Origin of the sequence: Leeuwenhoekiella sp. MAR_2009_132, assembly GCF_000687915.1 — a bacterium.
In the GTDB taxonomy this organism is placed as follows: domain Bacteria; phylum Bacteroidota; class Bacteroidia; order Flavobacteriales; family Flavobacteriaceae; genus Leeuwenhoekiella.
In genome coordinates this window covers 2,129,460-2,244,802 of the sequence record NZ_JHZY01000004.1, presented here as the reverse complement: position 1 = coordinate 2,244,802, position 115,343 = coordinate 2,129,460, and the positions used below count along the sequence as shown (strand labels likewise).

Genomic DNA, 115,343 nt, shown 5'->3' with positions numbered 1-115,343 from the left:
GCTCCTTATTATACGCTTCACGATAAGGGTATTGAAATTACAATTGCTTCTCCTAAAGGTGGTCAACCACCTATAGATCCTAAAAGTTCTGCTGAGGATGCACAAACAGAAGCTACTAAACGTTTTAACGCAGATGAAGCTTTACAAGCTAAATTAGCGACTACAACAAAATTGTCTGAAGTTGATCAAGATGGTTTTGATGCGATTTTCTACCCGGGTGGACACGGTCCATTATGGGATTTAGCAGAAGATAAAGATTCTATTGCTTTAATTGAATCATTTTATGCTAACAATAAACCCGTAAGTGCTGTATGTCACGCTCCAGCTGTTTTTAAACATACTAAAAGTGCAGACGGAAATTCTTTAGTAAAAGGTAAAAAAGTTACCGGATTTACTAATACTGAAGAAGAAGCTGTGCAACTTACAGATGTAGTACCATTTTTAGTAGAAGATATGCTTAAAGAAAACGGTGGTATTTATTCAAAAGGTGATGACTGGGGAGTTTATACTCAAGAAGACGGTCTTTTAATTACAGGGCAAAACCCTGCTTCTTCAGAAAAAGTTGCTGAAATTTTACTAGAGCGTTTAGCATAGTAATTTAAAATAAGTTTTCGCCTTAATAAATTACAACTCTCCCTAAAGTTGTGAAAATTAAAAGCTAAAACGTAATTAACGGATTGAATTAAGTTTCAATCCGTTTTTTTTATAGAAGATTATTACAAACTGTATTAACAGTATAGTACAGGATAGAAATCTGTAGTGTAATTACTATTATTAAATAAGCTTATAATTAAATATCAAACGATCAATTGAGATTGAATTTCTAATTACAAGTTTGTTTAAAATAATTGATTTAGCCATCAATAGAAAAGGTGCCTTAAAAGGCACCTTTTCTATTTTTAAGCAAGATTAATTCACGTGGAATAAAACTTTAACGCATTCAAAAATTATCACGATTTAAAAATTTATGCTGTTAATTTTCAGCACTTTATATTATTAATTTATCTAAATTTTTTGATTTTATTATTAACACTGCTTAACATTTACAGTAGGTTTTTTAATAAATCATAGGCAAAGTAGCGTACAAAATACTGCTAGTTTAGCTCAACAATTAAAAATCAAATAAGATGAAACGATTATTTTTATATACAACAACGGCAATCTTAGGACTTTCTTTAGCAGCTTGTAATACTGATATTAAAAAGAATGATGTAGCTGCAAATGCGCAGACTAAAGTTGAATTAGAAAAACCAGTTCCTCCGGCTGTAGTTATTCCTGAAGGATACGAACTTTACAAAAGTGGTACTTTAAACAAAGAATGGAAACTTTCTATGATTTACCCTGAGAAAGCTTCAGTAGATGTGGTAGGTAACCAGGTAATGGTTAAGTATTCTGGTGAAGACAATTCTTTTTACGGTGGTTTAACAGATGGTTTTAATATGACCGTAAGCATCATTAACAATGAAGACGCTCAAAAATACGTACAAAATACCACTCCTGAACTTATAGGTAATTATGAAATGATTAAATATAAAGCTCCTAATAGTTTAGGGATGCAAGTAGATCATTATCTTGTTAAAATTAATACCGAAGACGATGCTAACAACACATATGTAGATGTGGCATTAGCTGTAAAAGGAAAGGATAGCAAAGAATACAATACCATGATTCTTGATATTCTTGAAACTATGCAGTGGGAAAAAGCTGCTGCATAGATTTAATATCTAATTAAACAAAGCAAAAAATCCGCTCTTAATGTAAGAGCGGATTTTTTATGAAAACTCATTTTGATCTATAACAATGCCAACTCCGTTTTAGCACGATCAAAATCAGTCATTAATTCTTCTATGATTTTAGCGGCAGGTTTGATACTATGTATTAGTCCTGCAATTTGACCTATCTCTAATTCGCCTTCTTCCAAATCTCCTTCAAACATACCTTTCTTAGCGCGTGCTCTCCCTAAGAGCTCAACAAGTTGTTCTTTAGATGGGGCTGTGGCATATAGAGCTTTTACATCATCGTAAAATTTATTTTTAAGTAAGCGTACAGGTGCAAGCTCTTTTAAAGTCAACTCTGTATCTCCTTCCTTTGCTGCTATAACCTTATTTTTAAAGTTAATGTGACTACTTGCTTCAGGTGTAGCAACAAACCTGCTTCCTATTTGTACAGCATCTGCTCCTAGAACCATAGCTGCGAGCATTCCTCTTCCTGTAGCAATACCACCTGCGGCAATTAAAGGTACTGTCAATTGTTCTTTTACCATAGGTATAAGGGTAAATGTAGTAGTCTCTTCGCGACCATTATGACCACCGGCTTCAAATCCTTCAGCAACCACCGCATCTACTCCTGCTTCTTCGGCTTTTAGTGCAAACTTTACGCTACTCACTACGTGCACCACAGTGATCCCATTTTCTTTTAAGTGAGAAGTCCACGTTTTAGGATTACCTGCACTTGTAAATACAATTTTGACTTCTTCTTCAATAATGATTTGCATCAGTTTATCTATATCAGGATACAGAAGAGGCACATTAACGGCAAATGGTTGTGATGTCGCTTTTTTACACTTTATAAGATGTTCTTTTAAAATTTCAGGATACATAGAACCTGCACCTATAATCCCTAATCCTCCTGCATTACTTACAGCACTGGCAAGTTTCCAGCCACTGGCCCAGATCATCCCGGCTTGAATTATGGGATATTGTATACCGAAAAGTGATGTGATTCTATTCAAACTAAGCTATTTATGAAATTACTCCAGACCCTAAACATTCGTTACCATTATACCAGGCTACAAATTGACCCTCGCTTATTGCTGCCTGTGGCTCATCAAACGATACGTAAAGACCAACTTCTGTTTTGTGTAGCCAGGCTTTAACCAAAGGCTGGCGGTATCTTATACGCGCTTCTACCTCGCGTGTTTCTCCTATTTGTAACTCAAGATCTTCACGTATGTAATGAATTTCACTTTCCTGAACATACAGAGCAGAACGCAATAAGCCGGGATGATCTTTACCCTGGCCGGTATAAATAACGTTTTCCTCAACATCAGTATCAATAACAAACAAAGGTTCAGGAGTTCCGCCAACGGCGAGACCTTTACGTTGCCCTTTTGTAAAATAATGAGCTCCCTGATGCTTACCTACAATTCTACCGTCTGTTACTCTATATTTTGGTTTCTGAGCTAATGCAGCTACATCGGTTATAGCAACAGCAACGCTACTTCTATTTTCTGATTGTAAAATGTCTATTTTTTCCTGTGCCTTTTCTGAAGTGATTTCTACAATAACACCCTCTTTTGGCTTTAATTGTTGTTGTAAAAAGTCTGGCAAACGTACTTTACCTATGAAGCAAAGTCCTTGAGAATCTTTTTTATCTGCAGTCACCAGATTTTCGGCCTTAGCAATTTTACGCACCTCGCTTTTTTGTAAATGACCTATAGGAAACAAGGTTTTGGCAAGTTGATCCTGTGATAACTGACATAGAAAATAAGATTGATCTTTGTTGTCATCTGCTCCTGCCAGCAATTGATATATCGGTTTACCATCAACCTCAACTTCACCTTTCTGACAATAATGACCGGTCGCGACAAAATCTGCACCTAGCTCCAGTGCTATTTTCATAAAAACATCAAATTTGATTTCGCGATTACACAGTACATCGGGGTTGGGCGTGCGTCCCATCTCGTATTCCCTAAACATATAATCAACGATTCGATCTTTATATTCTACGCTTAAATCTACAGTCTGAAAGGGAATTCCCAATTTCTCTGCTACAAGCATCGCATCATTACTATCATCAAGCCAGGGGCAGTCATCTGATATTGTAACAGAGTCGTCGTGCCAATTCTTCATAAACAGGCCAATAACATTATACCCGGCCTCCTTCAATAAATAGGCTGAAACACTACTATCTACTCCTCCACTAAGACCTACAACAACGGTTTTCATATTCTTCTATTTGTGTTCTTTTGAGTCGCTAAACCCAATGCAAAATTACGAAACATTAAAGGATACAGAACGGTTTTTCAATTCTCAGAAAATAGTTAAAACTATTTTTGTTTAATATTTTTAACTTTTAGTTAAACAATTTTTAATGATGCTGCTCCTAAATTTGAGGACTAATAAAAAAAACATACTATGAAATCATTTAACAGAATTCTCCAAGTACTTGCTATAACGGTACTTACAACAAGTTTAATTTCGTGTAGCGACGACGACGACAACGGGGTGATGCCTTCAGAAACGAATACGATTGCGGATATTGTTTCTAACAGTGATGATTTTGACATCCTACTTGCAGCAGCAGTAAAAGCTGATCTTGTAGGTACATTATCTACTACAGCAAACACAGATTTAACTGTATTTGCTCCTACAGATGCAGCATTTATTTCCTATTTAGGTGCGACAGACGAAACTGCCGCAATTAGTACTGTAAATTCATTATCAAGTGATGTGGTTGCTAATTTATTACTGAATCACGTATTGGGAACTTCAGTCACTGCTTCTGAAATTACAGCGGGTTATGTAAAAGCTTTATCTACAAATGCAGATGGTGACAACCTCGATTTATATGTAGGTGTAGCTAGTGGAACCGTTACTATTAATGGAATCTCAGATGTTACTACACCAGATGTAGCAGCAGATAACGGTGTGATACACGTTGTTGACGCAGTTATACCTGAAGCTACAATTGCTACTTTTGCTAGTGCAGATCCTAACTTCTCCACCTTATTAGCGGCAGTTGTTCAGGAAGATTTAGCTGCGACATTATCTGGAGCGGGAACCTTTACAGTGTTTGCTCCTACTAATGACGCCTTTCAGGCATTAATTGATGCAGACCCTAATGATGGCATCACAAGCGCTGCAGATATCCTGGCTCTAGGGGATTCTGATGCTACCACAACAAGTGCACTTGACAACATTTTAAGACACCATGTATTAGGTGCTACGGTACGTGCTGAAGATTTGAGCACCACTGCTCCTACACCTGCTACTCCATTATTTGCTGGTGGTGGTTTAAGTATAGATGCAACTGTAACACCTCCTTCTATTACAGATGGTTCTGGTACTAAATACGACATTGTGGTTACTAATGTTACCGGTACAAACGGTGTCATTCACGCGATAACCGGTGTTCTAATGCCTGAATAATTTAGCTGAAATTAAATGCAATAAAAAACCCTTCAAGTTTTACTTGAAGGGTTTTTACTTTTATACGGTATTACTATTATTTCTTTTTCTGTTGTGCTTCAGCCTGCTCCATCATTTCAGAAAATTTCTTAGTGAAACGATTTTGTTTTTTCGGCTTTGCCTTTGCTGTAGCAATTTTTGCGTGAATCTTGTTTTCATCTAAGATGAAATTTTTGATTACCAGCATAATTCCTATGGTAATTAAGTTTGAAATAAAGTAGTATAAACTCAATCCACTAGCGTAGTTGTTGAAGAAAAACAACATCATTAATGGCGACAAGTACATCAGGAATTTCATATTAGGCATTCCCGGTTGCTGCGCTTGCTGCATACTTTGACCCGTAGTCATCGTCATATATATAAAGATAGCAATAGAAGCTAATATGGGGAATAAACTCACGTGATCTCCGTAAAACGGAATTGAAAACGGAAGATCTGCAATTTTATCATAGCTTGATAAATCATCTGCCCATAAAAAGCTTTCGTGTCTTAATGCAAATGCTGAAGGGAAAAACGTAAACAACGCATAGAATACAGGAATTTGCAACAATCCAGGAATACAACCACTTAATGGGCTGGCACCTGCCTTGCTATAAATTTTCATCGTTTCCTGTTGCTTTTTCATAGCATTATCAGCATACTTCTCATTGATCTCATTGATCTCAGGGCGTAAAACTTTCATCTTAGCCTGTGAGAGGTATTGCTTGTACTGTACAGGAGACAACAATAATTTAATAGAAATCGTTAATAATATAATGGCGATTCCTGCGGGGAAGTAAGCGATTAAGAAATTAAAAAATGGAATAATTAAGTACTTGTTGATTACACCAAAAATACCCCAACCCAATGGCATTGCCTCATCTATATCGCGGTCGTAATTATTTAAAATCTCATAATCTGTAGGACCGTAATAAAAATCCATTGCATAATTAAGCTCCCCATTTACAGGAGTTAATAGCATTTCTGCCGCATATTTCTTTGTGTAAATAGTATCTACTTCCTCGTCTTCAACAAGATTTTGAGATTTAAAGGTAACCTGCTCAAACGGCTGGTCTGTTAATAAGATAGAACTAAAGAAATGTTGTCTAAAGTTTAACCAGTCTACATCTGTCTCTATAGCGTCATCTTCTCCTGACTGACTTAGTTTATCGTGATCACCTTCTTCATATTCGTACGTTAAACGTGTGTAACGATTCTCATAACTAATACTTTTAGCATGACGATATCCTTTAAGTTCCCAGTCTAGATTTATTGGCTGCGAAGTATTTATCACACTTTGAAGACCTACCGTTTTTATACCGAAACCCATCATATAATCATCTGGTTTCAACGTGTAGCGGTATTCTAAATATTCATTTGCAGCAACTTTCAGTTTCATAGAAAGAACCTGATTTTCTCCTTCCTTACTTAGCGAAGGCTCAAAATACATATTCTCGCTATTTAAAGTTCTGTTATCTGTAGTAGCGAAGTTTAAATTAAACCTACTGTTCCCGTCTTTAATTAAATAAACAGGTAGCGAATCGTAGCTTTTAAATTGCTTTAGTCGTGCTTCAGTTATAAAACCTCCTTTATTACTTATTTTGAGTGCTAAAACCTCATTCTCAAATTCGGTAACATTATCTGTAGCAGAAGGCAGACTTGCAGAGTATGCAAAGTTCCCCAGCGTTGCCTTATAACGCTCCATAGATAAAGAATCATTTTGAGGAGCTCCTTGTGCTACATCTGTATTTTGAGTAGCAGCAGGAGTTACGGCTTTTTTCTCTGCATCAATTTGTTCTTGTTTGGCTTTTTCTGCTGCCAGCTCTTCTGGTGAAGGCTGGTTTTGCCAAAGCATAAATAGTAAAATAGCTCCTATTAAAAGGAACCCTATCATTGACTGTTTGTCAAATTTCTTTTCTTCCATAATTGTGCGGCAACGTGCCGTATTACTAATTTTTAATCAACTTGCGTAGAATTATCGTGCTGGTGAAATCTACAAACGGCTTTAAGGCAATAACAATCCCACAGATTAGTTATGTGACACATTGTCTGTACTTTTTGACTGACTGTATTTTACAGCCGCCTGTACATAAGCTACAAATAAAGGATGTGGGTTAGCTACTGTACTTTTATATTCGGGATGATATTGTACTCCTACAAACCAGGGATGGTCTTCAATTTCTACAATTTCTACAAGACCGGTTTTAGGATTAGTACCTGTAACTTTTAAACCTGCTTTTTCTAACTGATCTCTGTATTCATCATTAAACTCATAACGGTGACGGTGACGCTCTGTAATTAGATTTTTACCGTAAACACCAGACACTATACTATCTTTTACAAGCTCACAATCCCAGGCTCCCAATCGCATGGTACCGCCCATATGTTTAAGATCTTTTTGATCTTCCATCAAGCTAATTACAGGTGTCGTTGTATTTGGCTGCATCTCTATAGAATTTGCATCTTTAAGACCGGCAACATTCCGAGAGAATTCAATCACTGCCATTTGCATACCTAAACAGATTCCTAAAAACGGAATTTTATGTTCGCGGGCATATTGTACCGCTTTAATTTTTCCTTCTATACCACGCTCCCCAAAACCAGGCGCAACTAACAAGCCATCTAATTTTGAAATCTTAGTATCTATTACATCCTGAGAAATAAATTCGGAATGTATAGGCTCAACCTTTACACGCACTTCATTCTCTGCTCCTGCGTGAATAAACGCTTCTAAAATAGACTTATAAGAATCCTGAAGCTCTACGTATTTACCTATAAGCCCAATTCTAACTTCGGCTTTTGGGTTTTTATGTCTGCGTAAAAACTCATTCCAGCGAGTTAAAACCGGCTCATTATCTGCAGAAAGATTCAATTTTGAAAGTGTAATGGTATCTAAGCCTTCTTCAAGCATCATATTAGGCACATCATAAATGGTAGATGCATCTATAGATTGAATCACCGCTTCTTTGCGCACATTACAGAATAATGCGAGTTTTTCACGTAAATCATCGCTCAATTCGTGTTCGGTTCTACACACCAGAATATCTGCTTTGATACCGCTTTCCATCAATGTTTTAACAGAATGCTGCGTAGGTTTTGTTTTCAATTCTCCTGCTGCAGAAAGATATGGAACGAGGGTTAGATGTATTACTAAAGCATTCTCATCGCCCAGTTCCCATTTTAACTGGCGCACCGCTTCAATGTAAGGCAATGACTCAATATCACCTACGGTACCACCTATTTCAGTAAGAACAATATCATAATCACCGGTATTACCCAGAGTCTTAATACGCTCTTTTATTTCGTTTGTAATATGAGGAACAACCTGTACAGTTTTACCAAGAAATTCTCCACGACGTTCTTTCTCAATAACACTTTGATAAATACGCCCGGTAGTAACGTTGTTAGCCTGTGACGTATTTACGTTAAGAAAACGCTCGTAATGCCCAAGGTCAAGGTCTGTTTCTGCACCGTCATCGGTTACGTAACATTCCCCGTGTTCATAAGGGTTTAACGTACCCGGATCAACATTTATATATGGATCTAATTTTTGAATTGTAACGCGGTAACCACGTGCCTGAAGCAACTTTGCTAAGGAAGCCGCTATAATACCTTTACCTAATGAAGAAGAAACCCCGCCCGTGACGAAGATGTACTTAGTATCTGCCATCTATATCTTGATTATTTTATGCTCACTTTAACACTATGAGCACATCTACGGGATGCAAAGGTAGGTATTTAATGGCGAACCTTTTTAACCGATTTGGCTATTATTTTTTTGGCTTCGCTTTTGGCTTAGGTGCAGGATATTGACGTTTAATTTTATAGATGAGCTCTTCTAGTCCGTTCACTTTTATCTCATACATCTGCTCCATCATCATCCCTAATTTACCTTCAGGAAAACCTTTTTGCCGAAACCAGGTGAAGTAAGGTTCAGGAAGCTCTACCAAATAGCGATCCTGATATTTTCCGAATGGCATTTTATAATGCGCAAGTTCTATAAGTTTTTCAGGATCCAAATTATACGATTTTTATTTTATAAGAATTGAGTAAACCAGGCAAGCCTTCTTTACTAAATATAGCACCGGTTACTTTATTGTGCTCAGGGATTAGTGTATAATTTAATGCCGAAGAAAAATCTGTTTTTTGCAGGTTTGTCTGTTCAAATGTGCTACCCGCAAGATCACATTCGGTTAAGGAAATACCAGAAAGATTAGCTTCAGTAAAATCTACCTCTTTTAACTGACACTTTATAAACTGCGAACTTGTCAAATCAACTTTATAAAAGTTGCTAAAATTCAACAAACAACTGTCACACGTAATCTGAAATAAAAAGGAAGCACAAGTATCAAATCCCATCCCCAGCATTTTACAGGAAATAAACTCGCAATCCTGAAATGCAGCTTTGTGTAAGTTTGCGCCGCTTAGATCACAGTTTTCAAAAGTACAATTTGTAAAACTGAGGTTTGATAATTTAGCTTTCGCGAAAAAACAACTTTTAAAAACGCAATCTTCAAAATCTGCAACAATACTGTTTTCAACAAAATTGTGTCCTTCAAAAGTTTTATCGGTTAGCAATTCATTCATCAACTTAGTCCTTATTTTAGTTTCGTGGAAGCATTCCGTATTAATTTTCGGCTTAAATAATTAAACCGAATATACAACAGGATCGCTGAAGCACTCAATCCTGCGAGTAGACCGTACCAAATACCCTGACTTCCCATCATATCTGCTTTCCCAAAATACCAGGCCACCGGAAATCCTATTAACCAGTAGGCTACAAAACAGATTGCTGTTGGGATATTTACATCTTGCAAACCGCGCAAAGCTCCTAAAATCACTACCTGCAAACCGTCACTTAACTGAAACAAGGCTGCAACTATAAGCAATTGAGATGCAAGAATAATCACTTCAAGATTATCTATATAAAATTCAGGAAGTATATTTTTTAGTAAAATAAAGCCAATAGCAAATACCGCTTCAATAAGAAAAACCTGTAGAAATAATGAAATGGCAATACGTCTCATATTAACGTAATCACCTTTTCCTTTTTGATTCCCCACGCGTATCGTTGCAGTTACACCCAAGCCTACAGCAATCATAAAAGTCATCGCCGCAAGATTTAGCGCTATTTGGTTTGCGGCCTGTGCATTTGTACCTAAAATACCAGACAGAAAAATACACGAGGTAAATAATGACACTTCAAAAAGCATCTGCATTGCAGTAGGAAAACCCAGATCAAACAACTTTTTAAATATGGGTAGTTTAAAAGCCTTACGCCTGGTCCAAATAAAATACGGCTTAAATTTCTTTTTCTTACTTAAAATATAATACAGCATCCACAGCATAAAAAAGCGTGAAATCAGTGTGCCGTAAGCCGCACCTACAAGCTCTAGTCGAGGAAAAATCCAGAAACCGTAAATAAGTATAAAATTAAAAAACACGTTAACCACATTTGCCACGATAGTCGCATACATAGCATAGCGTGTGTTTGATAGCCCATCTGCAAATTGCTTAAATGCCTGAAAAACCATTAAGGGTATTAGTGAGAACGCAACAATCTCCATATACGGGATTGCGAGTTTTACAACCTCAACCGGCTGATCTAAATAATACAGAATAGGTTTTGCAAAGAGCAGCAAAACAAATAAGAGGATTCCATTAAGTGCACACATTACAATGCCGTGGTGAAAATAATTTCTTCCCAGCTCTGTGTTACCCGTACCATCTGTCTCTGCTATTAAGGGTGTTATCGCAAAAGAAAAACCTATACCTAAAGAAAGAGCGATAAAAATAAGACTGTTACCTAAAGAAACCGCAGCCAACTGAGCTGCACCTAGCCTACCTACCATGATATTATCTGCTAAAGCAACCAGAATATGACCCAGTTGCCCCAGCATTACAGGGTAAGCAATCTTTAAATTTTGACGAAATTCTTTTGTGTAATCAGCTAACAAAACAGCGGTTTTTAAAGGAATGCAAAAGTAAGCTTAAAGATTAATATAGCCGTGTACTCTAATCACCTGCTTTTTGAGCTATACAGGTACATTAATTTACAGAAGCCTTAACAGCCCTTAGTGGGAGGTATCATTAACTTTGTTAAACTATGCAAAATGAATCTGATTATCACAATAAAGAAATCCCTAAAAGTATTGAGGATGAAGTCAAAATTGCACTTAATTTTTATCCGCAATTGATTAATACCGCAATCGCTTTTAAATTTAAGGATGATATTAAAAAGTCTACAATGCAGGCGCAGCCTGTTTTTAAATCCCTTTTAAGACCAAGTAAAAGAAGAGATTACGTGATTTTTATTAGTAAAAAAGTAAAAATTGAACAGGAGTCTTTTAAGATTACAGACATTCCTTCTGAAGTTTTAATTGGGTGGATAGGACACGAACTAGGTCATATTATGGATTATAGAGAGCGCAGCAGTTTGGGCTTGATTTGGTTTGGTATTAAATATTTATACTTCCCTAAGTTTATTAAAAAAGCAGAACGTGCAGCAGACACCTTTGCTGTGGCGCACGGTATGGGAGAATACATTTTAAAAACCAAAGATTTCATTTTGAATCACGCGCATATTTCTAAAGCGTACAAAGCACGAATTAAACGACTCTATCTTTCTCCCGAAGAGATAATGCACCTTATCAATAATGATTAATTGTGATGTTCAACGTCTAACCTCAAGTGTCTTTACCAAAATAAAAAAAGTCCTATTGCTTTAGCAGAATAGGACTTTTTCTCATTTAATCTTTATATTCTAAACTTTAGCGTGCTCCTTCACAAAAGCTTCCCACTCGGCGAATTTCTCTTCGTTCATCACTTTTTCCATTTTAACCTGACCGCCTTTTTTCTTATTGGCACCACTCCATTCATAAAAAACTTCGGGCTTAACGGTTTTTACAAAAACACCTTTTAAGGCTTTACTTCTGGCCACACCATAATTTTTATTTGCCTCTTGTAAACTTGCGTCTAGCTTTTCTGCAAGTTCCTCATTAGAAACTGTAGTCTCGGTGCCTAGATACCAATAATGATAAAACTCATTATCTTCAGGATTACGTTTTGCAGCAATCGTAAATTCTGGGATCTTGATATCAAAAGCTTCCTCTAACTCCTGAACTGCAGCTTCCATTTTATTAACAGAAAGCTGTGATCCCACGGTATTTAAGAAAAATTTGGTACGGCCGGTAATTTTGATTTCGGCTCTTGCTTTATCAGTAAACGCAATAGTATCGCCTATGAGATAGCGCCAGGCACCAGAAACTGTAGATATGATTAAGATATAATCTTTTTCTTCTTCTACATCTGCCAAGCCTACAACAGGAGCGTCCTGCACGATTGATCCGTCTTCGTTGATATAATCAGGATTCATAGGTACAAACTCAAAGTAGATACCATTATTGGTGACCAGTTTCATCGCATCAGTCTCTGGTCTGGCTTGAAATGCAATAAATCCTTCCGAAGCTAAATAGGTGTCGATAACCGTAATTGGCTTCCCTAATAGCGCATTAAAACTCTTTTCATAAGGTTGAAAGGCTACGCCACCAGAAGTGTACACCTGAAGGTTAGGCCAGATCTCGTGAATATTATTGAGTTTGTGATGCTCAATAACTTTTTCTAACATTAATTCAATCCAGCTGGGAATACCACTTAAGGCCCCTATATCCCACTCTTCTGCGGTTTCTGCAATGTGCTGAACGCGCTCATCCCAATCTTCAATTTTAGCAATATCTTCACCCGGCTTGTAATAGCCTTTAAACCAAAATGGAATTCGGCTTGCGCTAATACCACTTATTTCGCCTTCTTCGTGACCGTCTTTTTTAGCCAGATCAGTAGAGCTACCCAGCATCATAATATCTTTCTCAAAAAAATCTGCCTCTAAATCAAAATGAGCCAAAGCACCTACTTGTTTAATACCCGCATTGCGTATAGCCTCTATCATTTCATCTGTTACCGGAATACGCTTACTACTTTTCCCGGTTGTACCGCTACTTAGTGCAAAATAATCTGGAGTACCGGGCCAGGTCACATCTACTTCGCCTTCGTGTAATTTAGACCACCATTCTTCATTTAGGCTGTTATAGTCAAAAAAGGGTATTTGCTCAGAAAAGCTTAAAATCGGATTTTCTGACTCTAAAATAGCTTCAAAACCGTAAAACTGCCCAAATTGTGTATTCTTGGCTTTTTCTAACAATTCTTTCAAAACTACTTCCTGCTCCTCAATAGGATTTGATTCTGAGATTATCTTATCTGAAATGTCGATTATACCTTTTATGAGTGCGCCTAAAATTGCCATGGTTAGTTTGTTTTGGATGTACTCAAAATTAAGAGACCTCGTAAAAACGAGGTCTCTAGTTATAAGAAGTTTAACAGGAATATTTTGCTATAAATCGTGTTGGGCGTGACCCTTTGGGTCGGGCTATACGCTCCAAGTCCGCGGCTCGCTATCGCTTACCTGTGGGCTTTTTGCTGCTATACCTCACGCAGACCAAATTTTCTCATTTATTATGTATGAAAATGTCAATCACGTGTACCTATTATCCCCTTCTGCGTTCTAGCAAGATTAACATCATAAGCCCTAACATAATGCGCTCGCTATCGCCCTCATCTAATTCCCCTAGTTTTGTGATTTGAAACTTACGCCCGAAGAATGAAGCCTGCTTTTTTAAACGGGCAATTTTTTGACCGGCTTTATCGCTAACCATGTAGGATGGGTTAAAGAGATAGCCGGTAAGTATTCCGGCAATTGGGATCTCTCCAAATATTGAATCTGCTACTTTAACCCAGCCGTTTTCTTCTTCAATAGTATATTCGGGATTGTTATTTTCATCTACGATTTGATACTTGGCTTTCCAGATTGAGCGCCATCCTTTTCTAACTATTTTGCCAAAGGTATTTCCGTCTGCATCATAAAAAGCATAGGCAGCAGAAAAATCGAGCCACCGGTCTGCTTTAATTTGATAGTTTAATTGGTTCTTAGAAGTATCACCATAAATCTGAATATCTTCTTTGAGTTTAAACATCTTTTGGCGCGCATAAGCTAAGACTTTACCATTAGAATCTGTAGCTATAAAATCATTTGACAGCGTACTTATCTTAAATACAAAGTCTATGGGAAACATTAAGTTTTTCATCGTCATAGGTTAGTCAAAAAAATATTTTTCAGAATAAAAAAAACTACGCCTATTTATTTTGAACAGGAATCACCCCATAAGTGTCAAACAAATAAACCAGACTGGTCATTGTAGCCGCTCCTAACTCTAATTCTCGTTTATTAACTGCATCAAAAGTATCATTACTTGCGTGGTGATAATCAAAATAGCGTTGTGAATCTGGTCGTAAACCGGCTAAAACGATACCTTCCGTTTTCAATGGGCCTATATCTGCACCGCTGCCACCTAATTCAAAATAATGAATTAAATACGGCTTAAACAGCGGAATCCAACTTTCTACCTGAGCAAAATTTGCAGCATCTGCATCAAAAGAAAAGCCTCTGGGCGTAAACCCACCAGAATCACTTTCTAGTGCAAAGACATGGTTTTCCCCTTTTTTCTTAGCCACTGCGGCATATTCATTTCCGCCTCGAAGACCATTTTCTTCGTTCATAAAAAGAACTACACGAATGCTGTGTTTTGGGGTGTAGTTAGCAGCTTTCATTAAACGTAAAACTTCCATACTTTGCACTACGCCGGCACCATCATCGTGACTGCCATCTCCAAGATCCCAGGAATCTAAATGCCCACCTATAACCATAAATTCATTAGGCTTCTCACTACCGGTAAGCTCTCCTATTACATTAAAAGAAGGCACATCTTCATAGTTTTTGGAATTCATTTTCAAATAAAACTGAGTCTTATCATTCTTCTTAAGCATTTTACTTAAAAGCGCTGCACCATTAGTACTTATAGCCGCTGCAGGTATTCTTTTATCATTAGGCAAATCGCCGTAAGACATTGCACCCGTATGTGGGAAATCGTCCATTCTTAAATTCATAGAGCGCACAATCACACCTACCGCACCATATTTTGCAGCTTCCTGTGCGCCAGAATATCGCTGATCTACACAACCGCCATAAGCAGAAAACGTTTGTATTAAATCTGCCTGCATAGGGCGATTATAAAAAACTATTTTGCCTTTAAGTTTTGCCTCCCCGTAATTTGCTAAATCTTCTAATCCCTGCACTTCTATTACTTCTGCTGTAATCCCACTATCTGGTGTAGCAACAGAACCTCCTAATGCACAAACAGGGACTTCAATTTTACCATCAGAACCTTCGATATGAGCTTTTTCTGGTGCTCCGCGTTCCCATTTAGGAACCATCACCGGCTGTAACCAAACCTTATCAAGACCTAATTTATCGAGTTCTGCCTTTGCCCATTCTACAGCTTTTTCTGCTCCTTTACTTCCGCTTAATCGTGGTCCTACCTCATTAGACAATGCATCTAACCACTCATAACTATTACCACTTAATAATGCTAAATCGTAGAAATCACGTAATTGAGTAGAATCTTTTGTCGCTTGCGCGGAAACGGAAAGACTACTTACAAACAGAGTTGCTAAAAGGAAAATTCTTTTCAAAATAAAATGTGTTTGAGTTTAGTTTTAAAAATAAGACACTCTTGTGTCATAATCTCTTTTAAATAAAAAAATCGCTTCAAAAGAAGCGATTTAACTATCATTTTAAATCTTAAAATCTAATCTTCAGACTCCAGTTGTTTTCTATACTCATCTATATTAGATGCTGTTTTAGCATCTAATTCTGGTTCTTTGATGTCTTTGTATTGAGAAAGTTTTTCTAAAATTATTTTTGCTAAAATTAAACGGGTAGTTGGTTTATCATCTGCAGGAACCACATACCAGGGAGCGTGAAATTTTGAGGTTTTATTCAAAGCATCTTCATAATACTCTTGATAGGTATCCCACAATTTGCGCTCTTTTAAATCTCCTGCAGAAAATTTCCAGTTTTTATTAGGTTTATCAAGACGACGTAATAATCTGCTTTTTTGCTCTTCTTTAGAAAGGTGTAAAAAGAACTTAAAAATAATCGTTCCGTTTTCTGCGATGTGTTGTTCAAAATTATTGATCTGCTCAAAACGTTTTTCCCAGAATGCCTCATCGATATCTGAAACTTCGTGTACACCCGGAAGCTTTTCACTTAAAATATATTCAGGATGCACACGCGTTACCAAAACATTCTCATAATGCGTTCTATTAAAAATACCAAATTTGCCACGAGCAGGTAAAGCGATATAATGCCTCCATAAATAATCGTGATTGAGTTCTAACTCTGTGGGTACTTTAAAACTGTGCACTACAAGACCACGCGCATTAAAATTTTTAAACACCTCCCGTATAAGGCTGTCTTTACCGGCAGTATCCATCCCCTGAATACAAATAAGAACAGCATATTTGCCGTGTGCATACATTGCATTTTGTATTTCGGCAATCGCTTTGCTCACATCGTCAAGTTCATCTTCGAGTTCGCTTTTTTTACCAAAGTCTTCGTAAGTCTTTCTATCTTTAAGTTTTACAGGTGCTGTAACTTGATAATCTGCTGCTTTCATAAGTATTTATTTGCTGGCAAAAAGTTTTACATCATCTTCAGAAACCTCGCTACCGCCCAGAATAATTAGACGCTCAACTACATTACGCAGCTCTCGTATATTCCCGGTCCAGTCGTATTCCTGTAATTTTTCTATCGCTTTAGGCGTAAATACCTTTAGAGCTGTACCTTGCTCTGCTGCTACTTTATTTGTAAAGTGATTTATTAATAATGGAATATCATCTCGGCGCTGATTAAGTGCAGGAACAGGAATCAAAATCACAGCAAGTCTGTGGTATAAATCTTCTCTAAATCTACCTTCTGCAATCTCTTGCTGCAGGTTTTTATTAGTCGCCGCAAGTACGCGCACATTAACCTTTATATCTTTATCACTACCTACCCGAGACACTTTACTTTCTTGTAAAGCCCGCAAAACTTTTGCCTGAGCAGAAAGACTCATATCTCCTATCTCATCAAGAAAAATAGTCCCACCATTAGCTGCCTCAAACTTTCCAGCACGGTCTTTATTAGCAGATGTAAAAGCTCCTTTTACATGACCAAAAAGTTCGCTTTCTATTAATTCTGCAGGTATTGCAGCACAGTTAACCTCGATCATCGGGCCTTTTGCGCGTTCACTCTTTTCGTGCAGCCAGTGTGCCACAAGCTCTTTACCTGTACCATTAGGGCCGGTAATAAGTACTCGTGCTTCAGTAGGTGCTACTTTTTCAATAATTTCTTTAATCTTTGAAATTGCATCACTCTCACCTATCATCTCATACTGCTTGCTTACTTTTTTCTTAAGCATTGTATTTTCGACAACCAGATTTTTTCGGTCTAAAGCATTGCGTACTGTGTTGAGTAATCTGTTTAAATCTGGTGGTTTTGAAATGTAATCAAAAGCTCCCAGACGCATTGTGTTAACCGCAGTATCTAAATCGCCGTGACCCGAAATCATAACCATAGGTATTTCTGGCTTAATTTTTTTTGTTGCCTCGAGAACTTCAACGCCGTCCATCTTTGGCATTTTTATATCACACAAGACCAGGTCATAATCGTTATCCTTTATTTTTTCCATTCCGGCAAGACCATCTTCGGCTTCTTCAACCTGGTAGTCTTTACTTTCTTCAGATAAAATTTTATTAAGAACTCTGCGTATTGCAGCCTCGTCTTCAATAATTAAAATCTTTGCCATTTTTAAAATTTAAATTTTACTCCAGATCTAAAGTAAAATGTATTGTCACTATTTATAGTATATATATCGTCGCGCTCATTATTACGTAATCTAAAATCATTGCTAATTGAATGAGTCGCATAAGCGTAATATAACAAATGCTTTGTAAAAAAATGCTCATAACCCAAACCTCCCATCACAATAGTCATTGAGATATTTTCTGCAGTACGACCATCTATCACCATATTGTTCTGGATGTTTGCAAAGAAGTTATCTAAAGAAACAAAAGCCTGTAAAGCATCTTTGTGGTCATCATTTAAATAATGACGCACGTTTGTTTTAGGCACACCCAGTGTATAGGTCCAGTTGGGATGAAACTCTCTATAATAATTAATTAATGGTAATGGGTAATTACGCCCGGGAGTGGTTGAATAATCAAGACCAAAAATCCATCTATACGGTTTTGTTGTAGATGCATCTTTCATATCATTAATCACATAGACTGAAGCTGTATAAATCCAGTCGTCTGAAACCAAACCATCCTGAAGATTTGAGCTAATGCGAGCTCCAGCTTTCACACCAAAGCGCCAGTTTTCATTAAATTTCCAGGTATATCCTAAATATCCATCAATTTGTTGAAGTGTGCCCACTTCCAGTAGATTGAAACCTGCAGGAACAGGATCATTGATATCAACATTGGTATTTCGGTACTCAAAGCCTGCAACTAGTATCTTATCTAACTCCTTATCTAATGGAATAGGAACTTGCAACAATGCGCGAAAACGCCCCACGTTATTTTGAGAATTACTAAACGGCACATACATATACTCAACACGTGCAATATCTGTGCTCTGCGCCTGTACACTAGTTACAGCTGCTAATACGATTAAACTTATTATAAGTCTGTTAATCATTTAAGGGGTTGTTTATTAATTCTGATGTTTTATAAAAATGAATATCGCGCTGCGGAAACGGGATAGTAATATTGTTTTTTCTAAATTCTTTATCTATACGAAAACGGATTTCACTTTTAATTCTTGGGTCTGAAAAGCTATCTGTAATAAAAAAATAAACTCCAAAAGCTAAAGATGAATCTGCAAAATCTTCAAACAGCACAAAAGGTTTCGGGCTTTTAAGCACACCGTTTTGCTCAATCACACACGATAAAAGAATTTTTTTTATTAGTTCTGTATCGCTACCGTACGCAACACCCACCTTTACAGCCTCACGCGTGGTTCTGTGGTTTTGTGTAAAGTTGAACACAATATCACTTATAAACTTATGATTAGGTATAATAATCACTTTATCATCTCTAGTTAGTGCACGTGTGGTACGTAATTTTATTTCAAAAACACGAGCTACTTTACCTTCTATTTCTACTACATCACCTACACTAAGAGACTTGTCTAGCATAATAAAAATACCGCCTATAATGTCTGTAAATAAATCTTGAAGAGCTAAACCCAGACCTACAAAAAGAGCTGCAGAAGCGGTGAGTAACACCGTCACATCTATTCCAGAAGCACTTAGCGTTATCAGAATTACAGTTAAGTAAACCAGATATCTTATAAATTTGAAGATACTTTTAAACTTGAGTTCGTTCTCCAAATCCATCTTACGGGTAATCAAACTTCTTATGAGTCTGAGTACCACTGTGGCTACTACAAAGGCTAAAACAACAAGAAGTAAATGACCTATGGTAAGGTCTATGGTTTTTCCACCACTTTTAAAATGGAAACCCAGTGACAAAAAATCTAAAATTGTTCCCCAGATATCTTCCTGAATAACATCTTTTACTTTTTCTGCCCCGTCCTTAACCGTTTCTTTTACGTTCTCCTGAATCATTTTAGTACTTAATCCACTTTAAAATTTCTTTATAAGTTGGTTTTTTACCGTACATAAGAATACCTACCCTATATATTTTTGAACCAAACCAAACTGTAAACAGAAAGCTTCCTATTAAAATACTTACCGAAAGCGCTAGCTGCCACCACGGCACACCAAAGGGTATACGCATTAACATAACTATAGGTGATGTAAGTGGTATCATAGAAAATGTTGTTGCCACTGAACCGTCAGGATTATCAATTACCGCAAAAAATCCTACATAAATTGCCAGCATAAGTGGCATAATAATAGGCAACATAAATTGCTGTGTATCGGTTTCGCTATCTACAGCTGCACCTATAGCAGCATAAATAGAACTGTATAAAAAATAACCTCCTATAAAATAAACTAAGAAAAAGCCAGCCAATTTAAGTAATGGTAATCTCAATATATCTAAGAGAATCAACTCTATTTTATCAAGATCTGTAGCTGCCATATTGCCTACAGGAGTTTTTGTAGCAGTAGGATCTAGCCCCAGATATAAGGTTAAGCATATAAGTAAACCACCACCTATTAATAACCAGATCATAAATTGAGTAATTCCGGCAAGGGTTGTACCTATAATCTTACCCATCATTAATTTAAATGGTTTTACTGAAGAAATTATAACTTCAATAATACGATTGGTTTTTTCCTCAATAACAGAACGCATTACCATATTACCATAAATGATGATAAACATCATCAGCAAATAACCCGCGCCACCACCAAAGCCTGCCTTAATCCAATTAGAGATTTTTGAAGTACGCTCTCCTTCAAAATCCTCAATACTCACTGATATAGATGTTTTAGACTCATCTATCATATCAAGATCTACCCCACGATCTAATAATTTCTCATTAGTAAGTTTTGAGGATATCTGGCTTTCTATACTTTCTAAAGTAGCAAAACCGGGAGCCTCATTACCATAAAAACGCACACCTGAGGTGTTTTTCTTAATATTACCGGGTATATAAAGTAACCCAAAATAATTGTTATCTTCTACCTGTTCTTTTGCAACAGCAAGACCTGCAGGCGATAAATCAACGTAATCTATACTTTCGGTACTTTCAAATTCTTTATAAAATAAACCGCTCTCATCAACAACAACTATGGTGCGCTTACCAGCTTCATTTACCTGAGTTAGATACGTAATGAGCAAAATCATACCTACCACAATTAACGGACTCAAAAACGTCATTATAATAAATGATCTATTTGTTACTCTGGCTTTATACTCGCGTCTAATTATTAAACCTAGTGCTCCCATTAATCTGCATTTATTGTTTGAATAAAAATGTCATTAACCGTAGGTATTACCTCTACAAAATGATTAATAGTTGCTTTATCTGAAAGATAAAAAAGCAAATCTCTTGACTTTAAATCTTGCGGAATTTTCACGATCATTTTCAGATCATTTTCATTAATAGTTTTAAAATAGGCCGGTGACACTTCCCAGTGTGCCGCCATCTCAGGTAGTAATGTTTTTTCTATATTTTGTAAACTAACTAAACTATCATCACGTGTTTCTAAACCTATCTCATAGGTATTCGTTCGGTAGTTGCGTTTAATGTCAGATAATTTTCCGTCTAGAATCTTATTGCTTTTGTTAATAAGAGCGATGTGATCACACATCTGCTCAACAGATTCCATACGGTGTGTAGAAAATAAAATGGTTGCGCCGTCATCTCTTAGTTTGAGAATTTCGTCTTTTATGAGTGTTGCATTTATAGGGTCAAAACCACTAAAAGGTTCATCAAAAATCAACAATTTTGGTTGGTGTAAAACTGTCACTATAAATTGAACTTTTTGCGCCTGCCCTTTAGACAACTCCTGTATTTTTTTGTTCCACCAGGTCATCATTCCCAGTCTTTCAAACCAGTATTCACTGCGTTCTTTAGCTTCAGCCTTACTTAAACCTTTAAGACGCGCTAGATAAATCACCTGTTCTCCTACTTTCATTGACTTGTAAAGGCCACGCTCTTCTGGCATATACCCAATATTTGCGATATGCTTAGGGTCAAGAAGCTCCCCATCAAGAAGTACGGTACCAGAATCTGGCATCGTAATTTGATTAATGATACGAATAAGTGTTGTCTTACCGGCACCATTAGGTCCTAATAATCCAAAAATACTCCCTTTGGGAATTGATATAGAAAGATCGTTTAGTGCGGTATAATTGCCGTATTTCTTGTATATATTATCAGCGACCAGCAGGTTTGTCATAGAAACAGAAATAAAGTTTAAAGATATTGAAATGATTAAAGCCTGTAGACTTCTTATGATTTATTTAGTACGCCATCATCTAAAATACTAAGCATTCTCAAACATTCTTTACAGATTTAACCCTAAACCCTTTTTATCAAAATAGGCCTAAAACAAAAACCCACCCTTAATTTGCATCAAGGATGGGAAAAAAATTGCTATGAAAAAGAAAAATATCACTAACTAGTGATTAGTGATATTCAAATATACACATTTTTCTTAATAAGCTCTTAATATCTAAGAAAACATGTCTTTTACCTTCTCAAAAAATGATTTATCCTCTTGTTGTGGCTTAGGAGAGAAGTGATCATCATCAAGCATATTTTCAAAAAACTCTTTTTGTTCTTTACTTAAGTTCTTAGGTGTCCATACGTTAACATGTACTAATAAATCTCCTTTACCATACCCGTTAATAGAAGGAATACCTTTTCCGCGTAAGCGTAAAATCTTTCCACTTTGAGTTCCTTCTTCAACTTTAATTCGCACTTTACCAGTAACGGTATCAATTTCTTTACTGGTTCCTAAAACAGCTTCAGGAATACTCACATATAAATCATAATGTAAATTATCTCCTTCTCTACTTAAGGTATCGTGTGCCGCTTCTTCAATTACAACCAGTAAATCACCAGAAATACCATTATTACCAGGTGCTTCATTACCCTTTCCTGTAACTTTAAGTTGCATCCCGTCAACTACACCAGCAGGTATTTTAATTGATACCGTTTCTTCTTCGGTAAGCATACCTTGAGAATCTGCATCTGCCGGTTTAGAATCTATAATTTGACCACTACCTCCACAAGTTGTACAAGGAGAGGCTGTTTGCATTCTCCCTAGAATTGTATTTGTGACACGAGTAACCTGCCCCATCCCATTACAGGTAGAACACGTTTTATAAGTAGTTCCGCTAGCCTGCTTCTTACGCTTTACTTTAATTTTTTTCTCTGCGCCGTTAGCGATTTCTTCTAAAGTAAGTTTTACACGTATACGTAAGTTACTCCCTTTAGTTCTACGCTGACCGCCACCACCAAAGCCGCCGCCAAAACCGCCACCGCCAAAGGCACTGCCAAAAATATCACCAAATTGGCTGAAGATATCATCCATATTCATGTTACCCCCATTAAAGCCACCACCACCTTCAAAGGCTTGATGACCGTATTGATCGTAACGTGCACGTTTATTCTCATCACTTAGAATCTCGTACGCTTCTGCCGCTTTCTTAAACATATCTTCAGCTTCGCTGTCACCGGGATTCTTATCGGGGTGATACTGTATCGCTTTTTTACGGTATGCCTTTTTAATTTCAGCTGCGGTTGCGCCTTTACTCAATCCTAATATGTCGTAATAATCTTCTTTCATCCCAATCTTCTCTTCAAAATTTAAAATACTATGTTTCGCTTGCCTGAGTTACAAATTATTTACCTGTAACCACTTTTGGAAAACGAATAATCTTATCTCCTAACTCATATCCTTTTTCAATAACATCTACAATCTTACCTTTAAGACTGTCTTTAGGAGCTGGAATTTGAGTGATCGCTTCATGAATATCTGCATCAAACACATCGCCCGCAGAAACTTCCATCTCTTTAAGACCTTTAGATTTTAAAGTTTCTCTTAGCTTATTTGAAATAAGCTCTACTCCTTTTTGAAGATTCTTATCTTTTGCTTTTTGAATTTCAATTGCTGCTCTGTCAAAATCGTCAAGTACCGGAAGCATAGCCTGCAGAACTTCTTGTCCTGCTGTCTTAAACATCTCAACACGTTCTTTACTGGTACGTCTTTTGTAATTTTCAAACTCAGCAAAAAGTCTTAGAAACTTATCTTTCTCTTTGTCTAATTCAACTTGTAAATTAGCTATTTGATCTTCTGCAGTTAACTCATCTTCAGAAACTTCTGTTCCCTCTAAATTAGTTTCTACGTTAAGATCCTCCTGATCATTTATAATATCTTCTCTATTTTCTGAACTCATTTTGTCTTAATTTCTCTTGCATAGGCAAAATTGCTGCCAACATTATTAAAATGTCAAAATGTCACAGGTATAATTTATCGTTTATTTAAGAGGTTATCTCGTACAATCTTATAAATTTGATTGCTTAAATTAACACTTAAAGGTAAACACAATGAAGATGAAATTTTACACGCTTTTTACTATGGCTGTGCTTGTTACAGCTTTCATTTCTTGCAAAAATGAAGCAAAGAATGAAACTGATGCTGCTGAAGCAGAAACTGTTGCTGAAGCTTCTCAGGAAGCATCAAAATTTATGTTAGATAAAGATGCCTCAACTATTAAATGGGAAGGTAAAAAACCTACAGGAACACATACAGGAACTGTTGCTGCAGAATCTGGTGTAGTACGTTTAGAAGGAGATGAGATTAGCGGAAGTTTTCTAATCAATATGACTTCTATAGTTGTTACAGATTTAGAAGGTGATCAAAAAGCAAATCTTGAAGACCACTTAAAAGGGACCGTTGAAGGTAAAGAAGGTGACTTTTTTAACGTAAAAAAATATCCTACTGCTGCTTTTGAAATAACTGGTGTTACTGAAAAAGACGGTAAAAAAATTATGTCTGGAAACTTAACGATTAAAGAATCTAAAAAGAATATTGAATTTCCTGTTATGTATGAAGTAGCTGGCAATACTATGACGTTGAAGTCTGAGCCTTTTACAATAGATCGTACGGAGTGGGGTGTGAACTATGGTTCAAAGTCTGTATTTGACAATTTAGGTGATAAATTTATCAATGACGATATTCAATTAGAATTTACAATTGTTGCTAACCAACAAATGTAATTCTCTTTAAGTACAAATTGAAAACCCGGCAAATGCCGGGTTTTTTTATGCCAATAAATCTTGTAATGCAACATCTAGTTCTTTGAACCTAAAATCAAAACCCTGCTGCTCAATCTTTTTTGAGCTCACTTTCTGACTTTCTAAAACTATCGCAGCCATTTCTCCTAAAATTATCTTGAGCATAAAAGCGGGTACATTAGGCAAAAACAAAGGTTTTTTGAGGATAGAAGCTGCCTCTTTAGTCATTGCCTCATTTGTAACAGGAAATGGAGCTACTGCATTATAAACACCCTCTAATTGATTTAACACCACAAAAGTAAATACTGCTGCAAGGTCCTCAATATGTATCCAGGATTGCCACTGCTTACCGTCACCTAATGGCGCTCCTACGTACATTTTAATTGGCTGAAGTAATTTTTCTAATGCTCCACCATCTTTAGCAAGCACTACTCCTATACGTACCTTTGATACTTTAATTTCTAATTCTTTAAACTTATCTGCTGCAGCTTCCCAGACTTCAACAACTTCCCCTAAGAAGCTGGGGTTATAAGTCTCAAAACTTTCTGAGTAATTAATTGTTTTTGAAGAAGGATATGCACCTATTGCACTCGCCGATACAAAATGTTCTACGTTATTTTCAGTTTCGTTTAAGGTGTCAAAAAGTAGCTGCGCCGTATTTATTCTACTTTCTATAATTTTAGTTTTGTATTCATCTGTCCATCGTTCTGCAATACTTGCTCCGGCAAGATGAACAATACACGTAACTCCTTCAAAACATTTTGTATCAATCTCAAATTTGTTAGGATTCCATAAGAAGCCTTTATAATTTTTGTGATCTTCTATTTTGTTAGCACTCGTTGTCAAATAGTGAATAGATTCTCCCTGGCTCTGTAATTTTTTTGTTAGTGCCTGGCCCACAAGTCCTGTTGCTCCCGTTATTAAAATACTCATTTTAAATTTTTAGGTAATTTAATGAGATTGCAGACCGTTCTAATTACTTTTAAAACACCTTTAACACGATTGATTTTAAAAAGAACGAAATCTTAACTTGCAGAACTATTTTTAATCACATTATGAAAAATATTTTATTAGCGCTCACCTCAGGATTGATTTTAGCAATTGCCTGGCCCACCTACGGTTTTCCAGTATTGCTTTTCTTTGGTTTTGTACCGCTATTATGGGCTACGCATATCTATATCATTTACAATATTAAGCGACCCAACTTAAAAATTTTCAGTATTGCGTACCTCTGCTTTTTCACATTTAATATTATAACAACCTGGTGGCTTTACAACTCTACGGGGTTTGGGATGTGGTTTGCTGTTTTGGCAAATTCCTTATTAATGACCTTTGTTTGGCTTTTATATGCGCGTATTTCAAAACGATTTACCGTAAACCTCAGCCTAATTTTTTTAATAGCTACCTGGATGCTATTTGAGTTTTTACACCTCAACTGGGATTTTTCCTGGCCGTGGTTAAATTTGGGTAATGCTTTTGCCACAAGTACGGGTTGGATTCAATGGTATGAATACACAGGAACATTTGGAGGTACATTATGGGTTTTAATTACAAATGCGCTCCTTTACAAAGCGCTTTTACAGTATTCTGAAATTAAAAACAGAAAGTTTTTATATGGCAGACTGGTACTGGCTTTTGCAATTATCATAGTGCCAATTACTCTGAGTCAGTTTATTTACAATTCTTATACTGAAACAAAAAATCCTGTAGAAGTGGTTTTACTGCAACCTAATATTGACCCATATACCGAAAAATACAATACAACAAATGAGCGCATAGCCGATTTGCTTTTTAAAGAATCAACAGAGGCTCTTACTCCCGAAACAGCATTTTTAATCGCTCCTGAAACCGTTCTCGCAGAGGGTGCCGGCGTAGACCTTAGGAATTTTGATTACAGTACCGAAAAACAAAGAGCACAAGATTTTTTACAGAATTATCCCAATTTAAATTACTTAGCAGGTATTCAGTTTTACAGATTATATACAAAAGAAAGTGACTTGCTGCCTACGAGCAATTATGTGGGTAACGATCGCTTAGGAAATCCCTTATGGGCAGATTTTTTCAATTCAGCCTTCTTACTCAATAGTTCTGGTAAATCGCAAATTTATCACAAGAGCAAATTGGTTGTTGGGGTTGAAAACTTTCCGTATCAAAGCATTTTAAAGCCGCTACTTGGTGACGTAATGATTGATCTGGGTGGAACAGTTTCTATGAAAACCATACAGGAAAACAGAGTTGCATTTACCGGATTAGATGGCACTAAAGTAGGACCAGTTATTTGTTATGAATCTGTCTATGGAGATTTTGTTACAGATTATGTAAATGCAGGATCTCAATTCTTAGCTATTATCACAAACGATGCCTGGTGGGGAGATACTCAGGGTCACAAGCAACATCTCAATTACGCAAGATTAAGAGCTATTGAAAACCGAAGAAGCATCGCCAGAAGTGCAAACACTGGGATTTCAGCTATTATAAATCAAAAAGGAGAGATTGAAAAAGAGTTAGGATACGGACTGGGAGGATCTTTGAAAGGTATCATCAACAAGAACGATGAAATTACATTTTATACCTCATACGGAGATTATCTGGCTAAAATGGCTTTTATACCAGCAGTGGCTATTTTTATAGTTTCCTTTTTCAGACGTAAACGGGAATAGTATTATTGCCCTCTGTAATAAACTACAGTACTTATTGTTTTAAGAAGAATATTTAAGTCTAAAAACAAATTGCGATGCTTAATGTAAAACAAATCATATTGTAGCTTTTCTAAAGAATCATCTACTGAATTTACATAGCGCCCGCAAACTTGTGCCCATCCTGTTAAACCGGGTTTTACAACGTGCCTGATATCATAGAAAGCAATTTTCTCTGAAAGCTCTTTTACAAAAACCGGTCGTTCTGGTCTTGGGCCTATAAGGCTCATATCGCCTCTCAAAATATTTATACACTGCGGTATTTCATCAATACGTAAATTCCTCAATATCTTACCAAAAGGTGTAATGCGCGAGTCTTCTTTCTGCGCCCATTGGGCACCGTTAGACTCGGCATTTTTAACCATAGTGCGCAATTTAATAATGGTAAATAGTTTTCCATTTAATCCTACACGTTCTTGAGTATATAGAAGTGCTCCTCTATTACCTATAAAGTTTCCAAGTAATACTAATGGCAAAAGAACTAATGAGGCAACAAGTACAACTGCTGCAAAAATGACATTAAAAAATCGGCTTATAGCTAAGTAAAATCTGTTCTTATTACTTCGGCTAAATGGGAAGTATTTATAAAAATCACGTTCAACGTGTTGTACCGGAACCCGGTGTGTAATTTCCTCATATACCTGTGTATATTCTCGTATGGGAAAACCCTGACCTAACAAAATCATTAATTGATTATAAAGATCTACACCTACACCTTTAGACGGACTCGCAACAACTATTTCTGAAACTGAATACCTTACAATAGATTTCAGCAAATCATTAACTTCAATAACCTTTAATCTCCTGTCAAGAGCTTCCTGCTTAATCGCATCTGTATTTACATATCCTATAACCCGATAATTAGGATCTGCGACATGAAGATTATCTGCGATAAGATTTATGTCAAAACTATTACCCACGATAAGAATACGTTTATTAAAACGCGGAGCTGACACAAAACTGATGTAGGCGTACCTCCAGATCAACAGCCCTATGACTATGGCAAAATAGAAGTAAACAATCTGGAGTCTGTTTTCTGGTAAAACCGGAGTAAAAAATGGTGTAAGTATAAAGAACAGAACGGTTACCGATACGGTAAGTACTACATTTTGAAGTGTAGACTGAAACGATGCAGCTTTTTGCAAATCGTACATTTCAAATATAACCGCAAAAATGGAGTAATAGATCGCAAGTACTAATGCCCACTCCCATCGTTCTGAATTGATTTTAAAATAATCAAACTGAAATACTCCGCCAAGGAGTGCTAACATCAGAAAAATAAAAAATAGGTCAAAAATTCGCAGAAGTATTTTACGCTCTGATATTTCAAAATGGATTTTAGGGATCCAGGGCATTTTAGGAGGCATTTAATTTACTCAAATATAGCGCATTTAAAATAGGATTTTATGCCAGAGATTCTTAACATTTTTCCAGTCACAGTTTTCGACCATAAGACGGGCATTAGCACTAATATCTTGAGCTAACAGGTCTTTAAAAATTAAGTCCTTTATTTGTTCTGAAAATTTTGTTACCGTATTTTCTTCAACAAGTAAACCTGTAATGCGATCTGTAATTAAATAAGGAATTCCTCCTACAGCTGTACTTATTACAGGTAGACCTAAAGCCATGGCTTCTAGGATACTAACCGGAAAATTATCAAAATGAGTAGTATTTATAAAAATATCATAGCCTTGAGATAACTCAATCCAACTTGATTTTGATAATTTGCCCGTAAACCTAACAGGAAGATTGTTCTTTTCTGCGTAGTCTTTGCAAATACGCAAACTCCCATCTTTTTCTGGCCCTACCATACAAAGTTCAACATTAGGAAACTCTGCCTGAAACTCTTCAACTAGCTTAACTGCTAATAATGGATTGTAAATCGAAGCAAAAGAGCGAACCCATAAAAGTTTTGGACGTATATGTTCGCGCATTTTAAATGTGTACCTCTCAATTGCTATAGCATTTGGAATGTGTTGTACTGTATAACCTTCTTTCTCAAACGCTTCTTTCAAATACAATGACGGACTCACATTTAAAAATGATTTATTAAATAATCGCTTGCAAGATTCTGGATTTGATTTTAACCGCCCGGGTAAATTACCACCGTGTAAAATAGGAATGTATGGTATGCTTAAAAGGGAACACAATATGCCTGAATAATATGCAAACCAAAAATTTTGAGTACTGTAAGTATCTATGAGCACATAATCTACCCAGGATTTATTTTTAACAATAGCATAAAGCATCTCAAAAAAGCGGAATAGTTTAGACGCTTTTGTACCTGCATACCGCACCAAATAACCTTCTTTTACCAGATTAGGCCCTAAGGTATCTATACCGGTAGGAGTCGCAGCTTTAGTCGCTAATTTGTTTCCTATGTAGAGTATTTTTCTTTTCATCAACAACATTAAGTAACGCAAGGGCATAAAGAAAAGCAGGCGCAGCTATTCGCATAGAAGAATGATTAATTGTGAGAAACCAAAACCCAAAAAACGAATAGAACAAATAATTTTTTCTATTTCCTATTCTGTAAAACAAGGGGGCTATAATAAGTATCATTAAAGCAAATAACCCAAAAATACCGTGTTCTGAAAGTAGTCTACTAAGTTCATTATGCGAGGCTGCTAGAATATCTAGTTTTTCTTCGCGATACTCTCTGGTTTTACCTACCCCTATACCCATTATAGGATTATTCACAAAAAAAGTAAGCTCTGATGTGATTAATTCTTCGCGGCCTGTTGAAATATCTTCTTTTATACGACCTGCAGCATCTTTATTTGCATAACGTAAATCAATAAGCCCCATCGTACGTACAGAAGATATAAACCATGTTGTAGCTATAGCAATACCCAGCACTAGCATATAAAATGACAGTGCATTTTTTTTCTTTTTAGATACTCCTTGAAAATAAAAAAAAATAAAAACGACGCTTATAATCGCTGCTGTAAAAATACCTCCTCGTGAAAATGTAATTATTCCTCGATAGGTTAAAAACATTAAGATCGCGAGATTTATAAAAAAGATCAATTTATTCTTCCCATTCACAAATAATTGAACAGCCAGCGCAAACATTCCTATCCCTAATGCTGTAGCTACTTGATTAGGACCATACCCCCCTGAAAGTGCAAAATTAGAACCTGTACCATTTAAAACTTCTCGTGTATCTGGTGTATAAAAATAAAGATAAGACCCTAAAGAGATTACGGGCATTAAAAGAGCCCAAACCACCTTATGTAATTGTTCTCTACTTACTCTACGATCATAACAATAGAGCGCTGCGATACCTAGACAAAACGGCCCGCTTAGGTTAAACATAATCGCATTTCTAACGTTTGTATCAAAATTTAAAGTAGAAGCTGCGTAAATAACTCCAGGTATTAAAAGCAATAAATAGAGCCAGTAAACTGCAGATTTTCTAGACGTTCCGCTAAAAAAAAGTCCTATTAGAATAAAACAAATAACAGAATATTTACCGGCTTCCCAGGGTATGATACTCCCTCCTGTCATCCTGAAAAATACTTCTCCCGCAGTCATATAGGAAGCTGCAACTAACACCTGATTTTGCTTATTACCGGTCTGAAAAATCCATATTACAAAAAGTACAATGGATCCTAAAAAGTAAATAATCCCTAAAAATCGAAAAAGATATATGGCAAAGCCAATCGCAACGTGTAGTGCAATTAGCTGAATGTATATTTTATTGTAATTAGTTGAGAACTTGCTCATATATGCCTATAACTTCTGCTAACACAGAATTTGAACTGTAAAAACGCTCAATCTTTTTCTGTAATAATATTCCGTAATCAATTTTTGATTGAGGTGTTGATTTATAGTTTAAAACTGCATTTACTAAACTTTCAAAATCATTAGGGGGTACACATATCCCAGCACCATCAAGTACTCGCGCGCAATCTCCTACATTTGTTGTAACCACCGCAAGGCCTGCTTGCCCATATTCTAATAACGATAAGGGTAAGCCTTCAGAATTTGAAGTTAATAGACCAATATCAAAATAAGGTAAAACTGAAGATATTTTAAGATGTGTCCCGTAATAAAAAACCGAATCTTTAAAACCTGAAGTTTCAATACTGCTTAAAATTAAATCTGAATAGGTAATATCTATTTTGCTTCCAAAGAGATGTAGGGTATATTGATCATCTATTTTCAGTAGTTCTTCAAAGCTTTTTAAAAGTAATTGATGATTTTTTTGAGGCCTTAAATTTGCAACACAAACTAATCGTTTACCTTTTGTTCCTTTAGGATTAAAGTTTATATCTAAAGGCAAAGCATCTGCAATAAAATTTTTTATAAAAACGCTCTTCTCTATATTTAAATATTCTTTAGACCAGCGACTTAGGATATCATTCACAGCAATTACCCCATCAAAAAACCGACTTAATGGCTTTAAAAATCGGGTGTCTCTTTCCTTTAAAAATTCACTATTACCATAATGGTCATGCCATACAACCTTAAGATCTGGTGTTATCATCTTCACTAAAACAGCTGTAAAGTACGAACTTCCGTGCGCTTGTATAAGCTGTATATTATATGTCCTTATAAACCTACGTAAACGTAAAAATGCGGCAAGATCTAGTGTACGTTTTTTATTTAAAAACAAATAAGGAATATCAGGTTTAATAATACTTTTTAAATCTCCCTCTGCACGTGTGGCACACAATGCAGAAACTTCAATCTTACCAAGCAACGCATTAGCATAATTTACTGCCATACGCTCAGCGCCTCCTACCTCAAGACTATCTATTAATTGTAGAACCCGCATCGTTATAGAAGCTTTTTGATTTCGGCATTAAAACGGTCTAAAGTATATACTCTAGACCAGTTTGAGGCCTTATTAGCCATTAATTTTAGCTGCTCTTTATTTTTTAGAACAGGAATTAGTTTTGCTATATCTGCTTCTAAATCGGCTTTTAAAAGAATTCCTCGTTCTGTTTTACCTAACATAAATGGCACACAAGAAACAGGTGTTACCAGCGGTATTGTACCCCACCACATCGCCTCAGCTACAACTTTTGGCCAACCTTCACTCTTAGAAGGTAAAATTAAAAAGTGACTTTTTAGATAGGCTTCCTGTACACGTTCCGGTTTTTGATTACCGTGTAAATATAAAGCTCCCTTTAAATTAGTATTATTCAAATTCTCTCGTAGCTGTTCTTTAAGAATACCATCTCCATAAAAATGTAACTCACTGGGAAAGCCATTTAAAATAAGTTCTTCTACAAGATCTATCGCATATTGAGGTCGTTTACCGGCAACTAGACTTCCCACAAATAAAAAGCGCAGCGGCAGGTCATACTTTCTTAGCGGAATAGCGCCTGTATCAGCTTCAGTATAACTTGCAGTAAAAAATGGTTTTATATTTTTGGTTTGATTGGGCCATTCGCCATATACCAAAACCTGCATGTTTTTTGTTATAAACGTATTGCTGAGTATCCATTTCTGAAGCTTATAACTCCAAGGCTGTTTGGCTTTAGGATCCCAATTGCCTGCATATTTTGCTGTTTTTCGCTTCCGCGGAAATAAAATTTGAACTAAAGCCCCCAATAATCCCATATTGCCCGGGCAACGCAAATGAATATGGTCAGCTTGAGCCATCGCCTTATAAATCGCTATTAAAATTCCGGGAAGTTTTATGAATGCGTGTATAAATTGATAAAATGAAGTTAGATTGATCGCCGGCACTTCTTTGAATTCAATTTCGTTTCTTTCGTAAGCAGTATCTAATTCTCCGGGTTTTGCAGAATTTAATGGAGCAACTATACAAATCGCATCTACGTGATTAAACCACAGATTCATTTCCTTTATATAAGGTGTGTATGAATAATAGTTTCCGCCTACCTTATAATGTTCAATTTGTGTAATTACTGCAAATCTCATTAACTACGCGGTTTATTGAAAAATAAACTAAACCAACCGGCAACTCTACCTGAGGCTTCTAAAAAAGCATCTTTTCTTGCAGAAGTTGTAAACACATTACTAAAGCGAATGAGCGTTAATAAAAGTGCCGTAGCATTCCATTTTAATCGTGATTTGAGATCAGGATTGGAATATTTTACACGCCATACATACCAGCCGTTACGCAAAACCATATTACCATATTTATAGGGTTGCGGCCTACCGGCAGGATCGTGATAATGCTGGAGTTTTGCCGATGTACAGATAGCGTTCTTTCCATATTTAAGGGCTCTAAGACTATAATCTGCATCTTCATAAAGACCATAACCATCAAAATACAAGCTGAATTTTTCTGAATCTATAACATTTCTGCGGAAACTCATCGCCATTCCTATAAGTAAATCAACTTCATAAACTTTACCCGTAAGTGGGTAACCATAGGTGCGCCCGTGAGAGAAAGAAGGCATAATACCAGGTAAGTCTGGAGATTGTAACCCTAGTTTATTCCGAAGGTAAAAACGCTGAGATTCTTTACGTTCATAGCCGTCTAAAACATATATTTTATCTGTTGATTTTGCTCTTTTTGACGGTTTCCAAAGATTTTCATTTGTGGCAACACCGCCTATTCCTACAACATCATTACGAATTTGAAAAGTTTTAATAATTTCTTCGAAATATTTTTTGTCTAAAATCACATCGTCATCTAGAAAACAAACTACCTCAGCTTCTTCATTTAACCGCGAAATACCATAATTACGTTGTCTCGTAAGACCACGAACGTCATCTTCTACTTTAAAATACTCTAAACTTTTAAATGTTTTTTCTAAAGAAAGATTTTGCGTTTCTATACCTTCAGATCCATCCACAACAATAATTTGATTAGGATAGACAGATTGATTTATTACTGAATTTAAAAGATTCGTAATGGCATCTGGTCTATGATATGTACAAATGATTAGTGAAAAATTCATTGTTTTTCTGACAGGAGTTTTTCTGCCCAGGATTTACTCAAGCTCCAGCGTTTTTGCATTTGCCGAAGATAAGCAAATGGATTTCTTACTGATTGATTCTTATAAAACTTTAGAAACAACAAGGTTTTGTATCCTAATATTTGAGAATCAATTTTATGTTTTAAAAAGAAAGCAAGTACTGTAGGTACAGGCTTTGGCTGAATCTCCTCATACTCCCAGGGCTTTTTTAGTTGCGTTCTAAAACCTCCTGATGGCGCCTTAAGATGTATTAATTTTAAAAACGGATTGTACAATACATCAACTCCGGAGTTGCGTAATTGCATCCCAAAATCTGCATCTTCACCAAAACCATATTCAAAAGCCGTATCAAAACGTATATCTTTTATTACAGAAGCTTTTACAAAACTACACCCCGAACCAAAAGCTTCCCACTGAATAACAGATTTAACGTGTTCTTGTTCGTCTTTTTGCAAACAACTTACCGTAAAGGCTTCTGGTTTAGTTTGCTCAATAAATTGTAATGCCTCCTCCAGAAAATCTGAAGAAATTCTTAAATCATCATCCGCCAGAAAAACCCATTCTGAAGTAATTTGATCTAATGCCAAATTACGCGCATTACACGCACCTGTTTTATGTGTAAATGTGTGTTTAATTTCAAACGGCCAATTTTCAGTCTGCAGGTAATCTAACTCTGAAAAAGTCCCTGAATCCGGATTTTGTTCTACAAGCAACACTGTTTTGGGAGTGACGCTCTGCGCAGCTAAGTCTCGTAAAGTTTGGTACAATACCGATTTTCTACCTATTGTAGGTATCACAACATCAATAGATAGTCTTATAGTATTTTTAAATGTGCTCCATTCAGTTTTAGGTAAATACTGAATGGAGGAGGTATCAATTTGTTTTTGACCTAAAGCTTTTAATAAATAAAACGGACTTATAGATTTTGTATAAATAAGACGCTGAAATTCATAGAGTAGTAGCCAGGCTTTACTCTTAGTGGCAGCAATAAAGGAATAGGTGAATTTCTGATTTTTAGAAAAACGCAATTCAACATTATTACTTCTAGATTGTATTAATCGTGGTTCACTATAACACAAAAGGCCTTTGGGTATTCCTAATTTTGCTAAGACCGCTAGGAATAAATTGAAATCTGAATATGCAGGGAAATGTGATGTAAAATGTAGTAATGTATTTGATGTGATACACCCCACATCTGCACTCATTAAATACGTAGGATAACAAACCGCTTGATTAACAGTTAAAAAAACCGATTGATCTACAAATCCCAATTCTTCATTCAAAATATAAGGGTGTGCAACCGCAAAACTTAATAGAGTATGAGCATTTTTCTGCGAGCGAATAAAATTAAAATCTACCAGCTCACTTATTTCCTGATGTACCCATATAAGTTTACGACCACTAAATTTTTGCGCTAATTCTATAAGTATTTCAGAAAGTATACGAGCATTTACAGCAATGGTTTTCCACGTGTTACGGTCTGTAACCGATATGGGTTTTTGCCCATTATGTATTAAAACAATCAATCTGCTATTACTTTTTTGTAAAATAATATATTTTGATCTACTACGTGTTCTAAAGCAAATTTAGAATCCACACGCCTTCGCGCAGCATCTCCCAATTTCTCCCGCAAAGCAGAATTACTTAAAAGCTCCAGAATACGATGTGCATACTTTTCATGATTTTTAGGATCTACCGTAAAACCGGTCTGCGCATCAATCATCACCTCCTTGGCCCAGCCAATATCTGAAGTCACCAATGCTTTCTGCATCGCCATCGCTTCAATCCAGGTCATAGGTAAAGCCTCTGCAAAACTAGGCAAAACCACTACCGAAGCTTTTGCTAGTTCTGTTTTTATTTCATCATAAGGCAAAACACCCTTAAAATGGACTCGATTGTGAAATTGGGTTTGTACCGTTTCTAAAAAAAGCTCTTGTGTTGAGCGCTGGGTAAAAATATCCTTCACATCCCCGCCGGCAACAATAAGAATGGCGCGCTCCTCTTTCGCGAAAACACGGTTTACAATCTCAGCCAATTCTAAAACTCCTTTTTTGCGTATAATGCTCCCAAAATAGAGTAGCTGAAAATCAACCTCAGACTCCTTCTCTGGCTTAAAAGCAGCAGTATCTACACCATTAGGAATCACTTTGATATCCCGTTTTAAATTGAAAATTTCAGACGTTAAATCTGCACAAAATTGACTTACAGAAAGAATATAATCTGCTCTTCTCAACGCCGATTTTTCAAACAAACGATTCTTTGTTTTTTGTGGTCTATTTTCCAGGTTACAGAAATAGCCATCGCTTCCGTGCAGGCGTATTATAAGCGGACATTTATATGACATAAATGCTGTAATCCCGGTCCAGTCTGGAGCTTCTAATACATTTATTCTATTTTGCGTGATGAATTTATTTACATAACGCTGTAAAAAATTACGATACAAATACCAGCCACCCAGTTTAAATTTGCGCTTTGCAATGCTGTGTATTGTTATTCCGTGGTGATTAAAAACAACATCCTTTTGCTGATCATAAACAAAAACAGTAACCTGTATTTCTTTAGCGATCAAACCGGCTGCCAAATTTTTGATACTCGTTCCCAAACCCGCTGAACCTTTGAGTTCAGGATGAGGATATTCGGGAGTTAAAAAGGCGACGTGCATTAGTTTAAGAGATTGATGTGTTCTGCAACCATTCGGTCTAAAGCGTATTCTTTTTCTATCAAAACGGAAGTGTCTTTTGTGATCTTCAGATTGCCGTTTACAATATCGGTGAGAATTGAAGAAAGTTTCGTTTTGTCTTTAGGCTGAAAAAGAAAGCCATTAACTCCATCTGTAATAATCTCAGGATTACCTCCTACCGTTGTCGTTATAACAGGCACATTTGCCGAAAGACTTTCTAAAATAGAAAGACTGAAACACTCCATATAGGTAGGTTGTATCAGGTAGTCGTAGTTAGCAAGTATCTGAGGAATTTCAGACGAACTGCCTTTAAATTCCAATAGTTCAGAAACCCCAAGATCCTGGGCCTGCTGTTTTAAACCTTCTTCTAGAGGTCCTTCCCCATAAATACTTATGTGAATACGCGACTTGATTTCAGGTGTCAAATAACTCAACGCATCAATTAAATCCTGAATTCCTTTAGATTCACGTAAATGTGAAACCACTACAAATTTATACGCTGTTTTGGCTTCAGACTTACCTTCCCTTTTTTTAAATACCGAAGTATCAATCCCATTGTAAATGACACCGGTTTTTAGAGAAACGGTTTTGCCCAGGTCTTTGACGATATGCTTAGCTGTATAACTGGAAACGCCTATAAAACGGTCGATTGCCTTACTGTATAAAAATGCTTTTAATTTGTTTTTAAGTTGCTTTTTAAGCGGAAACCCATTTAAAGGTCTGGGATTATGATCTACTGCAATTATCTGTTTTATAGACCCCAGCTTTTTAGCATCCTTATAAAATGGAGTGCTCAACTCAGTAAAATGAGTAATTAAGCCGTCATATTTAGCCTTAGAAGTTGTGAGGTGATCTAAGAAAAATGCTTCAACTGTAAGTTTGTCTTCCGCAGAAAAAACAGTTAAATCTCTATAGAAATCAAAAGTTTCAACATCTGGAAAAAACCAGTCAATCTCATAATTGATCTTCTTTGCAGCGGTGTCAAAAGCAACAAAAAAACGATCCATCCCACCTATACGGTCTGCGCGCAATATATAATTACAAACTACTGCCAGTTTTTTTTTACTCATACAATTGCTTTTAAAGCATTTACACAGGCTTGTGTGGTTTCATTCAAAGGTTGTCCTATTTGCATAGTTATTAGCTCTTTTCGCTCCTTTTTATTGAGTTCAGGATTTTGCAAATAGGTATTTATGGCGCTATAAAGTTCCTCTTTATTAGTAGCGATTTTTACGGCTCCACTTTTAACTACATTATCGTAATGTTCATAGTTTAAAAAGCGCTGATCATTATACAATCCGTTCTCCTGGTTTCCAAAAGCTGTATTAATTACCGGCTTATCAAATAGCATAAAATCGAGACTCATTGTAGATAACATATTTACATTCAGGTCTGAGTACTGCAAAACAGCTTTAAGAACCGTAAGATCTTTTTGAGTTGGAATGCGCTGTGACCAGGGTTCTGGATGACCGTCACGGGTAAGCTCCCACTTGGGGTGATTCCATTTTATTTCAGGATAAAGGGCTTTCGTTTCAGCAAAACGGCGTTCATCTTCAGCCGGGGAAGTACGCACCAATAATTGGGCATCACTAATTTCCCCATTTCGTAAACCTTCAGCAATTGTAGCAATAATCAGAGGATCGTTAGGACCAATGGTGGCGTCTGCACAACTGTAGCAGATTATTTTTTTCTGCGGAAAGAGATTAAATTCTTTGTAAAATTCTTCCTCAGAAAGCTCATATTCTGGTAAAACATAAGGTTCAAATTGCGGAGTACCTACTACAGAAATATGCTGTGTATGTGTAAGCGGGTAAAACCGAAGCAATTCCGTTTTCATCAAGTCGCTCCATACTAGAAAATGATCAAAAGTTGCAGCCATTCTTCCTTTTGAAGCCAGATTATCCCACGAGAATATAAAAGATGCGGTGGGTATATTTAATTTTTTTGCCCAAAAAACTAAGGTTGCAATAAAGGGTGGCCGTTGATGTGTAAAGAATAATAAGTCCGTTTTATAATTTTTTAAAATCTCACCATACTGCTTTACTATAGAATTATTTGCAAAACTGGTTTCTTGCAGCTTTTCAAAAAAAAGAATATTCTTTTCAGAATGAAAAAACCGACTAATCCCATAAACTGCTTTCACCAGAATAGCATGAGGACTCCAGCCCCTACTCTTATTCATCTTGTAATTATCTGCAATCCCGGGATTCTGCCTGTGATTTTGCAAATGAGCAATTTCCTTGAGTTTACGCCAAAACCAATTCTGCTTCGTTTCAACAAAAACAGGTAATTCTACAATTGTAAAAACAGAAGGATCAAGCTGTGGATATGCGGAAATAGGTAGGCCTGAAAAAATCACAATCTTAGAGAAGTCGTTAGCTGCCTTTTCTAAAAAAGTACTGAGTACAAAATTGCGAAAACCAACACCGTCTGTTATAATGATACCTAAGGAATTATTATCAGCTTTCATGAACTTAATTTGGGCAAAACGAAAATAGCCCTTTTTGAGGAGTTTACGAGAATAGAAGTGCGTTGTCTCGTATTGAAACCTTTTTCAGAAATTAAAGATCTCTAAATTGCTTCTGATGATCTATCTCCCAAAGTTTTTGAGAAGAAAGATTTTGTAGAAAAAGAGCAGCAGCATTTTGCAATGATTTACGTTTTTTAGGGCTTGCCTGCATATTTTTAGCTGAATCAATTCCTTCTAAAATAGCGGCAACAGTATTTGCAACGTGAACGATCGTATTTGTATGCAAGTCTCTGTTTTCCTGTCGCCTACCAATATTTACCGTTGGAATTCCTAGGTAGGGTGCCTCGTGTATACCTGCACTACTATTACCTATTAGAAACTTAGCATTTTTTAGAAGCGTGATAAAGTATTCAAATCGTAAGGAAGGAAAAATACGGAATCTGGGGTTGTTCTTCAGTTTTTCATATTCCGCTAAAATCTCGTTAGAACCCAAATCGTTATTTGGATAAATTACAATATAGTTAGTGTCATCCTGAAGTAAAGTAGCTACAAAATGTGCAGCATACGATTTAGTATTTGAAAAATCTGTAGTAACCGGATGATAAAGGACCACCGCATATTCATCAAACGAAATGTCGTAATAGGCCTTTACCGTTTCCAAAGAAGGTAACTGCGAACTGAACAACACATCTAAATCTGCAGAACCTATGGTAAAAATAGACGACTCCAACTCTCCCATTTGCACCAGTCGCTTTGCTGCTGTTTTATTGGATACAAAGTGAATATGACTCAATTTACTTACAGAATGCCGAATCAACTCATCTACCGTACCCGAAAGTTCGCCTCCTTCAATATGCCCAACTAAAATATTATTTAGAGAGCCTACAATAGCTCCTGCAAGTGCTTCTACCCTATCACCGTGTACAACTATTAGATCTGGTTGAAACTCCTTAACATAAGCCGAAAAGCCTTCAATAGTTTTAGCCAATGTAAGATCCATCGTTGTTTCTGAGGTGTGATTTTCAAAGCGGTGAATGTTTGTAAATCCCGCCTTTTCAATCTCAATCACCGTCATCCCGTACTTCCCTAGCAAATGCATCCCTGTTGCAAAAATGCCGTATTCAAATTCAGCAGCTTTCTGAACCGCCTGAATCAGGGATTTAAGTTTACCAAAGTCTGCTCGGGTACCACTTAAGAAGGCTATTTTTTTCATAAAAGCACATCTGATTGCAAAAGCTGCTCATCTACTGCAATATCTCTAGTAGCTATTTTGCCTAGTATAGAATCAAATTTCTCTGCAAGAATCTCACCCGTTCCCGGTCTTTTAACCCAAATATTTTCTTCTGTAAATCGCTCGCCCTTTTGAACAGAAGCAATCGTACAAACTGTGGCAAAAGCAAAGTCTATGGTAACCTGCTCTTCTGCGGCAGGAGCTTTTATACCGCCACGCATCTGCCAGATTTCTGTGCTAGATTTAATTAATGCTGCACATTCAGCCTCATCCATACTGCACACAATATCCGGTCCCTTACGCTGTTTATGATCTGTAAAGTGACGTTCGAGAATAGAGGCTCCAAGCGCTACTGCGCCTAAACACGCATTATTATTTAAGGTATGATCTGACAACCCGAATGGAACTTTAGGAAACGCCTCGTGCAATTGAGTCATCGCTCCAAATCGCACTAAATGAATAGGCGTAGGATATAAGTTGGTTGTATGCAAAAGTGCTAGTGGCGTATTTGCTTCTTTAAAAATCTGCACCGCTTTAGATACACTTTCAATGGTATTCATACCGGTGCTTAAAATTACCGGTTTACCAAAACTTGCTATATGTTTTAATAAGGGATAATTATTACATTCTCCCGATCCTATTTTATAGGCAGGTACATTCATTTTTTGAAGTCGGTTTGCAGCTGCACGAGAGAATGGAGTAGAAATAAAGATCATCCCTTTTTCTTCGACATAATTCTTTAGTTCAGTTTCATCGCTTTCACTTAGAGCGCAACGCCGCATAATTTCATATATGGAAACAGTTGCATTACCCGGAATCACTTTTTTTGCCGCACCGCTCATTTCATCTTCTACAATATGCGTCTGGTGTTTGACCACTTCAGCCCCTGCTCGAGCAGCAGCATCCACCAGTTCTTTAGCAACCTGAAGGGAACCTTCGTGATTAATCCCAATTTCTGCAATCACCAATGGCGGGTAATCTGGTCCTATTTTACGATGTGCTATTTGTATATATGGGTTCAAAGTGTTTGGTGTTTATATATGTTTACTACTTTCCGACTCAAAAACATTCCTCTAAAGGGGGACTTTACAAAATCAAGAATCTAATCGCTATTATTTTCTTTGTAAAATTCATAATACATCTCGGCTTTTTCAAAATCGGATTCTGTATCGATATCTATTTCTGAAAAGGGATGATCTACAATCAACGGGTAATTCGTATTGCCTAAAAGGCTTCCTTTTTTTAAAAGTTTAGTAGAAACAATATAAATTAATCCGTTTTCAAAATATAGTGGTTCAAGGTCCTGACTGCGCTGCCCCATTTTATAGTTATATGGAATAAAGCGGTTATCTGTTATCGTGCCCAGCTTATGCTCATTTCTAGAAACGGTCATTAGGCTTTCAACATTTTCATATTCAAAAACTTCAATAGCTTTTCTCAATAGGCTTTTAGGTCTCAAAGGATTGGTTGGCTGTAGTAAGATTACGGCATCATAACCCTTTTCTACAGATGCTACTGCGTGCTGAACAGCGGTTAATATCGGTTCTTCATTGCCCGCTAAAGCATCTGGCCTATTAATCACCTTAACATTCCTTTTTGATGAATATTGCACAATATCAGGATCATTAGTAGTTACAAAAATATCGTAGAAACCACTCTTAAGAGCATACGAAATACTGTGACCTACCAAAGGCAAATCGCCTAGCATCTTCATATTCTTACCCGGTAGTCGCTGGGAACCTTTACGTGCAGGAATTAAAACAAGATACTTTTTCATTTAAATAGCTTTTGTCCTTTCCCGGTTATTTTTAGGCTAGTAAGGCCCAAGTAATATTTGAACCATAGCTTAAAAAATACAAAATCAATCATTTGAAGTTTAAAAAGGCTACTCTCAAGAAGTTTAAACAGTTCAGGACTTCTATAAAGAAAGGGTGTGAATTTGATGAGGTCTTTAAAATAAAATTTCTTAAGCTTTGTAGTGAGCAACTTTCTTTCCCTTAGGATATCAACGTATGCGACTTGTGCCCTAAAAATTGAAATCAAGACTTCTGGAGCTTGTTTTCTGTAAATCGATTCTGATATACTATCGTTATGAAGCACATAAACTCTAGAATAATCTTCTACAACGGCTATTTTGGGGTCGGCTAATACTATTTTTCTGAAAAAATCACGATCCTGCCCCCAAGAAGATTCTCATCAAATAATATATGACCTATCAAAAAGGATTTCTTAAACATGGGATCTGGAAGGTACCAAGTAATTTTCCGAGTCAGGAAATCCTCAAGTAAATTTGAACTCAACTTTGTACGATGCTCATTTACATATTCATTTGACCCCAAAGTAGAAATAATTGTTTTAGACAAAACAAGATCAAAATTACCTCCTGCGTGTTTATCAATTTTACTTTGAAGAAATGTAGGTTTCATCAGATCGTCTGAATCGAACCAATTTACATACATACCGCTGGCTTGTTCAAAACCAAAATTACGACAAGCATTTGCGCCTTTGGGTCTGGCATCTGGTCTTTTGAAGACTTTAAATCGGGAATCTTCATGTTGATAGGTATTCAAAATTTTCCAGGAATCGTCCGTGCTGTGATCATCAACAACTATACATTCCCAGTTTTGATAATTCTGGGCTTTTACTGAGTTAAGCGTGGCCTCCAAAAAGGAAGCGCGGTTAAACACGGGGATAATGATTGACACTAAATTATGAGCCATTACTTTATAAATGATTTCATTTTTAGCTTTAAAAAAAATTTCTTGATTTTATTCTGATATTTAAAGTAGGGATCTTTAATAATTGAAACTGATTCACTTTCCTCCGGTACAATTTTAGAATTGAATATTTGAAGTAAGCTATCTATGCGCTTTGTTTGATATTTATTCCAGCCATACGATCGGGCAAACCAGGTATGAATAAGCATCGGCTTTCCATTTAATGATTTGACAAGCGTGGTTAATTCATCATTTTTAGAATCATACAGTTCTGCGTTCAAAAACAAATAGTGTTCACCTTTCCGTTTTAACCAAAGAAAAAATTTATAATAGGGTTCAAATAAACTTTCAGTTTTGAAAGGTTCCTTTAATCCTGATAAATCTTCAATAAACTCATCCTTACTAATAAATTCATTTTTTTTAATTTCTTTTTTATTATATACCTGTACGATTTTCTCGAAATTAAGCACACAAAAAAACATATTAGGAACGTAAGGGTTATGAATTCTATTTGGTATTGTTCCTCCATCCCTAACTCCCGCAGCAATAGCTCCAGTGTCTTGAAGCTTTTCTATTATATCAAAAATTGCCAAATTATCTAAAAATATAACATCTTCATCTGCGAGAATCAACCATTTTATATTTCTATTCCTTAACTTTTTAAATGAATAGTACAAACTTTCAATACCATACATGCCGTCTTGACCATCAATTACAACTTTTTTTATTCCTTTTTGATGGGAGTATTTGGTCTTATTGTAAAGATCAAAATTAGAAACTGTTGTTAGCAGAACTATACTATTTTTATCTATCAATGCTTTTAACCTTTTTGGGTTTCCAGTAAATTGGGGCTTGAGGTAAATTTAAATAATTTCTAAGTTGATCATTATCTAATCTAAAATTTAGCCTTTGCCTTTTAGGAGTAAATTGAATCAGATCTAAAATTGCCAAGCTCAAATACTTGATGAGTTTCAAATCTCCTTTTAATAACTTTAAGCGAATTTGTTCTTTCAAAGAATATAAAATACGCTGGTAAGCAATAGTTCTAGGATAGAATATCAAATAATTACTCCACGCTGCGTGTAGTGAACGTCTAGTTCTGCTTTGAGATTCTTTTTGTCGTTTACGTTTTTTCAACGACACCCTATGATGAATAAGAACTTGCGGAAAGTAATAAATATGCCATCCAGCTTTAAATAATTTTAATGAAGCATAGTCCTCCTCGCCATAAAATTGATACCAATCAGGATATTGGACTACAACATTCTTCCAGACTTCAGTTCTATATAAATGACCACAGCCTACATAATTGCGCACTCTTTTTACTTTGAATCTAGATATAGTGGTTTTAGGTTTATTTAGACCCCAAAATAATCTAAATGCCAGAACCCCGCAATCATCATTTTCTTCCATAAAATTTATCGCATTTAACAAAGCTTCTGGAGTTAAAAAATGAGCATCATCATCTAATGATATAATATATTCAGTTTTTACTAAATTCATCAACCGATTCCTACTTGAAATCAACCCCTCATTTGAAGTGTTTGTAATCCATCGGATTTCAGAAAAGTGCTTATACAATCCATAATAGGATAAATCTGTTGAAGCATCATTACAGATTATAATTTGTTTAAAGGGTATTATGCCCTTAAGTTTATTCAATGTTTCGCATAAAGCAACTTTTCTATTATAAGTTGTAATAACAAGTGTAATATTTTTAAAAAAATCAGACTTCATTTCTTAGAAATTGAATTTTTTCATCCAAGTGAAATGTTGAAAAATAATTTTGGAGATCCTGTCTGTTTAATGACATATTATGACCAATCTCTTTCCATTGATTATATAAGTTAGAAATAATGTGAGTAATCTGCTCACTATCATCTGCTCTGCATTGCCAGCTATATTCTACACCCAGTAATCTCCTTACTTCACTTACATCTGGACTCAGGGTAAAAATTGGTTTATCTGCATGGACCAAATGCGCCATCTTCGCTGGTAAAAATGGACTATATGCAGAGTCACTAGCCTCTATGATTAGATTAACAGTTGCGTGGGTTTGAAGTGCTAAGGCTTCAGCGTATGATAATGAAGGTCTAGGCAAAAACTCCTCAATCTCTAAAAAGTCTTCAAACAAATCTGAGTAGCTTCCAGAAGGCCCGATGAGGTGTAAAAAAGCCTTACCCCTAGCTTCAGGATTTATTTTCAGAAACCCCTCGAAACCTTTTAGCAAACCTTCAGGTGATCTGCCTGCAATAAGGTTACCCGCGTGAACAAGGTTGAACATTTCTTTATTAAAAAAAGATGGTAACGCTCCAATCCTGAAAGATGAATCATATTGATGTGGGATAATAACTTGTTTGGTTAAAAAGTCACCGTAAAAATTTGCCATATGATCTGCAAGATATTGAGACGGGAAACCTGCAAAACGACAGGTGACGGCTAGCTTTTTAAAAAAACGATGTTTTTGCACCGCGCCTTTAGGTACAAATCTATAAGGCTCAGGATAGTTTTGAAAAGGATAGGGGTCGTGAATGTATGCAAGCCATTTAGTATGCCACTTAAGTGAATGAAGGACAGCGTAATGAGGCCTAAAACTTTCTCCTTTACTCAGCGTAATTATTAATTCAAAAAAATTTGTATCTAGTTGTTCAAGTTCTTTTTGAAGAGATTGACATTCATTGAAAAATGTAAATGAAAAACCAAATCTATTCTCTAAAACTAGGGAGAGATCAATTTTCACATAACGCTGAAATACACGCTGTACCCTACTTAAAAAATAATTTAAGTTTTTTATTGGTTCTACAAGTAGTTCTCCTAATTGAAGATTTTTATAATGAGCTTTATTTAAGGTTAAAACCTTTACTTCATAACCCGCTTTTTTGAGATTTGATATAAACGCTACATTAACCTTAGAACCACTACTATCTTCTGGATCAATTGAGTCTACAACAATTAAAATCATATTTGAGCTAAAGTTTATACACCTTTTTCACAACCCTAAATAGAAAATCTACAAGCTTATAGGGATGAAAATTATTTTTAACTGAAAAACTACTTGCCTGCTTTAATACTTCAACGTCAACATAGTCATCATTTGACCTACTGAAAGTGTTAGTTATAAAATTGTCTAGTACATTTCCCATATGATAAGCATAAGTTTTTGCTGTAGATAACCTATAAAAACCTTGTTTATCGCTTATCTTATCAAGAAATTCATCTTCATAACCTCCTTTGAATTTATATTCAGGCTGATTGTTATATTTATGAAATAGTTTAGTTCTGTAAGTTGCTACGAAGTGACCTGCTCCAATAATAACAGACGAATCATTCTTGAAAAAATAACTTTTTTCTTTCCAGTCATATTGCCTGTTTGCTCTATTTAATAGATAATCACTATTAAAACCTTTTAGGTAAAGTTTACAGTCTTTATCGTCAACGACTTTATCGTACCCCAATCTTCCAAAAAGAAAATTCTTAACAAATACTGCTGAATTGTTATAAAATGCCAGATTTGGACAAGGCAGTGGTGCTACAACACCTGCATATTTATATTTCTGGAATATATTAATAACCGCTTTTTCCCAGCCTTTAAATAATAATACATCAGAATCCATAAGCGTAACAAAGGGTTCAAAAATGCCTCTTACCTCGTTAAGAATAGGTGCGACCTTACCTAAATTCTCTCTTAATCTTACTAATTTTTCAATTTTATTTTGATATGAATCCAAAAGATTTTTAACCTCTTGGCAGGAATTATTATCAATTATTGTCACCACAGATGTTGACCTATTAATTGTAGCAAATAACCCATCTAAACATTTCTGCAAAACAGGCAATTGATCTTTATAATAATCTTCCTCTTGATTTGGAATATGAATTATAACTATAATTCGATGATAGTATTTTTTTAAAGTGTTCCCTTTTAGTTTTTCAGGATTTGAACCTCTGCGCATATTAGTAACCAATTAAAAAGTTTGCCTTTATTGCTTTAAGACATTTTTTCAATACTATTTAGCTCCCCCAAAAGGTAAAAAGTATTCTTATTTTTATATTCCAGTTTAATACGCTCAACCACAGCAGAAGGGCTTAGGAACTGATTGTAGTAGTTTTGGGTATTTCTAGACATTTGTTTTATAGGCGTAAGTTCTAAAAATTCGATTTCTAAAAGTAAATTGCCTAATTGATTTAAATCATCAAAAATTAAGCAATTAACTCTATGTGAAAGAGCAGGCATAAATAGATTGGCATAATTTCTTTGTAAAATAGGAATCGATCCTACTGACATTGCCTCAATGATATTATGCGAGAAAGGCATTAATACTCCTGGTGCTGCCAAAAAAAAATAGAATTTATTTAAAAAATTTCTTAAATGCTTTTGAGGTATTTCATTCTTTGTTCTATCTACAAAAACACAAGGAAAATTTAATACTTCATGACCAACATTAAGTACATTTTTTGAAATACTAAGTGTCTTAGCTATTTTCTTTTCTAAAAGATAGTTGTAAATAATATGTCTGGGAATACTATCAAATTTTGTACTGTTTATTTGGGAATAATAATCAGCATTAAAGTTCCCCACCAAAATAGCTTTCGTATATAATTTTTCGGTATTTAATTTTCGATCCCAATGATTCTGTTGATACATTTGAGGATGTGAAGACATAGGAATAAAATAGCCTTTATTCTGCAACCTGGCTGTAGCATTAAAATAATCAACACTTAAATTGCCATCATCAAATACTAAATTTGCTTTAGGAAAACTTTTCAATACAACTGAATTTTCTATAAACACATTAGAAATATGTTTATTAAATTTTCTGAAATTAAATAAACTATTAGGTATGTAAACTACATAACCTTCAATTAAGAAAAACTTAATAAAGTTGTATAGATAAAATTTATAATCATCTGGATTATAAATGTTTATAAAAACGGTTTTTTCATTACTCCCTAACCTCTTGGTTTTCCTTTTTAAAAGAATATACTTTTTAAAAAGAGCTAATTCTTTTTTTGTAGAAAATAAAATTCTATCAAAAATTTTCATGTTTAGAAGCTTTATATAGTTAGATGTTTAAATAGAAACAACTAGTTATTGAAGTATTTTAAAAAATACTTTTCTTAAAAAAGAATAAAGTTTCAGGAGTATCCTAATTTTTGCTTTATAAAACACACTATATGATGGTGCTATTTTTAGATAGGTATCTATTTTTTTTAAATAGGCTTTATTATAAAAATCAATGCTGAATCTTTTCGTGTAATATGCTATTAATTCCCGATCTACTAAATTATTCTCGCTAAAGAAATCCCACATTTTTTGATCTAATATAAATGTTGTCCCTATTTTTTGTATTCTGTTATCGTTATTCCCAGTCACACTTTTAGAATGGTGCCTGTAATAGAACAAGGGTCTGTGAATTGCATCATAAGCAGGATTTTCTTTGAAAAGCATTCTCAAATAGAATTCTTCTTCTTCAGCAAAAAATTTAAGCTCTCGATCAAATCTCATCTTCTTGATTAAATCCCATTTAAAAATGGGCCCACAAGAATGGAATTTAATTTTTTTAAAAAGGAAATCCTTTGCTGGGTTTTCAGTTCTTACGTTTATCTCATCATCTATTTTATCAAAATCAATTTTTGATACCTCTCTGAAACCGCTATACTGACAATTTACAAGCGCTACTTCATCATTAAGATTAAAAGCATTCATTTGTAATTCTAACTTTTGAGGATGCATTATATCATCATCGTCAAAAAATTGAACATATTTTGGATTGTAGCTTTCAACGATATCCAGGCCATAATTTCGTGTTTGCGGCAATCCCTGTTCATAAGAAGGTGGTTTGAGGTAGTACTTAAACCTCATATCACTATCTGCAAAATATTTAACAATTTCTGCTGTCGAATCTGTAGAATTATCATCAACAACTATACATTTAAAATAAGAATAGGTTTGATTGCTAATACTTTGTAAAGTTTCCTTTATCAAACTTTCTCTATTGAAAGCTGCTATTACTATATAAACTGTCTCCTTCATCAGAAATAAGTCTTAATCAGTTTATATATGAACCTTATCTTGTGTTTTATATTAAAAAACACCTGGGACGCGAAAGGTTTTGACCAAGGTGCAGCTTGAAGCAAGTCATCCTGACATTTTTTTACGTCATCCATATTTGGTCTCCATAAATCTTGACTCTGTTTGACTATGCTGGTCAATTCGTTTAATTCCAACTTACTATTTCGAAGATCGATATATGTCTGATCACCAAGTCCAACGGTGGCTAGATAATCCTTAAACTTGATACCGTCACCTCCCAAGTGATCTGAAAATTTTACCCAAATCGCAGTTATACCATACGCATTTGGCACAATGAGCCCATGTAGAGAAGAGCTTAGTATTAGCCTACACTGTTTTATCTGACGAATAACTTCTTCAATCTGATCTGTTTTTAAGTTAATTACCTTAACCTGACTTGAATAACAAAAAGCCTTATTAACTCTTTCGTAATCAACATAGTGCGGTATTACTCCAATCTCAAAACCATTTTGACACACAGGGTTATAACAAAGCGGAAGTAATAGTGCTGGATCTCCCAAAATATTAGGAACTGAATATCCTAAAGACTCCAGTCGACTCTTCGTGAATGGCCCTCTGACAGCAATAAAATTTGCATCTTTTACTTCCTGATTTTCAAACATAATTCCACTACCCCATACTACCGAATTCATTTTGGCTTCAGAAATAATACTACCAGCACTTAGATAATGTGTAATAAAATACTTGTATCTTCTCATTGAAGGATGAACTACCCAATTTACTTTTGCTTTAAAAAGCTTTATCAATATATAGGGCCCTACTTCATCCCCAAAATTTTTAAAATTACTGGTACTGCTTCTCCACCAATATAAGTGAACCATCATTTATACTTTAAAAATTACAACCTGTATTTTTTAGTAATAAGTTAGATAATTCCTCCTGAGAAACAGTTATTTGACTTACGCATAGTTTATAATTATAAAGGGCTATTTCTTCTGACCATTGAAATGAGTTAATATCATCGTTAAAATACTTGAATATATATCCTTCATATACTTCACAGTATTCTTCAATAACAGGAATCGCCCCGCACAAAATACTTTCATAAAATCGATAAGTCCACACAAAATCACCGGATGGGCAGAGAACAAATTTTGATCTCAATAAAATTTTGAAATAATTTAAATCGAAAGATTTTGAAGGAAACTCACGTCCTCTTTTAGAAGCACTTATATAAAACAGACTCTTTTTCTTAGTAAAGGTATTGCATAAATTTAATGCTATTGTAACTGGCTTGTATTTTAGATAAAAAGGGTAGATAATTGAACTATCAAGGTTTTTAATCCATTTTAATAGCACAATCTTTCTTGCTTTTGTAAAAAGACCTACAAAACTAAATTTTAAATTTTTGTCTTCAGGCCAACTATTTTTCAGAAAATTTGTTAGGGAATTGGCGAAAATTAATGGCCTTTCTAACTCACCTATTTTTGTTAATGGCTTTGAGTGATCAACAGTAATTAGATCTAAAACATCGGTAAAACCTGTATGTGTTTCTGTACTGTATTCTATTCCAAAAAAAGAAAGCAAAGGTTTTAGTTTTTTTTCATTTTCAGTAGAAAAATGTAAAACACATACTTCAGAAATGGCATGAATTGCACGTATATAATGCAATTTGTTGACTGTTTTAATTAAAACTAATTCAATTCTTTTCATTTAATTTTAAAAAATATTTAAATGTTCTTCTGGGGCTTATTTTAATAAAATGCAGATATAAGATTATTCTCTCAGTTGGTTTTAAGTGGTTACCATTTAAATGAAACTTCAAATAATTCATTTTTTTTATCACTATTCTTTTCTGAAATTTTGCGCGTTCATAAAAATCATTCTCGTGATATATGCATTTATAAAATTCTAAACTTTTAAATAATCTATCTGTTGTATGCTGCCCTGAAGGCCATATAGCTTCTAAAACCTGAGTGTCACTAAACGTATTTTTATCGTATGGGATTTTCTTAAACATTCTCAACATACTCTGTTGAGCACTGCTGTTTTGCTTAGTATTTTGAACCTGAGAAATCTGATTACTGTGTACACGATATACAAGTAAAGACTCAGGAATATTAGCCATTTTCTTCCCTGAAACTGCGAGACGCGTAAATAAGTCATAATCCTCTGCGGGTTCTTTTGATGTATCATAAGAATATTCTAAGAATATCTCTCGCCTTCCCATAATTGTGGGGTGAACTAAAGAACTGCCAAATAAAAGATTTATCTTAATTTCTTCGTTAGAAGAGGGATAATTAAATTTTAAATCACCCCCAATAACTTTTGCATCTGTGCCGCAAATAGCTACATCTGGATTTTCTTCCAAAAAACGTATTTGTTTTTCAAAACGTGTAGGCAGACTAATGTCATCTGCATCCATTCTTGCAATATATTTTCCTCTTGAATTAGTAATACCCCAGTTTAAACTTTCAGTATACCCGCTATTTATTTTCTTTCGATAAAGAAAAATACGTGAGTCTTCAAAACTCTCAATTACTTTTTGCGTACTATCTGTGGAGCAATCATCTATTATTAAAAGTTCAAAATCATCTAGCGTTTGATTGAGAATACTTTGCATACTTTCTGCAATGAAATTTGCAGCATTGTAGACTGGTAGAAGAACAGAAATGAGAGGTTGTGATTCTTTCATTTACTGATCATTGTACAGATTATCTTTCTTAAAAACCTTATCGGCCTCAAAGCAGCTTTACCCAGACGATATTCTTTACTATTTTTCGTCTTTTGAACTTCTAAAAAAATCTTAGATTTTTGCTCAATAGCGTAATCAGAAAATTCTTCTAGGTAATTAGAATAATGCGTTTTATATTTTTTTATCAATAACTTTCTTATCTCTTTTTCATGCAAATTGGCTAAAACACTTCTTGAATTTTCTGTTTTAAAGTAGGAGAACAAATACTCATCAATGACTCCATATTGGTAATCTGAAAATATAAATCGGATATTAAAATCCCAATCCTCAAAACCTGTTCTGAGGCTCTCATCATAAAACCCTATTTCATAAAAAACATTTCTTTTAAAAAGACAACAAGCCGGTGCAATATTCTCAAAAAGCACATTGGTTTTATTCATCTTACTTTGGTCAGGAATCCATTTAAACAAAGTTTTGTTTCCTACAATTTTATTTATTCCACAAGTAATCGCATCATACCCTTCAATTTCTATTAGTTGAATAGCTTTTTCTACAAAGGTTTCTGCGAAAAGATCATCAGAATCCAGCATTAAAATGTAAAAACCTTTAGACTCTCTTATAGCAACATTTCGAGCCGCAGAAACCCCTAAATTCTCTTGACTAATGATTCTTATAATTTTATACTTAGACTCATACTCTTTTGCTATTTGCAAGGTTGTATCCGTTGAACCATCGTCAACAATTATAATCTCTAATAAAGGTTTACTTTGGTTTAATAAAGAATCTATTGCCCTAGTTAAATGATTTACTGCATTATAAGCCGGGATAATCGCTGAAACAAAAGTATTATTTTTATTATTCAATTAAATAAACTCTTAATTAAACGTATAGGCTTTAAAATAAAACGACCAACTCTAAAATCAATTCCTTCAATTATTTTTGACCTGCTTTTACGCTCACCTTCGAGTCTTTTAAACGTGTCTTCCATTAAAGAGGAGAAGTTTGATTTATAAAGTTCTTGATGCTTTTTGTAGATGTACAATCTTTTGTCATATCGCGTATCTTTTATTTTTGAAGTAGTAGATTCTGAATGTCTAAAATAGGTGAATAGGCATTCATGTAGTACATATGCAATCCCACCCTCTTTAAGTAAACGTATATAAAACTCCCAGTCTTCAAAACCTCTTAGTTCTGGAGCCTCATCATATCCATCAACTGTTCTCCAGTCTAATTTTCTAAACAATACACTTCCAAAGGCCTGGTTATCAAACAAAAAATTATTTAGTGTTCCTCCAGCAGGTATAATCCTCTCACTATACTTTTTCCCGTCTGTTCTATTGCCTATGGAAGTGACCAACTTGACATTATTATCATTTTTGATCACTTGGATTGCCTTTTTACAAAAATCGCTTTCAAAATAATCATCTGCATCCCAATTGAGTATATAATCATATTTTGATTTTGATATGCCTCGGTTTCTTGCTGCTCCTTGACCTTTATTTCTCTGAACAATCAAAAGATCTATTTCTTTTGAATACGCCTTTAACAAATTACTATTATGGTCATTCGAACCATCATCAATTACTATTATTTCAGAACATATATCCTTTTGAGATTTTGCAAATTTTAAGGCTCGCCCTATATAATCGCCTGCGTTGTAATAAGGAATTATTATTGAAATGTACTCCAATTTCTAAATTTTATAAAAGTCGGTTTTAGACTATGACTAATCTACGATGATTACTTCAAGAGGTATATTGCCTAGCTTACTTGCAACAGTAGAAAATGAACTCCAGTAACTACCAATTATTTTTTTAGTATTTGATAAGCAAAAGAGGTCTACAGCTGATTCTACCATACCCGCTAAACTATTCCTATTTAATACAGTTCCTTGAGTTAAAATTCTATTTCCAAATTGAGCTCTAAATTTTTCTATAACGAACTTATCGTCTGTCGCCAAAAAAAATGAAACGTTTGGATCTTTTTCAATTTCATTTCGTATTCTTTCTTCAAATTTTTTTAAAGGACTTTTTTTTATAGAAGCTGTATTATCTGTCCTTCTTATATGAATCCCAATAGTTGAGCTACTAAAAAGTTTTAACTGCTCATTTAATTTAAGAGTTACTGAACTATTAGGTTTAAAAATACTATAGTCCGCAGGTATTTTTTTTGAAAGTATGTTATAACTGCTGATCCACACCCAGCTATTTGATCTAAAAAATATTTTGAAATCAAAGTTTTTATTAAGATTTTCTTCTGCCTTGTGTGCTGACCAAATGCGCTGACCAAAAATTCTTCTCAAGAAATCTGGCAAATATAAATTTAATTTATAGCCCTCTCGATATACATATGGTTGCTTTGTCAATTCCTCAATATTAAAAAACGGAATAGGATCAAATAGGTCTGAATAACTGCATCCAACATCATCGTTCTTTTCCCAGTATACATTAAGCTGGGTATTATTATCCTTTGTTATTACATACGCAGAAGCTATTGCACGCAAACGGTTGCATAACCCATTAACAGGAATTAAATGCATCCCCTCCTTATAGACCATCAGACTGCCGTATAAACTTTATAATATTATAACCCCTTCCAATAAAATAGCCGAATATGATAGCAGCAGGATACAGTAATCCTTTTAATAATCCGTGATACTTGATGAGTTTAGAAGTTGTTATTAAGAGAGCTTCTGGCCAAACACGCTTGCAAGCCAACTTAAAATTAAGCTGAATATGACCCGATAAAAACCACTTTAGTTTCTCAACAGGAGCTATATCTTTTAGATATAACATTGTGGTCAATTTCAACTCTGCATTCATTTGATCAAACCAAATTGGTCTTTTAAGAGCTTTAACAACAAAACCGTCATTATGTATCCTCCTATGTGCCAAAATTTGATTTACTAGGCTACCGTTTGTAGTGAGATACAGTAGTTTAATATTATATTGATATTCGCTCGCCTGATCACGTATCCCCTCTGCAAACTGTAATTGATCTGCAAATTCCCGCCTTACAAGTAAATCATTTGTAATCCAGGCGACATTAAAAAGAGCAAAGCGATGGGGGGTCATAACGGCATTTGTGCGGTCTATCTCATAAGGGCGTTCTAACAAACTATTTTCATCAAAGTTTCTACAATCACCAACGGCAAAGTCCAGGTTATTTTCTTCAATTTCAGAAACTAAAACCTCTAGATGGTTTAGTAACATAAGATCATCGCTATCAAAAAACTTAATAAGATCTCCACAAGACCTTTTATAACCGTAATTGCGACAGGCATTAGCTCCTTTTTGAATATGAGCTGGTCGAATTTCATAACTGAAACGCGAATCAGATTTTAAAAAATCACACACTAATTTCTCAGTAGTATCGGTTGATCCATCATCTATGATAATACACTCCCAATTTTCAAATGTTTGATTTTGTATAGAGCGTAAAGTATCGATAATATATTCATAACGATTGTATGTAGCTATAATGATAGAAACCTTAGTGCTCATAAGTTGTTTCTAGTGAAATCTTTAAATGTGTTGATTTTGTTTTTAGACGATCAAAATAAGTAATTTTTTTAGCTAAATGCCGCATTTTATAGAACGAGAAAAACCAGATAAAAATAGATTTTGACAGATACCTGATAAAGCTTAAGGATCTATAATTCACAGTAAATACCATTTTGAAAGGTAAAGTGCGCATACCATGAAACAAGGGATATTGTATTAAATTACGAACGATCAAATAGTTGTAACTAAGCCTCAAAGACTCCTCTTTTTTTAATTTATCCCAGAGTAAAATTTCGACTTTCTTTAACGCCAGACTCACATTATGTATATAAGATTCTGAGTTATGAGAGGAAGCGATACTATTAAAGTTATTTATACGATAATAATTATCTGGCTTCTCTGTATCACAATAAAGTTTAGGATTTTGGGTAAGTGCGCGAATATGAAATTCCCAATCTTGCCAGACTTTTAAATCTTCATCCCAACCGCCTATTTTATCTAAAAAAGTTCTAGTCCATAAGGCTCCATTTGTATGCCAAGGCATATCCTGCTCAATAAAACGTCGTGTCAAATCTTCAATGCTTTCATCGGGGTTTTGAGTATTCCAAATGAACTGCAAATCTTCAGGTTCCTTTTTAAACAGTTGCGTCTTATATAAATAACAATCACAATCGGGATTTGCTATAACATCTTCTAAGCGTTCTTTTAAAGCTTTTGAGTGTAGTAGGTCGTCCGAGTCGAAAAAGATTATATGTGTCCCTTGTGCATGTTTCAATCCCATATTACGCGCTCCATTTCCTCCAGACTTATAATTTTGAGAACGCACTAAGAGTTTAAAACGGTTATCACCTTTAATTAAACTGCTTGTAATTGTTCTTGTTTCATCTGTAGAAACATCATCAACTATAATACACTCCCAATTTGCTAAAGTTTGACCCCTTACTGAGTTTAAAGTCTTTTCGATTAAACGAGCTCTATTAAAAACCGGAATTACTATAGAAATAAGCGTCAAAATAAGGTTTATTTTAAACTGATCGATTTATTTATAATTGAATTTAACAGTAATTTGCTCTTAAACTAACTTGAGTTTCCAGACTTCAGGCTTATGAAAAAAATAAAAAAACACTATCGTAAACTCGCAAACTTTAAAACTGCATTTTTTGAGTTTAAGAAATTAACTAAAAAATCAAAAGTTACTGAAGTTAAATCAGATAAGTTGCTTGTAATAGAACTAAGTGATCCCAGCATTTATAATAGATACTTTTATAATTTTATTAAGTTTTTCGATATATGTGGGTATACTATTTATTGGCCTGATTTTACCCTTACAGATTATCGCAAAAAGTATTTTAATAAAAATCAACACCCTTCAAATTACTTCAATCTTATATTTAAGGAAAACCTAATACACTTCAAAAGAATCCCAAAAACTCATCAAATAAAAATCGTTTTAACAGATCAATTACTTAGTGCAGATTATTTTCATCTCAAAAGAAATAACCCTGTCCCAGATTCTGAAAACGTATTCTTCGTCCCCATGTCTATGCATCCACTTTTTTATCATAGAGGGTATTGGAATAATTTAGAATCTACTTTAAAAACACGTAAAAAATCAATCTTCTTCTCGGGTAATTTTAAAGATGAAGACTACAGTCAATTTGATCAGGAATTATTTAAAATGTCAAACCGACTTGAAACGAGAGAATTTTTAAGTAATAATATTTATTATAATAAAATCAATACTAAAAATGAATTAGATGATTTTATTGAAAATAAAGATGACGATTCTAAAGTACTTATTTTAGATGCTCAGAAAATGAAAATTCCCAATCAAGAATGGAGATACTATTTAAGTGAATTTCATTTTTTCCTCGCTTTACCGGGCACGAAAATGCCTTTGTGTCATAATCTTGTAGAAGCCTTGTCATGCGGATGCATCCCAATAATTCATCAAGAATATGCGAAATTGTTAGTGCCAGAATTGATTCATTTGAAGAATGCTTTGATCTACTCAAGTCTTAAATCTCTTGAAATTTTAATTGCTAAAGCTCTTACTATGTCACCAAAAGAAATTAGTGAACTTTCTAACAATAGCTATAACTATTACAAAATCAATATGAGTCCAGATGCAGTTGTGAAAAGCCTCCAAACCCCAAACCTAGAAAATATATATCTGCAAGCATCTTACAATAGTGTTGATCTGATAAAATAATTTAATCAAGATTTTAGCATTTTAATCATTTTCTCTAAACTTTTTGACTGTGAAAGATTCTTTCTTGAAAGTTCTTTTGACATATCAATTATAGAATCCATTTTTTCTGAAAAATTCAAGTTATTTGGATTGAAATAAAATGCACTTCCACTTTCAATCATTGATTTAAAATAATTCTGGCCTATTTTATTTAATAACACAGTTTTTTTGTTAAATAAAACTGCCTCGTGAACACAGCCAGAACTTTGGGTAATATGAAGAGTACATCCGGACATTGATATTGGTAACGGTGAATCTGCAACAGTATTTAATATAAAATTTGAAACCCCTTGCTGAACTAAATAATTTTCAAATGAAACTTTGCTAACTTTCTGTCTTGGATGCATGCGAATAATCCATTTTATAGATTTTGACTTCATATAATTCACTAAACCTATCGGGAACAGTTGTTCAATTTTATATTCAGGTTCTGGCTGTAGAGTATATAAAACATAATTTTCTTCTGAAGAATATAGGTCTCTGTTATTCCAAAATGAAATCCAAGGATGACCGAATATCAATGCATCGTGAAAATTACTTTCAGAGGTCCACTTATTCATAATTTCATAAGTAAATGAATCCCAACACCAAAAAGTACGAGGTAATGTGCTAAACCCAGATGAAGGTATTTTGTTCCATTCAGCATAACACATATGTTCACTTACAATAGAACCATGTTGCAATTCAATTGTTTGTATCCCCAATTTATTTGCTGCAGCAATAGCAGCCTCATAAAGATTTGAATAATAATAACAAAGGCTTAGAACCTTATCGGGTTTAATACGTTTAAATAAAATTTTAAAAAAACTAATTTGAGTGTTTAAGCTTAAACTACGTTTTTCGATAAAAGAATTGATATCTAATCCTTCGTAATCAGCTTTAAATTCTTTTTTTAAAATTTCTTGAAAATCATTAAAATTTTGAAATTCTAAATCATCGAAGTGGTATGTTTTTGATCTAAATCTCTTTGATATTAATTCAAAAGTTTGGTATTGCTTTAAAATTTCGAGTTCTAAAGTATTACTTCTTTTCTTTTTTGATTCTGAATTTAATACTAAATAAATACTCTTATCTTCTAAGTCTTTATCTTTGATTAAAGGATCAAAAAGTCTATCAAAGCTTTTGCCATCAAAAGTTTCTTTAAAATGCGGTGCAGATAAAAAAACATAATCTCTTTTACTTAAGTTCACCCAAAAAGAAATAAAAGATAATACCCTTGACAATACATTAAACTTTCCCTTAATCTTCTGCGGAATAGAAAGCGAAGACTTCTTTTTACTTATTGTTTTTTCTAATCCATTTAATTGATTATCACTAAATTTTCTAATTAGACTAAAATAAATTTTTCGTCTTAGAAAAGGCCAGAAATAAATATCATTTCTTCTCCAGGTATCAACAGGAAAATTCATTTCAATATTGATTATAAATTCTTTAATATATAAACGATAATCAACTAAATTCTTCTCATTTCCCATTCTAATGGAATAAATAAATTACCCGGACGCTTTTCTCTTAAAGAATCCATTTTAGATATCGTAAAATCAATCACATCGTATTTATGATCATTTACCAAGGTATATTTATCTGCAAGTCCTAATGAAATTTTATAAGATCCTGGCTTTAAAAGTGGGTTAGGTATCTCAAGTGATGTCTCATATAATCCAGAAGTAGCACTGTAAAATGATTTATAAGCGTCCGTTCTATCAAAAAAAACTACATCTTCACCTGCATCATTTCTAATTATAACACTAAGATGACACTTTCTTATCTCTATATTAAAACGGTATTTAATGGCTAATGAAATTGAATCTCCGGTAGTAATTTCTGAATCTAATTCATCCTTATTTTTACGTATTTGGGCTTCTAAAATCTGGAAAGGTTTCGTGTTGTCCTCATCATAAGATACTTTTGCAGTAGTTAACGAGCCAGAACTATAACTCAGATAGTTGCTAACTACTAAATCTGTTTCCGCATCCATTATGGACCTTCCGTTTTCTAACAGAATCGACCTTGAACACAACTGTCTTATACTGGCCATATTATGGCTTACAAAAAGTACTGTTCTACCATCTCCCTGTGAAATATCTTGCATTTTACCTATAGCCTTTTTTTGAAAGTCTGCATCTCCTACAGCAAGAACTTCATCGACAACTAAAATTTCGGGTTCCAGATGCGCAGCAACAGCAAAAGCCAATCTGACAGTCATTCCACTACTGTAACGTTTAGTTGGTGTGTCTATGTAGCGCTCACAGCCTGAAAAATCAATAATTTCATCCAATTTACTGGTTATTTCAGTTTTGGTCATCCCAAGAATGGCTCCATTGAGATAAATATTCTCCCTACCGGTCAACTCATGATGAAAACCAGTACCAACCTCTAAAAGAGACGCAATACGCCCTCTACTCTTAATTACTCCGGTCGTTGGCGCCGTAACGCGAGACAATAGTTTAAGTAAAGTAGATTTACCTGCTCCATTTTTACCAATAATACCTAACACCTCCCCTTCTTTAACATCGAAGTTAATATCGCGAAGTGCCCATACATAATCTTCTGTATTTTTTTGACTGCGATCGTTAACGGCTCCAACTTTAAGAAATGGATCTTCTTTACCTTGTAAACGAGCCCAACCCCGCTTGAAATCATCTCGTAGTGTACCAGAACCCACAGTACCTAAGCGGTATTGTTTTGAAATATTCTCTACAGAAAGAATAATATTACTCATAAATTTTGTGAAGAAAACTTCTACTGAAGTTTGTAAGGTTCTAAATAAAATTGCTCCTTTTCCTGCATGATGCTGTATCTCTCATATGTAACAGCATTTAAATTACTTAGGCGCATCCATTCTTTGAGTATTTCTTTCTCTTTTGGTCTATTTGTATCATCCAATAACCATATCGTTTTTTTGGTTGTTTTAGCATTTAGAAAGGGGTAAGCACTGAAACGTGCGTAAGGTGTACTAGCGCCAAATGGTCCATCCACTATTACAAAGTCAAAAGCAATACTTTTAGGTAATTCCTCGGATAGAATTTCAGCATCAAACCAAATTTCCTGATTTTTGAATGTCAAATCTTTGGACATTGGTTTTAAAGGTACATATATCAATTTTACGTATTGGTCAAGATCAAGTTTTTTAAGTTGCAGTCTCAATATTTCAATCCACTCTTTATCAGATTCAATTGAGTAGAATGAGACCTTAAGATTCTGCATTTTGATTGCTTTGGCTAAATAAATTGTAGTCGCACCGCTACCGAATTCTATAAGATTATTAACTTTTGTTAGCGTTATAATATTGATTGCGTGCAAAATCGCCCTTGGATTCATAGTCCAGTTGGTATAAGGAATATAATGCTCTGAAGAAAATAATCCTCTTAGTTGCTCTGCCGCCCAAAGCTGAGTCTGGTGATATCTTGTTTTCTTATGATACCCCCGAAATTCTTCTAAAATTCTTTTTACTTTTTTAATCATAAGTCAACAAATTTCTACTTATTTCAATCTTCATTTTTTAATCAGATAAGTCTAAAATTATTGTGTAGTGGAAAACTCATAATATCTAAAAGGCTCTATTTAAAATGTTTTCCGCTTTAAGGATAATATTACTCATTATATCGTATCAATAAAATTCTTACCGGTCCTGTTAAAAACGATCAACCCTACAAAAAACAAAACCAGACTCAACACTGCGCAATAAGCAAGCAAAGACCATTCAAATAAGCCTTCACTCAACGTCATATAGCGAAAAGCTTCAATTAGAATAGCTATAGGATTTAGTTCGACTACCCAGGTATACTCCGCTAAAGCAGCGCTATTACGCACTTCAGAAATCGGGTACATAACCGCAGATATATACATAAGAAGTGTCGTCGCAAAGCCAATCAAAATTCTAAAATCTCTGTATTTAGTAGTTAAAGACGAAATCAACATTCCTGCTCCTAAACCTAATACTGCCACAATAAGCAGAAGAACAGGGAAAAACCAAAGCGTATTATTAGGTTGTACTTCTGATCCTTTAACAACGAAATACATATAAAAACAGGCAAAAATAAAAAGCTGAATACTCAATTTAAATAAGGCTGAAATAGCCTGTGACATCGGGGAGATAATTCTGGGAAAATATACTTTTGAAAAAAGCCCGGCATTACTGGCAAACGTATTTGAAGTATTGTTTAAACATTGGGCGAAATAGCTCCACATCGTAATACCCGCTAAATTGAATAAAAATGGTGGTGCTCCACCTGTTGATATACTTGCGATATTATTAAAAACTAAAGTAAATATGATACCAGTAAATAATGGCTGTATTAAATACCATAGTGGTCCAAGAATTGTTTGTTTATAAGCCGAAATGATATCACGTCTAACAAAAAGAAATAACAGATCTCTGTACCTCCATATTTCCTTAAAATCAATGTCAATCAAAGGCTGCTTGGCATTGATCTCGTACAACCACTCTTCCTGCTCTGCCATTATTTTTCTACTTGCTCATTAAACCAAAGTCTCAATTTGTTGAGTTTATTTAAAACCAGAGGTAAAAATCCTTTAGGCTTCTTATCGCGATAAGCTTCTCCATATTTACCGTAAGAATACCCGTATTCATACCCGTAACCATAACCATAACCCATTTTACTTTTAGCACTGAAGTAATTGAGAATAAAACTTGTATTGTTAATCTCCTTCTTTTTATACTTATCGTTTATTAAGCGCAACATTCCCTTTTTTGTGTAATGTTGACGAATGACATACAACGTAGCATCTACATAATCATCTAACTCTAATGCATCTGCTACTAAACCTATAGGAGGAGTGTCTAGGACTATGTAATCGTACTTCTTCTTCAACTCTTCAATTAAAACATCCATCTGATCACTCATTAAGAGCTCTGAAGGATTAGGAGGTACTGAACCTGCCAAAATCACATCAAGATGAGGGATTTGTGTTTTTTGAATTATGGATTCTAGATTATCTTCTCCTATCAAATAATTAACAACACCCTTATCTAGAGGTAAATTGAAATCTCCAAATATCTTTGGCTTACGCAAGTCAAGACCTACAAGAACTGTTTTGCGTTCGCTTAAGGCAAATACACTGGCTAAGTTGATACTACAAAATGTTTTACCTTCTCCACTTACTGAAGAAGTAACACGTACCGTCTTAGCTCCTTCAATCTTTTGTTTTCTATAAATAAACTGAAGACTAGACCGTATACCTCTAAATGCTTCAGAAATTGCAGATCTGGGATCTTCGATTACTACAAGATTACTTTTAGAATTGCTCTTTCCTATAGCTCCTAAAACAGGTATTTTTGAAAGTCTTTTTATTTCGTTAGGGTTGCTTATTTTAGTATCAAAAAAGAACAGTAGAAATACAATAACCAGAGGCACCACAGTTCCTGCCACGATAGCCATAACATAACTCACTTCAGTATTAGGGCCTATGGCACCACCACCTGTATCTTTAGCTTCGTCAATAATCAATATATCTGAAACATTAGCTGCTTTAACAATTCCTGCCTGACTTCGCTTATCTAAAAACAAACCATACGCTCCTTCAGTAAGATTGTATCTTCGCTGTATGCCAAAAAGTTGTTGCTGTTCATTTGGAAGTTTCCGCATTTGAGATTCAGTCTGTGCGATCTCACTGCGAACATCTCGCAATTGACGATTAAGTATTTGCTGGCTTGAAGCCATATTTTCAAATAAAACCGATTTAATTGCGTTGATACGCCTGTCTAAGTCTTTAAACGCCGGGTTGTTCGGTTTTGCAGAATATGCCAGTCGTTTTCGCTCTTCGGCTAATTCTATAATACTTGATACACTTTGCGTTACACTACCTTCACCAATGCCAGTAATTGAAGGCGCCGGAATATCTGTACCATAATCTTCCCGCGTACGTAAATAACGCTCCAAATCCTGGTAATACTGAAGACGCTGTTCTAAATTTTGCTTTTGCGCATCTAACTCGGTTATTTTGGTTATTAAACCTTCTTCACTCCCTCCTATTCCTACCGAAGAATTGTTATCTCTAAATGAATCTAATTCTTCCTGAACGCTACTCATCTCCGCCGTCTTCACAGCAAGACTACTATCAATAAATTTTATAGTTCTTGTGGCAAATAAATTCTTACGCTCTAATTGGGTTTCGCTAAGTACGCGCACCGAAGAATTTAAATAATCAACCAGCCTTTTTTTGTTAGTGCCGGTGAGACTCAAGCTTAAAATGCTAGATCCCGTAGGCGTCTGGTCTATTCCTATACCCCTGTATCTACCTACAGCACCATCAAATGCATTAAACTGAATAAGATATTCTTTACCAATTTCAGCTGGAATTCCAGATGGGTTCAGTTTAAAATTGAAATACGGTAAATCTACAGGATCTCCTAAATTATATTCTTTTACTATAGCGCTGTTAGGCACTGGTACAGTACTTATTTCTTTGGTGTTATAATTTTGAGCTGAAGAAGTCCCGCCTTGAAAATCAATTTCTAATCGGTACTTTTTGTCACTTACAAAAACAACCTTAATCATTTTACCTAACAACTGAGGCCTTGTAACATTTACATCTACTGTAAATGGGGTATTACCGTAAATATCCTCAAGGTGATATTCGCCTTGTTGAAGGTAATCTACATAAAACTGTAATTTTTCTACGACCGCTTCATTATGACTTCTTGAGCGTAATAAAATTATCGCTGTCTGTACCTTATCTGTGGTTCCTCCCCAGTTAAAGGTAAGACTCGTATTTGCTGTAAAAAACGGATTTTGATCGTCTTTAACAGTTATCATATTACTCATACGATAAACCGTTTGTTTTCTTACATTTTTATAATGTGCTATATAATAAGCAATACCTATGCAAACAACAAAAAGCGGCCACCAGCTAAGTACCTTAATTATAAAACCCTTAAAGTCAAAAAAGTTCTGTAAATCTTTTATTTCAAACTCATCTTCCATTTAAAGTCGGGTGATTAGTAAAACGGTTGTTACTGCTAAAGTAAATACTGAAACTAGCGTATTTAAAGATTGTAAACCAGTAGTACCTATTCCTAGCGATTTCTGCGGAAGCGGATTTACGAGAATCAAATCATTCGGCTGAATATAATAATAGGGCGAATTCAATGCCTCTATTTTCGTCAAGTCTACGTGGTGAATTTTCCTGCCACCAGGGTATTGCCTTAAAATCAAGACATCAGTGCGATTCCCAAATTGGGTAACATCTCCACTATTCACAATAGCTTCTAGAAGCGATAACTCTTCAACAAGTTCAACTTTAGTACCGGGGCTGCCTACCTCACCTGCAATAGTATATTTAATACCTGCTAATTTTACGGTTACAAATATGTTTGCATTTTCAGTAAAATAGTCATCCAATAATTTTTTCTCTATATGCTCTCTAATTTCTTCTACGGTATATCCTAAAACAGATACATCGCCTAGTGTAGGCAAGCGTATTTTACCATGATCATCTACCACGAACCCATCGTAATAGTAGCCATCGCCCAGGCTACCACCTTCGCCTTCTCCTCCTTGCGGATTGAATAAAGCTACTAATTCCTGATCTAACGCTTTAACACGAATACTCAGAACATCATGAACCTGAACTCTATAGGGGCTTTTTAAAACATTAACTTGTATAAGACTGTCCTGAAGTGTGTTTGACTCTTGAAGATAGGTGAGTTTTTTAGTAGGAATGCAAGAACCGAACGTAGCGAAGAGTGCTAAAAAAGCTAATCTAAAAAGAAAATTAGAAAACTTTTTTGAAGGTTTTAATAACGACAGGGCAGAGCTTCGCTGTTCTAACTCCCAATTTTGAAGTAAAAATGGATTTCTTGTAGGAATTTTCATATTAGTTGGGATTGCAACTTCGACAAATATAGCCTTTAACGTTTTATTATGAAATAGTAAAGCAGGTTAGTTTGAAAAGTACATAAATGTACTCTTCAAACACAACCAACTAATAATTTTAGGAAATTAATTTGCTACTTCACTAAGAAATTTGATGCGATAAAGTTTAAGCTCTTCTTCATCATAATCTCCATCAAACTCATCTAAAGCAGCTTCAATACTATCTGTCTCGGCTTCTAAAAAGTATTCGTGTAGTTCTTCTTGTTGATCTTCATCAAGAATATCTTCTATCCAGTAATTGATGTTCAATTTTGTACCACTGTTTACAATTACTTCCATCTCTTTTACAAAATCGGCCATTTCTAAACCTTTTGCAGAAGCTATATCGTCTAGAGGTAATTTTCGATCAACATTTTGTATTATATATAACTTTAATGCACTGTTAGTACCAGTAGATTTAACAACTAATTCGTCTGGCTTTAGAATATCATTTTCAGCTACATAATCTGTAATGAGGTCTATAAATTCTTTACCGTATTTTTTTGCTTTTCCTTCTCCTACACCAAAAACGTTTGCCATCTCATCTAGCGTCGTAGGATATTTAATCGCCATGTCGTCTAGAGACATATCCTGAAAAACTACGTACGGTGGTACACCTTTTTTCTTGCCTACTTTCTTACGAAGGTCTTTCAACATAGCAATAAGCTTTGCATCTGCACCTCCTCCATTAGAGTTTCCGCGTTCTACAACTTCATCTCTTGAATTGTCAAACATATGATCTTCAGTCATCATAAAAGACTGTGGATTCTCAAGAAATTTCTCGCCTGCCCTGGTCATTTTTATAACGCCGTAGGTTTCAATATCTTTCTTTAAAAATCCAGCAACAAGTATTTGCCTTGAAAGCGCTCTCCAGTAGCCGGGTTCTTTATCTTTTCCGCTTCCGAAGTAAGGCTCGTCATCTGTTCTGTGCGAGGAAATGATCGCATTTGACTTTCCTACAAGCGTTAATACCAGTTCTTTACTTTTATATATTTCTCCGGTATTTTTGACAACATTCAACATTTGAACAACTTCGTCTTTTGCCTCATGCTTCTTTTTAGGGTTACGTACATTGTCATCAAGATCTCCGCCTTCTCCAGTTTCATTATCAAATTCTTCCCCAAAATAATGAAGAATAAATTTACGCCTAGACATTGAAGTTTCTGCATAAGCTACAACCTCTTGTAACAATGCGTGACCTATTTCCTGTTCTGCAACAGGTTTGCCGCTCATAAATTTTTCTAACTTCTCAATATCTTTATAGGCGTAGTAAGCAAGGCAATGTCCCTCACCGCCGTCACGGCCGGCTCTACCGGTTTCCTGATAATAGCTCTCTATACTTTTTGGTATATCATGATGTATTACAAAACGTACGTCTGGCTTATCTATACCCATACCAAATGCTATGGTAGCAACAACGACATCAACATCTTCCATAAGAAACATATCTTGATGTTTAGCTCGCGTCTTAGCATCTAAACCTGCATGATAAGGCACCGCAGAGACCCCATTTACCTGTAAAACCTGAGCAAGTTCTTCTACTCGCTTTCGGCTTAAACAATAAATAATACCGCTTTTACCCTGGTTTTGTTTTATAAACCTGATTATATCTGCATCAACATTTTTTGTTTTAGGACGTATCTCATAATACAGATTAGGCCTGTTAAAGGAAGCTCTAAAAGAGTTTGCATCAGAAATCCCTAAATTTTTCATGATGTCCTCCTGTACTTTTGGAGTCGCGGTAGCAGTAACTGCAATTATGGGAATGTCATCCCCTATTCGCTTTATAATGTGTCTTAGGTTACGATACTCTGGTCTAAAATCATGCCCCCATTCACTTATACAATGCGCTTCATCAATGGCAACAAAACTTATTTTCTCAGAACGTAAAAATTCTACATTCTCTTCTTTCGTTAGCGACTCTGGAGCAACATATAAAAGCTTAGTTATTCCGTTTGAAATATCTTCTTTTACCTGCTTTATTTCTCCTTTGTTTAAAGAGGAATTAAGTACGTGAGCAATACCGTGTTCTTTTGAAATCCCACGAAGCGCATCAACCTGATTTTTCATTAGAGCTATTAAAGGGCTCACAACAATTGCAGTGCCTTCTTCAATTAAAGCAGGTAATTGATAACATAACGATTTACCACCTCCTGTAGGCATAATCACAAAAGTGTGTTCGCCTTTAACGATACTCTTGATCACATCTTCCTGTAGTCCCTTAAATTGACTAAAACCAAAATATTTTTTAAGAGCTGCGTGTAAGTCTATTTCTTCTGAAGTCATTAAAGCTTGTTCAAATTTGCATACATTTGTATTCTAAATATAGTAATTTCTACTCCACAAACAAACGGCTTAATCTTATATCTTTTGAATACCTACGACCAGATTTTAAAAAGCGCTACTAAAACTATCGCTTTGGAGCAGGAAGCTGTAGCTAATCTAGCTACGTTTTTAGATGAACGATTTGCCGATGCAGTTTCACTAATTTATAACGCTAAAGGTCGGGTAATTATTTCTGGCGTGGGTAAAAGCGCTATAATTGCTCAAAAAATTGTTGCAACTCTTAATTCTACTGGAACGCCTTCAATCTTTATGCACGCTGCAGATGCGATTCATGGGGATTTAGGCACTATTCAAGAAGGAGATGTGGTTCTTTGCATTTCTAACAGTGGTAATACAGCCGAAATCAAAGTTCTTATTCCGTTAATTAAAAGTAGAGAAAATAAGGTTATTGCAATGACCTCAAACAAAGAGTCCTTTTTAGCAAAACAAGCAGATGCGGTTATAATGGCGTACGCCGAAAAAGAAGCCTGCCCTCATAACCTCGCCCCTACAACTAGTACGACCGTTCAACTTGTAATGGGAGATGCATTAGCGCTGGCCTTATTAGACTTAAAAGGTTTTACGCCACAAGATTTTGCAAAATATCACCCGGGTGGCGCATTAGGCAAAAAAATGTATTTACGCGTTAGTGATCTTGTAGGCCTACACTATAAGCCTCAAGTTACACCAGACGCTCCTATAAAAAATGTTATTGTAGAAATATCTCAGAAGCGCTTAGGTGTAACAGCAGTAGTTGAAGCTCATAAAATTATAGGTATTATTACAGATGGGGACATACGAAGAATGCTAGAAAAAAACGAAATCTTAACGGGCCTTACCGCAAAAGATATAATGAGTAGTAATCCTAAGCAAATTTCTAATGACGCGATGGCTACCGCTGCGCTTGAGGTTTTAGAAACAAATAGTATCACACAGCTTTTAGCTGTAGATCATAATAATAATTACACCGGTGTAGTTCACCTACACGACTTAATTAAAGAAGGAATTCTCTAATGGCAAAAAAACAGAAAGTATCTCAGGACGAAATGTCCTTTTTAGATCACCTTGAAGAACTTAGATGGCATTTAATACGAGCAACGCTAGCAATTGTAATTGTGGGTGTCGTGGCCTTTATATTTAAAGATTTTATTTTTGATGATATCATTTTTGCTCCTGCACGACCAGATTTTATTAGCTATGATTTTTTATGTAGAATGGCTACTATATTTGGTTCTGATAAAGGTTGCGTTAATGAGATGAATTTTATAATTCAAAACCGTACTATGGGCGGCCAGTTTAATGCTGCTATCTGGACTTCTATAATCGTAGGTGTGGTAGTCGCATTTCCATATGTTATTTATGAATTTTGGAAATTTATTTCTCCGGGGCTTTATGAGAATGAACGTAAAAACTCTCGTGGTTTTATAATAATTTCTTCTCTGCTATTTTTCTTAGGAGTATTATTTGGCTACTACGTGATCGCTCCTTTATCTATTAACTTCTTAGCTAACTTTACGGTAGGAGAGCAAGTTAAAAATGAATTTGATATAGATTCTTACATAGGTCTCGTGCGTGCAAGTGCTTTAGCTGCAGGTCTTATTTTTGAACTACCTATTATCATGTATTTCTTTACTAAAATAGGTCTGGTTACGCCAGAATTTTTAAGAAAGTATAGAAAATATGCACTTATCATTGTCTTGGTTATTTCAGCAGTAATAACACCTCCAGATATTTCAACACAAGTGATTGTATCTATTCCTATTCTCATATTGTATGAGGTTAGTATTTTTATTTCCGCTTTTGTAGTAAGGCAGGAAGCAAGACAACTAAAACGAACCGAACGATCTAAAAACAAAAATTAAACAAATTATCCCTTTATATGTCTGAGAATTCTCAAAATCAAGTAGAATCATTTAACGCATACCGCGCTAAGATGAACGATAAAATTCTGGGTGATAAAAATAAAATTATCAACAGGATTTTTAATTTAGACACAAATGCATTTACTGCCGGCGCTTTAGACGTAAAAACTAAAGAACTATTAGGCCTCGTAGCCTCCACCGTTTTGCGTTGTGATGATTGCGTAAAGTATCATTTAGAAAGTTGCTTTAATGAAGGGGTTACTAAAGAAGAAGTGATGGAGACTTTAAGTATTGGCACTTTAGTAGGTGGTACGATTGTAATTCCACACTTAAGAAGAGCCTATGAATTCTGGGAAGCTCTTGAAGAAAATGCAGTAAAGTAATACGCAGAACTGGTTTTGACCGTTATATGCTTTACCTTAATCGTAAATTGAAGAAATGAAACTACGCGCAGAAAATTTAATGAAATCCTATAAGGGCCGAAAGGTCGTTAAAGGTATAACTGTTGAAGTTCAGCAAGGGGAAATTGTAGGTCTTCTAGGTCCTAACGGAGCCGGAAAAACCACTTCATTTTATATGATTGTAGGCCTAATTAAGCCTAACGGCGGAAGTATATATCTTGACAATAAAGACATTACCAAGTACCCTATGTACAAGCGTGCTCAAAACGGTATTGGCTATCTCGCTCAGGAGGCTTCGGTGTTTAGAAAATTAAGTATTGAAGAAAATATCTTAAGCGTTTTGCAGCTTACTAAGCTTAGCAAAAAGGAGCAGGTTGCAAAAATGGAAGAACTTATAGAAGAGTTTAGTTTAGGTCATATACGTAAAAGCCGTGGTGATTTATTATCTGGTGGGGAACGCCGCCGTACAGAAATTGCGCGTGCCCTGGCAACTAATCCTAATTTTATTTTATTAGATGAACCCTTTGCAGGTGTTGACCCGGTTGCAGTTGAAGACATTCAGCGTATTGTAGCACAGTTAAAGCAAAAAAACATAGGTATACTTATTACAGACCATAACGTTCAGGAAACACTCGCAATAACAGACCACACGTACCTTATGTTTGAAGGTAACATTTTAAAACATGGTGTCCCCGAAGAACTCGCAGCTGATGAGATGGTACGTAAGGTGTATTTAGGTCAGAACTTTGAACTGCGTAAAAAGAAACTGTTTTAGTTTATAAATACCATTTTAGAAATAGGGTTCAGAATTTAATAATTCTGAACTCTTTTTATTTTAGACAATAAAAATTATTTTAAGCTGTACCTTTTTAGTCGTAATAAACGGCCTGTGCTTCTTTTGCCAAAGCTATTAACTTAACTAACTGCTCTTCTAGAATACGATCTGGTGACAACGCGGGAAGCTTATCTATATTAAACCAGTCCACACCTCCTATATCAAAATTAGGATTAAAAGTGCCATCTACAATCCGGCATAAGAAACACAACTTATAAACATAATGGGTTTGCGGTGGGTGCGGATAACATCGTTTATCTAACACCGCTAACAGCCGTACTACTTCAGCACTAAAACCGGTTTCTTCTTGTATTTCTTTCAGGACATTTTCTGATGGAGTTAACCCTATATCTGCCCAGCCACCGGGTAATGTCCACTTATTATCTACAGTTTCTTTGACCAATAATACCTGCCCATTTTCATTTAGAATTAAACCTCTTACATCAGTTTTTGGCGTAGGATAATCTGTTTCCGGGAGGTAAAATTCTTTAAATTGCTGTACCGGCAGATTACTAAGTACACTCATCATTTCTAAAGAAAGCGTGCGCAACTCTTGATAACGCTCAGCATCATAATTTTCTTTATTATAAACAAGACCAGCTTCAGCTAAAGACTTGACTTGTTTTATTGAGTTAAGCAACTGCTCGTTTATTTCGTTCATAGATTCAATAATTCTTGAAATCGCTTTACAAATTGCCCTATATGCATACCATCCATCAAGGCGTGATGACCGTGTATAGAAACCGGCATAGACTGTAAATTCTCAGTATTTGTTGTCATTTTTCCGAAGACAATTTTAGGGCAACTATCAGGAAATGTTAAGCTTTTAGGATGCTCTACCGTAGTAAAATCTAACCACGGTAACGTTGAAAAATGTACCACATTTTCTCCGGAAACTGCTACTTCTAATCCGCTACCTGCGCGTACACGGGCAATTTCAGTTTTTGCATCTCTAGAAAAAATCCCAAAATCTTCATTAAACTTTATATAACTAAATCCGAAAGTTTCGTCAGGGCGGGCTATGGTAGGTGAACCATCTATACGGTCATAGAGATATACCGAATCTTCAACAATGCGGTATTTAAAATTTTCGATCTCATTCACTGCGAGTAGCGCTTTATGCAAGTAATGCAAGAATACAGATTCATTATTAGCTTTTGCCTTGGCATAGATTTGTGTACAATCTACTCGTACCGTAACACCAAAAAAAGGCTGCTCAAATTGCTTAAAAAATGTATAATGCTCCTTACGTTTCCACGTATGAAAGTCAATCTTAGATCTCATCTTTAAGCACTTTTAGAATTTTGTGTCGCTACAGAAAGTAAAACGTAAAAAAGTATAATTATAGGAATTGCTAAAAACGTAAGCCAAAACAATAAAATAACAGCTAAAAGCAAGAACCCGTAGCGCACTTTATTTTCGGCAAGTCCCCAATTTTTAAATTTCAAAGCAAAAAGCGGGATTTCGGCATTCAACATAAAACAACTTAAAGCTGTAAGTGCCAGTAAAAAATAGGTATTTGTAATTAAACTTTCGGCAATTGAATAATCTTGAAATTGTACTATTAGCGGCAAACTCACAATTAAAAGGGCATTTGCCGGTGTGGGTAATCCTATAAATGAGTTCGTTTGACGCGTGTCTATATTAAATTTTGCCAGTCTAAATGCAGAAGCTAGCGTAATTGCAAATCCTAAAAACGGAATAATGGAAACAGAATCCCAGGATAAGCCGGCTTCAACCCAGCGCTCACCGGTGTTCCAGTGTTCTAATTTGTGTAATAATTGAAACATTACCATCCCCGGAACGACACCACTGGTAACCACGTCTGCCAGACTATCTAGCTGAAGTCCTAAATCTCCTTCTACTTTAAAGAGCCTTGCAAAAAACCCGTCAAAAAAATCGAAGAAGATTCCTAAAACCACTGCATAAGCAGCAAAATCTAAGCGACCGGTAGCAGCAAAAAAAGTTCCCAGCATACCACAAAACAAATTGGCCATGGTAAAGGCGTTGGGTATGTAACGTGTGATTTTCATAGTTGATTATTTCTGTAAAAATAGTAAAGTAACACTACTCACAAGATAGGTCTAAAATAAAGTTTAACTTCTCAAGACATTTAGCCAACTTTACGCCGAAAGAAGCCACACTTGAAAAAAGCAGGATTAGTCATATTTTTTTTAATTTTTACAGCGGGAGTTTGGTCTCAGGCTGTGCGTAAATATTCTAACGAATTTTTAAATATTGGCGTAGATGCTGCATCATTAGCAATGGCAAATGCAGTAACTGCAAGCTCATCTGACGTAAACAGTGGTTATTGGAATCCAGCCGGATTAGTGCATTTAGAAGATAATGAACTTGCGCTAATGCATGCCAGCTACTTTGCAAACATCGCACTATATGACTACGCAGCTTTTGCCACACCTATAGATGACCGAAGCGCGCTGGGCGTATCTCTAATACGGTTTGGAGTAGACGATATTTTAAATACAACCCAGTTAATAGACGCTAATGGCAATATAGATTACAACCGTATACGTCTATTTTCTACGGCAGATTATGCATTTACACTTTCCTACGCCAGAGAACTACCCGTACAAGGATTAAATTTAGGAGCGAATGCCAAGGTTATACGCCGAATAATAGGAGATTTTGCGTCTAGTTGGGGTTTTGGTTTTGACTTGGGGTTACAATACGCTAGCGGAAATTGGGATTTTGGATTAATGGCCAGAGATATCACGACTTCAGTAAACACCTGGGCAATAGATGAAGAGCAATTTGCTACAATAAGCAACGCTGTAGAAGGTCAAAATCAGGATTTACCGGAAACTCTAGAAATTACAATCCCAAAACTACAATTAGGAATCGCCAGAAACTGGGAAATTCATTATGACTATACCATAAAAGCTGAAGTAGACTTGATGATGCGCTTCACACAAACTAACGATATATTATCAAGTTCATCGGTGAGTGCAACACCGGCTGCAGGCCTCGAATTTGGTTATACGGGCATCGTTTTTTTACGTGCGGGAGTTGGTAATTTTCAAGAACTAACCCAACTTGACGGAAGCAATCGCATAGGTTTTCAGCCAAATATTGGAGTAGGTTTTCAATATCGGGGAATTCATATAGACTACGCACTTACCGATATAGGCGATCAAAGCGCTGCGGTGTATTCTAATATCTTTTCTCTAAAACTAGATTGGGAGTTATTCCGCTAGGCTAATTTGCCAACAGCTACTAAAAATACAATTGGTATTATTAATATTCAAAAGCACATCAACTTTTATAACGTTGGGACGGCGGAACGAACCGCAGGTGTTAAAATTATGCCAGGTAATTTATAAATGTTAAGCCTTAATCGCTCGTAGCATTTCGCGTTTTCCGGGAGGTCCGGGAAGCCTATCTACTTTAAAACCTACCGCAAGCATCGCTCTTCGCACACTACCTTTTGCAGCATAGGTAACTAAAATACCCCCGGGTTTTAAAGCCTCATACATTTTCTGAAAAATAGGCTCTTCCCAAAGTTGGGGCTGAACACGAGCTCCAAAAGCATCAAAATAAATCAAATCGTGTTTATTCTGATCTGTTATCGTTTCAAAAGTTTGCTGTCTTTTCTTAAGTTGAAAAATAGGCGTAATCGCAGTAAAGTCTCCCCAGGCCGAAGTATGCATAGTTTCAAAAACTGTTGCGTATGATTGTGCAGCTATAGCTTCCAGATAATTGAGTTGAGCCATCTCTTCAGAAGATACTGGGAATGCTTCAACACCTTCATACTTTAAAGAAATACTTGAATCTTCTGCGTGAATAAGAGTAAGTAAAGCGTTGAGCCCTGTCCCAAAACCAATTTCTAGTATATTTAATTGATTGAGCTCTGGTGTTTCCGCGACAGCGTAATCAAAACCCATTTTTAAAAACACGTGTTTCGCTTCCTGAACAGCCCCGTGCATAGAATGATACTGCTCATTCCACTCGGTTAATTGTATTGTAGTAGAACCGTCTCCTGTCTTGACTATTTTCCGCTCCAAATTACTGAGCGATTTTAACGCCACTAGCTCTAAAGCTAAAAGAACGTTTAGGTGTTTTTATAGCAGCAATCTCCTCTTGTGATTTACCAGCATCTGCAGCATAATGCTGTTGCTCTTCTACAGGAGTCTCACTCACGTAAGCTACACCGTGTACCATTACATTTTTATCTTTAATGTCTTTAGGTACAAAAAAAGCATAATCTTTAAATTTAATCATTACAGGATCTGCGGCACCCACATCTACCTGCATCCAGCAACCTTTCTCCTGGCAAACTTCTTCAACATTTCCTTCAAAAGAAACATTTATAGTATCTCCCGGCTTCAAATTATTATAAATATCACCTAACTCAAAAGAAGTGAGCATTGCCTGATTTTTAAAATCTTCCCCATAAAGTTTCATTTTAGTCAATTCTACCTCATTTGACTGGGTTTCTACAACCGTTTTTGTTGATGCTTCTTCTTTACAGGCAACTAATGCCATAACTATAAGAGCAGAAGTAAAAATTTTTTTCATAACTAAAGGTTTAATAAATGCAATGCAGCCTGTAAATTTAATCAATTCTTGAGCTTGAAGAATTGAGAAAATGATAAATTTGTGGCTATAAATTTGAATATGATGACAGATACATTAAAAGTAACCAAGATCGCTGATTCTAAAATAAGTTCTGTAGACTTTAACAATCTCGCTTTTGGTACGGTCTTTACAGATCATATGTTTGTTTGCGAATATAAAAACGGAGCTTGGTTAACACCAGAGATTAAACCCTACGGTCCTATATCTATGGATCCTTCGGCTAAGGTTTTTCATTACGGCCAGGCGGTTTTTGAAGGTATGAAAGCCTACAAAGATGATAATGGGAAAATTTTTATGTTTCGTCCAGAAGAAAACTTCAATCGTATAAATAAATCTTCAGAACGTCTGGCAATGCCGGCTTTTGATAAAGATTACTTTTTTGATGGGTTAAATACCTTATTAAATCTAGAAAGCGATTGGATTAAACCGGGTAAAGACAACTCTCTTTATTTACGTCCTTTTGTAATCGCTACAGAGAACGGTGTTTCTGCCTCTCCTTCAACCGAATATAAATTTATTATTATTTGTGCTCCGGCACAGGCTTATTACAGTGGTGAAGTAAAAGTATTATTTGCAGATCACTACAGCCGTTCTGCAGATGGTGGTGTAGGTTTTGCTAAAGCTGCCGGTAACTATGCCGCGCAATTTTACCCTACCGAACTTGCTAAGCAAAAAGGCTATCAGCAGGTCGTATGGACCGATGCAAACACGCACGAATATCTAGAGGAAGCAGGTACAATGAATGTTTTCTTTAGAGTAGGTGACACTTTACTTACAGCGCCTACTAGTGACCGTATTCTTGACGGTATTACACGTAAAAGTTTAATAGAACTGGCAAAAAGCGAAGGTATTAATGTTGAGGTACGTCCTGTAAAAGTTTCAGAAATTGTTGAAGCTGCAGAGAATGGCACTTTAAAAGAAATGTTTGGCGCAGGTACTGCAGCAGTTATTTCGCCAATTGCCGGCTTTACACATAAAGATAAAGAGTTTGATTTACCTATTTTGGAAGAGCCCTATGGTGCTAGATTAAAACAACATTTAACTGCCTTACAGGCAAACCGCGCAGAAGATCCTTTTGGATGGCGTTATGAAGTACCCACGATAGCGGTATAACCGTTTTTACTGCGGAAAAATTATAGAAGCCCGAAACACAGCAATGTGTTTCGGGTTTTGAGTTTCTATCAGTTAAGCGTATTTTTGCATTTCAATTTTAAACCGAAGAGATGCAAGACGGAATATATGCCAAATTTCACACGCCAAAAGGCGAAATTCTGGTAAAATTAGAACACGAGAAAACCCCGGGAACAGTTGGAAACTTTGTAGCCCTTGCCGAAGGTGATCTTGAAAATAAAGTAAAAAATCAAGGAACTCCGTATTACGACGGACTTAAATTTCACCGTGTGATTCCAGATTTCATGATTCAGGGAGGTTGCCCTCAGGGATCAGGAACCGGAGATCCCGGTTACAAATTTGATGATGAGTTTGATGCTACATTAAAGCACGATGCACCAGGTAAATTATCTATGGCAAATTCTGGTCCCGGTACAAACGGAAGTCAGTTTTTTATCACACATACCGCAACTCCGTGGTTAGATGGTAAGCATACTGTTTTTGGAAGCGTAGTTGAAGGACAAGATGTTGTAGATGCTATCGCTCAAGGTGACAAAATGGAAAAAGTAGAAATTATACGTCAGGGTGCAGAAGCTGAAGACTTTAATGCTGTTGAAGCTTTTAGAACTTTTGAAGGAGCTCGTGAAAAACGTATTGCAGCAGAACGTGCAGCAAAAGCAGAAGCTCTAGATAAAATAAGCGTAGGTTTTAAAGAGACTAAAAGCGGTTTACGTTACCAGATAATTCAGGAAGGTAATGGTAAAAAAGCTGAATCTGGTAAAATGGTTTCTGTACATTATAAAGGTCAATTAGCAGACGGTACTGTATTTGACTCTTCTTACAAAAGAAATCAACCCTTAGACTTTCAAGTAGGTGTGGGTCAGGTGATCGCTGGTTGGGATGAAGGTATTGGCCTTTTAAAAGTAGGTGATAAAGCACGTTTTGTTATACCATCAGACTTAGGTTATGGTAGCAGAGGTGCAGGTGGCGTTATTCCTCCTGATGCTATTTTAATATTTGATGTAGAATTGATGGATGTAAAGTAATATCTGTTATTTAAATTTATAGTTTAAAGTCCTGCTAGATGCAGGACTTTTTTTATACCGTTTGGTTAAGGCCTCTTAATTGCTTATCTTAAAAAAGAACAACAAAAACTAACAAAATGGGTAAAGGAGATAAAAAAACAAAGCGAGGCAAAATAAACAGAGGTTCTTATGGCAATTTAAGACCACGCGGAGGTACTAAAAAAACGGCTACAACTGCAGATGTACCTACAAAACAAACAGCTGTAAAAACAAAAGAGGCTGATAAAACAGCCTCAAAGAAAAAAAGTTTAGCAGATAAAAAACCCTAATGTTATCTAACGAAAACCAGTTCGTTTTTATCTAAATCTGAATACTGCTCACTGAAGCCGTAATCATCATAATTAAAGCCTTTGAGGTCTTCTATGGTTTGTACATCCTTATCTATAATGTATCGCACCATAGAACCCCGGGCTTTTTTAGCAAAAAAGGATATAATCTTGAGTTTTCCATTTTTATAATCCTTAAAGATTGGGGTTACAACCGGTACTTTTAATTTTTCCGTCTTTACAGATTTAAAATATTCCTGACTTGCAAGGTTTAAAAATAATTCATCCTCTTTAAGCTCGCTGTTTAAAGCATCTGTAATCTTTTCATCCCAAAATTCATAAAGATTTTCAGCACGCCCTGAATGCAATTTAGTTCCCATCTCAAGCCGGTACGCCTGCATAAGATCAAAAGGTTTTAAAACGCCATACAAACCACTTAGAATGCGCAGAGTATCCTCTAGCTTGTCTAATTTTTCGGTAGGTATTGTGTAAGCATCCAGACCGGTATACACATCCCCATCGAAAGTATAAACCGCCGGTCTTGCATTTTGTTTTGTAAAAGGAATGGTAAATTCTTTGTAGCGCTGATAATTGAGATCTGCAAGTTTATCGCTAATACTCATAAGCTCAGAAATCTCAGCTTTTGTTTTACGCTCTAATTTTTTATTAAGTGTATTTGCCTCTTCTAAAAACTGAGGCTGTGTTGCACGTGTAGTAGGCAATTTTGATTCAAAGTTTAGTGACTTTGCCGGCGAAACTACTGCTTTCATAATTTTTTAATTTTACCAAAAATACGCATTCGCAAAAAGGTATCCGGGAGGCTTTAATAGGTTTTTAGAATAGTAGAATAGAAGATATTATACAACTCCATAAGAACTGAATTCCAACCTTAATAGACTAAAAAACAAATCACTAATTCTTAATGGCAACCTGCTTTCGCTCATCACTTTCAATCAAACCATCTCTAAGTCTAATCACACGATGCGCATGCTCTGCAATGTCTTCTTCGTGAGTTACTAAAATAACCGTATTTCCTGAAGCGTGTATATCATCAAAGAGTCCCATAATTTCTACCGAAGTTTTAGAATCTAGATTCCCAGTAGGTTCATCTGCAAGAATTATAGAAGGCTTATTTACTAAAGCCCTGCCTACCGCAACACGTTGACGCTGCCCACCAGAAAGTTGATTGGGCTTATGGTCCATACGGTCTGCGAGACCCACATCATTAAGAACTTCTTCTGCGCGAAGACGCCGTTCAGTTTTTGAATATCCTGCATAAACCATGGGTAATGCCACATTATCAAGTGCTGTTGTACGTGGTAATAAATTAAACGTCTGAAAAACAAAACCAATCTCCTTATTACGCACCTCGGCAAGTTCGTCATCACTCATAGAACTAACATCTCGATTGTTAAGAATATAAGTACCTGAAGTAGGCGTATCTAAACACCCTAACAAATTCATAAGTGTAGACTTACCAGAACCTGAAGGCCCCATAATTGCCACATATTCGCCTTTATTAATCTGCAGATCAATTCCTTTTAAAACATGAACAATTTCATTTCCTAATGGAAAATCACGAGTAATATTCTTAATGTCAATAAGACTAGCCATAAAAATTTTCTTTTAAACTATAAGTGGTAAAGGAAAGTTACTTGATTTTAATTTATAAGTAGTCAAAAACACATTTGAGTTACATTAATTGTAAAAAAATAGTTTAATTGCAAGTTAATTATGTCCCAAAAAGAAATTACCATATGCCTCAAACTCTATCTATTGTTATACCTGCCTACAATGAAGAGGAAACAATTACAGCTATTTTATCAAAATTAGTAGATCTTGATTTGGGATTAAATATTCAAAAAGAGATTTTAATAATTGATGATTGCTCAACTGATAGTACTATAGACCAAATAAAAATCTTTATTACTCAAAACCTGACAGCAAGTATAAAACTTTTTAAACAGGCTACAAATAAAGGGAAAGGAGCTGCTCTACATCGTGGAATACAAGAATCTACTGGAGACTATATAGTAATACAAGATGCTGATTTAGAGTATGATCCTAGAGAATATATTTTACTTTTAAAACCCATTCTTGCTGGAAATGCAGATGTAGTATACGGTAGTAGATTTATGGGTGGAAATCCACACAGAATTCTATTTTTTTGGCATACAATAGGTAACAAATTCCTAACCTTTCTAAGTAATATGTTTACCAATCTAAACTTAACTGATATGGAAACATGTTATAAGATGTTTAGAACAGAAATTTTAAAAAGCCTTGATCTCAAAGAAAAACGATTTGGTTTTGAGCCTGAAGTAACAGCTAAAATTTCACGAGTTCCAAAAATCAGAATTTATGAAGTAGGAATTTCGTATTACGGAAGAACTTATGAAGAAGGAAAAAAAATAAACTGGAAAGACGGCTTCCGCGCAATGTGGTGTATTTTGAAATATAATTTGATTAGCAAATAATGTGGATTCGATCTAACAATAAAATACTTATCATTTTTCTCTCACTATTAACTACGCTTGTTCTAATTTACAACTTTAAAATCGCATTCGAAGAACGTTATAATGGAGGTGGTGATGATTTAGATTATGTATATCTTGCCACTGGTCTTGCAAAAACTGGTGTTTATGGCTATATGGATCGTACGCATCCAGAAGTGATTCAAGATTATAAAGATGATATCGTAGACGCTCAGGTCTATAAAAATAAAAATTACGCATCCTGGAGGGCACCTTTATGGCCTTATACAATGGCTGCTATTCTCTATATTTTTGGATATAAACTAACTTATGTAATTGTATTTAAGCTACTCATACACGTAATTGAAGTATATTTTTTCCACAAGTGCCTAAAATTTTTAAATATAAAAGGTCTCCTTTTAATTTTAGGAACGTTTATTTTTAGCATATCTCCGGTTTATCAGATTTACAGTCGAGTATTTTATGCAGAACCTTTAACATCCTTCTTTTTAGGAATGTTTGTTTTTTCAGTTATTTATTGGTTTAAGAAAGGTAAAAATGGTTTTCTCATACCTCTTACTTCAGCATTATTAGTATTAACACACCCGTACTTTATTTTTCTACCATTTTCTATTTTCGGAGTTTTATTTCTACAAAAACAAACTGAATCTAAAATTTTTATGATTTTTTCGGTATTGGCTATCTTATTAATATCAGCTTGGCCACTAAGAAATGCCATCATACTAGAAACAAACTCTTATGTCATCACTACATCCTCGGGACCTGTAATGGCAAAAGGATGGAATAAAGATGTAGTACAAGAACACACAAATACAAAGGGTGATCTCGCAAATGAAGGAATTGTTTTTGAAAATTATATATCAGACAAAATATTCTATGGAGGAGCTGCCCAGTCTCAAAAATATCAAGATGCAGTTTTTCAGTTTATAGAAAAAAATCCTAATCAAATTTTACCTATTATTTTCACTAAGCTAAAAAGCGCCTTTAATCCTTTGCAAGAAACTTATAAACCAGGATATCTTGAGACAGGTCGTGAATTATTCCACGCTATTTCCTTAATCTGTTTGATCTTAATACTATTTGAAAAGAAATCTATAATTAAATCCCTTGGAGTAGGGTTAATATTATCTACCGTGGCAATTACCATCCTAACCTATTCTGGATTTAGATTTAGAGCTCCTCAATTTTTCTTAGAGTTGCTAGTTATATTTTATATTGTCAAGACATACTTACAACGGTATGTTATCACACCCTAATCCTAAAATTTTCTTTTACCTGCTCTTTTCTAAAGAATACAAACCCCAACCAGAAACAGTCTACTGTTACCACAACTTTCGGATGATTTTTAATGTACTGCCAGGCTTCAGTCAATTCTGATGACCAGTAAATATCATCAAAAATCCAGACGGAATCATTATGTGCTGATGGCAATAACTTTTCAAAATATTCTAAAGTTGCCTTTTTACTATGGTTTCCGTCAAAATAAATGAGGTCGTATTTTTTATCAGTTTGCTTTTCAAGAGTTTCTTTAAAATTTCCAACTACGACTTTAACATTATCAATTTGTGCCTCATTTAAATGATTTTGAGCTACACCCGCAGTTTGAGGACAACCTTCTAAAGAAATCACATTAGCCCCTCCTAAAGCCATTCCAGCCGTTGCTAAGCCTACAGATGTACCCAACTCTAAAATGCCCTCTGATTTGAAATAAGAAACTACCCTGAAAAGTAGTTTCATTCTATTTAAAGTTGCACCTGCGTGTTTCGCAATATCTCTAACTGCTCGCTTATTGGTTTTAAAAATGCGTGAACCGGCTCCAAAATCTAAGACTTCGATCTCTTCTTCGGTTTTGAAAAGTTGTTTTTGATAATCTTTAATTCTATCATATTGAGGGTGCTTTTTTGTGTCGTAAAGACATTGTGTTACAAATTGATATACAAAAGGAGAATGTACCCCATGCTGATTTGTAGCTTTCAAAAGAAAGTTTAAATAGGCCTTTATAGTGTACCACATAATATGTCGCTAATCTTTTTACAAGTCACAATACTTACTACGCAAAGAATCCTAAGTTATTCTTCCATTTTCGCACTCAATTCAAACCATCTTTCGGTAAGTGCATCTATTTTATCCTGAACCTGTTGAAGTGCAATTGATCGCTTATTAATTTCATCACCAGACAAATCGGGGTTCAGAAATTCTGCTTCTTTACTTGCTTTTTCCTTTTCAAATTTTGCAATATCACGTTCGATGCGATTGTACTCTTTCTGATCATTGTAAGACAATGAAGTACTGGCTGTTTTCCAATTATCTTTAGTTGTAGCCTTTTCTTCTTTTGGCTTAGCAACTACCTCCTGCTCTACTGCCGGCCCCGAGTCGTAGGCTCTAAAATCTGAATAGTTACCGGGAAAATCTTCAACTTCACCTTGCCCACGGAAAACAAAAAGATGGTCTACAATCTTATCCATAAAGTACCTATCGTGAGAAACTACCAGCAAACATCCAGGAAAATCTAAAAGAAAACTCTCTAACACGTTTAAGGTAACTATATCCAAATCATTTGTAGGTTCATCTAATATTAAGAAGTTAGGGTTTTGTATTAAAACAGTACACAGATACAAACGTTTACGCTCTCCCCCACTCAGTTTTTCAACAAAATCATATTGCTTTTTACGGTCAAAAAGAAAACGTTCTAACAGCTGACCTGCCGAAATTTGTCTTCCTTTTTTAAGCGGAATATAATCTCCAAACTCTTTAATTACATCAATAACCTTTTGACCGGGCTTAATAACAATACCTTTTTGAGTGTAATAGCCAAATTGTATGGTCTCTCCCACTACCAGTTTGCCGCTATCTGGAGGAATACTCCCTGTTAATACATTAAGAAAAGTAGATTTACCGGTACCATTTTTACCTATAATCCCAATACGCTCTCCACGCTGAAAATTATAATCAAAACCATCAAGAATTACACGCTCTTTAAAGGATTTAGAAACTTTGTGAAACTCTACAATTTTGCTTCCTAAACGCTCCATATTGAGCTCTAACTGAACCTCGTGATCATTACGCCTTTTTGAAGCTTTATCTTTTATTTCAGCAAAATCATCTATTCTTGATTTAGACTTGGTAGTACGCGCTTTAGGCTGGCGACGCATCCATTCTAATTCTTTTTTGAAGAGTTGTTTTGCTTTACCGGTTTCGGTTTCTTCTGTTGCTATGCGAGCTTCACGTTTCTCTAGATAATAGGCATAATTACCTTTATAACTATAAAGCTTACCCTCGTCTAGTTCAATAATTTCGTTACACACACGTTCTAAAAAGTAGCGGTCGTGAGTAACCATAAATAAGGTGAAGTTCTCTTTTGCAAAAAACTGCTCAAGCCACTCTATCATCTCTAAATCTAGGTGGTTAGTTGGCTCATCAAGAATGAGTAAATCTGGTTTACTCAATAGCATATTGGCAAGTGCCAAGCGCTTCTTTTGACCTCCACTTAACTTTTCAACCTTACGATCTAAATCGTCTAACTTAAGCTGAAATAAAATTTGCTTGTACTGCGTTTCAAAATCCCAGGCTTGATGCACTTCCATTTGATCAAATGCCTTTTGATACGCATCACCATCATCCATATTCTGAAGCGCATGCTCGTAATCTGAAATTACTTTTAAAATCTCATTATCACTATCAAAGATGGTTTCTTCAACAGTTAATGCAGGGTCAAGGTTAGGCTCCTGCGGAAGAAAAGCTACTTTAATACCTTTACGAAAAATCACCTGACCACTGTCTGGATTTTCAGCCCCTGCTAAAATATCTAACATAGAAGTCTTACCGGTACCATTTTTAGCCACCAGACCTATCTTCTGCCCCTCATTGATACCAAATGATAAATCATTAAACAATACTTTTTCTCCAAAAGCTTTAGCGATAGATTCTACCGAAACATAATTAATTGCACTCATAGGCTGCGAATTTAGCCTTTAAAAACGGAGAATAAAACTCATTTGAATCGATTACTTGTTGAGTATTTCTTTAATGTTAGGTTTAAAATAGTTTGGTCCTTTGAGCACTTTTCCATCTTCTCTATAAATAGGCTTTCCATTAGCGCCTAACTTACTCATATTACTACGCTGTATTTCATTAAAAACTTCTTCTATTTTATACTGCATACCGTGCTCGAGTATGGTGCCACATAGTATATAAAGCATATCACCTAAAGCATCTGCGACTTCAATTAAATCATTTGCCTGCGCGGCTTTGAGATACTCTTCATTTTCTTCCTTCATTAGGTTAAATCTAAGCATGTTTTTTTGTTCACCTAAATCTGCTTTAGGCTCATCATTAATTCCTAAACCAAATGCGCTATGAAATTCGTGTACTGCAGCTAATCTTTTTTTCATCTCTATTTCTGTTATAAAGGCTTAATTTTGATTCACTAATACAACATACTCGATGAGTAAGCTAAGTTTAGTGCTTAAAAACAAAATTAAACTTAGTAAATTGTTTAAAATAATTTAAAATGTTCAGTACCGGTCAATTAATTTTTGCAGCACTATTTTTTGTAGCATTTATCGCATTTGTGTTTATGAGCTATCGCAAAGATAACAAGCTGCATAAAAAAGAATACAAGGGCAGTTATTGGATTTTAATTGGTTTTGTAGGTTTTGTACTTATCCTATTTGCTATAAAATATTATTTAAAGGAATAAGAACCAGTGTAGTAATCTCCTAATAATTAAATATCAAATCATATTTAATTGTTAAATTTGAATTCAAACCCGCTAAATGAAAATTTTAAAATATTTATTCTTTCTCCTGCTAATCCTATTTATAGCAGGAGCTATTTTTTTTGCAACTAAAGACGGCAACTACGAGATTGAAGAGACTCAAATAATTAAAGCTCCTATAGATCTGGTCTTTAATAAAGTTAATGATTATAAATCCTGGGAAAACTGGGGACCCTGGAAAAAAGAAGATCCTACAATGGTCTTTAACTATCCCGAAAAAACAAGCGGTGAAGGTGCTAGTTACAGTTGGAATGGCGAAGAAGTTGACGGTTCTATGCGAACTACTTCAGTTATAGAAAATCAACGATTAGAGCAGGACATAACATTTATAACACCTGCGGGTGAACGTAATGCTCATGTCTATTGGCAGTTTGAGCAAGTAGACGGTGGCACTAAAGTTACCTGGGGCATTAGAGGAGAACATACTTTAATGGATAAAGCGTACTTCACCTTAATGAGTTACGATTTTGACGCAGATATGCGTACGATGTATAAATCTGGCTTAACTTCTTTAGACGAAAGTGTTTTAGAAGATATGCAGGTTTATACTATTAAAACAGATGGAATCACACAATACAGCGGCGGGTTCTACATGTATGTAACCACATCTACTACCATTGATGCAGCCCGTGGAAAAATAAAAGAAATGATTCCGCAGGTACACAGATATATGGAAGGAAATAACATCACTATTTCAGGAAAACCATTAACCATCTATAATTCAAAAGATATAAACAATAATAGCGCTATTATTTCTAGTGGAATACCTACAACTTCACAGATAATAGTTGCAGAAGACAGCACCATTCTTTGTGGTTTTATGCCTTCATATAGTGTTATTAAAACCACTTTAAAAGGAGATTATAAAAATCTAAAAGAAGCCTGGAATGCTACTGAAGCATATTTAGTAAAAAACAACTTCACACCTGCCCAAAACAGTTATCCCTTTGAAATTTATGTAGTAGGACCTGAAGACAACCCCAACCCGGCAGCCTGGATTACTGAACTTTACATACCAGTAACTATAGAAGATACGCTTCCGGAAAGTTAATAAATAATCAATCCTGATATTTAAAGGTGGTGCTGGAAAGCACGCAACAAAATCTACGGGAAAATGGAAAAATAACCGGAAGTTTTGCCACTAATATATTAAGGTTGTCGACAGTTTTTATACGAATCTGACTTTCAAAACTTCTTTAATCTTTAAAACTGAAATTTTTTCAGCTCTTTTTAGTATTTATTAAAGCAATTGAATTAGTTTTATTCTTGAAATTAAAACTACTTTCAAAAGTATTTTAAATAGAATATTCCACAAATGGAATAATGATTATGAAAAATTACAACACACATTATTCACGCACAATTGAGGTCTTATTGACCCTGCCTGATATTTTGTGTTAACTATACAAGTTATTCTATTATAAACACGAAAGTCTGGCCTCTAAAACGCCAGACTTTTTTTATGCTTATTTTTTATGTTTAGTCTGTTTTCTTCATACCTCAACACCTTTAAAGGACTTTCAAAAGAAGTATGGTGGCTTGCACTCATTACCCTGGTTAATCGTGCAGGTGCAATGGTGATTCCTTTTTTATCGCTTTACCTTAAAGATGACTTGCAGTTTAGCTTATCTGATGTAGGCTGGGTGATGACCTGTTTTGGATTTGGTTCACTTGCAGGGTCGTGGTTAGGAGGTCTCCTTTCTGACAAAATAGGGTTTTATAAAACTATATTGTTAAGTCTTGTAGGTACAGGACTGGGTTTCTTCTGTCTTCAGTTTATAACCGGGTTTTGGGCAATATGCTTTGGCTTTTTTATCTTAATTGCAATTGCAGACCTATCAAGACCCGCATTTTTTGTAGCACTAAGTGCTTATAGTAAACCCGAAAATAAAACTCGCTCGTTAACTCTAATTCGCCTTGCCATAAATCTGGGCTTTTCTGCAGGCCCTGCCATTGGCGGACTCATAATTGCAGGAATAGGCTATTACGGATTATTCTGGGTAGATGGTGTAACCTGCATTCTTGCAGGCTTTATACTTATAAAAACATTAAATCCTAAAAAAGCTAAAGTTACCGATGAGGAAAAATTAATAGAAAATCCGCTTTCTCCATATAAAGATAGGCTGTACCTCATTTTTTTGATAGCTCTTGCACTATTTGGGGTCGTATTTGTACAATATTTTTCAACGGTTCCTCTATTTTATAAAGAGATAAAAGGGCTTTCTGAATCTCAAATAGGCTTACTACTTGGGTTAAATGGTCTTGTTATTTTTCTGTTTGAAATGCCTTTAATTGCATTTGCAGAACGCAGAGGCTGGTCTCAAATATCTAGCGTGATAGGTGGTTTGCTGCTTACCGGTATTAGTTTTGGTTTTTTCTTTGTTAATGGTTATAACAGCACTTTAATATTAGGAATGATCGTTGCCACTTTAGGGGAAATGATTGCATTTCCGTTTGGCAATGCTTTGGCATTACGCAGGGCTAAATTAGGTAGACAAGGAGCGTATATGGGATTGTACAGTATGTCATTTTCATTATCTCATATATTTGGCCACAATACAGGTATGCAGCTGGTAAACAAATTTGGTTATGACAGCACGTGGTTATTTATGGGAGGTGTTACATTACTTGCATTAGTACTTCTACTATATGTAAAAAACATACTTGCGAAAGAAAAAAATCAAACTCTTGACTTATCTAAAATTTAGCTTTCCCTAAATAAGATTTAATTAGTTGATTATAAACGGGCTTTATTTTTAATGTTGTCGTTTGCGGAATTTCGTAAAGCGCATCGTAATCTGCAAACCCCTGCTTTAATAATTCTTCTAAATAAAAATAGGCAGTGTTATCGTCATTATCTTGTGCAGATAAACTTATAATATTAAGATAAGCCTGATAATCTTTACTATCAAGCATGGTCATTAATACGTTTCCAAAAATACGTTGCGCTAAAAGAGACACTTTATTTAATGTCAGAAAATCTTCAACAGTGTAATCTATATAGCCTAACATGCGTTTTGCTACTTTTTGTTCATTAGGTTTATCCGAGTCATTTGATGCATTTTTAAATTCATTAATTCGACTATCCCAATAGCCAAGATTCTCAAAATTCGCTGCAACAATATCAGATTCTAAAAAATATTCAATGTCATCTAACAGTAACAACTCCTCTAAATTACCAGATCTGTCTAATCGCTTAGCAGTTTTATAAGATTCTGTATTTCTAAGACTTTTATAAAAATTCTTAATTGCATCAAGATCTACCTTTCTGCGATAATCTCTTTTTAAGTCCAAACTAAGATCATAAGCAGTCAAATATTCTTTATTCAATACCAGACTTTTTAGTCCGTTTAGATCATTTTGGTACCGCTTTTCCCATAGTGTATCAGAAATCTTTAGATTAATATTATCTGCTTGAATATGATTTAATCTATTCAATAAAACCCCTATAAAACTTGCTCCTGGCCATTCTCCAGAATTTGAATACGTATACAACTCATTTGAAGAATTAAAACTTTTCATCATTCTAAAATAATCTGCCATTTGGTAATAGTTAGGTGAAGACTTCCCCACTACTCCTATAACATTATTTTTTCGCGCCTGCGCAATATATTGATCTGCAAAATATACATCATCTACTAAAAGAATACCTGCTGTATTTTTAAGCAAATACGATAAGGCACTTGTTGCTTTTGCCCCAGCTCCTAATCCGGCAATATAAATCTGTGAAGGTTCTAGCGCAACTTTTGCAAAGACATCGCGCATTATGGTTATGGCATTATTTGCATTGTAATCAAGACTATCTAAATTATTACTCATCTTAAAATTATTTGAGACCACTACATAGTCTTCTCCTGCAATAGCAGAGACAAATAACCGGGAAGCACGCATACCATCACCATTAGGATCAAAAATGAATAAGCCTTTAACAGGCTTAGTCGCTATAAAATTTTGCGGTATATAAATAGAATAATTTAAAGAAGTGCTATCTGTTGTAACTTCAATCTCACTTACCATACCTTTTGTTAAGGTCTGGTTTTGAGCAAATGAAAGAGAAGAAAATAAAATAGATACTATAACTAACGATAAAAATTTACGCATAGGTTTTTTCTAAAATAACTACAATTATTATGCTACAAATTAAGAATAAAAAAAACTGCCTTGTATGGGCAGTTTTTATATTTAGGAATGAAAGTATCGTTAATTCTATGATTTTACCCGTTGGGCAATTTGATCCTGATTATTTTTAAATAGAAATTTAGCAAAAAGCGAAACAACAAATAAATCTGCAGATATTAAGAATAATACGCGTGCTGCCTCGGTAGCCCATAGATTAAAACCCCCAAAACCGTAAATCCCTGTTATAAGTGCTATAATCAAAAAAGGAAGTGTAAATCGTTTCATATGAGTGTTTTTAAGTTTAATTACCAGTGTAAAAGTATTTCGATTCTTTATTTATTATTCACAATAAATTACTAATTGCTATAATTTTAACTACTTATCTAAACACAATCTTAACACGCAATAAAAAGCAATTCAAAAAGCGCTACAAAATCAGAGATAAGTTCATAATTCACCTACAGTTTGTATCTTTACAACAGCAAAAAAAATGGCATGATTACTGAAACGATTGCAGCACCTGTAAGAACTCCTAAACCGAAGTGGCTACGGGTAAAATTACCTACAGGTAAAAAATATACAGAACTTAGAAGTCTTGTAGATAAATACGATTTACATACAATTTGCACTTCGGGCAGTTGTCCTAATATGGGAGAATGCTGGAGTGAAGGGACGGCTACATTTATGATTTTAGGCAATGTATGTACGCGTTCTTGTGGATTTTGCGGAGTTAAAACCGGAAGACCAGATACTTTAGACTGGGAAGAACCAGAAAAAGTTGCACGTTCTATTAAGCTAATGAATATTAAGCATGCGGTTATTACTTCTGTTGATCGTGATGACTTAAAAGATATGGGTTCTATTATGTGGGCAGAAACGGTAAAAGCAATTCGTCGTATGAACCCAAATACTACTTTAGAAACTCTAATACCAGATTTTCAGGGAAATGAGCGAAATATAGACCGTATTATTGAAGTTTCTCCAGAAGTGGTATCTCACAATATGGAAACTGTAAAACGTCTTACTCGTGAAGTGCGTATACAGGCGCAATATGAGCGTAGCCTGGGAGTTTTAAAATATTTGAAAGATAACGGTATTAGACGCACCAAGTCTGGCATTATGCTTGGTTTAGGTGAAACCGAAGAGGAAGTTTTACAGGTTATGCGTGATCTTAGAAGCGCAAATGTGGATATTGTAACAATAGGTCAATACCTTCAACCCTCTAAAAAACACTTACCTGTTAAGCAATTTATTACTCCAGATCAATTTAAAAAATATGAAGTGCTGGGTCTAGAAATGGGCTTTAGACACGTAGAAAGCGGGGCTCTAGTGCGCTCTTCATATAAAGCTCAAAAACACCTTCTTTAGTCCCCATACGTAATGTCTAAAATTAAAATTGGAATTAATGGATTTGGCCGCATTGGCCGAAGACTGTTTCGTTTGTTATACGATCACCCGTTGATAGAGGTTATTGCAATAAATGACCGTGCAGATGGCGCCACACTTGCGCATTTATTAAAATATGATAGTATCCACGGAATTTTTAAAAAAGACATTTCATTTTCTAGTGGAAAATTAAGGGTTGATAATAAAGAAATTAGTCTTTATCAATTTAGTGAGCCTAAAAATATCCCCTGGTTATCGCATAATCTTGACCTTGTAGTTGAGAGTACGGGCAAGTTTAAAACTTACGATTTACTTGAAGGTCATCTAAAAGCGGGTGCACCTAAAGTTATTCTAAGCGTCCCGGCAGCAGATGACCGTATTAAAACTATTGTTTTAGGTGTAAATGACAACCTAATTACGGGAGACGAATTAATTATTTCTAATGCGAGTTGCACCACTAACAATGCTGCTCCTATGATTAAAGTAGTAAACGATCTATGTGGTGTTAAACAAGCATATATTACCACAGTACATTCCTATACAACAGATCAAAGTTTACACGATCAACCTCACCCAGATTTAAGAAGAGCTCGTGCTGCAGGACTATCTATCGTACCCACAACAACGGGAGCTGCAAAAGCGCTTACTAAGATTTTTCCAGAACTTTCTAATGTAATTGGAGGATGTGGTATACGAGTACCGGTTCCTAACGGTTCATTAACAGATGTCACTTTAAATGTCGCTCGAGATACAACTATCGAAGAAATAAATGAAGCATTTAAAAAAGCTTCAGAAACGTATTTGAAAGGCATTTTAGAATATACAACGGTGCCTTTAGTCTCTATAGATATTGTAGGTAACGAAAATTCCTGCATTCTTGATTCACAAATGACTTCCGTAATTGGTAATTTAGTCAAATTAATAGGTTGGTACGATAACGAGACCGGCTACTCTGCCCGAATCATAGATTTAATTATTAAAATCTCACGAAAATCTTAAAAGATCGTTCCTAATTTTGGCAAAGTGCCTATATTAGTAGCTCAATGAAGAAAAAAATGTTTTTTGACAAAAGACTAGTTGTCATCTTTTTGTTATTCTCTCTTATTTCCTTTGGTCAAAGACCAGGTAATAATGAAAATGAGCGCAACATTAAAATTGACTCTCTCATTATAGATGCTGTAAATCTAATTGGAGCTTCAAATTTTACAGAATCTGTAAAAAAACTTGAAGAAGCACGATATCTTGCTCAAAAAATTGACAATAAAAGTAGAGCTGCTACTGCCAGTCAACTTCTTAGTAATGTATATTTAAAACAAGGTGAGTTTGATAAGGCTAATATTGAAATCAGGGATGCCATCATTACTCATCAAGAACTTAAAGAGACAGATCAGTTAGGTAAGGATTACTTATATTATTCTCAAATTTTAATCAAAACTAACGATTCACAGCGTGCGTTACCTTTTTTGGAACAGGCAGAAACGATATTAATAGGTTCTCGCGATAAAGGGGTTACAGATGATCTGGCTTCAGCCTACCTCTATCACGGTAACATCTTGCAAGAATTGAAAAAACCGGAAGAAGCATTACCTAAATATGAGAATGCACTGGCATTGCTTCTTGATCAAAAGAAAAAAAATTATTTTGTAATTGCTCGTATCTATATTCAAAGTTCACGGGCATATGAAAGCCTGTTATCTACAGAGAAGAGTTTAGATTATGCTAAAAAAGCACACGAGTTAAGCATAAGTAATAATTTTCCGCAGATAGAGTTAGATGCTTTAGCTCTATTAAGTACTATTTACAGTAATTCTAAAGATTACGAGAAGGCATTTACCTATCTTAATACATACAATCAAAAACGTCAAACCTACTTTGGTGACAACGGCTCTAATACAAAGGCATTAACCATACGCAATGCGCTTTTATCTGAGATTGACCCGGCAGATTATAATCCTGCAAGGCTGGTACAAGCCAATAAAATCACCACAGTTCTAATTATTGCTCTATTTACGATACTGTGTCTTCTAGCGCTATCGCTTTATAAAAACAACAATCTAAGAGCAAAAGCAAACGAGTTGCTACAAGCTAAAAATGCAGAATTAATTATAGCTAAAGAAAATGCAGAAAAAGCTTCTGTTGTAAAAGCGCAATTTTTATCTACAATTACACACGAGCTGCGTACACCTATGTATGCGGTGACAGGGTTAACTCATTTGTTATTAAGTGAAAATCCTACAGCTGAGCAAAAGAAACACCTGGATTCTTTAAAATTTTCTGGTGAATATTTACTCTCACTTATTAATAACATTCTTGATCTTAACAAACTCGAAGCAGATAAGGTAGAAGTAGAAAAGGCAACTTTTAATCTGCGCAAACGTGTAGACGATGTGCTTTTTGCGCTAGAACGATCTGCTCAGGAAAAAGGTAATAAACTCATATTAGAATATGACAATGCTATACCAGAACAAATTGTAGGTGATCCACTTATGATGTCTCAAATTCTAATAAATCTTATAGGGAACGGAAATAAATTTACCCGTGATGGCAGCATTTTTGTTAGAATTAATCAAATAAGTAAAAATGAAACTCAAACCTATCTTCATTTTGAAATTGAGGATACGGGTGAAGGAATCAGCAAGAAAAAACAGAAAGATATTTTTCAGAACTTCACACAGGGTTCTGTTCAAATTAACAGAAAATTTGGTGGTACTGGCTTAGGTCTCTCTATCGTAAAACGATTATTAAACTTACAGAAGAGTAAAATAGAACTGGAAAGTACACTCGGAAAAGGATCAAAATTTTTCTTTGATATTAAATATGCCCTACCATTGAGTAAAGACAAAGAACCCGAAGAACGCGTATACGAGATTGATTATGAATCTTTAAAAGGAAGAAAAATCCTCGTTGTAGAAGACAATAAAATTAATCAAATGATCACCCGTAAAATCTTAGAAAAGAATTTTATGGAATGTGATGTTGCAGATAACGGAGAGATTGCCATAGAAAAAGTAAGATTTGAAACTTATGACCTTGTTCTTATGGATATTCATATGCCGGGAATTAGCGGTATAGAAGCAACCGAAAAAATTAGAGAGTTTAATAAAGACCTTCCTATTCTCGCCTTAACCGCTGTAACTATAGATGAAAATATAGACGATTTCTATCTTGCAGGATTTAATGACATCATTCCGAAGCCTTATAAAATTGAAGAATTCTTCTCTAAAATACACAATGCATTAAAGCGTAAAAATGTTATTCTCTAACTGAATTTGATTGTGCGAAGTTTAGAATAAGACGATTAAATTCTTCCGTATTTCTATGAAAATTAAAAGTAATGGGGATGTAAAATAGAGCTGCTTTATTCAGTTTTCCATTAAGTCGCACAAAATCCTTTTCGGTAGTAAGAATAACAGGATACTCATCAAGTTTTTTGAGTTCGTCATCAGAAAAATTATGATGGTCTGCAAATTGAAGATGGGTGTAGCTTAAGTACTCCTTATCTAAATACTTCAAAAAAGGTTTAGGTTTAGCAATACCCGTAACTACTGTTATTTGTTTTTTATTAAACACATCCCACCTTACAACACCTGTTTTAGATTGTGGCTTTCCGTAGTTTATAGTTGCAAAATAAACGGTAGCATCAGTATATATTGATATCTTCTTTTGTATTTCCTGTTGCTTTTCAATTGACAAATTTTGAGGACATTTAGTCACCACAACACAATCTGCTCTATCTGCTCCTTGCCTGCTTTCTCTTAAATTTCCTGCAGGTAAAACAAAATCATTGTAAAATAAATCATCAAAGGCGGTAAGCAAAATAAGCAAACCCGGCTTTACCTTTCGGTGTTGATACACGTCATCTAAGACAATTAATTCAGGTTGTGGTAATGAATCTCGTAATTTTGAAATACCTACAACACGGTCTTCACAAACAGCAACACGCACATCTCTAAACTTTCTGGCAAATTGCAAAGGTTCGTCTCCCGTATCGCTAGCTTGCAAATCTGGAGTCACCTCAAGATATCCTTTAGTATCCCTACCATATCCTCTGCTAAGTGTGGCTGTACAGTAGGTATCTTTCAATAGAGAAACAACATACTCTGTCATTGGAGATTTTCCGGTGCCACCAGTAGATAGATTACCTATACCTATTACAGGAAAATCATAGGAATAAGAATCAAAAAAAGACTGGTCAAAAAGATAATTCCGCAAACGCGTCACCCCATCATAGGGGATAGCAAAAGGCCAGAGTATTTTACGAGCGTTCTTCACAGGCTCGAAGTTATAATTTTTATATTTACGCACCACAGGCTGAATCACTCTGTGATTTTTCCGCAGAATTGTTTGTTTAACAAACTACTTTCAGCATAACATCTTAAAAAGAATTTACAGTTTAATATATTATGATAATTAACGAAGTTATTAAAGCCTTAGAAGAGTTTGCACCTCTGGCTTATGCCGAAGATTTTGACAATGTAGGACTCCTTCTAGGAGATAAGAATAAAGAAGTTAGTGGTATTTTAGTGGCCCTAGATACCCTTGAAAAAACGGTAGATACTGCAATTGCTAAAAATTGCAACTTTATTGTAAGTTTTCATCCTATTGTTTTTAGCGGACTAAAAAAAATAACGGGTAAAAATTATGTGGAGCGTGTAGTTTTAAAAGCTATAAAAAATGATATCGCTATTTATGCGATTCACACAGCTTTAGATAATATGCCCCACGGCGTTAGTAAAGGTATGTGTGACGCTTTAAATCTTATTAATAGAAAAATTCTTATTCCTAAAAAAGGGGTTATTAAAAAACTTACAACTTATGTCCCCGAAGCGGAAATTGAACACGTACGTAATGCATTGTTTAATGCCGGCGCAGGCAATATTGGCAATTATGATTCCTGTAGTTTTAATACATCAGGGGTTGGTACGTTTACAGGTAATGCAAATAGCAATCCTACAAAGGGTAATCGTGGTGAGTTTCAAAAAGAGAATGAAATTCAACTTCACGTAACTTTTGAGGCGCGTTTAGAATCAAAAATACTCCAGACCCTTTTTAATGCACATTCTTATGAGGAAGTTGCTTATGAAGTCACCACGCTAGATAATATAAATCAAAATATAGGAATGGGAATGCTTGGCGAACTTCCTGAAGCGATGAATGCATTGCCTTTTTTACAATTAGTCTCAAAAAACTTCAATGCAAAAGGGGTACGCCACTCGATGCTGCTCGACAAACCTATTAAAAAAGTAGCTGTTTTAGGCGGAAGCGGAAGTTTTGCCATAGATGCTGCAATTAGCTCTGGAGCAGACGCTTTGATCACCGCAGATTTAAAATACCATCAGTTTTATCAAGCTGAAAATAAACTTATACTGGTAGATATAGGTCACTATGAAAGTGAGCAATTCACAAAAAATATTCTTACTGACTTTCTTACGAAAAAATTTACTAATTTTGCAGTCGTTTTAGAAGACGAAAACACCAATCCTATTAAGTATTTATAATATGGCAAAAAAGACCGAAGCTACCGTTGAAGAAAAACTCAGAGCATTATATGATTTGCAACTGATACATTCTCGTGTTGATACCATTCGCAATGTGCGTGGTGAGCTTCCTTTAGAAGTAGAAGATCTTGAAGATGAAGTTGCAGGATTAAATACCCGACTGGAAAAACTAGGAGGTGAACTTGGTTTAATCGACGATCAGATTAAAGCTAAGAAAATTCTTATTGATGAATCAAAAGCTTCAATTAAGAAATATACTGAGCAGCAAAAGAATGTGCGCAATAACAGAGAATACAATTCTTTAAGCAAAGAGATTGAATTTCAAGAATTAGAAATTCAATTAGCTGAAAAAAATATTAGAGAATACCGTGCTCAAATTGAGCAAAAAAATGCTGTTATTGATCAGACTAAAGAACGTGTTGGAGAGCGCCAAAAGCACTTAAAACATAAAAAACAAGAACTTGATGCAATTTTAGCAGAAACTGAAAAAGAAGAACAAGCGCTTTTATCTCAAAGTGAAGCATTTGAAAATTCTATAGATGAGCGTCTTGTAAAAGCCTACAACCGCATACGTTCAAACGTACGTAATGGCCTTGCTATAGTTGCTATTGAGCGTGGTGCTTCAGGAGGATCATTCTTTACTATTCCTCCGCAAGTTCAGGTAGAAATAGCTGGTCGCAAGAAAATCATTACAGATGAACATAGTGGTAGAATTCTTGTTGATGAAGAATTAGCTCGCGAAGAACAAGAAAAAATGGAAGCAATCTTTTCTAAGATATAAACTTTCAACCTATATTATACTAAAAGCCTCGTTTTACGGGGCTTTTTTTATGACCTAAACTAGAGTTTAACAAGGTCTTAGCAGGAGCGTCTTTAAGATTCCGCTAATTTTATTTAAAAATTAGGTTATGAAGATTTTATCGCCGTTCTTATTCCTTCTCCTCCTCTGTATTTCATGTAAAAAATCAGATACTACAGATCACGATGCGCTAATGATGCAAAAAGATCCTGTACAAACTCAAGCTGTAGATGGCTTTGAACGCGCTTATTTTGCTAGTGGTTGTTTCTGGTGTGTTGAAGCTGTCTTTGAAAGCGTAAAAGGTGTTGAAGAAGTGGTAAACGGTTATAGCGGTGGAAGTGAAAAGAATCCAACTTATGAACAGGTGAGCTATGGCAAAACCAATCATGCAGAAGCCGTTGAAGTATTTTATAATCCGCAAGTAATTTCTTATCAAACGCTAGTTTATGTGTTTTTTGCATCGCAAGACCCTACGACTTTAAACAGACAAGGTCCTGATCGAGGTCGCCAGTATAGATCTATTGCTTTTTACCAAAATGAAGATCAACATACAATTATAGTAAACACTATAAAGAGACTGAATACAGATTTTTATGATGGTAAAATAACAACTCAGGTAATGCCTTTCCAAAAATTCTGGAAAGCAGAAAATTACCATCAGGATTATGAACGTAACCACCCTAATGACCCGTATATCGTGGGAGTTTCTATACCCAGACTAAATAATTTTAAAAAGAAATATCCTGAATTATTAAAAGAAAATACCACACACTAATGACTAAAGCCGCTTTTTTACCGTTATTCTTGTTTGCTCTATCTGCCACTGCTCAAGAAGATTTTTCAAAATATAAATCCCGGAATCGCATCTTGGTCTTTTCTACTACCAGCCTTCAAAATGAAAGTTTTAAAGAACAATGGGAGTTATTTAAATCAAGTTCAAAAAAGTTAGATGATCGCAATATTATTCTATTTGCGCTCTCTAAAGGGAGAATTTATGATAAAGAGTTGAAAGTGATTACCTCTTACCTCATCGCTCCGCTTCGAAAAAACTATAACATTACGGTGAGTTTTGAAGGTATCACACTTATAGGAAAAGACGGCGGAGTTAAGTTTAAAAAAAATTATACTGTTGAGCCCCGTACAATTTTTGAAGTAATTGATCAAATGCCAATGCGCCAGCGCGAAATGAGACAAAATATAGACGATTAAATCGTGGTCGCTTTTAACTCATATATAAGCGGATAAAGTTTGTCTTTGGTTTCAAAACCAGATTTTGTTTTAATAAGTTCTGGTAAAATATTATAAGGTGATGCATCGTGCTCCCTTAAAAATTTTACTGTTAAACCCGCCTCAATTAATGCATTGACCACAGTTCCCAACCCGTGATTCCAGGTGCACTCTTTACTTATCATAGGTGCTTCGGGCTCTGCATATGTGCCCTTGTATTCTTCATAAATCATTTGAGTTTCATTATAAGCATATTTTAAAACAGCAGGTTGTTTTGTATAATCAAACATCCAGACCAGCGGATGAAATTCAACCATATAAAATATACCTCCCGGCTTTAAACAATTAGCAATCATTGCTGCCCAGGGCTTCAAGTCTGGTAACCAACCTACATCGCCGTAACTAGTATATACAATATCAAATTTCTCATTAACCAGTTGAGCTGTATCTAAAACGTTTCCGCAGAAAAAACGCGCATCTAAGGCCAATTCCTTATTTAAACTTTCAGCTATTTCAATAGCCTTATTAGAAAAGTCGACACCCACACATTGCGCTCCCAGCCTACTCCAACTCAAGGTATCCTGACCAAAATGACATTGCAAATGTAAAAGCGACTTACCTGCTACATCAGATAACGCACCTAACTCGTATGAATTGAGACTAGACTTACCACTTTTAAAAGCATCCAGATCATAAAAAGCACTGGCTGCGTGATAGCCGGCCTTTAAATCCCAGGTTGCTTTGTTAACATTAAAATAGGAATCGTACATATTCATTTTATAAAACGTTTAACAGGAGTCCTGGTTAGGCTACCGTAATTTCATAGACTAATATAATAAGAATAAAATTTGATAACATAGATCAACCTTGTTCATACTAAGGATCTATATTTTTATTTAAAATTGAAAAAGAAAATTATGAAAACCGATCAACCTTTATTAGAATCATTTGTTTTAGGAGATATTACTTTAAAAAACAGAGTAGTTATGGCTCCTATGACACGTAGTCGCGCAGACAATCCCGGTAATGTACCTACAGATATACACGTAAAATATTATACTCAAAGAGCCGGTGCGGGATTAATTATTACCGAAGGCTCACAAGTGTCTAAACGTGCAGTAGGATACATTCACACTGCTGGTATACATACTGAAGAACAAATAGAAGGCTGGAAAAAAGTTGTAGATGCCGTTCACGCAGAAGATGGCAAAATTTTTATACAATTATGGCACGTAGGCCGTATGTCACATCCAGATTTTCACAATGGTGATAAACCCTTAGCTCCAAGTGCTGTAAACCCTAATGCACAAGCATATACGCAAGACGGATTTAAAGATACTGTAGCACCAAAAGAAATGACCCTAGCTGAAATTGAAGAAACACAGCAAGAGTTTGTAGATGCTGCAAAAAATGCATTAGAAGCAGGTTTTGACGGTGTCGAAATACACAGTTCAAACGGATATTTATTTCATCAATTTTTTAACAAAAAAGCAAATGTACGTACTGACAATTATGGTGGAAGTATAGAAAACCGTGTGCGCTTTTTCTTTGAAACATTAGATAAAGTAAAAGAAGTTATTCCTGAGAATAAAATTGGAGTGCGTCTAAATCCATCCTTAAACGGTGTTTTTGGTATTGAAGCTACAGAAGATACCATACCTACATTTGATCATATTATTGAGCGTTTAAATAACTATGACTTGTCTTATCTACACCTTTCTGAACCGTTTACAGACGTTAGCGATATAGACTTTTTAAAAACGGAAATCGCGAAGAGATACAGACCTATTTACAAGGGTAACCTAATGATTAATGGTGGTTTTACTCAAGATAAAGGAAATGAAGTTATCAAGGAAGGCAATGCAGATTTAGTAGCTTTCGGAAAACTATATATATCAAACCCAGACCTTGCAGAACGTTTTGCAATTAATGCCCCAATGGCAGAATGGGATAATGATACTTTTTATTCACAAGGTGAAAAAGGATATACAGATTATCCTACTTACGCAGAGGAGACTCAAGAGGCGTAAGTAAATCAAAAAGTTATGTTATTTTGTTTAATGTTAACAACCTTATAATTAAACAAAAATTAAATTTAGGGTAAGTTTTACTTACCCTTTTTTTATGAAACATTATACAGCACAAGCGATAGAAGAAATGCCCTCTAGATATAGAGCGCATTTTATAAATAGTTGTACTGGCTTTAAGTCGGCTAACTTACTCGGTACAATTTCTAAAGACGGTATTACAAACGTCGCTATTTTTAGCTCGGTAACGCATCTAGGAAGTAACCCTCCCTTACTAGGTTTTATCTTACGCCCCACTACTGTAGAGCGTAATACCTACGACAATATTAAAAAATCTGGAATATTCACGGTAAATCATGTAAATCAGAATTTTATACGAGAAGCGCATCAAACTTCTGCGAAGTATGCGGGCACCATTTCAGAATTTAAGGAAACACTTCTTGATGAAGAATTTTTAAATGATTTTGAAGCTCCTTACGTTAAACAAAGTCGTATAAAATTAGGATGCGAATATGAAAATGAATATTTCATCAAAGAAAATGACTGCATTTTTGTTATAGGAAAGATTAAACATATTTATGTAGATAAAGAAATTCAGGATGACGATGGTTGGTTAAATTTAGAGCGCGCGCAAACTGTTTGTATAGATGGTCTTGATGGTTATGCTTTACCACAAATCTTGAACCGGTTCTCGTATGCTAAACCCGGTGAATCCCTAAAGACGCTATAAAACAAAGTGGCTCACAAAAAAGAAAACCTACCCCAAAAAATATGTTTAGTCTGTAAAAAGCCATTTACCTGGCGTAAAAAATGGCAGGCAAACTGGGAAGAAGTAAAATATTGCAGTGAACGCTGCCGCCGTAATAAAACTGTTCAATGAATTTAGTTTGGTTTAAAAATGATCTTAGAACAATAGACCATACAGGACTATCACTTGCGTCTAAAACTAAAAATCCTACAATCGCTGTATACTGTTTTGATCCTAAACAGTTCAAAAAAGATCGCTTCGGGTTTAAGAAGACTGAAAAGTACAGAGCTCAATTTCTAATTGAAACTGTTACAGAATTAAGAGAAAATCTAGAAAAACTTAATATCACTCTTTTCGTTGTTAATGAAGAACCCGAATTTGCTATTCCCAAACTTGTAAAAAATTATCAGGTAGAACGTATTTATTTTCAAAAAGAATGGACGTTTGAAGAGCGTAATATCATAGAAGGTGTTAGAGTAAATTGCCCAAATGGCACCTCTTTAATAGAAACTTTTGATCAATTTTTATGGCATCCTGAAGATTTACCTTATTCCAATTATTCTGAAATTCCTAAGGTATTTACTAACTTCAGAAAGTACTGCGAAAAACAAGTTGACGTAAGACCTATTGTAAATAAAATAGACGCTTTCCCAAATGAAAATCTAATTTCTCAATCTACGCAAATCCCTTCTTTACACGATTTAGGCTTATCAGATTTTGAAATTGATAAGCGAACCGCATTTCCTTTTAAGGGTGGCGAAAATCAGGCAAATCTTAGAATTGAAGAATACTTCTGGGAGACTAAAAATCTTCAATATTATAAAAAAACCCGAAACGGATTAGTAGGTAAAGATTACAGTTCAAAACTTTCTGCGTGGCTTGCAAATGGTAGTATTTCAGCACGAATGATCTATTGGGAAGTTCAAAAATTTGAAAAAGATGTAATTAAAAATGACAGTACGTACTGGCTCATTTTTGAACTCATCTGGAGAGACTTCTTTAAGTATGTTTCTTTAAAACACGGAGATAGAATATTTAAAATAGGTGGTATTTTAAATGCAGATTACGATTGGGATAGCAATGAGCACACCCGTAAAAACTGGATTAACGGTACTACAAAATATGATTTTGTTAATGCAAATATGCTAGAACTTAGCAATACCGGGTGGATGAGTAACCGCGGAAGACAAAACGTTGCGAGTTTCTGGGCTAAAGAGTCAAAACAAGATTGGCGCATTGGGGCAGCCTATTTTGAGAGCCTACTCATTGATTATGATGTTCACAGCAATTATGGGAACTGGATTTATAATAGCGGCGTAGGCAATGACCCTCGAGACCGCATTTTTAATATTAAAAGTCAGGCAGAGCGCTATGACGAATCTGGAACATTTACCAGGTTATGGCTACAAAACAGCTTGTTTGATTAATAAAAATCTATTTTGAAAAAACTACGTTTAGTTTTAGGCGATCAACTTAACCACAAACACTCGTGGTATAAAGACGATTCTAAAGATGTGATTTATTTTATGGCCGAAATGCGCCAGGAAACAGATTATGTCACCCATCATATTCAAAAAGTTATTGCTTTTTTTGAGTCGATGCGCAATTTTGCAAATTGGCTAGAAGAACGGGGTAATCTGGTCATTTTCTATAAGCTTGATCACCCAGACAATTCTCAAAATCTTTCAGAAAATATTAAAGCGCTTATCAAAGCTCATGAAATTGATAAGTTTGAGTATCAGCTTCCAGATGAGTATAGACTAGATCAACAACTCACAAAAATTGCTTCAGAACTCAGTATAGAATCAGAAACTTTTAATACAGAGCATTTCTTAACCTCCCGCACAGATCTCGAACAATTCTTTAAAGGTAAAAAAACGTTTACGATGGAATATTTCTACCGCGACATGCGTAAGAAGTATTCCATTTTAATGACAACAGATAAAGATCCTGAAGGCGGCAAATGGAACTTTGACCAAAGTAACCGTAACAAGTTGAAAGGAGATCCCGTAATACCACACGAGCGCGGCTTTAGAAAAGATGTAACACAAACTCTAAGGCGTATTAAAAAGGCTGAAGTTAAAACAATGGGAGCTGTTGAGGCTACTAATTTTAACTGGCCTACCTCAAGATCAGATGCATTAAGCGTTCTTAATTATTTCTGTGAAAATTTATTAAAACATTTTGGCGATTATCAAGATGCTATGGCCCCTAATGAAGCCTATCTTTTTCACAGCAGACTTAGTTTTGCACTCAACACCAAACTTATAGATCCTTTAGAAGTAATTGAGAAGGTAATAGATCACTGGCGTGAGCATAAAGAAGATATAGACATAAGTCAGGTAGAAGGTTTTGTACGTCAAATTTTAGGATGGCGAGAATATATGCGTGGCATTTACTGGATGAAAATGCCCGAATACGCCACAAAAAACAAACTCGACAATCAAAATAAACTACCCGATTTCTACTGGAATGCAGATACTAAAATGAACTGTTTACACCACAGTATCAAACAAAGTTTAGATCACGCCTATGCGCATCACATACAGCGTTTAATGATTACCGGCAATTATGCATTGTTAACGCAGACTCATCCTGACGAGGTTGACGCCTGGTACCTCGGTATTTATATTGATGCTATAGAATGGGTAGAAATCACAAATACCCGTGGCATGAGTCAATTTGCAGATGGTGGGATTGTTGCTACAAAACCTTACATCTCAAGTGGCAGTTACATAAATAAGATGAGTACCTATTGTAAAGATTGTCATTACAATGTAAATCACAAAACCGAAGAAGATGCCTGCCCGTTTAATAGTTTATACTGGAATTTTTTAAGTAAAAAGAAAGAACACTTTGCTGAAAACTTCAGAATGAAAATGATGTTGCGATTATTAGAAAAAATTCAGCCTGCAGAGCTTGAAAAAATCATAAACCGGGCGGAGGATATCATAAATAATCCCCAAAATTTTTAAATCCTGCGTTAATTCACTGTTAAGCAAAGACATTATATATTTCAAAAAAATTACTTTTATATCACTAACCAATATTTATATTATTATGAAAGATATCATTTGGCTTATCATTGTGATCCTTATTATAGGATGGCTAGTGGGGTATTTTGGCTTTGCAGAATCTGTAGGAAGTCTAATACATATCTTACTTGTACTCGCCGTAATTGCAATATTATATAAGCTGGCTACAGGAAGACGCCTGTAATTTAACTTTAACCAATAATTCTATACTTATGAAACGTATTTTTTTGATGCTTTTTACTGCTGGTTTACTAGCTACAACTTTACATAGTTGTCGTGAAACTACAGGAGACAAAATTGAAGACGCTGCAGATGATGTAGGAGATGCTGTTGAAGATGCAGTAGATTAGTTTAAATCTAAAGACTAAAAAAATCTGTACTAACGTGCAGATTTTTTTTTGCACTAATCTTACGCATTCATTTAAAAACTCTTAACACTCTAGCGTTAACAGGCGTTAAAGGTTCATAGAATACACAGTCTGTCTTTTAATTTAGCAAAAAAATAAAAGTTATGAGCACAGACACCAATACAAGAACAATAGAAAGCCTAAGTGGAACATGGAAATTACATAACGGTTATAAAATGCCTTATGTAGGTTTAGGTGTTTACAAAGCAGATGATGGTGAAGAAGTCATTAATGCTGTAAAATGGGCTTTAGAAGCGGGTTATCGTCATATAGATACTGCAAAGGCCTATGAAAATGAGGAAGGAGTTGGCAAAGCTATAAAAGAAAGCAAGGTAAATCGCAAAGACATTTTTCTAACGAGTAAAGTTTGGAATGACGATCAGGGTTATGATTCTACGATACAGGCATTTAATGACTCTTTAAAACGTTTAGATACAGATTATTTAGACTTATATCTAATACATTGGCCAGTTGAAGGAAAATATAAAGAAACCTGGAGAGCGCTTGAAGATTTATATAAAGAAGGAAAAATTAAAGCTATAGGGGTAAGTAATTTTCTAAAACATCATTTAGAAGATTTGATGAAAGATGCCGAAATTAAACCTATGGTAGATCAACTTGAGTTTCACCCATGGTTGATTCAAAGTGAACTTCAGGATTTTTGTAAACAAAATGACATTCAATATGAGGCCTGGTCACCTCTAATGCAGGGAAAAGTCTTTGAAAATGAAACTTTAATAGAATTAGGCGAGAAATATGGTAAGTCACCAGCTCAAATAGTAGTAAGATGGGATTTACAAAATGGTGTGATTACCATTCCTAAATCAACCTCAAAAGAGCATATAATAAGCAATAGTAATGTTTTTGATTTTGAGCTTTCAGATTTAGATATGAAAAAAATAAATGCACTTGATCGCGATGAGCGTATAGGACCAGATCCTGATAATTTTGATTTCTAGAAATCCTATAATTTCAATAAAAAGATAAAATTTAAGACCGCTATATAGCGGTCTTTTTTATGAACTTTAAAAAAGAATCTGCATTAAAATTAGACACGTATCCCAATGTAGCTTTGTATTTTTACTATCCAAAAAATTGATTTTTATGTGGAATTTAGATGGAAAAACAGCATTAGTTACCGGTGGCACTAAAGGCATTGGTAGAGCTACAGTAAAAGAGCTTTTGAGTTTAGGCGCAAAAGTAATCTTCACCTCACGCAGTCAAAAAGATATAGATGATTTTGAAAGTGAATTGCAGGAACACAGTTACATCTGTAATGGTATTGTATCAGACGTAAGTATAGAAGATGATCAGGATCGACTTACTGATTTTGTTTTTGAACGTAGCGGAAGTCTTGATATTTTAGTAAATAATGCAGGAATAAACATTAGAAAAGATGCCACGCACTATGAGCCCGAAGAATACCGAAAAATTTTAGAAATAAACCTTATTGCTCCTTTTGAGCTAACCCGTAAATTTTATGCACTGCTTAAACGTTCCGGGAAAGCTTCGGTTATAAATATTGCCTCGGTAGCAGGTAGTCAAGACGTAAAAAGTGGTGCTCCCTATGCGATGTCAAAATCAGGATTGTTGCAGCAAACCCGCAGTCTAGCTTCAGAATGGGCTGAGCATAATATTCGCGTTAATAGTGTGTCACCCTGGTATACGCGTACACCTCTTACCACTGAAGTACTGGATAATGAATCTCGCATTGCAAAAATCATTGAGCGCACACCTTTAAATCGTGTTGCAGAACCTGAAGAAATGGCAAGTGCTATTGCCTTTTTAGCAATGGATAAAGCATCATACATAACCGGCCAAAATATTATTGTAGATGGCGGCTTAAGTGCAAACGCCTTATAGATTATTTATAACCCTGTGCCTGCAAATCAAATAACTCTGCATAGAGTTTAGGAGCTTGCATAAGCTCTTCGTGAGTACTTAATTCAAGAATCTGACCGTCTTCTAAAACCAGAATTCGGTCAGCCATTCGTACCGTGCTAAAGCGATGTGAAATTATGATACTGGTTTTTCCTTTAGTAAGGTCTATAAAACGTTCAAAAACTTCATATTCTGCCTTCGCATCTAGTGCAGAAGTAGGCTCATCTAAAACCATAACACGTGCATCTTTCATATAGGCTCGTGCTAAAGCTACCTTTTGCCATTGGCCGCCAGAAAGTTCCTGACCTTGTTTAAATCGCTTACCTAATTGAGTTTCGTAACCGTTTTTTAAATCTTTAATTACTTCGGTTGCCAAACTTAGCTGTGCCGCATTTTGAATACGACTATCATCTTTAACGGCTAATATATCGCCTACTGCAATGTTTTCGCGTAGCGTAAATTCATACCTGAAAAAATCCTGAAATATAACGCCAAACATCTGCTGAAATTCAGCTTTGTTGTACTCATTAATATTAATACCGTCTAAAAGAATTGCACCTTGTGTAGGCTCATAAAACCGAAGCATTAATTTAATTAAGGTTGTTTTTCCTGCACCATTTTGCCCCACAAAAGCCATTTTCTCGCCTGCTTTAAGCTTAAAACTAACTCCTTTTAAAACTTCAGTCTCGCTACCGGGATATGCAAAATGAACATCTTTTAATTCAAATCCCTCTTTAATTTCTAATGGTAACTCTAAAAATACTTTGTCTTGATCTGGAATTACCAGATCTACAAAGTCAAAATAATCTTTTAGATACAGTGCGCTTTCTGTGATACGCGTAAAGTTTGAAAAGAAGGTTTGTAAGCTATTACGCAATCTGTTAAAAGAAGCTGATAAAAAGGTTAACTCACCAATGCTAATCTCCCCTACCAGCACACTTCTAATAATGACAATGTACGCCCCATAATAGCACACCACTCCCAAAATATTAAAAATAGCGCTATAGACACTGCGCTTAACGGTAATTTTTTTGTTGATATCATAATAGCGCTCGCTCAGATTTCTAAAACGATTAGCGATAAAATCTGTTAGACCAAAGAGTTTTATTTCTTTAGCAGTCTTGTCATTTGCTCCTATGTATCTTAGGTAATCGAGCTCACGGCGTTCTGTCGTCCAGCTTCTTGATAACGAATATTGCTGTCCGCTAAATCTGATTTCATTGACAAATAAAGGAATAATACTCAACGCAAGTAATACAATTAGTAAGGGTTCAAAATAGATCAATCCCGCAATAAGTGTGGCTATAGAAATAACGCTTTGTGCCTGTCCTAATGCATTGCTCATTAGGCCTACACGACCTTGTGTTTGCTGTCTGGCACGCTCCAGTTTATCATAGAATTCTGAGTCTTCTAACTGACTCATATCGATCTCGCTGGTTTTGCGAATCATCGTTTCTGAAGATCTGATGTTGTATTTATCGCCCAGTAAGCCATCTGTAATTGCAATAACTCTACTTATAATATCTGAAACAACAGCGATTACAAATTCAAGTATTACATAATTCCATAGCTGGGTGTAATCTGGCTGGGCAGCGGCAACCTGAGCAATAATCTCATCTATGATTAGCTTTCCTACCCATAAAATAACTACAGGTGCAAATGCATTAATGAGACGACATATAAGATTTACAAGAAATAATTGCGGACTAACATTCCAAATTTCTTTAAAAAATCTGGGGATAAAGCGCAGTGCCTGAAACGACGCCCGTACATTTGTTTTTTTCTTATCTGAAATACTATCGAGTCCTCGAGCCATAGCGCAAATATACTCTTGCCGGGTGGTAAGATTGAGCCGGGATTGCTTAAAAAATACTTAATTATAAATTACAATCGCAATAATCATCGCCACCTTTGCCTAAGCGATAGGTAAGCGTTAAGCCCAGATAATTATAAATATCATTTTTCTGAAAGTAACTCATTCGATTAGGCTCAAGCTCCTGAGGTTCTGGCTCGGTACCATCTAGATTGTCTGTAGAACTTAAATGCATTGTAAACTCGATACCCACCTGAATTTTAGGAGACACAAAAGCTTTTAGTCCCAACCCTACCGGTATTGCGGTTTTAGTCTTATTTCCATAATCTATGGCTACTACGTCTTCGTTCCCCGCACTTAAGGGGTAATACAATTCATCTCCATACAAAATAGAAAAGCCTGTATATACATAGGGAGAAATAGGCAATGTAGAATCTAAAAATAACTGAAAAGGAGTGTATTCAAGGGCAAGGGTTCCTTCTAAGTTTGTATTATCAAAAGAATAATACAGATTCTCACCTCTTCCGTTTCCGCGGAAAGTATCTTTTGCGTCACGGTCGTTATCATGCAAGTTCATATAGGTAAAACTTCCGCGAAGCGCAATTTTTTCATTAAAATTGAGCTTTCCCACCACTCCGAAAAAGCCACGATTAGGCGCCAGGTAACTTTTATTTCCTATTTCTCCAATATAATTTGTACCCCCTAAATACAAACCTATATCATAGGTTTTCTGCGCATTGGCAGTAAATAAAGAAAGAAAAAGTATAATTATAGGGGTAATTACTCGAAGATTCATTTTAGTTGGTTTTTTTGCAAAATAGGCACTTTAGAAATTTTACGCCTAAATTTTTGATGTTATTTAGTATAACTCTCAACGTATTAGAAAATTATACCTCAACATTAAAATCTCAAAAAAATGAATACCATACTAATTATGCTTTCACAGCACTGTTAAGCATTTTTCGCTTGTAATAAAATATAAGTAGCATACTACACAAAGCACACGTAAAGAGCAAATATAGTAACGGCATTACCCCAACCGTTACTAATTGTGAGACTGCAATACTTGCAATTGACCCAAAAATCATCCCTATACTTCCTACCAGAGCAGACGCACTACCGGCCTGTATTGTAAAGGGATCTAAGGAAAGCGCCGTGGTGTTAGGATTTTGAAATCCTATACAGAACAACATCATAAATAAAAATGGATAGATAATCCAAAAATGAACACCCACAATACTACTTACTATAAGACCAGAAAAGGTTAATAGAGTAAGCGCAACACTTATACTTAATGCAATATTAAAAAGTGAAAATTTTCTAAGTGCTAGCCTATTAATTTGACTACCTAAGATTAAACCTAGTGCATTGCTTCCAAAAACCCAACCAAATTGCTGCTCAGACAAGCCGAAAAATGTCATAAATATAAAAGGTGCACTACTTACATAGCTTAGCAAAGCTCCCAACGAAAATCCACGAGTCATTGCAAAAATAAAAAACTCTCTATTTTTTAATATTGATAGGTACTCTGAAAGTATTTTCTTGGGTCGTAAACTTGTTCCTTTATTGGGCTTCGCACTTTCTGGGAGTATGTAGGTGATTAATAACAACATCACAACTGCAAAACCAGCTAATATAAAAAATACGGCTTCCCAGTCAAAAGCTCCTATTACGAGACCTCCTACTGTAGGCGCGATTATGGGAGCTACGCCCATAATTAACATCAGCGTAGACAATACATCTGCTACCTGCTTTTTTTCAAACAAATCCCGCACCATTGCTTTTGATGCAACCATGCCAGCACAACCCCCGAGAGCCATAAAAAAGCGGGCAATAACAAGAATTTCTAGCTCCCAGCTAAATGCACAGATTAATGAAGAAACTATAAATAAGATTATCCCTCCTATAAGGGGTCTTCTTCTTCCAAATCTATCCATTAAAGGCCCATACGCTAACTGCCCTAAAGCGATACCTATAAGATAACTCGTAAGAGTGTATCCTACTTTACTAATGTCTACATTAAAATCTGAAGCCACGTTTTCAAAACCGGGCAAATACATATCTATAGAAAAAGGGCCAATAGCGATGAGTGTACCCAGAATGAGTACAATTAAATTGCGAGAAGATGTAGTATAGCGTTTTGTCATAACGGGCTTTGCGTTTGCAAAATTAAGGCTTGATTCTGCAACAAATTGGCTTTGAGATGTTATTAAAATTGTAAAACTAGAACCGTTTTTCTTAAGATATCGTTGTAGTGATTTTGAAATTAAAAAAGAGACGGTAAACCATCTCTTTTTTTGCGTAAGTTTATGCCCTAATGCTGTCGGGTGATGTATTTCCCATCCAGGGATTTTCTTGATTCTTGAGAAATGTAGGAGATTCCTTTACAATGTATTCGGTACTTTTTCTAAACTTTTCTAAAAGTTCAAAATTTACATTGATGGGAACATGCAAACCCGGATATTTTAGGACGTACATATCATCTTTTTTTCCTACTAACTCTAACTCAATTGGTGTTTCCATAATTATAAGGTTTAATTAATAGTTTTGGCTTATGCCAAACAAAAAAAATACCAATTAAACCCGGAAAGCTCTCGCTCAAAAAAAGACTGTCAAATTTTCAGAATTCGATAATTTAACTCAATTGCATAGGCACCTCCATCAACAATACCGAAGCATTTTCAGAAGCGGTAAGCGTTACAGCATTAGTCTCCAGAACACCTAAAGCATCTCTGCGCTCTAATTTTTGATCATCTGCGGTAATGCTTCCTTCCAATACAAAAATATAAAGACCATTGCCTTTTTTATTAAAATCATATGTAACCGATTTTCCGGCTTCCAAATCAACCATATTGAACCATGCATCCTGATAGACCCAAACTCCTGCATCATCTTTATTGGGCGAAAGAACCTGCTGCAGTTTGTTTTTACGATCTGCTTTATCAAGCGTTATTTGATCGTAACGTGGCTCAACATTGTGTTGATTTGGGATCACCCAAATCTGTAGAAACTTTACAGTTTCATCTTTATTTTTGTTATACTCACTATGCTGCACGCCGGTGCCTGCACTCATCACCTGTATATCTCCTTCTTTAATCACCGTCGTATTTCCCATACTGTCTTTGTGTTCTAAATCACCAGAAAGCGGTATAGAAATGATTTCCATATTTTGATGCGGGTGGGTACCAAAACCCATTCCGCCGCTTACCTGATCATCATTTAAAACACGTAGAACGCCAAAATTCATACGTTCAGGATTGTAATAATTTGCAAAACTAAATGAGTGTTTGCTGTGTAACCATCCGTGATTAGCATCACCACGAGTATCTGCTTTGTGAAGTATCGTTTTCATCTTTTTAAGATTAAGATTTACGTTCAAATTTAGGGTTTAAGAGTATTTCTAATTACTGCTATATAGTCGGAAAAATGCCAAAAACTTACCGCTTAGGGTGGTATTAGCACACATTTGATTACCGCTCTAAATAAAGAATCACTACGTAAAACCTAACGGAAACGTTTGTATTTTTGCAACTTAAACTAAGTTACTATGAAAAAAATATTACTTACTCTTGTAGCAGTTGCTGCATTAGTTTCTTGTAAAACAGAAACAAAAACTGAAGTTTCAGAAAACACTATTGAAACACAAGCTATTCAAGAAGAACGTACTCCAGAGCAAGAGGTTGCTTATAAAATTGCTGAGGCTAGCGGTTTAGAAAATTGGGATAAGGTTTCAGAATTGCAATTTACTTTTAACGTTGACCGCGGTGACAGTCATTTTGCACGCGCCTGGAAATGGAATCCAAAGACAGACGATGTTACCATGATGAGCCCCGAAGACACTATTAATTACAACCGTAAAAGTGTAGATAGTCTTGCTATGAATGCAGATAAAGGCTTTATAAACGATGCGTACTGGCTATTAGCTCCTATGCATTTAGTATGGGATAATGAAGGGACAAATCTAACGGTACAGGACACTGCCACTGCCCCAATGAGCAAGCAACTTTTGAAAAAAATCACGATTACGTATGGCGATGAGGGCGGCTACACCCCTGGAGATGCTTATGATTTTTTCTACGATGATACGTTTATGGTACGTGAGTGGATTTATCGCAGAGGTAATGTTTCAGAATTTTCAATGGTAACTACCTGGGAAGATTATAACGATTATAAGGGTTTAAAAATCGCATCAGATCACAAGGCTCCTGAAGACGCTGTACACTTGTATTTTACAGATATCGCTGTAAAAACCGAAGAGTAAACAATTCGTATTTAAAAGTTTAAAGCCATCTGAACATCAGGTGGCTTTTTTTTTACACGGTAACTCAGTACCCAATTGCGTTTATTAAAAATTTGGGCGTGTCCCTTCGGGTCAGGCTATACGCTTCTAGTCCTCACTACTGTTTCGCATGAGGCTCAACAGCAGCTGTGGGCTATCTGCTACTATCCTTCACGCTAAGAAACAATCTTGCTTATTTCAGTTAGTCTACTGTGCTATTTAAATCAGTTTATTAAGCTTTTTTATGTCGTTTTAATGTGATTGCTACGATTCCTGCTAGAAATGTAAATAGTAATAAAGCTATAAAGCTTCCTTTAAGATTAAATGTTTCCGCCAGAAAGCCCAGAAATACAGGCCCTAGTAATAAGCCCACAAAACCCGTTCCTGCAATAAAACTAATTCCTTCGGCTGCATTGATGCCTTTTAAATTTCCGCTGTATCTAAACAGTTCGGGGACAACCAGAGATAGCCCTAAACCTACAAATCCAAAACCTACTAATGCTGGCGAAGTTTCTGCACTTAATACCAGACTAAAACCCAGGGTCGCTGTAAAACATCCTGCAATCATAATAAGCCTCGACCCATATTTTGAACTGATGCTATCGCCAAAAAATCTACCTAAGGCCATCATCCCATTAAATATAGTATAGCCCATTCCCACAAGAGTTATTGCTGCAAAGGTTACCTTTTCCAGATATAGTGCACTCCAATCTACAATTGCTCCTTCTGCTGCCATTACTAAAAAACCTATGATTGACAGACCTACTAATGGCCTTAAATTTTTTAGCTTAAAATGTGTCTCACCGCCCTCTTTTACTGCTTTTAAATGCATATAATTTTTACGCATTGAAAAGTTTATGATTATCATGAGCACGATTACTCCGGCCATATGATACCAAGGTAATTTTATATAAGGTATTAGCAACGTGCCTATACCGGCGCCTAGCATTCCGCCTAAACTAAAAAAACCGTGAGATACCGACATAAAATGTACCTTATCTCTTTTTTCGATTTCGGTAACCAGCGTGTTTATAGTAACGTCCATCAAGCCCGAAAAAATACCGACTGCAAAAAGAGAGACACACAAAAGTACATAGGTAGGTGCTAAAAACGGACCTATAAAAACGATACAAAAACCACTAACGGCAACCATAATTGCTTTTCCTAATTCAAGAAATTTAATAATTCTAGGTACAAAGGGAATCGTCGCTAGAGTTCCTAACGCCATAAAGAAAACGGCAAAGCCTAATTTACCCTCACTTATTTGAAGCTTCGCTGTAATTTCAGGGATATATATCGCCCAGGTGCCAAAAATTATATTCAAAGTTGCAAACAGAAATACTGGAGTAAAGTATCTCATAGTACTAAAAACAAGGCGAAGCGCTTTCATAGCATAGTTTTATTTACAATCCCACAAAATACCAAAAATCTAAGCACCGCGTAAAAGTATTTTAATTGCTATTTTTACAGTCTATGTTAGAGAAAGAAAAAAATACGTTTAAAAACTCGTTAGCCTACGCAAAACAGGCTGATGCAGAAGATCCGTTAGCACACTTTCGGGAGAAATTTAATCTTCCAAAAGATGAAAATGGCAAAAACCTCATTTACCTCTGCGGAAACTCGTTAGGACTTCAGCCTAAAAAGGCACGCAATTATGTCGCAGAAGAGCTAGACAACTGGGCAGAAATAGCTGTAGAAGGTCATTTTAAAGCGAAAGTGCCGTGGACGGAATACCACGAAATTCTTACCAAACCTATGGCAGATATTGTAGGCGCAAAACCTGGTGAGGTGGTAATAATGAATACGCTTTCAACAAATTTACATTTGATGATGGTATCTTTCTACAGACCTACTGCTACACGTCATAAAATTTTAATTGAGAGTGACGCTTTTCCTTCAGATAGTTATGCTGTAAAATCTCAAATAAAAGAAAAAGGTTTTGACCCGGAGAGCTCCTTAGTATTGTGGAAACCACGACCGGGAGAACATTTATGCCGTTTTGAAGATCTTGAAGCGTTAATGGCCGAGCATGGAGAAGAGATTGCCCTGGTTATGATAGGTAATTCTAATTACTACACCGGGCAAAAATACCCGATTAAAGAGATTACCCAATTAGGTCATAAATATGGCTGCAAAGTAGGCTTTGACCTTGCTCACGGTGTAGGTAACATAGACGCAGACCTTCACGATAACGGTCCTGACTTTGCAGTCTGGTGTACTTATAAATATTTAAATAGCGGCCCGGGAGCAATAGGAGGCTGTTTTGTGCACGAGCGTCACGCAAATAATAAAGATATACCTCGTTTTACTGGCTGGTGGGGACATAAAATGGACAGCCGTTTTAATATGCGTGTCGATTTTGATCCTATTGAAGGTGCAGAAGGGTGGCAGTTGAGCAATCCGCCTATACTTTCTATGGCACCTATACGGGCATCATTAGAGATTTTTGCAGAAGCAGGATTTCAAAACATACGTGCAAAATCAAGAAAAA

111 protein-coding genes and 1 pseudogene (2 of these 112 cut by a window edge) are annotated in these 115,343 nt (G+C 35.4%); 38 read left to right on the top strand and 74 right to left on the bottom strand.

Annotation, left to right across the window (positions count from 1 at the left end):
* Nucleotides 1–594, top strand: partial view of a type 1 glutamine amidotransferase domain-containing protein gene (locus tag P164_RS18195; protein ID WP_028377746.1) — the 3' portion only. Its footprint begins 87 nt before the window's first position; the window shows 594 of its 681 coding nt (coding positions 88–681); the start codon falls outside the window, past its left edge; it ends in the stop codon at nucleotides 592–594.
* Nucleotides 595–1,127: 533 nt separating this feature from the next.
* On the top strand, nucleotides 1,128–1,715 hold the full coding sequence (locus tag P164_RS18190; RefSeq protein WP_028377745.1) for a hypothetical protein: 588 nt from the start codon (nucleotides 1,128–1,130) through the stop codon (nucleotides 1,713–1,715).
* 77 nt (nucleotides 1,716–1,792) lie between these two features.
* Here P164_RS18190 and P164_RS18185 read toward each other — a convergent pair whose 3' ends face one another.
* Together P164_RS18185 and mnmA are read right to left on the bottom strand one after the other, a co-directional pair.
* Nucleotides 1,793–2,731 carry an NAD(P)H-dependent flavin oxidoreductase gene (locus tag P164_RS18185; protein WP_028377744.1) on the bottom strand — a complete coding sequence of 313 codons (939 nt, stop codon included), beginning with the start codon at nucleotides 2,729–2,731 and terminating at the stop codon, nucleotides 1,793–1,795.
* A gap of 10 nt (nucleotides 2,732–2,741) precedes the next feature.
* The gene (gene mnmA, locus P164_RS18180; protein ID WP_028377743.1) at nucleotides 2,742–3,947 is read right to left on the bottom strand and encodes a tRNA 2-thiouridine(34) synthase MnmA; all 1,206 of its coding nucleotides are present in this window, start codon (nucleotides 3,945–3,947) and stop codon (nucleotides 2,742–2,744) included.
* A gap of 189 nt (nucleotides 3,948–4,136) precedes the next feature.
* Between mnmA and P164_RS18175 the strand changes: the two genes are divergently transcribed.
* Nucleotides 4,137–5,150, top strand: coding sequence for a fasciclin domain-containing protein (locus tag P164_RS18175; RefSeq protein ID WP_035899988.1), 1,014 nt, complete (start codon nucleotides 4,137–4,139; stop codon nucleotides 5,148–5,150).
* 76 nt (nucleotides 5,151–5,226) lie between these two features.
* Here P164_RS18175 and yidC read toward each other — a convergent pair whose 3' ends face one another.
* From yidC to P164_RS18150, 5 genes are all read right to left on the bottom strand, one after another.
* Entirely contained in the window at nucleotides 5,227–7,092 is a 1,866-nt protein-coding gene (gene yidC, locus P164_RS18170; protein WP_028377741.1) for a membrane protein insertase YidC, read from the bottom strand.
* Nucleotides 7,093–7,197: 105 nt separating this feature from the next.
* On the bottom strand, nucleotides 7,198–8,838 hold the full coding sequence (locus tag P164_RS18165) for a CTP synthase (protein WP_028377740.1): 1,641 nt from the start codon (nucleotides 8,836–8,838) through the stop codon (nucleotides 7,198–7,200).
* A gap of 100 nt (nucleotides 8,839–8,938) precedes the next feature.
* Nucleotides 8,939–9,187, bottom strand: a complete 249-nt coding sequence (locus tag P164_RS18160; protein ID WP_035899985.1) for a DUF3820 family protein — start codon at nucleotides 9,185–9,187, stop codon at nucleotides 8,939–8,941.
* Between the two features lies 1 nt (nucleotide 9,188).
* Nucleotides 9,189–9,755, bottom strand: a complete 567-nt coding sequence (locus P164_RS18155; protein ID WP_035899983.1) for a pentapeptide repeat-containing protein — start codon at nucleotides 9,753–9,755, stop codon at nucleotides 9,189–9,191.
* 11 nt (nucleotides 9,756–9,766) lie between these two features.
* Nucleotides 9,767–11,068, bottom strand: coding sequence for an MATE family efflux transporter (locus P164_RS18150; protein ID WP_051621423.1), 1,302 nt, complete (start codon nucleotides 11,066–11,068; stop codon nucleotides 9,767–9,769).
* Between the two features lie 206 nt (nucleotides 11,069–11,274).
* Here P164_RS18150 and P164_RS18145 point away from each other — a divergent pair, with 206 nt between their 5' ends.
* Nucleotides 11,275–11,832, top strand: a complete 558-nt coding sequence (locus tag P164_RS18145) for a hypothetical protein (protein WP_028377737.1) — start codon at nucleotides 11,275–11,277, stop codon at nucleotides 11,830–11,832.
* 99 nt (nucleotides 11,833–11,931) lie between these two features.
* Here the strand turns inward: P164_RS18145 and P164_RS18140 are convergent, their stop codons facing one another.
* From P164_RS18140 to P164_RS18090, 11 genes are all read right to left on the bottom strand, one after another.
* A complete protein-coding gene (locus tag P164_RS18140) occupies nucleotides 11,932–13,467 on the bottom strand; it encodes a GH3 auxin-responsive promoter family protein (RefSeq protein WP_028377736.1) in 1,536 nt (511 codons plus the stop codon).
* Between the two features lie 241 nt (nucleotides 13,468–13,708).
* Nucleotides 13,709–14,305, bottom strand: coding sequence for a hypothetical protein (locus tag P164_RS18135; protein WP_028377735.1), 597 nt, complete (start codon nucleotides 14,303–14,305; stop codon nucleotides 13,709–13,711).
* 49 nt (nucleotides 14,306–14,354) lie between these two features.
* On the bottom strand, nucleotides 14,355–15,752 hold the full coding sequence (locus P164_RS18130) for a M20/M25/M40 family metallo-hydrolase (RefSeq protein WP_028377734.1): 1,398 nt from the start codon (nucleotides 15,750–15,752) through the stop codon (nucleotides 14,355–14,357).
* A gap of 113 nt (nucleotides 15,753–15,865) precedes the next feature.
* Nucleotides 15,866–16,735, bottom strand: coding sequence for a PPK2 family polyphosphate kinase (locus P164_RS18125; RefSeq protein WP_028377733.1), 870 nt, complete (start codon nucleotides 16,733–16,735; stop codon nucleotides 15,866–15,868).
* A 6-nt stretch (nucleotides 16,736–16,741) separates the two neighbouring features.
* On the bottom strand, nucleotides 16,742–17,905 hold the full coding sequence (locus tag P164_RS18120) for a sigma-54-dependent transcriptional regulator (protein WP_028377732.1): 1,164 nt from the start codon (nucleotides 17,903–17,905) through the stop codon (nucleotides 16,742–16,744).
* Between the two features lie 2 nt (nucleotides 17,906–17,907).
* Nucleotides 17,908–18,798: a hypothetical protein gene (locus P164_RS18115; protein ID WP_028377731.1), complete on the bottom strand. Its 891-nt coding sequence runs from the start codon at nucleotides 18,796–18,798 to the stop codon at nucleotides 17,908–17,910.
* On the bottom strand, nucleotides 18,791–19,729 hold the full coding sequence (locus P164_RS18110; protein ID WP_028377730.1) for a mechanosensitive ion channel family protein: 939 nt from the start codon (nucleotides 19,727–19,729) through the stop codon (nucleotides 18,791–18,793). Before P164_RS18110 ends, P164_RS18115 begins: the two co-directional genes overlap by 8 nt.
* Before the next feature lies 1 nt (nucleotide 19,730).
* Nucleotides 19,731–21,020, bottom strand: coding sequence for an ABC transporter permease (locus P164_RS18105; RefSeq protein ID WP_028377729.1), 1,290 nt, complete (start codon nucleotides 21,018–21,020; stop codon nucleotides 19,731–19,733).
* Nucleotides 21,020–21,976 (bottom strand): ABC transporter ATP-binding protein, encoded by a 957-nt coding sequence (locus P164_RS18100; protein ID WP_028377728.1) that lies wholly within the window; start codon nucleotides 21,974–21,976, stop codon nucleotides 21,020–21,022. The genes P164_RS18105 and P164_RS18100 overlap by 1 nt, the downstream gene beginning before the upstream one ends.
* A gap of 276 nt (nucleotides 21,977–22,252) precedes the next feature.
* On the bottom strand, nucleotides 22,253–23,371 hold the full coding sequence (gene dnaJ, locus P164_RS18095) for a molecular chaperone DnaJ (protein ID WP_028377727.1): 1,119 nt from the start codon (nucleotides 23,369–23,371) through the stop codon (nucleotides 22,253–22,255).
* A gap of 55 nt (nucleotides 23,372–23,426) precedes the next feature.
* Nucleotides 23,427–23,981, bottom strand: a complete 555-nt coding sequence (locus tag P164_RS18090) for a nucleotide exchange factor GrpE (protein WP_028377726.1) — start codon at nucleotides 23,979–23,981, stop codon at nucleotides 23,427–23,429.
* Nucleotides 23,982–24,138: 157 nt separating this feature from the next.
* Here P164_RS18090 and P164_RS18085 point away from each other — a divergent pair, with 157 nt between their 5' ends.
* Entirely contained in the window at nucleotides 24,139–24,804 is a 666-nt protein-coding gene (locus P164_RS18085) for a YceI family protein (protein ID WP_316930216.1), read from the top strand.
* Between the two features lie 45 nt (nucleotides 24,805–24,849).
* Here the strand turns inward: P164_RS18085 and P164_RS18080 are convergent, their stop codons facing one another.
* Entirely contained in the window at nucleotides 24,850–25,755 is a 906-nt protein-coding gene (locus P164_RS18080; protein WP_028377724.1) for a TIGR01777 family oxidoreductase, read from the bottom strand.
* Between the two features lie 122 nt (nucleotides 25,756–25,877).
* Here P164_RS18080 and lnt point away from each other — a divergent pair, with 122 nt between their 5' ends.
* Nucleotides 25,878–27,482 carry an apolipoprotein N-acyltransferase gene (gene lnt, locus P164_RS18075; protein ID WP_028377723.1) on the top strand — a complete coding sequence of 535 codons (1,605 nt, stop codon included), beginning with the start codon at nucleotides 25,878–25,880 and terminating at the stop codon, nucleotides 27,480–27,482.
* A 2-nt stretch (nucleotides 27,483–27,484) separates the two neighbouring features.
* Here lnt and P164_RS18070 read toward each other — a convergent pair whose 3' ends face one another.
* The 28 genes from P164_RS18070 to P164_RS17930 all read right to left on the bottom strand — a co-directional run bounded on the left by P164_RS18070 (nucleotide 27,485) and on the right by P164_RS17930 (nucleotide 56,765).
* Nucleotides 27,485–28,873: an exopolysaccharide biosynthesis polyprenyl glycosylphosphotransferase gene (locus P164_RS18070; protein WP_028377722.1), complete on the bottom strand. Its 1,389-nt coding sequence runs from the start codon at nucleotides 28,871–28,873 to the stop codon at nucleotides 27,485–27,487.
* 36 nt (nucleotides 28,874–28,909) lie between these two features.
* Nucleotides 28,910–29,920, bottom strand: coding sequence for a glycosyltransferase family 4 protein (locus P164_RS18065; protein WP_028377721.1), 1,011 nt, complete (start codon nucleotides 29,918–29,920; stop codon nucleotides 28,910–28,912).
* Nucleotides 29,877–31,247: an O-antigen ligase family protein gene (locus tag P164_RS18060; protein ID WP_028377720.1), complete on the bottom strand. Its 1,371-nt coding sequence runs from the start codon at nucleotides 31,245–31,247 to the stop codon at nucleotides 29,877–29,879. Before P164_RS18060 ends, P164_RS18065 begins: the two co-directional genes overlap by 44 nt.
* Nucleotides 31,228–32,301, bottom strand: a complete 1,074-nt coding sequence (locus tag P164_RS18055; protein ID WP_028377719.1) for a glycosyltransferase — start codon at nucleotides 32,299–32,301, stop codon at nucleotides 31,228–31,230. The genes P164_RS18060 and P164_RS18055 overlap by 20 nt, the downstream gene beginning before the upstream one ends.
* 2 nt (nucleotides 32,302–32,303) lie before the next feature.
* Nucleotides 32,304–33,416, bottom strand: a complete 1,113-nt coding sequence (locus P164_RS18050) for a glycosyltransferase family 4 protein (protein WP_028377718.1) — start codon at nucleotides 33,414–33,416, stop codon at nucleotides 32,304–32,306.
* On the bottom strand, nucleotides 33,416–34,405 hold the full coding sequence (locus tag P164_RS18045) for a glycosyltransferase family 2 protein (RefSeq protein ID WP_028377717.1): 990 nt from the start codon (nucleotides 34,403–34,405) through the stop codon (nucleotides 33,416–33,418). Before P164_RS18045 ends, P164_RS18050 begins: the two co-directional genes overlap by 1 nt.
* Nucleotides 34,402–35,949 (bottom strand): glycosyltransferase family 2 protein, encoded by a 1,548-nt coding sequence (locus P164_RS18040; RefSeq protein WP_028377716.1) that lies wholly within the window; start codon nucleotides 35,947–35,949, stop codon nucleotides 34,402–34,404. The genes P164_RS18045 and P164_RS18040 overlap by 4 nt, the downstream gene beginning before the upstream one ends.
* On the bottom strand, nucleotides 35,946–37,085 hold the full coding sequence (locus tag P164_RS18035; protein WP_028377715.1) for a glycosyltransferase family 4 protein: 1,140 nt from the start codon (nucleotides 37,083–37,085) through the stop codon (nucleotides 35,946–35,948). Before P164_RS18035 ends, P164_RS18040 begins: the two co-directional genes overlap by 4 nt.
* Nucleotides 37,085–38,173: a glycosyltransferase family 4 protein gene (locus tag P164_RS18030; RefSeq protein WP_028377714.1), complete on the bottom strand. Its 1,089-nt coding sequence runs from the start codon at nucleotides 38,171–38,173 to the stop codon at nucleotides 37,085–37,087. Before P164_RS18030 ends, P164_RS18035 begins: the two co-directional genes overlap by 1 nt.
* Nucleotides 38,170–39,573, bottom strand: a complete 1,404-nt coding sequence (locus P164_RS18025) for a hypothetical protein (protein WP_028377713.1) — start codon at nucleotides 39,571–39,573, stop codon at nucleotides 38,170–38,172. Before P164_RS18025 ends, P164_RS18030 begins: the two co-directional genes overlap by 4 nt.
* 91 nt (nucleotides 39,574–39,664) lie before the next feature.
* Nucleotides 39,665–40,786 (bottom strand): UDP-N-acetylglucosamine 2-epimerase, encoded by a 1,122-nt coding sequence (gene neuC, locus P164_RS18020; RefSeq protein ID WP_028377712.1) that lies wholly within the window; start codon nucleotides 40,784–40,786, stop codon nucleotides 39,665–39,667.
* The gene (gene neuB, locus P164_RS18015) at nucleotides 40,783–41,826 is read right to left on the bottom strand and encodes an N-acetylneuraminate synthase (RefSeq protein WP_028377711.1); all 1,044 of its coding nucleotides are present in this window, start codon (nucleotides 41,824–41,826) and stop codon (nucleotides 40,783–40,785) included. Before neuB ends, neuC begins: the two co-directional genes overlap by 4 nt.
* An 80-nt stretch (nucleotides 41,827–41,906) precedes the next feature.
* Complete coding sequence (locus tag P164_RS18010; RefSeq protein ID WP_028377710.1) at nucleotides 41,907–42,581, bottom strand: cytidylyltransferase domain-containing protein; 675 nt, start codon at nucleotides 42,579–42,581, stop codon at nucleotides 41,907–41,909.
* Between the two features lie 373 nt (nucleotides 42,582–42,954).
* Nucleotides 42,955–43,524 (bottom strand): glycosyltransferase family 2 protein, encoded by a 570-nt coding sequence (locus P164_RS18000; RefSeq protein ID WP_028377708.1) that lies wholly within the window; start codon nucleotides 43,522–43,524, stop codon nucleotides 42,955–42,957.
* Nucleotides 43,524–44,336, bottom strand: a complete 813-nt coding sequence (locus P164_RS17995) for a hypothetical protein (RefSeq protein ID WP_028377707.1) — start codon at nucleotides 44,334–44,336, stop codon at nucleotides 43,524–43,526. The genes P164_RS18000 and P164_RS17995 overlap by 1 nt, the downstream gene beginning before the upstream one ends.
* Nucleotides 44,326–45,258, bottom strand: coding sequence for a glycosyltransferase (locus tag P164_RS17990; protein WP_028377706.1), 933 nt, complete (start codon nucleotides 45,256–45,258; stop codon nucleotides 44,326–44,328). Before P164_RS17990 ends, P164_RS17995 begins: the two co-directional genes overlap by 11 nt.
* Nucleotides 45,248–46,483 (bottom strand): NAD(P)H-dependent oxidoreductase, encoded by a 1,236-nt coding sequence (locus P164_RS17985; protein WP_035899978.1) that lies wholly within the window; start codon nucleotides 46,481–46,483, stop codon nucleotides 45,248–45,250. Before P164_RS17985 ends, P164_RS17990 begins: the two co-directional genes overlap by 11 nt.
* Nucleotides 46,484–46,490: 7 nt before the next feature.
* Complete coding sequence (locus tag P164_RS17980) at nucleotides 46,491–47,474, bottom strand: glycosyltransferase family 2 protein (RefSeq protein WP_028377704.1); 984 nt, start codon at nucleotides 47,472–47,474, stop codon at nucleotides 46,491–46,493.
* 35 nt (nucleotides 47,475–47,509) lie between these two features.
* A complete protein-coding gene (locus tag P164_RS17975) occupies nucleotides 47,510–48,565 on the bottom strand; it encodes a hypothetical protein (RefSeq protein ID WP_028377703.1) in 1,056 nt (351 codons plus the stop codon).
* Between the two features lie 45 nt (nucleotides 48,566–48,610).
* A complete protein-coding gene (locus P164_RS17970; protein ID WP_028377702.1) occupies nucleotides 48,611–49,555 on the bottom strand; it encodes a glycosyltransferase family 2 protein in 945 nt (314 codons plus the stop codon).
* Nucleotides 49,555–50,439 (bottom strand): polysaccharide pyruvyl transferase family protein, encoded by an 885-nt coding sequence (locus P164_RS17965; protein ID WP_051621400.1) that lies wholly within the window; start codon nucleotides 50,437–50,439, stop codon nucleotides 49,555–49,557. The genes P164_RS17970 and P164_RS17965 overlap by 1 nt, the downstream gene beginning before the upstream one ends.
* Nucleotides 50,440–50,446: 7 nt before the next feature.
* Nucleotides 50,447–51,268 carry a hypothetical protein gene (locus P164_RS17960; protein WP_028377701.1) on the bottom strand — a complete coding sequence of 274 codons (822 nt, stop codon included), beginning with the start codon at nucleotides 51,266–51,268 and terminating at the stop codon, nucleotides 50,447–50,449.
* Nucleotides 51,255–52,250, bottom strand: a complete 996-nt coding sequence (locus P164_RS17955; RefSeq protein WP_051621399.1) for a glycosyltransferase family 2 protein — start codon at nucleotides 52,248–52,250, stop codon at nucleotides 51,255–51,257. The genes P164_RS17960 and P164_RS17955 overlap by 14 nt, the downstream gene beginning before the upstream one ends.
* Entirely contained in the window at nucleotides 52,247–53,113 is an 867-nt protein-coding gene (locus P164_RS17950; protein ID WP_051621398.1) for a glycosyltransferase, read from the bottom strand. Before P164_RS17950 ends, P164_RS17955 begins: the two co-directional genes overlap by 4 nt.
* The gene (locus P164_RS17945) at nucleotides 53,110–53,940 is read right to left on the bottom strand and encodes a glycosyltransferase family 2 protein (RefSeq protein ID WP_028377700.1); all 831 of its coding nucleotides are present in this window, start codon (nucleotides 53,938–53,940) and stop codon (nucleotides 53,110–53,112) included. Before P164_RS17945 ends, P164_RS17950 begins: the two co-directional genes overlap by 4 nt.
* A 36-nt stretch (nucleotides 53,941–53,976) precedes the next feature.
* Nucleotides 53,977–54,789: a hypothetical protein gene (locus P164_RS17940; RefSeq protein WP_125411797.1), complete on the bottom strand. Its 813-nt coding sequence runs from the start codon at nucleotides 54,787–54,789 to the stop codon at nucleotides 53,977–53,979.
* A gap of 7 nt (nucleotides 54,790–54,796) precedes the next feature.
* The gene (locus P164_RS17935) at nucleotides 54,797–55,753 is read right to left on the bottom strand and encodes a glycosyltransferase family 2 protein (RefSeq protein WP_035899976.1); all 957 of its coding nucleotides are present in this window, start codon (nucleotides 55,751–55,753) and stop codon (nucleotides 54,797–54,799) included.
* The gene (locus P164_RS17930) at nucleotides 55,743–56,765 is read right to left on the bottom strand and encodes a glycosyltransferase family 2 protein (RefSeq protein WP_028377699.1); all 1,023 of its coding nucleotides are present in this window, start codon (nucleotides 56,763–56,765) and stop codon (nucleotides 55,743–55,745) included. Before P164_RS17930 ends, P164_RS17935 begins: the two co-directional genes overlap by 11 nt.
* A 93-nt stretch (nucleotides 56,766–56,858) precedes the next feature.
* Here P164_RS17930 and P164_RS17925 point away from each other — a divergent pair, with 93 nt between their 5' ends.
* Nucleotides 56,859–57,965 (top strand): hypothetical protein, encoded by a 1,107-nt coding sequence (locus tag P164_RS17925; protein WP_028377698.1) that lies wholly within the window; start codon nucleotides 56,859–56,861, stop codon nucleotides 57,963–57,965.
* Between the two features lie 5 nt (nucleotides 57,966–57,970).
* Here the strand turns inward: P164_RS17925 and P164_RS17920 are convergent, their stop codons facing one another.
* From P164_RS17920 to P164_RS17890, 7 genes are all read right to left on the bottom strand, one after another.
* On the bottom strand, nucleotides 57,971–59,479 hold the full coding sequence (locus P164_RS17920) for a hypothetical protein (protein WP_028377697.1): 1,509 nt from the start codon (nucleotides 59,477–59,479) through the stop codon (nucleotides 57,971–57,973).
* A complete protein-coding gene (locus P164_RS17915; protein WP_028377696.1) occupies nucleotides 59,458–60,726 on the bottom strand; it encodes an ABC transporter ATP-binding protein in 1,269 nt (422 codons plus the stop codon). The genes P164_RS17920 and P164_RS17915 overlap by 22 nt, the downstream gene beginning before the upstream one ends.
* Nucleotides 60,727–60,746: 20 nt before the next feature.
* Nucleotides 60,747–61,469: a hypothetical protein gene (locus P164_RS17910; protein ID WP_028377695.1), complete on the bottom strand. Its 723-nt coding sequence runs from the start codon at nucleotides 61,467–61,469 to the stop codon at nucleotides 60,747–60,749.
* Between the two features lie 135 nt (nucleotides 61,470–61,604).
* Nucleotides 61,605–62,468, bottom strand: a complete 864-nt coding sequence (locus tag P164_RS17905) for an ABC transporter permease (RefSeq protein ID WP_028377694.1) — start codon at nucleotides 62,466–62,468, stop codon at nucleotides 61,605–61,607.
* On the bottom strand, nucleotides 62,468–64,951 hold the full coding sequence (locus tag P164_RS17900; protein WP_028377693.1) for an exopolysaccharide transport family protein: 2,484 nt from the start codon (nucleotides 64,949–64,951) through the stop codon (nucleotides 62,468–62,470). Before P164_RS17900 ends, P164_RS17905 begins: the two co-directional genes overlap by 1 nt.
* Nucleotides 64,952–65,842: a polysaccharide biosynthesis/export family protein gene (locus P164_RS17895; protein WP_081817403.1), complete on the bottom strand. Its 891-nt coding sequence runs from the start codon at nucleotides 65,840–65,842 to the stop codon at nucleotides 64,952–64,954.
* Nucleotides 65,843–65,968: 126 nt separating this feature from the next.
* Nucleotides 65,969–68,167, bottom strand: a complete 2,199-nt coding sequence (locus P164_RS17890) for a RecQ family ATP-dependent DNA helicase (protein WP_028377691.1) — start codon at nucleotides 68,165–68,167, stop codon at nucleotides 65,969–65,971.
* Nucleotides 68,168–68,251: 84 nt separating this feature from the next.
* Here P164_RS17890 and P164_RS17885 point away from each other — a divergent pair, with 84 nt between their 5' ends.
* Genes P164_RS17885 through lptB form a run of 4 tightly spaced genes read left to right on the top strand, consistent with a single transcriptional unit; the run spans nucleotide 68,252 to nucleotide 71,244 of the window.
* Nucleotides 68,252–69,220: an SIS domain-containing protein gene (locus P164_RS17885; protein ID WP_028377690.1), complete on the top strand. Its 969-nt coding sequence runs from the start codon at nucleotides 68,252–68,254 to the stop codon at nucleotides 69,218–69,220.
* A complete protein-coding gene (tatC, locus tag P164_RS17880; RefSeq protein ID WP_028377689.1) occupies nucleotides 69,220–70,068 on the top strand; it encodes a twin-arginine translocase subunit TatC in 849 nt (282 codons plus the stop codon). The genes P164_RS17885 and tatC overlap by 1 nt, the downstream gene beginning before the upstream one ends.
* 17 nt (nucleotides 70,069–70,085) lie before the next feature.
* On the top strand, nucleotides 70,086–70,451 hold the full coding sequence (locus P164_RS17875; protein ID WP_028377688.1) for a carboxymuconolactone decarboxylase family protein: 366 nt from the start codon (nucleotides 70,086–70,088) through the stop codon (nucleotides 70,449–70,451).
* A 55-nt stretch (nucleotides 70,452–70,506) separates the two neighbouring features.
* Entirely contained in the window at nucleotides 70,507–71,244 is a 738-nt protein-coding gene (gene lptB / locus P164_RS17870; protein WP_028377687.1) for an LPS export ABC transporter ATP-binding protein, read from the top strand.
* Between the two features lie 94 nt (nucleotides 71,245–71,338).
* On the opposite strand, the gene P164_RS17865 is transcribed toward lptB, so the two are convergent.
* Genes P164_RS17865 through P164_RS17855 form a run of 3 tightly spaced genes read right to left on the bottom strand, consistent with a single transcriptional unit; the run spans nucleotide 71,339 to nucleotide 73,337 of the window.
* Nucleotides 71,339–71,965, bottom strand: a complete 627-nt coding sequence (locus P164_RS17865) for an NUDIX hydrolase (RefSeq protein WP_028377686.1) — start codon at nucleotides 71,963–71,965, stop codon at nucleotides 71,339–71,341.
* Nucleotides 71,962–72,588 carry a CatA-like O-acetyltransferase gene (locus P164_RS17860; protein WP_028377685.1) on the bottom strand — a complete coding sequence of 209 codons (627 nt, stop codon included), beginning with the start codon at nucleotides 72,586–72,588 and terminating at the stop codon, nucleotides 71,962–71,964. Before P164_RS17860 ends, P164_RS17865 begins: the two co-directional genes overlap by 4 nt.
* 2 nt (nucleotides 72,589–72,590) lie before the next feature.
* Nucleotides 72,591–73,337 (bottom strand): CDP-alcohol phosphatidyltransferase family protein, encoded by a 747-nt coding sequence (locus P164_RS17855; protein ID WP_081817402.1) that lies wholly within the window; start codon nucleotides 73,335–73,337, stop codon nucleotides 72,591–72,593.
* A gap of 111 nt (nucleotides 73,338–73,448) precedes the next feature.
* On the opposite strand from P164_RS17855, the gene P164_RS17850 reads away from it, so the two are divergent.
* Nucleotides 73,449–74,519: a PorV/PorQ family protein gene (locus tag P164_RS17850; protein ID WP_125411796.1), complete on the top strand. Its 1,071-nt coding sequence runs from the start codon at nucleotides 73,449–73,451 to the stop codon at nucleotides 74,517–74,519.
* Between the two features lie 129 nt (nucleotides 74,520–74,648).
* Here P164_RS17850 and mnmD read toward each other — a convergent pair whose 3' ends face one another.
* Both mnmD and P164_RS17840 read right to left on the bottom strand, forming a co-directional pair.
* The gene (gene mnmD, locus P164_RS17845; RefSeq protein WP_028377682.1) at nucleotides 74,649–75,326 is read right to left on the bottom strand and encodes a tRNA (5-methylaminomethyl-2-thiouridine)(34)-methyltransferase MnmD; all 678 of its coding nucleotides are present in this window, start codon (nucleotides 75,324–75,326) and stop codon (nucleotides 74,649–74,651) included.
* A gap of 1 nt (nucleotide 75,327) precedes the next feature.
* A complete protein-coding gene (locus tag P164_RS17840) occupies nucleotides 75,328–75,840 on the bottom strand; it encodes a DUF4920 domain-containing protein (RefSeq protein ID WP_028377681.1) in 513 nt (170 codons plus the stop codon).
* Nucleotides 75,841–75,942: 102 nt separating this feature from the next.
* On the opposite strand from P164_RS17840, the gene P164_RS17835 reads away from it, so the two are divergent.
* The 3 genes and pseudogenes from P164_RS17835 to P164_RS19045 form a co-directional block, all read left to right on the top strand.
* The gene (locus tag P164_RS17835) at nucleotides 75,943–77,013 is read left to right on the top strand and encodes a branched-chain amino acid aminotransferase (protein WP_028377680.1); all 1,071 of its coding nucleotides are present in this window, start codon (nucleotides 75,943–75,945) and stop codon (nucleotides 77,011–77,013) included.
* 110 nt (nucleotides 77,014–77,123) lie between these two features.
* Nucleotides 77,124–78,056: a peptidylprolyl isomerase gene (locus P164_RS17830; RefSeq protein ID WP_028377679.1), complete on the top strand. Its 933-nt coding sequence runs from the start codon at nucleotides 77,124–77,126 to the stop codon at nucleotides 78,054–78,056.
* A 116-nt stretch (nucleotides 78,057–78,172) separates the two neighbouring features.
* Nucleotides 78,173–78,244: pseudogene (locus P164_RS19045) on the top strand (30S ribosomal protein THX); the annotation flags it as partial.
* Nucleotides 78,245–78,366: 122 nt separating this feature from the next.
* On the opposite strand, the gene yaaA reads toward P164_RS19045, so the two are convergent.
* Both yaaA and P164_RS17815 read right to left on the bottom strand, forming a co-directional pair.
* Nucleotides 78,367–79,131 (bottom strand): peroxide stress protein YaaA, encoded by a 765-nt coding sequence (gene yaaA, locus P164_RS17820; RefSeq protein WP_028377677.1) that lies wholly within the window; start codon nucleotides 79,129–79,131, stop codon nucleotides 78,367–78,369.
* Nucleotides 79,132–79,273: 142 nt separating this feature from the next.
* Complete coding sequence (locus tag P164_RS17815; RefSeq protein WP_028377676.1) at nucleotides 79,274–79,975, bottom strand: ABC transporter ATP-binding protein; 702 nt, start codon at nucleotides 79,973–79,975, stop codon at nucleotides 79,274–79,276.
* A 143-nt stretch (nucleotides 79,976–80,118) separates the two neighbouring features.
* Between P164_RS17815 and P164_RS17810 the strand changes: the two genes are divergently transcribed.
* Both P164_RS17810 and P164_RS17805 read left to right on the top strand, forming a co-directional pair.
* The gene (locus P164_RS17810) at nucleotides 80,119–80,838 is read left to right on the top strand and encodes a glycosyltransferase family 2 protein (protein ID WP_028377675.1); all 720 of its coding nucleotides are present in this window, start codon (nucleotides 80,119–80,121) and stop codon (nucleotides 80,836–80,838) included.
* The gene (locus tag P164_RS17805; RefSeq protein ID WP_028377674.1) at nucleotides 80,838–82,112 is read left to right on the top strand and encodes a hypothetical protein; all 1,275 of its coding nucleotides are present in this window, start codon (nucleotides 80,838–80,840) and stop codon (nucleotides 82,110–82,112) included. The genes P164_RS17810 and P164_RS17805 overlap by 1 nt, the downstream gene beginning before the upstream one ends.
* On the opposite strand, the gene P164_RS17800 is transcribed toward P164_RS17805, so the two are convergent.
* Genes P164_RS17800 through P164_RS17790 form a run of 3 tightly spaced genes read right to left on the bottom strand, consistent with a single transcriptional unit; the run spans nucleotide 82,102 to nucleotide 85,247 of the window.
* Nucleotides 82,102–82,869 carry an O-methyltransferase gene (locus tag P164_RS17800; protein ID WP_028377673.1) on the bottom strand — a complete coding sequence of 256 codons (768 nt, stop codon included), beginning with the start codon at nucleotides 82,867–82,869 and terminating at the stop codon, nucleotides 82,102–82,104. The two genes, P164_RS17805 and P164_RS17800, sit on opposite strands and share 11 nt — an antisense overlap.
* 56 nt (nucleotides 82,870–82,925) lie before the next feature.
* Nucleotides 82,926–84,800, bottom strand: a complete 1,875-nt coding sequence (locus P164_RS17795) for an ABC-F family ATP-binding cassette domain-containing protein (protein WP_028377672.1) — start codon at nucleotides 84,798–84,800, stop codon at nucleotides 82,926–82,928.
* A 60-nt stretch (nucleotides 84,801–84,860) separates the two neighbouring features.
* Nucleotides 84,861–85,247, bottom strand: coding sequence for a nucleoside triphosphate pyrophosphohydrolase family protein (locus tag P164_RS17790; protein WP_028377671.1), 387 nt, complete (start codon nucleotides 85,245–85,247; stop codon nucleotides 84,861–84,863).
* A gap of 119 nt (nucleotides 85,248–85,366) precedes the next feature.
* Between P164_RS17790 and P164_RS17785 the strand changes: the two genes are divergently transcribed.
* The 3 genes from P164_RS17785 (at nucleotide 85,367) to P164_RS17775 (ending at nucleotide 88,341) form a co-directional block, all read left to right on the top strand.
* Nucleotides 85,367–85,555: a hypothetical protein gene (locus P164_RS17785; RefSeq protein ID WP_028377670.1), complete on the top strand. Its 189-nt coding sequence runs from the start codon at nucleotides 85,367–85,369 to the stop codon at nucleotides 85,553–85,555.
* A 76-nt stretch (nucleotides 85,556–85,631) separates the two neighbouring features.
* Nucleotides 85,632–86,684, top strand: coding sequence for an SRPBCC family protein (locus tag P164_RS17780; RefSeq protein ID WP_028377669.1), 1,053 nt, complete (start codon nucleotides 85,632–85,634; stop codon nucleotides 86,682–86,684).
* A gap of 424 nt (nucleotides 86,685–87,108) precedes the next feature.
* Nucleotides 87,109–88,341 carry an MFS transporter gene (locus P164_RS17775; RefSeq protein ID WP_028377668.1) on the top strand — a complete coding sequence of 411 codons (1,233 nt, stop codon included), beginning with the start codon at nucleotides 87,109–87,111 and terminating at the stop codon, nucleotides 88,339–88,341.
* Here the strand turns inward: P164_RS17775 and P164_RS17770 are convergent.
* Nucleotides 88,331–89,734 (bottom strand): alpha/beta hydrolase, encoded by a 1,404-nt coding sequence (locus P164_RS17770; RefSeq protein ID WP_028377667.1) that lies wholly within the window; start codon nucleotides 89,732–89,734, stop codon nucleotides 88,331–88,333. The two genes, P164_RS17775 and P164_RS17770, sit on opposite strands and share 11 nt — an antisense overlap.
* Before the next feature lie 105 nt (nucleotides 89,735–89,839).
* Entirely contained in the window at nucleotides 89,840–90,037 is a 198-nt protein-coding gene (locus P164_RS17765) for a DUF1328 domain-containing protein (protein ID WP_028377666.1), read from the bottom strand.
* A gap of 210 nt (nucleotides 90,038–90,247) precedes the next feature.
* Here P164_RS17765 and lipA point away from each other — a divergent pair, with 210 nt between their 5' ends.
* The 3 genes from lipA to P164_RS17750 are packed head-to-tail and all read left to right on the top strand — an operon-like array spanning nucleotide 90,248 to nucleotide 94,401.
* Nucleotides 90,248–91,120, top strand: coding sequence for a lipoyl synthase (gene lipA / locus P164_RS17760; protein ID WP_028377665.1), 873 nt, complete (start codon nucleotides 90,248–90,250; stop codon nucleotides 91,118–91,120).
* Between the two features lie 12 nt (nucleotides 91,121–91,132).
* Entirely contained in the window at nucleotides 91,133–92,137 is a 1,005-nt protein-coding gene (gene gap / locus P164_RS17755) for a type I glyceraldehyde-3-phosphate dehydrogenase (protein WP_028377664.1), read from the top strand.
* A gap of 44 nt (nucleotides 92,138–92,181) precedes the next feature.
* Nucleotides 92,182–94,401, top strand: coding sequence for a response regulator (locus tag P164_RS17750; RefSeq protein ID WP_028377663.1), 2,220 nt, complete (start codon nucleotides 92,182–92,184; stop codon nucleotides 94,399–94,401).
* Here the strand turns inward: P164_RS17750 and lpxK are convergent.
* Complete coding sequence (lpxK, locus tag P164_RS17745; RefSeq protein ID WP_028377662.1) at nucleotides 94,391–95,410, bottom strand: tetraacyldisaccharide 4'-kinase; 1,020 nt, start codon at nucleotides 95,408–95,410, stop codon at nucleotides 94,391–94,393. The genes P164_RS17750 and lpxK overlap by 11 nt on opposite strands.
* Nucleotides 95,411–95,541: 131 nt before the next feature.
* Between lpxK and P164_RS17740 the strand changes: the two genes are divergently transcribed.
* From P164_RS17740 to P164_RS17725, 4 genes are all read left to right on the top strand, one after another.
* Nucleotides 95,542–96,636 carry a Nif3-like dinuclear metal center hexameric protein gene (locus tag P164_RS17740; RefSeq protein ID WP_028377661.1) on the top strand — a complete coding sequence of 365 codons (1,095 nt, stop codon included), beginning with the start codon at nucleotides 95,542–95,544 and terminating at the stop codon, nucleotides 96,634–96,636.
* A gap of 1 nt (nucleotide 96,637) precedes the next feature.
* The gene (locus P164_RS17735; protein WP_028377660.1) at nucleotides 96,638–97,417 is read left to right on the top strand and encodes a zinc ribbon domain-containing protein; all 780 of its coding nucleotides are present in this window, start codon (nucleotides 96,638–96,640) and stop codon (nucleotides 97,415–97,417) included.
* 127 nt (nucleotides 97,418–97,544) lie between these two features.
* Nucleotides 97,545–98,210, top strand: a complete 666-nt coding sequence (gene msrA / locus P164_RS17730) for a peptide-methionine (S)-S-oxide reductase MsrA (RefSeq protein ID WP_028377659.1) — start codon at nucleotides 97,545–97,547, stop codon at nucleotides 98,208–98,210.
* The gene (locus P164_RS17725; RefSeq protein ID WP_028377658.1) at nucleotides 98,210–98,644 is read left to right on the top strand and encodes a DUF4174 domain-containing protein; all 435 of its coding nucleotides are present in this window, start codon (nucleotides 98,210–98,212) and stop codon (nucleotides 98,642–98,644) included. Before msrA ends, P164_RS17725 begins: the two co-directional genes overlap by 1 nt.
* Here the strand turns inward: P164_RS17725 and P164_RS17720 are convergent.
* Nucleotides 98,641–99,438, bottom strand: a complete 798-nt coding sequence (locus P164_RS17720) for a class I SAM-dependent methyltransferase (protein WP_028377657.1) — start codon at nucleotides 99,436–99,438, stop codon at nucleotides 98,641–98,643. The genes P164_RS17725 and P164_RS17720 overlap by 4 nt on opposite strands.
* Nucleotides 99,439–99,579: 141 nt before the next feature.
* On the opposite strand from P164_RS17720, the gene P164_RS17715 reads away from it, so the two are divergent.
* From P164_RS17715 to P164_RS17680, 9 genes are all read left to right on the top strand, one after another.
* The gene (locus tag P164_RS17715) at nucleotides 99,580–100,692 is read left to right on the top strand and encodes an alkene reductase (RefSeq protein WP_028377656.1); all 1,113 of its coding nucleotides are present in this window, start codon (nucleotides 99,580–99,582) and stop codon (nucleotides 100,690–100,692) included.
* Nucleotides 100,693–100,786: 94 nt separating this feature from the next.
* Nucleotides 100,787–101,419: a flavin reductase family protein gene (locus P164_RS17710; RefSeq protein WP_028377655.1), complete on the top strand. Its 633-nt coding sequence runs from the start codon at nucleotides 100,787–100,789 to the stop codon at nucleotides 101,417–101,419.
* Nucleotides 101,420–101,425: 6 nt separating this feature from the next.
* A complete protein-coding gene (locus P164_RS17705; protein ID WP_081817401.1) occupies nucleotides 101,426–101,569 on the top strand; it encodes a DUF2256 domain-containing protein in 144 nt (47 codons plus the stop codon).
* Nucleotides 101,566–102,864: a DASH family cryptochrome gene (locus tag P164_RS17700; RefSeq protein ID WP_028377654.1), complete on the top strand. Its 1,299-nt coding sequence runs from the start codon at nucleotides 101,566–101,568 to the stop codon at nucleotides 102,862–102,864. The genes P164_RS17705 and P164_RS17700 overlap by 4 nt, the downstream gene beginning before the upstream one ends.
* A gap of 12 nt (nucleotides 102,865–102,876) precedes the next feature.
* Complete coding sequence (locus P164_RS17695) at nucleotides 102,877–104,412, top strand: cryptochrome/photolyase family protein (protein WP_028377653.1); 1,536 nt, start codon at nucleotides 102,877–102,879, stop codon at nucleotides 104,410–104,412.
* 85 nt (nucleotides 104,413–104,497) lie between these two features.
* On the top strand, nucleotides 104,498–104,656 hold the full coding sequence (locus P164_RS17690) for a lmo0937 family membrane protein (protein ID WP_117434326.1): 159 nt from the start codon (nucleotides 104,498–104,500) through the stop codon (nucleotides 104,654–104,656).
* Between the two features lie 28 nt (nucleotides 104,657–104,684).
* Nucleotides 104,685–104,822 (top strand): hypothetical protein, encoded by a 138-nt coding sequence (locus P164_RS18850; protein WP_199907798.1) that lies wholly within the window; start codon nucleotides 104,685–104,687, stop codon nucleotides 104,820–104,822.
* A 161-nt stretch (nucleotides 104,823–104,983) separates the two neighbouring features.
* Nucleotides 104,984–105,838, top strand: a complete 855-nt coding sequence (locus tag P164_RS17685; protein ID WP_051621396.1) for an aldo/keto reductase — start codon at nucleotides 104,984–104,986, stop codon at nucleotides 105,836–105,838.
* A gap of 145 nt (nucleotides 105,839–105,983) precedes the next feature.
* Nucleotides 105,984–106,742: an SDR family oxidoreductase gene (locus P164_RS17680; protein ID WP_028377651.1), complete on the top strand. Its 759-nt coding sequence runs from the start codon at nucleotides 105,984–105,986 to the stop codon at nucleotides 106,740–106,742.
* Nucleotide 106,743: 1 nt separating this feature from the next.
* Here the strand turns inward: P164_RS17680 and P164_RS17675 are convergent, their stop codons facing one another.
* The 5 genes from P164_RS17675 to P164_RS17655 form a co-directional block, all read right to left on the bottom strand.
* Entirely contained in the window at nucleotides 106,744–108,576 is a 1,833-nt protein-coding gene (locus tag P164_RS17675) for an ABC transporter ATP-binding protein (protein ID WP_028377650.1), read from the bottom strand.
* A gap of 61 nt (nucleotides 108,577–108,637) precedes the next feature.
* Nucleotides 108,638–109,369, bottom strand: coding sequence for a DUF6089 family protein (locus P164_RS17670; protein WP_028377649.1), 732 nt, complete (start codon nucleotides 109,367–109,369; stop codon nucleotides 108,638–108,640).
* A 136-nt stretch (nucleotides 109,370–109,505) separates the two neighbouring features.
* Nucleotides 109,506–110,720: a multidrug effflux MFS transporter gene (locus P164_RS17665; RefSeq protein ID WP_028377648.1), complete on the bottom strand. Its 1,215-nt coding sequence runs from the start codon at nucleotides 110,718–110,720 to the stop codon at nucleotides 109,506–109,508.
* 160 nt (nucleotides 110,721–110,880) lie between these two features.
* On the bottom strand, nucleotides 110,881–111,096 hold the full coding sequence (locus tag P164_RS17660; protein ID WP_028377647.1) for a hypothetical protein: 216 nt from the start codon (nucleotides 111,094–111,096) through the stop codon (nucleotides 110,881–110,883).
* A 112-nt stretch (nucleotides 111,097–111,208) separates the two neighbouring features.
* Nucleotides 111,209–111,925, bottom strand: a complete 717-nt coding sequence (locus P164_RS17655; protein ID WP_028377646.1) for a pirin family protein — start codon at nucleotides 111,923–111,925, stop codon at nucleotides 111,209–111,211.
* A gap of 195 nt (nucleotides 111,926–112,120) precedes the next feature.
* Between P164_RS17655 and P164_RS17650 the strand changes: the two genes are divergently transcribed.
* Entirely contained in the window at nucleotides 112,121–112,834 is a 714-nt protein-coding gene (locus P164_RS17650) for a hypothetical protein (RefSeq protein WP_028377645.1), read from the top strand.
* 250 nt (nucleotides 112,835–113,084) lie between these two features.
* Here the strand turns inward: P164_RS17650 and P164_RS17645 are convergent, their stop codons facing one another.
* The gene (locus tag P164_RS17645; protein WP_028377644.1) at nucleotides 113,085–114,242 is read right to left on the bottom strand and encodes an MFS transporter; all 1,158 of its coding nucleotides are present in this window, start codon (nucleotides 114,240–114,242) and stop codon (nucleotides 113,085–113,087) included.
* A gap of 83 nt (nucleotides 114,243–114,325) precedes the next feature.
* Here P164_RS17645 and kynU point away from each other — a divergent pair, with 83 nt between their 5' ends.
* Nucleotides 114,326–115,343 carry the 5' portion of a kynureninase gene (gene kynU, locus P164_RS17640; RefSeq protein WP_028377643.1) on the top strand. The gene runs 272 nt beyond the window's last position, so the window shows 1,018 of its 1,290 coding nt (coding positions 1–1,018); it begins with the start codon at nucleotides 114,326–114,328; the stop codon falls past the right edge of the window.

What these genes read in the sequence shown, in the direction of transcription:
- msrA (WP_028377659.1), top strand. Translation starts at nt 97,545, where the DNA reads ATGAAGATTTTATCGCCGTTCTTATTCCTTCTCCTCCTCTGTATTTCA.
- P164_RS18135 (WP_028377735.1), bottom strand. Translation starts at nt 14,305, where the DNA reads ATGAAAAACTTAATGTTTCCCATAGACTTTGTATTTAAGATAAGTACG.
- lipA (WP_028377665.1), top strand. Translation starts at nt 90,248, where the DNA reads ATGATTACTGAAACGATTGCAGCACCTGTAAGAACTCCTAAACCGAAG.
- P164_RS17835 (WP_028377680.1), top strand. Translation starts at nt 75,943, where the DNA reads ATGACAGATACATTAAAAGTAACCAAGATCGCTGATTCTAAAATAAGT.
- P164_RS17910 (WP_028377695.1), bottom strand. Translation starts at nt 61,469, where the DNA reads ATGATTAAAAAAGTAAAAAGAATTTTAGAAGAATTTCGGGGGTATCAT.
- P164_RS18850 (WP_199907798.1), top strand. Translation starts at nt 104,685, where the DNA reads ATGAAACGTATTTTTTTGATGCTTTTTACTGCTGGTTTACTAGCTACA.
- P164_RS17830 (WP_028377679.1), top strand. Translation starts at nt 77,124, where the DNA reads ATGCAAGACGGAATATATGCCAAATTTCACACGCCAAAAGGCGAAATT.
- P164_RS18090 (WP_028377726.1), bottom strand. Translation starts at nt 23,981, where the DNA reads ATGAGTTCAGAAAATAGAGAAGATATTATAAATGATCAGGAGGATCTT.
- P164_RS17700 (WP_028377654.1), top strand. Translation starts at nt 101,566, where the DNA reads ATGAATTTAGTTTGGTTTAAAAATGATCTTAGAACAATAGACCATACA.
- lptB (WP_028377687.1), top strand. Translation starts at nt 70,507, where the DNA reads ATGAAACTACGCGCAGAAAATTTAATGAAATCCTATAAGGGCCGAAAG.
- P164_RS18125 (WP_028377733.1), bottom strand. Translation starts at nt 16,735, where the DNA reads ATGAAAGCAGCAGATTATCAAGTTACAGCACCTGTAAAACTTAAAGAT.
- P164_RS17670 (WP_028377649.1), bottom strand. Translation starts at nt 109,369, where the DNA reads ATGAATCTTCGAGTAATTACCCCTATAATTATACTTTTTCTTTCTTTA.
- P164_RS17800 (WP_028377673.1), bottom strand. Translation starts at nt 82,869, where the DNA reads ATGTGGTACACTATAAAGGCCTATTTAAACTTTCTTTTGAAAGCTACA.
- P164_RS18035 (WP_028377715.1), bottom strand. Translation starts at nt 37,085, where the DNA reads ATGCACGTCGCCTTTTTAACTCCCGAATATCCTCATCCTGAACTCAAA.
- P164_RS18070 (WP_028377722.1), bottom strand. Translation starts at nt 28,873, where the DNA reads ATGCCCTGGATCCCTAAAATCCATTTTGAAATATCAGAGCGTAAAATA.
- P164_RS17655 (WP_028377646.1), bottom strand. Translation starts at nt 111,925, where the DNA reads ATGAAAACGATACTTCACAAAGCAGATACTCGTGGTGATGCTAATCAC.
- P164_RS17920 (WP_028377697.1), bottom strand. Translation starts at nt 59,479, where the DNA reads ATGGGAAATGAGAAGAATTTAGTTGATTATCGTTTATATATTAAAGAA.
- P164_RS17905 (WP_028377694.1), bottom strand. Translation starts at nt 62,468, where the DNA reads ATGGCAGAGCAGGAAGAGTGGTTGTACGAGATCAATGCCAAGCAGCCT.
- tatC (WP_028377689.1), top strand. Translation starts at nt 69,220, where the DNA reads ATGGCAAAAAAACAGAAAGTATCTCAGGACGAAATGTCCTTTTTAGAT.
- P164_RS17650 (WP_028377645.1), top strand. Translation starts at nt 112,121, where the DNA reads ATGAAAAAAATATTACTTACTCTTGTAGCAGTTGCTGCATTAGTTTCT.
- P164_RS18065 (WP_028377721.1), bottom strand. Translation starts at nt 29,920, where the DNA reads ATGAAAAGAAAAATACTCTACATAGGAAACAAATTAGCGACTAAAGCT.
- P164_RS17815 (WP_028377676.1), bottom strand. Translation starts at nt 79,975, where the DNA reads ATGGCTAGTCTTATTGACATTAAGAATATTACTCGTGATTTTCCATTA.
- P164_RS18050 (WP_028377718.1), bottom strand. Translation starts at nt 33,416, where the DNA reads ATGAGATTTGCAGTAATTACACAAATTGAACATTATAAGGTAGGCGGA.
- P164_RS18055 (WP_028377719.1), bottom strand. Translation starts at nt 32,301, where the DNA reads ATGCGGGTTCTACAATTAATAGATAGTCTTGAGGTAGGAGGCGCTGAG.
- P164_RS18100 (WP_028377728.1), bottom strand. Translation starts at nt 21,976, where the DNA reads ATGACAAACCTGCTGGTCGCTGATAATATATACAAGAAATACGGCAAT.
- P164_RS17975 (WP_028377703.1), bottom strand. Translation starts at nt 48,565, where the DNA reads ATGAAAATTTTTGATAGAATTTTATTTTCTACAAAAAAAGAATTAGCT.
- P164_RS17860 (WP_028377685.1), bottom strand. Translation starts at nt 72,588, where the DNA reads ATGAGATCTAAGATTGACTTTCATACGTGGAAACGTAAGGAGCATTAT.
- P164_RS17685 (WP_051621396.1), top strand. Translation starts at nt 104,984, where the DNA reads ATGAGCACAGACACCAATACAAGAACAATAGAAAGCCTAAGTGGAACA.
- P164_RS17750 (WP_028377663.1), top strand. Translation starts at nt 92,182, where the DNA reads ATGAAGAAAAAAATGTTTTTTGACAAAAGACTAGTTGTCATCTTTTTG.
- yidC (WP_028377741.1), bottom strand. Translation starts at nt 7,092, where the DNA reads ATGGAAGAAAAGAAATTTGACAAACAGTCAATGATAGGGTTCCTTTTA.
- P164_RS18025 (WP_028377713.1), bottom strand. Translation starts at nt 39,573, where the DNA reads ATGAAAGCTGATAATAATTCCTTAGGTATCATTATAACAGACGGTGTT.
- P164_RS17985 (WP_035899978.1), bottom strand. Translation starts at nt 46,483, where the DNA reads ATGATTTTAATTGTTGTAGACTCAATTGATCCAGAAGATAGTAGTGGT.
- P164_RS17775 (WP_028377668.1), top strand. Translation starts at nt 87,109, where the DNA reads ATGTTTAGTCTGTTTTCTTCATACCTCAACACCTTTAAAGGACTTTCA.
- P164_RS17940 (WP_125411797.1), bottom strand. Translation starts at nt 54,789, where the DNA reads ATGCATTTAATTCCTGTTAATGGGTTATGCAACCGTTTGCGTGCAATA.
- dnaJ (WP_028377727.1), bottom strand. Translation starts at nt 23,371, where the DNA reads ATGAAAGAAGATTATTACGACATATTAGGATTGAGTAAAGGCGCAACC.
- P164_RS17805 (WP_028377674.1), top strand. Translation starts at nt 80,838, where the DNA reads ATGTGGATTCGATCTAACAATAAAATACTTATCATTTTTCTCTCACTA.
- P164_RS18030 (WP_028377714.1), bottom strand. Translation starts at nt 38,173, where the DNA reads ATGAGTAAAAAAAAACTGGCAGTAGTTTGTAATTATATATTGCGCGCA.
- yaaA (WP_028377677.1), bottom strand. Translation starts at nt 79,131, where the DNA reads ATGAAAGCAGTAGTTTCGCCGGCAAAGTCACTAAACTTTGAATCAAAA.
- P164_RS17720 (WP_028377657.1), bottom strand. Translation starts at nt 99,438, where the DNA reads ATGAATATGTACGATTCCTATTTTAATGTTAACAAAGCAACCTGGGAT.
- P164_RS18155 (WP_035899983.1), bottom strand. Translation starts at nt 9,755, where the DNA reads ATGAATGAATTGCTAACCGATAAAACTTTTGAAGGACACAATTTTGTT.
- P164_RS18060 (WP_028377720.1), bottom strand. Translation starts at nt 31,247, where the DNA reads ATGAGCAAGTTCTCAACTAATTACAATAAAATATACATTCAGCTAATT.
- lnt (WP_028377723.1), top strand. Translation starts at nt 25,878, where the DNA reads ATGAAAAATATTTTATTAGCGCTCACCTCAGGATTGATTTTAGCAATT.
- P164_RS17710 (WP_028377655.1), top strand. Translation starts at nt 100,787, where the DNA reads ATGAAACATTATACAGCACAAGCGATAGAAGAAATGCCCTCTAGATAT.
- P164_RS17690 (WP_117434326.1), top strand. Translation starts at nt 104,498, where the DNA reads ATGAAAGATATCATTTGGCTTATCATTGTGATCCTTATTATAGGATGG.
- P164_RS17900 (WP_028377693.1), bottom strand. Translation starts at nt 64,951, where the DNA reads ATGGAAGATGAGTTTGAAATAAAAGATTTACAGAACTTTTTTGACTTT.
- P164_RS17770 (WP_028377667.1), bottom strand. Translation starts at nt 89,734, where the DNA reads ATGCGTAAATTTTTATCGTTAGTTATAGTATCTATTTTATTTTCTTCT.
- P164_RS18145 (WP_028377737.1), top strand. Translation starts at nt 11,275, where the DNA reads ATGCAAAATGAATCTGATTATCACAATAAAGAAATCCCTAAAAGTATT.
- P164_RS17855 (WP_081817402.1), bottom strand. Translation starts at nt 73,337, where the DNA reads ATGAAAATCACACGTTACATACCCAACGCCTTTACCATGGCCAATTTG.
- P164_RS17875 (WP_028377688.1), top strand. Translation starts at nt 70,086, where the DNA reads ATGTCTGAGAATTCTCAAAATCAAGTAGAATCATTTAACGCATACCGC.
- P164_RS17785 (WP_028377670.1), top strand. Translation starts at nt 85,367, where the DNA reads ATGTTCAGTACCGGTCAATTAATTTTTGCAGCACTATTTTTTGTAGCA.
- P164_RS17990 (WP_028377706.1), bottom strand. Translation starts at nt 45,258, where the DNA reads ATGAAGTCTGATTTTTTTAAAAATATTACACTTGTTATTACAACTTAT.
- P164_RS17955 (WP_051621399.1), bottom strand. Translation starts at nt 52,250, where the DNA reads ATGAAAGAATCACAACCTCTCATTTCTGTTCTTCTACCAGTCTACAAT.
- P164_RS17935 (WP_035899976.1), bottom strand. Translation starts at nt 55,753, where the DNA reads ATGAGCACTAAGGTTTCTATCATTATAGCTACATACAATCGTTATGAA.
- neuC (WP_028377712.1), bottom strand. Translation starts at nt 40,786, where the DNA reads ATGAAAAAAATAGCCTTCTTAAGTGGTACCCGAGCAGACTTTGGTAAA.
- P164_RS17660 (WP_028377647.1), bottom strand. Translation starts at nt 111,096, where the DNA reads ATGGAAACACCAATTGAGTTAGAGTTAGTAGGAAAAAAAGATGATATG.
- P164_RS18105 (WP_028377729.1), bottom strand. Translation starts at nt 21,020, where the DNA reads ATGGGAGCACTAGGTTTAATAATTAGACGCGAGTATAAAGCCAGAGTA.
- P164_RS17810 (WP_028377675.1), top strand. Translation starts at nt 80,119, where the DNA reads ATGCCTCAAACTCTATCTATTGTTATACCTGCCTACAATGAAGAGGAA.
- P164_RS17840 (WP_028377681.1), bottom strand. Translation starts at nt 75,840, where the DNA reads ATGAAAAAAATTTTTACTTCTGCTCTTATAGTTATGGCATTAGTTGCC.
- P164_RS17765 (WP_028377666.1), bottom strand. Translation starts at nt 90,037, where the DNA reads ATGAAACGATTTACACTTCCTTTTTTGATTATAGCACTTATAACAGGG.
- P164_RS17680 (WP_028377651.1), top strand. Translation starts at nt 105,984, where the DNA reads ATGTGGAATTTAGATGGAAAAACAGCATTAGTTACCGGTGGCACTAAA.
- mnmA (WP_028377743.1), bottom strand. Translation starts at nt 3,947, where the DNA reads ATGAAAACCGTTGTTGTAGGTCTTAGTGGAGGAGTAGATAGTAGTGTT.
- P164_RS17965 (WP_051621400.1), bottom strand. Translation starts at nt 50,439, where the DNA reads ATGATGGTTCACTTATATTGGTGGAGAAGCAGTACCAGTAATTTTAAA.
- P164_RS18045 (WP_028377717.1), bottom strand. Translation starts at nt 34,405, where the DNA reads ATGAATTTTTCACTAATCATTTGTACATATCATAGACCAGATGCCATT.
- P164_RS17715 (WP_028377656.1), top strand. Translation starts at nt 99,580, where the DNA reads ATGAAAACCGATCAACCTTTATTAGAATCATTTGTTTTAGGAGATATT.
- P164_RS17780 (WP_028377669.1), top strand. Translation starts at nt 85,632, where the DNA reads ATGAAAATTTTAAAATATTTATTCTTTCTCCTGCTAATCCTATTTATA.
- P164_RS18150 (WP_051621423.1), bottom strand. Translation starts at nt 11,068, where the DNA reads ATGCTGGGGCAACTGGGTCATATTCTGGTTGCTTTAGCAGATAATATC.
- P164_RS17790 (WP_028377671.1), bottom strand. Translation starts at nt 85,247, where the DNA reads ATGAAAAAAAGATTAGCTGCAGTACACGAATTTCATAGCGCATTTGGT.
- P164_RS18000 (WP_028377708.1), bottom strand. Translation starts at nt 43,524, where the DNA reads ATGGCTCATAATTTAGTGTCAATCATTATCCCCGTGTTTAACCGCGCT.
- P164_RS17890 (WP_028377691.1), bottom strand. Translation starts at nt 68,167, where the DNA reads ATGACTTCAGAAGAAATAGACTTACACGCAGCTCTTAAAAAATATTTT.
- P164_RS17980 (WP_028377704.1), bottom strand. Translation starts at nt 47,474, where the DNA reads ATGCGCAGAGGTTCAAATCCTGAAAAACTAAAAGGGAACACTTTAAAA.
- P164_RS17915 (WP_028377696.1), bottom strand. Translation starts at nt 60,726, where the DNA reads ATGAGTAATATTATTCTTTCTGTAGAGAATATTTCAAAACAATACCGC.
- P164_RS17970 (WP_028377702.1), bottom strand. Translation starts at nt 49,555, where the DNA reads ATGAAGGAGACAGTTTATATAGTAATAGCAGCTTTCAATAGAGAAAGT.
- P164_RS18140 (WP_028377736.1), bottom strand. Translation starts at nt 13,467, where the DNA reads ATGGCAATTTTAGGCGCACTCATAAAAGGTATAATCGACATTTCAGAT.
- P164_RS18110 (WP_028377730.1), bottom strand. Translation starts at nt 19,729, where the DNA reads ATGATTCAGGAGAACGTAAAAGAAACGGTTAAGGACGGGGCAGAAAAA.
- P164_RS18085 (WP_316930216.1), top strand. Translation starts at nt 24,139, where the DNA reads ATGAAATTTTACACGCTTTTTACTATGGCTGTGCTTGTTACAGCTTTC.
- P164_RS18080 (WP_028377724.1), bottom strand. Translation starts at nt 25,755, where the DNA reads ATGAGTATTTTAATAACGGGAGCAACAGGACTTGTGGGCCAGGCACTA.
- P164_RS18165 (WP_028377740.1), bottom strand. Translation starts at nt 8,838, where the DNA reads ATGGCAGATACTAAGTACATCTTCGTCACGGGCGGGGTTTCTTCTTCA.
- P164_RS17645 (WP_028377644.1), bottom strand. Translation starts at nt 114,242, where the DNA reads ATGAAAGCGCTTCGCCTTGTTTTTAGTACTATGAGATACTTTACTCCA.
- P164_RS17895 (WP_081817403.1), bottom strand. Translation starts at nt 65,842, where the DNA reads ATGAAAATTCCTACAAGAAATCCATTTTTACTTCAAAATTGGGAGTTA.
- P164_RS18120 (WP_028377732.1), bottom strand. Translation starts at nt 17,905, where the DNA reads ATGGCAAAGATTTTAATTATTGAAGACGAGGCTGCAATACGCAGAGTT.
- P164_RS17925 (WP_028377698.1), top strand. Translation starts at nt 56,859, where the DNA reads ATGAAAAAAATAAAAAAACACTATCGTAAACTCGCAAACTTTAAAACT.
- P164_RS17675 (WP_028377650.1), bottom strand. Translation starts at nt 108,576, where the DNA reads ATGGCTCGAGGACTCGATAGTATTTCAGATAAGAAAAAAACAAATGTA.
- P164_RS17735 (WP_028377660.1), top strand. Translation starts at nt 96,638, where the DNA reads ATGGCAAAAAAGACCGAAGCTACCGTTGAAGAAAAACTCAGAGCATTA.
- P164_RS17740 (WP_028377661.1), top strand. Translation starts at nt 95,542, where the DNA reads ATGATAATTAACGAAGTTATTAAAGCCTTAGAAGAGTTTGCACCTCTG.
- P164_RS18175 (WP_035899988.1), top strand. Translation starts at nt 4,137, where the DNA reads ATGAAATCATTTAACAGAATTCTCCAAGTACTTGCTATAACGGTACTT.
- P164_RS17665 (WP_028377648.1), bottom strand. Translation starts at nt 110,720, where the DNA reads ATGACAAAACGCTATACTACATCTTCTCGCAATTTAATTGTACTCATT.
- P164_RS17960 (WP_028377701.1), bottom strand. Translation starts at nt 51,268, where the DNA reads ATGAAAAGAATTGAATTAGTTTTAATTAAAACAGTCAACAAATTGCAT.
- P164_RS18010 (WP_028377710.1), bottom strand. Translation starts at nt 42,581, where the DNA reads ATGAAAAAGTATCTTGTTTTAATTCCTGCACGTAAAGGTTCCCAGCGA.
- P164_RS17865 (WP_028377686.1), bottom strand. Translation starts at nt 71,965, where the DNA reads ATGAACGAAATAAACGAGCAGTTGCTTAACTCAATAAAACAAGTCAAG.
- gap (WP_028377664.1), top strand. Translation starts at nt 91,133, where the DNA reads ATGTCTAAAATTAAAATTGGAATTAATGGATTTGGCCGCATTGGCCGA.
- P164_RS17725 (WP_028377658.1), top strand. Translation starts at nt 98,210, where the DNA reads ATGACTAAAGCCGCTTTTTTACCGTTATTCTTGTTTGCTCTATCTGCC.
- P164_RS18190 (WP_028377745.1), top strand. Translation starts at nt 1,128, where the DNA reads ATGAAACGATTATTTTTATATACAACAACGGCAATCTTAGGACTTTCT.
- P164_RS18115 (WP_028377731.1), bottom strand. Translation starts at nt 18,798, where the DNA reads ATGATTAACAGACTTATAATAAGTTTAATCGTATTAGCAGCTGTAACT.